The sequence below is a fragment of the Pseudoduganella sp. HUAS MS19 genome (genome assembly GCF_053615455.1).
On sequence record NZ_CM132133.1, the window covers coordinates 4,545,977 to 4,656,883 of the forward strand.

Annotated in this window: 111 protein-coding genes and 1 riboswitch (2 of these 112 only partly in view); of the genes, 48 read left to right on the forward strand and 63 right to left on the reverse strand. The window is 63.9% G+C overall.

Features of this window, described 5'->3' with window-relative positions:
- The 4 genes in view from ACWBU6_RS20655 to ACWBU6_RS20670 are tightly spaced (at most 12 nt apart) and all read left to right on the forward strand, a layout consistent with a single transcriptional unit that may run on beyond the window.
- Positions 1-979: the 3' portion of a CpaF family protein gene (locus ACWBU6_RS20655; RefSeq protein WP_452645252.1), read on the forward strand. It extends 395 nt beyond the left edge of the window; 979 of the gene's 1,374 nt are visible here — the last part of the coding sequence; the start codon falls outside the window, past its left edge; the stop codon is at positions 977-979.
- 3 nt (positions 980-982) lie between these two features.
- Positions 983-1,960, forward strand: coding sequence for a type II secretion system F family protein (locus ACWBU6_RS20660; protein WP_452645253.1), 978 nt, complete (start codon positions 983-985; stop codon positions 1,958-1,960).
- Between the two features lie 12 nt (positions 1,961-1,972).
- Positions 1,973-2,932, forward strand: a complete 960-nt coding sequence (locus ACWBU6_RS20665; protein WP_452645254.1) for a type II secretion system F family protein — start codon at positions 1,973-1,975, stop codon at positions 2,930-2,932.
- Positions 2,933-2,944: 12 nt separating this feature from the next.
- Positions 2,945-4,267, forward strand: a complete 1,323-nt coding sequence (locus ACWBU6_RS20670; protein ID WP_452645255.1) for a LytR C-terminal domain-containing protein — start codon at positions 2,945-2,947, stop codon at positions 4,265-4,267.
- Here the strand turns inward: ACWBU6_RS20670 and ACWBU6_RS20675 are convergent.
- Entirely contained in the window at positions 4,264-5,697 is a 1,434-nt protein-coding gene (locus ACWBU6_RS20675; RefSeq protein ID WP_452645256.1) for an aminotransferase-like domain-containing protein, read from the reverse strand. The genes ACWBU6_RS20670 and ACWBU6_RS20675 overlap by 4 nt on opposite strands.
- Before the next feature lie 115 nt (positions 5,698-5,812).
- Between ACWBU6_RS20675 and ACWBU6_RS20680 the strand changes: the two genes are divergently transcribed.
- The 7 genes from ACWBU6_RS20680 to ACWBU6_RS20710 all read left to right on the forward strand — a co-directional run bounded on the left by ACWBU6_RS20680 (position 5,813) and on the right by ACWBU6_RS20710 (position 12,732).
- The gene (locus ACWBU6_RS20680) at positions 5,813-6,790 is read left to right on the forward strand and encodes a threonine dehydratase (RefSeq protein ID WP_452645257.1); all 978 of its coding nucleotides are present in this window, start codon (positions 5,813-5,815) and stop codon (positions 6,788-6,790) included.
- Positions 6,791-6,960: 170 nt separating this feature from the next.
- Positions 6,961-7,818, forward strand: coding sequence for a DMT family transporter (locus ACWBU6_RS20685; RefSeq protein WP_452645258.1), 858 nt, complete (start codon positions 6,961-6,963; stop codon positions 7,816-7,818).
- Positions 7,819-7,885: 67 nt separating this feature from the next.
- Positions 7,886-8,347 carry a RidA family protein gene (locus ACWBU6_RS20690; RefSeq protein ID WP_452645259.1) on the forward strand — a complete coding sequence of 154 codons (462 nt, stop codon included), beginning with the start codon at positions 7,886-7,888 and terminating at the stop codon, positions 8,345-8,347.
- Between the two features lie 19 nt (positions 8,348-8,366).
- The gene (locus tag ACWBU6_RS20695) at positions 8,367-9,560 is read left to right on the forward strand and encodes an aminotransferase-like domain-containing protein (RefSeq protein ID WP_452645260.1); all 1,194 of its coding nucleotides are present in this window, start codon (positions 8,367-8,369) and stop codon (positions 9,558-9,560) included.
- A gap of 16 nt (positions 9,561-9,576) precedes the next feature.
- A complete protein-coding gene (locus ACWBU6_RS20700; protein ID WP_452645261.1) occupies positions 9,577-10,833 on the forward strand; it encodes an esterase/lipase family protein in 1,257 nt (418 codons plus the stop codon).
- A 118-nt stretch (positions 10,834-10,951) separates the two neighbouring features.
- Positions 10,952-12,244, forward strand: coding sequence for an esterase/lipase family protein (locus tag ACWBU6_RS20705; protein ID WP_452645262.1), 1,293 nt, complete (start codon positions 10,952-10,954; stop codon positions 12,242-12,244).
- 2 nt (positions 12,245-12,246) lie between these two features.
- Entirely contained in the window at positions 12,247-12,732 is a 486-nt protein-coding gene (locus tag ACWBU6_RS20710; RefSeq protein ID WP_452645263.1) for a hypothetical protein, read from the forward strand.
- Positions 12,733-12,735: 3 nt separating this feature from the next.
- On the opposite strand, the gene ACWBU6_RS20715 is transcribed toward ACWBU6_RS20710, so the two are convergent.
- Together ACWBU6_RS20715 and ACWBU6_RS20720 are read right to left on the reverse strand one after the other, a co-directional pair.
- The gene (locus ACWBU6_RS20715) at positions 12,736-13,545 is read right to left on the reverse strand and encodes a substrate-binding periplasmic protein (RefSeq protein WP_452645264.1); all 810 of its coding nucleotides are present in this window, start codon (positions 13,543-13,545) and stop codon (positions 12,736-12,738) included.
- A 62-nt stretch (positions 13,546-13,607) separates the two neighbouring features.
- Positions 13,608-14,411 (reverse strand): SPFH domain-containing protein, encoded by an 804-nt coding sequence (locus ACWBU6_RS20720; protein ID WP_452645265.1) that lies wholly within the window; start codon positions 14,409-14,411, stop codon positions 13,608-13,610.
- Positions 14,412-14,681: 270 nt separating this feature from the next.
- Between ACWBU6_RS20720 and ACWBU6_RS20725 the strand changes: the two genes are divergently transcribed.
- Positions 14,682-16,043 (forward strand): diguanylate cyclase domain-containing protein, encoded by a 1,362-nt coding sequence (locus ACWBU6_RS20725; protein WP_452645266.1) that lies wholly within the window; start codon positions 14,682-14,684, stop codon positions 16,041-16,043.
- Between the two features lie 92 nt (positions 16,044-16,135).
- On the opposite strand, the gene ACWBU6_RS20730 is transcribed toward ACWBU6_RS20725, so the two are convergent.
- The 3 genes from ACWBU6_RS20730 to ACWBU6_RS20740 are packed head-to-tail and all read right to left on the reverse strand — an operon-like array spanning position 16,136 to position 21,041.
- Positions 16,136-17,698 (reverse strand): FGGY-family carbohydrate kinase, encoded by a 1,563-nt coding sequence (locus ACWBU6_RS20730; protein WP_452645267.1) that lies wholly within the window; start codon positions 17,696-17,698, stop codon positions 16,136-16,138.
- Positions 17,695-19,437, reverse strand: coding sequence for a glycerol-3-phosphate dehydrogenase/oxidase (locus ACWBU6_RS20735; RefSeq protein ID WP_452645268.1), 1,743 nt, complete (start codon positions 19,435-19,437; stop codon positions 17,695-17,697). The genes ACWBU6_RS20730 and ACWBU6_RS20735 overlap by 4 nt, the downstream gene beginning before the upstream one ends.
- Positions 19,434-21,041, reverse strand: coding sequence for an FAD-binding oxidoreductase (locus tag ACWBU6_RS20740; protein WP_452645269.1), 1,608 nt, complete (start codon positions 21,039-21,041; stop codon positions 19,434-19,436). The genes ACWBU6_RS20735 and ACWBU6_RS20740 overlap by 4 nt, the downstream gene beginning before the upstream one ends.
- Before the next feature lie 68 nt (positions 21,042-21,109).
- On the opposite strand from ACWBU6_RS20740, the gene ACWBU6_RS20745 reads away from it, so the two are divergent.
- Complete coding sequence (locus ACWBU6_RS20745) at positions 21,110-22,147, forward strand: AraC family transcriptional regulator (RefSeq protein ID WP_452645270.1); 1,038 nt, start codon at positions 21,110-21,112, stop codon at positions 22,145-22,147.
- On the opposite strand, the gene ACWBU6_RS20750 is transcribed toward ACWBU6_RS20745, so the two are convergent.
- The 5 genes from ACWBU6_RS20750 to ACWBU6_RS20770 all read right to left on the reverse strand — a co-directional run bounded on the left by ACWBU6_RS20750 (position 22,144) and on the right by ACWBU6_RS20770 (position 28,513).
- Positions 22,144-22,566, reverse strand: a complete 423-nt coding sequence (locus ACWBU6_RS20750) for a hypothetical protein (RefSeq protein ID WP_452645271.1) — start codon at positions 22,564-22,566, stop codon at positions 22,144-22,146. The genes ACWBU6_RS20745 and ACWBU6_RS20750 overlap by 4 nt on opposite strands.
- A gap of 139 nt (positions 22,567-22,705) precedes the next feature.
- Entirely contained in the window at positions 22,706-23,233 is a 528-nt protein-coding gene (locus tag ACWBU6_RS20755) for an SRPBCC family protein (protein WP_452645272.1), read from the reverse strand.
- A gap of 41 nt (positions 23,234-23,274) precedes the next feature.
- Positions 23,275-24,633, reverse strand: a complete 1,359-nt coding sequence (locus ACWBU6_RS20760) for a cytochrome P450 (RefSeq protein WP_452645273.1) — start codon at positions 24,631-24,633, stop codon at positions 23,275-23,277.
- A gap of 79 nt (positions 24,634-24,712) precedes the next feature.
- Positions 24,713-25,618: a sulfurtransferase gene (locus ACWBU6_RS20765; protein ID WP_452645274.1), complete on the reverse strand. Its 906-nt coding sequence runs from the start codon at positions 25,616-25,618 to the stop codon at positions 24,713-24,715.
- Positions 25,619-25,639: 21 nt separating this feature from the next.
- Entirely contained in the window at positions 25,640-28,513 is a 2,874-nt protein-coding gene (locus ACWBU6_RS20770) for a M16 family metallopeptidase (RefSeq protein WP_452645275.1), read from the reverse strand.
- 48 nt (positions 28,514-28,561) lie between these two features.
- Between ACWBU6_RS20770 and ACWBU6_RS20775 the strand changes: the two genes are divergently transcribed.
- Genes ACWBU6_RS20775 through ACWBU6_RS20785 form a run of 3 tightly spaced genes read left to right on the forward strand, consistent with a single transcriptional unit; the run spans position 28,562 to position 30,955 of the window.
- A complete protein-coding gene (locus ACWBU6_RS20775) occupies positions 28,562-29,329 on the forward strand; it encodes an ABC transporter permease (RefSeq protein WP_452645276.1) in 768 nt (255 codons plus the stop codon).
- 4 nt (positions 29,330-29,333) lie between these two features.
- Positions 29,334-30,299, forward strand: coding sequence for an MlaD family protein (locus ACWBU6_RS20780; protein WP_452645277.1), 966 nt, complete (start codon positions 29,334-29,336; stop codon positions 30,297-30,299).
- Complete coding sequence (locus tag ACWBU6_RS20785) at positions 30,296-30,955, forward strand: hypothetical protein (RefSeq protein ID WP_452645278.1); 660 nt, start codon at positions 30,296-30,298, stop codon at positions 30,953-30,955. Before ACWBU6_RS20780 ends, ACWBU6_RS20785 begins: the two co-directional genes overlap by 4 nt.
- Before the next feature lie 105 nt (positions 30,956-31,060).
- Here the strand turns inward: ACWBU6_RS20785 and ACWBU6_RS20790 are convergent, their stop codons facing one another.
- Positions 31,061-32,326, reverse strand: coding sequence for a DEAD/DEAH box helicase (locus ACWBU6_RS20790; RefSeq protein WP_452645279.1), 1,266 nt, complete (start codon positions 32,324-32,326; stop codon positions 31,061-31,063).
- A 93-nt stretch (positions 32,327-32,419) separates the two neighbouring features.
- Between ACWBU6_RS20790 and ACWBU6_RS20795 the strand changes: the two genes are divergently transcribed.
- Entirely contained in the window at positions 32,420-33,382 is a 963-nt protein-coding gene (locus tag ACWBU6_RS20795; RefSeq protein WP_452645280.1) for a dipeptidase, read from the forward strand.
- Here ACWBU6_RS20795 and ACWBU6_RS20800 read toward each other — a convergent pair whose 3' ends face one another.
- Positions 33,383-33,772, reverse strand: a complete 390-nt coding sequence (locus tag ACWBU6_RS20800; protein WP_057259270.1) for a VOC family protein — start codon at positions 33,770-33,772, stop codon at positions 33,383-33,385. It abuts the gene before it with no gap.
- A gap of 1 nt (position 33,773) precedes the next feature.
- Entirely contained in the window at positions 33,774-34,181 is a 408-nt protein-coding gene (locus ACWBU6_RS20805) for a hypothetical protein (RefSeq protein ID WP_452645281.1), read from the reverse strand.
- Between the two features lie 61 nt (positions 34,182-34,242).
- On the opposite strand from ACWBU6_RS20805, the gene ACWBU6_RS20810 reads away from it, so the two are divergent.
- Positions 34,243-34,629 (forward strand): MerR family transcriptional regulator, encoded by a 387-nt coding sequence (locus ACWBU6_RS20810; protein WP_452649589.1) that lies wholly within the window; start codon positions 34,243-34,245, stop codon positions 34,627-34,629.
- Here the strand turns inward: ACWBU6_RS20810 and ACWBU6_RS20815 are convergent.
- A complete protein-coding gene (locus ACWBU6_RS20815; protein WP_452645282.1) occupies positions 34,626-35,114 on the reverse strand; it encodes a VOC family protein in 489 nt (162 codons plus the stop codon). The genes ACWBU6_RS20810 and ACWBU6_RS20815 overlap by 4 nt on opposite strands.
- An 88-nt stretch (positions 35,115-35,202) precedes the next feature.
- On the opposite strand from ACWBU6_RS20815, the gene ACWBU6_RS20820 reads away from it, so the two are divergent.
- Entirely contained in the window at positions 35,203-35,949 is a 747-nt protein-coding gene (locus tag ACWBU6_RS20820) for a Mut7-C RNAse domain-containing protein (protein WP_452649590.1), read from the forward strand.
- Here the strand turns inward: ACWBU6_RS20820 and ACWBU6_RS20825 are convergent.
- Positions 35,946-37,769 carry a DUF4153 domain-containing protein gene (locus ACWBU6_RS20825; protein ID WP_452645283.1) on the reverse strand — a complete coding sequence of 608 codons (1,824 nt, stop codon included), beginning with the start codon at positions 37,767-37,769 and terminating at the stop codon, positions 35,946-35,948. The genes ACWBU6_RS20820 and ACWBU6_RS20825 overlap by 4 nt on opposite strands.
- Before the next feature lie 89 nt (positions 37,770-37,858).
- Here ACWBU6_RS20825 and dapC point away from each other — a divergent pair, with 89 nt between their 5' ends.
- The 7 genes from dapC (at position 37,859) to ACWBU6_RS20860 (ending at position 44,425) form a co-directional block, all read left to right on the forward strand.
- Complete coding sequence (gene dapC / locus ACWBU6_RS20830) at positions 37,859-39,076, forward strand: succinyldiaminopimelate transaminase (protein WP_452645284.1); 1,218 nt, start codon at positions 37,859-37,861, stop codon at positions 39,074-39,076.
- Positions 39,073-39,894: a 2,3,4,5-tetrahydropyridine-2,6-dicarboxylate N-succinyltransferase gene (gene dapD / locus ACWBU6_RS20835; RefSeq protein WP_452645285.1), complete on the forward strand. Its 822-nt coding sequence runs from the start codon at positions 39,073-39,075 to the stop codon at positions 39,892-39,894. Before dapC ends, dapD begins: the two co-directional genes overlap by 4 nt.
- Before the next feature lie 24 nt (positions 39,895-39,918).
- The gene (locus ACWBU6_RS20840) at positions 39,919-41,058 is read left to right on the forward strand and encodes a PilT/PilU family type 4a pilus ATPase (RefSeq protein ID WP_452645286.1); all 1,140 of its coding nucleotides are present in this window, start codon (positions 39,919-39,921) and stop codon (positions 41,056-41,058) included.
- 182 nt (positions 41,059-41,240) lie between these two features.
- Entirely contained in the window at positions 41,241-42,008 is a 768-nt protein-coding gene (locus ACWBU6_RS20845) for a PEP-CTERM sorting domain-containing protein (RefSeq protein ID WP_452645287.1), read from the forward strand.
- Between the two features lie 41 nt (positions 42,009-42,049).
- On the forward strand, positions 42,050-43,588 hold the full coding sequence (locus ACWBU6_RS20850) for a helicase HerA-like C-terminal domain-containing protein (protein ID WP_452645288.1): 1,539 nt from the start codon (positions 42,050-42,052) through the stop codon (positions 43,586-43,588).
- Entirely contained in the window at positions 43,588-43,980 is a 393-nt protein-coding gene (locus tag ACWBU6_RS20855) for a hypothetical protein (RefSeq protein ID WP_452645289.1), read from the forward strand. The genes ACWBU6_RS20850 and ACWBU6_RS20855 overlap by 1 nt, the downstream gene beginning before the upstream one ends.
- Before the next feature lies 1 nt (position 43,981).
- A complete protein-coding gene (locus ACWBU6_RS20860; RefSeq protein WP_452645290.1) occupies positions 43,982-44,425 on the forward strand; it encodes an acyl-CoA thioesterase in 444 nt (147 codons plus the stop codon).
- A 15-nt stretch (positions 44,426-44,440) separates the two neighbouring features.
- On the opposite strand, the gene ACWBU6_RS20865 is transcribed toward ACWBU6_RS20860, so the two are convergent.
- Complete coding sequence (locus tag ACWBU6_RS20865; RefSeq protein ID WP_452645291.1) at positions 44,441-45,319, reverse strand: hypothetical protein; 879 nt, start codon at positions 45,317-45,319, stop codon at positions 44,441-44,443.
- A 124-nt stretch (positions 45,320-45,443) separates the two neighbouring features.
- Between ACWBU6_RS20865 and ACWBU6_RS20870 the strand changes: the two genes are divergently transcribed.
- The 4 genes from ACWBU6_RS20870 (at position 45,444) to ACWBU6_RS20885 (ending at position 49,886) form a co-directional block, all read left to right on the forward strand.
- Positions 45,444-45,797 (forward strand): ArsC family reductase, encoded by a 354-nt coding sequence (locus ACWBU6_RS20870; RefSeq protein WP_452645292.1) that lies wholly within the window; start codon positions 45,444-45,446, stop codon positions 45,795-45,797.
- Complete coding sequence (dapE, locus tag ACWBU6_RS20875; protein ID WP_452645293.1) at positions 45,794-46,927, forward strand: succinyl-diaminopimelate desuccinylase; 1,134 nt, start codon at positions 45,794-45,796, stop codon at positions 46,925-46,927. Before ACWBU6_RS20870 ends, dapE begins: the two co-directional genes overlap by 4 nt.
- Before the next feature lie 10 nt (positions 46,928-46,937).
- On the forward strand, positions 46,938-47,828 hold the full coding sequence (gene prmB / locus ACWBU6_RS20880) for a 50S ribosomal protein L3 N(5)-glutamine methyltransferase (protein ID WP_452645294.1): 891 nt from the start codon (positions 46,938-46,940) through the stop codon (positions 47,826-47,828).
- 99 nt (positions 47,829-47,927) lie between these two features.
- Positions 47,928-49,886, forward strand: a complete 1,959-nt coding sequence (locus ACWBU6_RS20885) for an ATP-binding cassette domain-containing protein (RefSeq protein WP_452645295.1) — start codon at positions 47,928-47,930, stop codon at positions 49,884-49,886.
- Here the strand turns inward: ACWBU6_RS20885 and ACWBU6_RS20890 are convergent.
- Positions 49,856-50,326: a chemotaxis protein CheW gene (locus tag ACWBU6_RS20890; protein ID WP_452645296.1), complete on the reverse strand. Its 471-nt coding sequence runs from the start codon at positions 50,324-50,326 to the stop codon at positions 49,856-49,858. The genes ACWBU6_RS20885 and ACWBU6_RS20890 overlap by 31 nt on opposite strands.
- A gap of 127 nt (positions 50,327-50,453) precedes the next feature.
- Between ACWBU6_RS20890 and ACWBU6_RS20895 the strand changes: the two genes are divergently transcribed.
- The gene (locus ACWBU6_RS20895) at positions 50,454-51,479 is read left to right on the forward strand and encodes an HDOD domain-containing protein (RefSeq protein WP_452645297.1); all 1,026 of its coding nucleotides are present in this window, start codon (positions 50,454-50,456) and stop codon (positions 51,477-51,479) included.
- Between the two features lie 29 nt (positions 51,480-51,508).
- Here the strand turns inward: ACWBU6_RS20895 and ACWBU6_RS20900 are convergent, their stop codons facing one another.
- From ACWBU6_RS20900 to ACWBU6_RS20920, 5 genes are all read right to left on the reverse strand, one after another.
- Positions 51,509-52,696: an IS4 family transposase gene (locus ACWBU6_RS20900; protein WP_452644560.1), complete on the reverse strand. Its 1,188-nt coding sequence runs from the start codon at positions 52,694-52,696 to the stop codon at positions 51,509-51,511.
- Between the two features lie 195 nt (positions 52,697-52,891).
- Entirely contained in the window at positions 52,892-54,079 is a 1,188-nt protein-coding gene (locus tag ACWBU6_RS20905) for an IS4 family transposase (RefSeq protein ID WP_452644803.1), read from the reverse strand.
- Between the two features lie 150 nt (positions 54,080-54,229).
- Entirely contained in the window at positions 54,230-56,095 is a 1,866-nt protein-coding gene (locus tag ACWBU6_RS20910) for a flagellar assembly protein A (protein ID WP_452645298.1), read from the reverse strand.
- A gap of 45 nt (positions 56,096-56,140) precedes the next feature.
- The gene (locus tag ACWBU6_RS20915; RefSeq protein ID WP_452645299.1) at positions 56,141-58,030 is read right to left on the reverse strand and encodes a flagellar assembly protein A; all 1,890 of its coding nucleotides are present in this window, start codon (positions 58,028-58,030) and stop codon (positions 56,141-56,143) included.
- A gap of 138 nt (positions 58,031-58,168) precedes the next feature.
- The gene (locus ACWBU6_RS20920; RefSeq protein ID WP_452645300.1) at positions 58,169-58,519 is read right to left on the reverse strand and encodes a hypothetical protein; all 351 of its coding nucleotides are present in this window, start codon (positions 58,517-58,519) and stop codon (positions 58,169-58,171) included.
- Between the two features lie 185 nt (positions 58,520-58,704).
- Between ACWBU6_RS20920 and ompR the strand changes: the two genes are divergently transcribed.
- The 6 genes from ompR (at position 58,705) to ACWBU6_RS20950 (ending at position 63,653) form a co-directional block, all read left to right on the forward strand.
- On the forward strand, positions 58,705-59,469 hold the full coding sequence (gene ompR, locus ACWBU6_RS20925; RefSeq protein ID WP_057259315.1) for an osmolarity response regulator transcription factor OmpR: 765 nt from the start codon (positions 58,705-58,707) through the stop codon (positions 59,467-59,469).
- A gap of 14 nt (positions 59,470-59,483) precedes the next feature.
- On the forward strand, positions 59,484-60,830 hold the full coding sequence (locus ACWBU6_RS20930; protein WP_452645301.1) for an ATP-binding protein: 1,347 nt from the start codon (positions 59,484-59,486) through the stop codon (positions 60,828-60,830).
- A gap of 141 nt (positions 60,831-60,971) precedes the next feature.
- Positions 60,972-61,940 (forward strand): cysteine synthase A, encoded by a 969-nt coding sequence (locus ACWBU6_RS20935; protein ID WP_452645302.1) that lies wholly within the window; start codon positions 60,972-60,974, stop codon positions 61,938-61,940.
- Positions 61,941-62,030: 90 nt separating this feature from the next.
- Entirely contained in the window at positions 62,031-62,510 is a 480-nt protein-coding gene (locus tag ACWBU6_RS20940) for a VOC family protein (RefSeq protein ID WP_452645303.1), read from the forward strand.
- 13 nt (positions 62,511-62,523) lie between these two features.
- Entirely contained in the window at positions 62,524-62,949 is a 426-nt protein-coding gene (locus ACWBU6_RS20945) for a YciI family protein (RefSeq protein WP_452645304.1), read from the forward strand.
- An 11-nt stretch (positions 62,950-62,960) separates the two neighbouring features.
- Positions 62,961-63,653 carry a YciI family protein gene (locus ACWBU6_RS20950; protein ID WP_452645305.1) on the forward strand — a complete coding sequence of 231 codons (693 nt, stop codon included), beginning with the start codon at positions 62,961-62,963 and terminating at the stop codon, positions 63,651-63,653.
- Here the strand turns inward: ACWBU6_RS20950 and ACWBU6_RS20955 are convergent.
- Positions 63,650-64,642, reverse strand: a complete 993-nt coding sequence (locus ACWBU6_RS20955) for a LacI family DNA-binding transcriptional regulator (protein WP_452645306.1) — start codon at positions 64,640-64,642, stop codon at positions 63,650-63,652. The genes ACWBU6_RS20950 and ACWBU6_RS20955 overlap by 4 nt on opposite strands.
- A gap of 70 nt (positions 64,643-64,712) precedes the next feature.
- Here ACWBU6_RS20955 and ACWBU6_RS20960 point away from each other — a divergent pair, with 70 nt between their 5' ends.
- Positions 64,713-65,972, forward strand: coding sequence for an RNA polymerase sigma factor (locus ACWBU6_RS20960; RefSeq protein WP_452645307.1), 1,260 nt, complete (start codon positions 64,713-64,715; stop codon positions 65,970-65,972).
- 10 nt (positions 65,973-65,982) lie between these two features.
- Here ACWBU6_RS20960 and ACWBU6_RS20965 read toward each other — a convergent pair whose 3' ends face one another.
- From ACWBU6_RS20965 to ACWBU6_RS20975, 3 genes are all read right to left on the reverse strand, one after another.
- Positions 65,983-66,342: a GFA family protein gene (locus tag ACWBU6_RS20965; RefSeq protein WP_452645308.1), complete on the reverse strand. Its 360-nt coding sequence runs from the start codon at positions 66,340-66,342 to the stop codon at positions 65,983-65,985.
- 64 nt (positions 66,343-66,406) lie between these two features.
- Complete coding sequence (locus ACWBU6_RS20970; protein WP_452645309.1) at positions 66,407-66,865, reverse strand: Imm26 family immunity protein; 459 nt, start codon at positions 66,863-66,865, stop codon at positions 66,407-66,409.
- Positions 66,866-66,901: 36 nt separating this feature from the next.
- Complete coding sequence (locus tag ACWBU6_RS20975; RefSeq protein ID WP_452645310.1) at positions 66,902-67,201, reverse strand: ferritin family protein; 300 nt, start codon at positions 67,199-67,201, stop codon at positions 66,902-66,904.
- Between the two features lie 125 nt (positions 67,202-67,326).
- Here ACWBU6_RS20975 and ACWBU6_RS20980 point away from each other — a divergent pair, with 125 nt between their 5' ends.
- Together ACWBU6_RS20980 and ACWBU6_RS20985 are read left to right on the forward strand one after the other, a co-directional pair.
- Positions 67,327-68,496, forward strand: coding sequence for an iron-containing alcohol dehydrogenase (locus ACWBU6_RS20980; RefSeq protein ID WP_452645311.1), 1,170 nt, complete (start codon positions 67,327-67,329; stop codon positions 68,494-68,496).
- A gap of 7 nt (positions 68,497-68,503) precedes the next feature.
- A riboswitch (TPP riboswitch) is annotated at positions 68,504-68,602 on the forward strand.
- Between the two features lie 72 nt (positions 68,603-68,674).
- Complete coding sequence (locus ACWBU6_RS20985) at positions 68,675-70,765, forward strand: TonB-dependent siderophore receptor (RefSeq protein WP_452645312.1); 2,091 nt, start codon at positions 68,675-68,677, stop codon at positions 70,763-70,765.
- Between the two features lie 62 nt (positions 70,766-70,827).
- Here the strand turns inward: ACWBU6_RS20985 and ACWBU6_RS20990 are convergent, their stop codons facing one another.
- The 9 genes from ACWBU6_RS20990 to ACWBU6_RS21030 form a co-directional block, all read right to left on the reverse strand.
- Positions 70,828-71,532, reverse strand: coding sequence for a hypothetical protein (locus ACWBU6_RS20990; protein WP_452645313.1), 705 nt, complete (start codon positions 71,530-71,532; stop codon positions 70,828-70,830).
- 3 nt (positions 71,533-71,535) lie between these two features.
- On the reverse strand, positions 71,536-72,051 hold the full coding sequence (locus tag ACWBU6_RS20995) for an AAA family ATPase (protein ID WP_452645314.1): 516 nt from the start codon (positions 72,049-72,051) through the stop codon (positions 71,536-71,538).
- Positions 72,048-72,662, reverse strand: a complete 615-nt coding sequence (pnuC, locus tag ACWBU6_RS21000) for a nicotinamide riboside transporter PnuC (RefSeq protein ID WP_452645315.1) — start codon at positions 72,660-72,662, stop codon at positions 72,048-72,050. Before pnuC ends, ACWBU6_RS20995 begins: the two co-directional genes overlap by 4 nt.
- A gap of 47 nt (positions 72,663-72,709) precedes the next feature.
- On the reverse strand, positions 72,710-74,791 hold the full coding sequence (locus tag ACWBU6_RS21005) for a S46 family peptidase (RefSeq protein ID WP_452649591.1): 2,082 nt from the start codon (positions 74,789-74,791) through the stop codon (positions 72,710-72,712).
- 111 nt (positions 74,792-74,902) lie between these two features.
- Complete coding sequence (locus tag ACWBU6_RS21010) at positions 74,903-76,447, reverse strand: PAS domain-containing protein (RefSeq protein WP_452645316.1); 1,545 nt, start codon at positions 76,445-76,447, stop codon at positions 74,903-74,905.
- Positions 76,444-79,011, reverse strand: a complete 2,568-nt coding sequence (locus ACWBU6_RS21015; RefSeq protein ID WP_452645317.1) for a chemotaxis protein CheB — start codon at positions 79,009-79,011, stop codon at positions 76,444-76,446. Before ACWBU6_RS21015 ends, ACWBU6_RS21010 begins: the two co-directional genes overlap by 4 nt.
- Positions 79,012-79,058: 47 nt before the next feature.
- Complete coding sequence (locus ACWBU6_RS21020; protein ID WP_452645318.1) at positions 79,059-79,190, reverse strand: hypothetical protein; 132 nt, start codon at positions 79,188-79,190, stop codon at positions 79,059-79,061.
- Complete coding sequence (gene sppA, locus ACWBU6_RS21025) at positions 79,191-81,068, reverse strand: signal peptide peptidase SppA (protein WP_452645319.1); 1,878 nt, start codon at positions 81,066-81,068, stop codon at positions 79,191-79,193.
- Between the two features lie 26 nt (positions 81,069-81,094).
- Positions 81,095-82,564, reverse strand: coding sequence for a sodium:solute symporter (locus ACWBU6_RS21030; protein WP_452645320.1), 1,470 nt, complete (start codon positions 82,562-82,564; stop codon positions 81,095-81,097).
- An 89-nt stretch (positions 82,565-82,653) separates the two neighbouring features.
- Here ACWBU6_RS21030 and dgt point away from each other — a divergent pair, with 89 nt between their 5' ends.
- The 3 genes from dgt to ACWBU6_RS21045 are packed head-to-tail and all read left to right on the forward strand — an operon-like array spanning position 82,654 to position 85,036.
- Entirely contained in the window at positions 82,654-83,877 is a 1,224-nt protein-coding gene (gene dgt, locus ACWBU6_RS21035) for a dGTP triphosphohydrolase (RefSeq protein WP_452645321.1), read from the forward strand.
- On the forward strand, positions 83,874-84,812 hold the full coding sequence (locus ACWBU6_RS21040; protein WP_452645322.1) for an AraC family transcriptional regulator: 939 nt from the start codon (positions 83,874-83,876) through the stop codon (positions 84,810-84,812). The genes dgt and ACWBU6_RS21040 overlap by 4 nt, the downstream gene beginning before the upstream one ends.
- Positions 84,813-84,817: 5 nt before the next feature.
- Complete coding sequence (locus tag ACWBU6_RS21045; protein WP_090436981.1) at positions 84,818-85,036, forward strand: DUF3820 family protein; 219 nt, start codon at positions 84,818-84,820, stop codon at positions 85,034-85,036.
- Positions 85,037-85,043: 7 nt separating this feature from the next.
- On the opposite strand, the gene ACWBU6_RS21050 is transcribed toward ACWBU6_RS21045, so the two are convergent.
- The 4 genes from ACWBU6_RS21050 to ACWBU6_RS21065 all read right to left on the reverse strand — a co-directional run bounded on the left by ACWBU6_RS21050 (position 85,044) and on the right by ACWBU6_RS21065 (position 86,941).
- Positions 85,044-85,592 carry a pilus assembly FimT family protein gene (locus tag ACWBU6_RS21050; protein ID WP_452645323.1) on the reverse strand — a complete coding sequence of 183 codons (549 nt, stop codon included), beginning with the start codon at positions 85,590-85,592 and terminating at the stop codon, positions 85,044-85,046.
- A 112-nt stretch (positions 85,593-85,704) separates the two neighbouring features.
- Positions 85,705-86,118: a PPC domain-containing DNA-binding protein gene (locus ACWBU6_RS21055; RefSeq protein WP_452645324.1), complete on the reverse strand. Its 414-nt coding sequence runs from the start codon at positions 86,116-86,118 to the stop codon at positions 85,705-85,707.
- Positions 86,118-86,498: a glutaredoxin domain-containing protein gene (locus tag ACWBU6_RS21060; protein ID WP_452645325.1), complete on the reverse strand. Its 381-nt coding sequence runs from the start codon at positions 86,496-86,498 to the stop codon at positions 86,118-86,120. The genes ACWBU6_RS21055 and ACWBU6_RS21060 overlap by 1 nt, the downstream gene beginning before the upstream one ends.
- Positions 86,495-86,941 carry a DUF1810 domain-containing protein gene (locus ACWBU6_RS21065; RefSeq protein ID WP_452645326.1) on the reverse strand — a complete coding sequence of 149 codons (447 nt, stop codon included), beginning with the start codon at positions 86,939-86,941 and terminating at the stop codon, positions 86,495-86,497. The genes ACWBU6_RS21060 and ACWBU6_RS21065 overlap by 4 nt, the downstream gene beginning before the upstream one ends.
- A 109-nt stretch (positions 86,942-87,050) precedes the next feature.
- Between ACWBU6_RS21065 and ACWBU6_RS21070 the strand changes: the two genes are divergently transcribed.
- The gene (locus ACWBU6_RS21070) at positions 87,051-87,419 is read left to right on the forward strand and encodes a KGG domain-containing protein (protein WP_452645327.1); all 369 of its coding nucleotides are present in this window, start codon (positions 87,051-87,053) and stop codon (positions 87,417-87,419) included.
- Here the strand turns inward: ACWBU6_RS21070 and ACWBU6_RS21075 are convergent, their stop codons facing one another.
- From ACWBU6_RS21075 to ACWBU6_RS21095, 5 genes are all read right to left on the reverse strand, one after another.
- Positions 87,420-88,331 (reverse strand): DMT family transporter, encoded by a 912-nt coding sequence (locus tag ACWBU6_RS21075; RefSeq protein WP_452645328.1) that lies wholly within the window; start codon positions 88,329-88,331, stop codon positions 87,420-87,422.
- Positions 88,328-88,867, reverse strand: a complete 540-nt coding sequence (locus ACWBU6_RS21080; RefSeq protein ID WP_452645329.1) for a glutathione binding-like protein — start codon at positions 88,865-88,867, stop codon at positions 88,328-88,330. Before ACWBU6_RS21080 ends, ACWBU6_RS21075 begins: the two co-directional genes overlap by 4 nt.
- A 76-nt stretch (positions 88,868-88,943) precedes the next feature.
- On the reverse strand, positions 88,944-89,303 hold the full coding sequence (locus tag ACWBU6_RS21085; RefSeq protein WP_452649592.1) for an EAL domain-containing protein: 360 nt from the start codon (positions 89,301-89,303) through the stop codon (positions 88,944-88,946).
- Positions 89,243-90,097 (reverse strand): diguanylate cyclase domain-containing protein, encoded by an 855-nt coding sequence (locus ACWBU6_RS21090; RefSeq protein ID WP_452645330.1) that lies wholly within the window; start codon positions 90,095-90,097, stop codon positions 89,243-89,245. The genes ACWBU6_RS21085 and ACWBU6_RS21090 overlap by 61 nt, the downstream gene beginning before the upstream one ends.
- A 260-nt stretch (positions 90,098-90,357) precedes the next feature.
- Positions 90,358-91,290, reverse strand: coding sequence for a LysR substrate-binding domain-containing protein (locus ACWBU6_RS21095; protein WP_452645331.1), 933 nt, complete (start codon positions 91,288-91,290; stop codon positions 90,358-90,360).
- Between the two features lie 105 nt (positions 91,291-91,395).
- Here ACWBU6_RS21095 and ACWBU6_RS21100 point away from each other — a divergent pair, with 105 nt between their 5' ends.
- The 4 genes from ACWBU6_RS21100 to ACWBU6_RS21115 all read left to right on the forward strand — a co-directional run bounded on the left by ACWBU6_RS21100 (position 91,396) and on the right by ACWBU6_RS21115 (position 95,169).
- Positions 91,396-92,094: a pirin family protein gene (locus tag ACWBU6_RS21100; protein WP_452645332.1), complete on the forward strand. Its 699-nt coding sequence runs from the start codon at positions 91,396-91,398 to the stop codon at positions 92,092-92,094.
- A gap of 98 nt (positions 92,095-92,192) precedes the next feature.
- Entirely contained in the window at positions 92,193-92,846 is a 654-nt protein-coding gene (ribA, locus tag ACWBU6_RS21105; protein WP_452645333.1) for a GTP cyclohydrolase II, read from the forward strand.
- 32 nt (positions 92,847-92,878) lie between these two features.
- A complete protein-coding gene (locus ACWBU6_RS21110) occupies positions 92,879-94,195 on the forward strand; it encodes a S1 family peptidase (protein WP_452645334.1) in 1,317 nt (438 codons plus the stop codon).
- Positions 94,192-95,169, forward strand: a complete 978-nt coding sequence (locus tag ACWBU6_RS21115) for an FHA domain-containing protein (protein WP_452645335.1) — start codon at positions 94,192-94,194, stop codon at positions 95,167-95,169. The genes ACWBU6_RS21110 and ACWBU6_RS21115 overlap by 4 nt, the downstream gene beginning before the upstream one ends.
- Here ACWBU6_RS21115 and ACWBU6_RS21120 read toward each other — a convergent pair whose 3' ends face one another.
- The 18 genes from ACWBU6_RS21120 to nuoG form a co-directional block, all read right to left on the reverse strand.
- Positions 95,170-95,580: a VOC family protein gene (locus ACWBU6_RS21120; RefSeq protein WP_452645336.1), complete on the reverse strand. Its 411-nt coding sequence runs from the start codon at positions 95,578-95,580 to the stop codon at positions 95,170-95,172.
- Positions 95,581-95,597: 17 nt separating this feature from the next.
- Complete coding sequence (locus tag ACWBU6_RS21125) at positions 95,598-96,485, reverse strand: hypothetical protein (RefSeq protein ID WP_452645337.1); 888 nt, start codon at positions 96,483-96,485, stop codon at positions 95,598-95,600.
- A gap of 9 nt (positions 96,486-96,494) precedes the next feature.
- Positions 96,495-96,797, reverse strand: a complete 303-nt coding sequence (locus ACWBU6_RS21130) for a hypothetical protein (protein WP_452645338.1) — start codon at positions 96,795-96,797, stop codon at positions 96,495-96,497.
- A gap of 111 nt (positions 96,798-96,908) precedes the next feature.
- A complete protein-coding gene (locus ACWBU6_RS21135; protein WP_452645339.1) occupies positions 96,909-97,193 on the reverse strand; it encodes a hypothetical protein in 285 nt (94 codons plus the stop codon).
- Between the two features lie 125 nt (positions 97,194-97,318).
- Positions 97,319-98,242 (reverse strand): cupin-like domain-containing protein, encoded by a 924-nt coding sequence (locus tag ACWBU6_RS21140; RefSeq protein ID WP_452645340.1) that lies wholly within the window; start codon positions 98,240-98,242, stop codon positions 97,319-97,321.
- Between the two features lie 4 nt (positions 98,243-98,246).
- The gene (ispF, locus tag ACWBU6_RS21145; RefSeq protein ID WP_452645341.1) at positions 98,247-98,744 is read right to left on the reverse strand and encodes a 2-C-methyl-D-erythritol 2,4-cyclodiphosphate synthase; all 498 of its coding nucleotides are present in this window, start codon (positions 98,742-98,744) and stop codon (positions 98,247-98,249) included.
- Positions 98,741-99,424, reverse strand: a complete 684-nt coding sequence (ispD, locus tag ACWBU6_RS21150; RefSeq protein WP_452645342.1) for a 2-C-methyl-D-erythritol 4-phosphate cytidylyltransferase — start codon at positions 99,422-99,424, stop codon at positions 98,741-98,743. The genes ispF and ispD overlap by 4 nt, the downstream gene beginning before the upstream one ends.
- On the reverse strand, positions 99,421-100,128 hold the full coding sequence (locus tag ACWBU6_RS21155; protein ID WP_452645343.1) for a hypothetical protein: 708 nt from the start codon (positions 100,126-100,128) through the stop codon (positions 99,421-99,423). The genes ispD and ACWBU6_RS21155 overlap by 4 nt, the downstream gene beginning before the upstream one ends.
- Before the next feature lie 4 nt (positions 100,129-100,132).
- Entirely contained in the window at positions 100,133-100,690 is a 558-nt protein-coding gene (locus ACWBU6_RS21160) for an NUDIX domain-containing protein (RefSeq protein ID WP_452645344.1), read from the reverse strand.
- Positions 100,691-100,876: 186 nt separating this feature from the next.
- Positions 100,877-101,182, reverse strand: coding sequence for a DUF2818 family protein (locus ACWBU6_RS21165; RefSeq protein ID WP_452645345.1), 306 nt, complete (start codon positions 101,180-101,182; stop codon positions 100,877-100,879).
- 3 nt (positions 101,183-101,185) lie between these two features.
- A complete protein-coding gene (nuoN, locus tag ACWBU6_RS21170) occupies positions 101,186-102,670 on the reverse strand; it encodes an NADH-quinone oxidoreductase subunit NuoN (RefSeq protein ID WP_452645346.1) in 1,485 nt (494 codons plus the stop codon).
- Positions 102,671-102,692: 22 nt separating this feature from the next.
- On the reverse strand, positions 102,693-104,204 hold the full coding sequence (locus ACWBU6_RS21175) for an NADH-quinone oxidoreductase subunit M (protein ID WP_452645347.1): 1,512 nt from the start codon (positions 104,202-104,204) through the stop codon (positions 102,693-102,695).
- Positions 104,205-104,228: 24 nt separating this feature from the next.
- Positions 104,229-106,280 carry an NADH-quinone oxidoreductase subunit L gene (nuoL, locus tag ACWBU6_RS21180; protein WP_452645348.1) on the reverse strand — a complete coding sequence of 684 codons (2,052 nt, stop codon included), beginning with the start codon at positions 106,278-106,280 and terminating at the stop codon, positions 104,229-104,231.
- 32 nt (positions 106,281-106,312) lie between these two features.
- Positions 106,313-106,615: an NADH-quinone oxidoreductase subunit NuoK gene (gene nuoK / locus ACWBU6_RS21185; RefSeq protein WP_057259369.1), complete on the reverse strand. Its 303-nt coding sequence runs from the start codon at positions 106,613-106,615 to the stop codon at positions 106,313-106,315.
- Entirely contained in the window at positions 106,612-107,244 is a 633-nt protein-coding gene (locus tag ACWBU6_RS21190; protein WP_452645349.1) for an NADH-quinone oxidoreductase subunit J, read from the reverse strand. Before ACWBU6_RS21190 ends, nuoK begins: the two co-directional genes overlap by 4 nt.
- 17 nt (positions 107,245-107,261) lie before the next feature.
- Complete coding sequence (nuoI, locus tag ACWBU6_RS21195; RefSeq protein ID WP_028104271.1) at positions 107,262-107,750, reverse strand: NADH-quinone oxidoreductase subunit NuoI; 489 nt, start codon at positions 107,748-107,750, stop codon at positions 107,262-107,264.
- Between the two features lie 15 nt (positions 107,751-107,765).
- Entirely contained in the window at positions 107,766-108,848 is a 1,083-nt protein-coding gene (nuoH, locus tag ACWBU6_RS21200) for an NADH-quinone oxidoreductase subunit NuoH (RefSeq protein ID WP_452645350.1), read from the reverse strand.
- On the reverse strand, positions 108,848-110,907 hold the 3' portion of the coding sequence (gene nuoG / locus ACWBU6_RS21205) for an NADH-quinone oxidoreductase subunit NuoG (RefSeq protein WP_452645351.1). Its footprint extends 271 nt past the window's final position; only the last 2,060 of its 2,331 coding nucleotides appear in the window; its start codon lies beyond the right edge, outside the window — the gene reads right to left on this strand; its stop codon occupies positions 108,848-108,850. The genes nuoH and nuoG overlap by 1 nt, the downstream gene beginning before the upstream one ends.

Consider the following 110,907-nt stretch of genomic DNA (forward strand, 5'->3'; position numbering starts at 1 on the left):
CCTGGAGCTGACGGCTGTCACCTTCAACGACGATGCGCACCTGATGAAGATCATCGACAAGATCGTGTCGCGCGTGGGACGCCGCATCGACGAGTCGAGCCCGATGGTCGACGCGCGCCTGCCGGACGGCTCGCGCGTCAACGCCATCATCCCGCCGCTGGCGATCGACGGCCCGGTGCTGTCGATCCGCCGCTTCTCGGCCGACCCGCTGGGCCTGGCGGAGCTGATCAGCTTCAATTCGATGACCGAGGCCATGGCCACCATCCTGCAGGCGCTGGGCAAGAGCAAGGTGAATATCCTGATCTCGGGCGGCACCGGCTCCGGCAAGACCACCATGCTCAATGCGATCTCCGGCTACATCAGCCACAGCGAGCGCATCGTCACCATCGAAGACGCGGCCGAGCTGCAGCTGCAGCAACCGCACATCGTGCGCCTGGAAACCCGCCCGCCCAACATCGAGAACAAGGGCGAGGTGACGCAGCGCTCCCTGGTGCGCAATGCACTGCGCATGCGCCCCGACCGCATCATCCTGGGCGAGGTGCGCGGCGCCGAAGCGCTGGACATGCTGCAGGCCATGAATACCGGCCACGAGGGCTCGATGGCCACGATCCACGCCAACACCCCGCGCGACGCGCTGACCCGCCTGGAGAACATGATCAGCATGGGCGCTGCCGGCCTGCCGGTGAAGGCCATGCGCCAGCAGATCGCTTCCGCCATCGGGGTGGTGGTGCAGGTGGCGCGCCTGACCGACGGCAAGCGCAAGCTGATGTCGATCCAGGAGATCACCGGCATGGAAGGCGAAATGATCACCATGCAGGAAATCTTCTGCTTCAAGCAGACCGGGGTGGGCACGGACGGCGCGGTGCAGGGCTATTTCAGCGCCACCGGCGTGCGGCCGCGCTTCGGCGAGCGCCTGCGCACCTTCGGCGTCACCCTGGCCGACGATATCTTCGACCCAACCGTGCAAAAGAGGACGTAAGCCATGGACTACCTCTACTACGCAACCGGCATCCTGGTCTTCCTGGCCGTGGTGCTGCTGATCGAAGGCATGTACCTGACCTGGAATTCGGCCAAGGGGCCGGAAGCGGAACGGGTTGCGCGCCGCCTGCGCATGATGTCGGCCGGCAGCCACGCCGGCGGCGAAAGCGCCTCGATGATCAAGAAGCGCCTGCTCAGCGAGAGCCCGCTGTTCCAGCGCCTGCTGCTGCAGATGCCGCGCGTCAGCCATCTGGACCGCTTGCTGGAGCAGTCCGGCATGACATGGACGGTTTCGGACCTGCTGGTGCTGTCGCTGATCAGCCCCGTGCTGGCCGGCGGCCTGGCACTGTTCCTGCGGCTGCCGCTGCTGCTGGTGCTGCCGCTGATGGCTGGCTCGGTATGCATCCCGCTGCTGCTGGTGCTGAGGGCAAAAAGCAAGCGCCTGGCCAAGGTGGACCAGCAGCTGCCCGATGCGCTGGACCTGATCGGCCGCGCCCTGCGCGCCGGCCACGCCTTTCCTACCGCGATGAAGATGGTGGGCGACGAAATGAATGCACCGATCGCCGACGAATTCAAAGCCACCTTCGACGAGGTCAATTTCGGCATTTCCATGAACGACGCGCTGATGAACATGGCCACCCGGGTGCCCAGCACCGACCTGCGCTACTTCGTGATCGCCGTGATGATCCAGCGCGAGACCGGCGGCAACCTGGCCGAACTGCTGGACAACATCAGCAAGATCGTGCGCGAGCGCATGAAGCTGCTGGGCCAGATCCGCGTGCTGTCGGCCGAGGGCCGCATGTCGGCCTGGGTGCTCGGCCTGCTGCCGTTTGCCGCCGCGCTGATGATCCAGCTCAGCAATCCCGGCTTCCTGGCCGTGCTCTACACCGACCCGGCCGGCCAGAAGATGGTGGCCGGCGCACTGGTCATGATGTTCCTGGGCGTGCTGGCAATGCGCAAGATTATCCGGATTCGCGTCTAGCGGGAGAATGAGATGAACGTCCTACAAATGGCCTTCCTGGCCCTGGTATTCCTGCTGGTGTTCGGCACCGCCTATGTGGTCATGCTGCGCTTTAGCGGCAATCCGGTGCAGGGCCGCCTGCAGCAGGTCAGCGGCCAAGCTTCAGGCATTCGCCGCCGTGAGCGCATCAACCCCAACCTGCTGGCGCGCATCGCGGCCTGGCTGGCGCCGGTCGCCAAACTGTCCGGCGGCGAAACCGAGGAGTGGGAGAAATCGTCGCTGCGCACGCGCTTCATGAATGCGGGCCTGCGCCATGCCTCCATGGGGCCGCTGTACTTCGCCGGCAAGACCTCGCTGGCCATCATCCTGCCGCTGGTCATGTACGCCGCGCTGGTGCTGTCCGGGTCCCGCCTGTCGGGCAATGGCCTGATGTTCTGGCTGCTGCTGGCCGCGGCACTGGGCTACTACCTGCCGAACTTCATACTGCGCTGGGCGGTCAACCGCCGCCAGCTCGAGATCTTCGAGTCCTTCCCCGATGCGCTGGACCTGATGACCGTTTGCGTCGAGGCCGGCCTGGCGATGGACGCCGCCTTGCTGCGGGTGGCGGAAGAAATCGGCATCAAGAGCCCGATCCTGGCCGATGAACTGAACCTGGTGACCCTGGAGCTGCGCGCCGGCCTGGCCAAGGAGCGCGCCTTGCGCAACCTGGCGCTGCGCACCGGAGTGGAAGACGTGGACGCGCTGGTGGCCATGCTGATCCAGGCCGAGCGCTTCGGCACCAGTATCGCCGACTCGCTGCGCGTGCAGTCCGAACAGCTGCGTACGCGGCGCCGCCAACGCGCCGAAGAAGCCGCTGCCAAGATTTCCCTGAAACTGCTGTTCCCTTTGATCTTCTTCATCTTCCCATCGCTGCTGGTGGTGTTGATGGGGCCTGCCTTTATCTCCATTTACCGCGTTCTGCTGCCAACCATGGGCGGCGCCGACGCCGGCTAGAAAGGAATTGCCATGATCAAGCTCAAGCCAATCGCCCTGGCCGTAATGGGTTGCGGCCTTCTCTGCGCATGCGGTACCCCGCCGGCGTCGCGTCCGTTGGCCTTGCAGCCGGTTGTACGCGGCGACATGCCGGGCAACCAGGCTGCCAGCTGGAACCGGCTGGCGCGCTTCCACCACGAGCGCGGCCAGTTGGCCCTGGCCCTGGGGGCGTATGCACAATCGCTGGCCCTCGATGCCAACCAGCTGGAGGCCCGCAACGCGGTAGCCGTGATCGAAGCGCAGCGCGGCGACCTGGAACTGGCGCGCAAGGCCCTGGTGGCGCTGGTGAAGGACTATCCGGGCGAGGCGCAGCCGCATACCAACCTGGGCTACGTGCAGCACCTGCTGGGCGACCATGCCGGGGCGGCACAGACGCTGCGCCGTGCGATGGCACTGGGCGCGGGCCCGAAGGCATTCCAGAACCTGCAACTGGCCGAAGCGGCGCTCGGCATCGCACCGGCAGGCGATGCGCCGCAGCTCACCGTGGCCCCCGCAGCACCGGCACCGGACGCCCCGCTTGCGCCGGCCCCCGCGGCGTCGGCGCCCGCCGCCGTTGCGCCATCGGTCGTGGCGCCATCCGTTGTTGCCGCCCCCCTCGCCGCACCGTCCGTCCTGGTGCCCACCGAGGCGGCGCCGCCGGTGCCGGCCCCGGTTGCAGCTGCGCCGCGGGTAGCGCCGGTCACCGCAGCGCCCAACATGGCCCTGCTGTCCGGGACTGAAGCTGCGCCGGCCGCGGTCCTTGTCCCGCGCAAGGAACCGCAGCCACTGGCCGCCCTGCCTTCGGCGGCGGCGCGCGACATCGCCAGCTATATGGAACTGATCAAAGTCGCCGGCAACGTCTACCAGCTGAAAGCCCGCGTTGCCCCCGAGCCGGCAGCCGCGCCGGCCATTCCCGCGGCACCAGACAACGCGGCCGTCGAGACCAAGGCCGCCGTGGCGGCCTCCCAAGCGGCCGGCGCGGTGCGCCTGGCACGCCTGGAAGTCTCGAACGGCAATGGCGTCACCGGCATGGCGCGCCGCTTCCGCAGCGTGCTCGGACAGATCGGGATTCCCGTCGACCGCCTGAGCAATGCCAAACCTTACCGGCAGGTGGTGACCACCATCCAGTACAGCCCGGGCTTCGAAAAACAGGCTGCCAGCCTGCAAAAAGCCTTGCAAGGCAAGGTGCAGCTCGCCAGCCGGCAGTTGGCCTCCAGCGATGTGCGGCTGGTGCTGGGCAAGGACGCCAGGCTTAGCCTCACCGCAGCCACCGAAGCGGCGGCGCTGTCGATGGTTGCCATGGAAGCGAAAGACTAAGACCCGAGCTCGCGCTGCAGGAAGCGCCAGATTTCCGGCGCCTGCAGCGCAGCGATGTTCAGCCGCATGAACTGCGACGGAAGCTGGCTGGGCGAGAACAGGCTGCCCGGCGCCAGCAGCAAACCCTGCCCCATGGCCTTTTCGGTCAGCACATTGGTGTCGCACCCGGCATCGACCCACACGAACATGCCCGCCGGCGGCGCGCTGGCAATGCGCATTCCCGTCTTTTCGAGCTGGCGCACGGTGCGCGCGCGCAGTCCGTCGAGACGCGTGCGGATGCGCTCCGTGTGCTTGCGGTAGCTGCCTTCCGACAGCACCTTGTGCACGACCCGCTCGCCGATATCGCTGGTGGTCAGGGTCTGCAGCATCTTGCGATCGGCCAGGCGCTGCGCCATCTCTTCCGATGTGGCGATAAAGCCGACCCGCAGGTTGGCAGCCATGGTCTTGGAAAAACCACCCAGGTAGATCACACGCTTTAGCTGGTCGAGCGCAGCCATGCGGGTGGCGGGCTGCACGCTGCTGCCCGGGTGCAGGTCGCAGTAGATATCGTCTTCCACGATGGTGATGCCGTGTTCCTCCGCAATGCGCAGGATCTGGAAAGCCTTGGCCGCCGACAGCGAAGTGGAACTCGGGTTATGCAGCACGGTGTTGATCACGTACAGCTTGGGCTTGTGGATAGCGGCCAGTTCGGCCAGTTGCGCGATATCGGGGCCGTCGGCCAGGCGCGGGATGCCGACCACGCGCGCGCCCAGTGCGGCGAAGGAACCGAACATCAGGAACCAGGCCGGATCGTCGACGAATACCGTATCGCCGGGACGGGTGAATTCGCGCGCCACCATGTCCAGCGCCTGGGTCACGCCGGCGGTGGTGACGATCTGCTCCGGCGCGGCGCCGATTTCGAGTTCGGCCAGCTTGTGCTGCAGGTGCTGGCGCAGCGGCAGGTAGCCTTGCGGCACACCGTAATTCAAGAGAATGCTGCTGTGCTGGCGGCTGATGGCGCGCAGCGCATTGCCGATCGCCACGCCATCGAGCCAATCGGCCGGCAGCACGCCGGTGCCGGGCATGTGCTGGTGCGGCACGGTGCGGAACATATTGCGCACCAGCCAGACCACGTCCAGACCGTGCGAGCCTTCCGGCTGCGCCAGGCCCGCCTCGCGCGCTGCCGGCTGCGGCGCCTGCAGCGGCGCACGGTCGCGGATAAAGAAGCCGGCGCCGCGCCGCGATTCGAGATAGCCGCGCGCCACCAGCTTGTCGTAGGCGCCAACCACGGTGAAGGGCGACACGCCGTGCGAGGTGGCGAACTGGCGGATCGAGGGCATGCGGGCGCCGGCGCGCAGTACGCGGTCGTCAATGCGGGCCGCGATGCTGCGCACGATCTGGTCGCTGAGTGACTCGCCGCCTGCGCGGCTTAGCAGGATTGTATTGGTCATATCGCCATCACAGTGCGTGAAATTATCCGTGCAAGTGTACTGGTACTGTACTGGTTACTTATTCTACGATACACCCATCCCCTTCAAACTTCCAGTGATCAAAGGAGCCTGCGCCATGAACCTGCTGCCTACCCGTGCCGAACTTGATGCCGCTGCCGCCATCGTCTATGGCGCGATGCCGGCCACGCCGCAGTTTTCCTGGCCGCTGCTGAACGAGGCGCTGGGCACGGAAGCCTGGGTCAAGCATGAAAACCATACGCCGACCGGCGCTTTCAAGGTGCGCGGCGGCCTGGTCTACCTCGACGGGCTGCTAAAGCGCGAGCCTGGCGTGGCGGGCATTGTGTCGGCTACGCGCGGCAATCATGGCCAATCGATTGCCTTTGCGGCACGCCGGCATGGCGTGAAGGTCAGCATTGTGGTCCCGCACGGCAACAGCGTTGAGAAGAACGCCGCCATGCGCGGGCTGGGCGCCGATCTGATCGAGTACGGCGACGACTTCCAGGCCAGCCGCGAATATGCGCTGTCGCTGGCACGCAAGCAGGACTTGCATATGGTGCCGTCGTGCCATGCGGACCTGGTGGCCGGCGTGGCAAGCTACTGGATGGAGCTGTTCCATGCGCAGCCTGGGTTGGATACGGTCTTTGTGCCGATCGGCCAGGGATCGGGCTTCTGCGCAGCTATCGCGGCGCGCGAGGCGCTGGGACTGCGTACACGCGTGATTGGCGTGGTGTCCAGCCACGCACCAGCCTACCTGGAGTCGTTCCGCAGCGGCGAACTGCGCGAGGCGCCCACCTCCACCGAACTGGCGGACGGCATGGCTTGCCGCACGCCCGATGCGGGCTCGCTGGAAGTCGTGCGGCGTTATGCGGACGACGTGGTTGCCGTCGGCGACGAGGAAGTGGCGCGCGCCATCCGCCTGTACTACCGGGCGACGCATAACCTGGCCGAAGGCGCGGGGGCGGCGGCGCTGGCGGCGGCCTTGCGCCTCAAGCACGACCCGCGCGTGGCGGGCTGCAAGGTGGGCTTGCCGCTGACCGGGGCGAACGTCGACGCGGAGAAGATCATGCGCGTATTGTCAGAGGTGCTGCCATGACGCCTTACTCACATGATGGGCCGGGGTGGCACCAAACCGGTAAACCAGTGTCAGACCCGCGCGGTCAGACACCAGTTATGCATGTGCCGCAGCTTGGTGTCAGACCCTGCGGGTCTGACGGGTCCGGCCATCCGGCCGGTTTGCCGGTGTTGGGTGCAGAAACCCAAGGCATGCTGCTCGGCTTCATCGGCGTCGCCATCTTCAGCCTGACGCTGCCCTTCACCCGCCTGGCCGTGGCCGGGCTCGATCCCATCTTCGTGGCCATGGGCCGCGCCGTGGCTGCAGCTGTACTGGCCCTGTGCTGGCTGCGCTGGAAACGCGCCCCGCTGCCGACCCGTGCCCAGTTGCCAACCCTGCTGGCGGTCATGATCGGCTGCGTGCTCGGGTTCCCCCTGCTCACTTCCATTGCCATGCGCACCCTGCCCGCCTCGCACGGCGCGGTGCTGGTCGGCATCCTGCCGCTGGCCACCGCCCTGTTTGCCGCACTGCGCGGCCATGAGCGCCCTTCGCTCGGCTTCTGGTGCATGGGCGCAGCCGGCAGCGCCCTGGTGGCCGGCTTCGCGCTGCGCCAGTCCGGCGGCGGGCTGCATGCGGCCGACCTGGCCGTTTTCGCCGCCGTGGCGCTGGCCGCCATGGGCTATGCCGAAGGCGGCCGCCTGGCGCAAACCATGGGCGGTGAGCAGGTGATCGGCTGGGCGCTCGTGCTGTCGCTGCCGCTGGCCGCGCCGGCCAGCGCCTGGCTGCTGTGGCGCGACTGGCAAAGCATTGCCGCCGCCCCAGCCGGCGCCTGGCTGGGCTTCAGCTACGTTTCCGTGTTCTCGATGTTCATCGGCTTCTTTTTCTGGTACCGCGGCATGGCGCTGGGCGGCGTGGCCAGGGTCGGCCAGGTGCAGCTGGTCCAGCCCGGATTATCGTTGGTCGCCGCTGCCGTGGTCCTGAACGAAACTTTGCATATTGAGCATATTCTGTTCACTTTTGCCGTAATTGCCGTCGTCGGCGCAGGAAAACGCATGAAAGTGGCCCGTTGACCGTGACGAATTCGGCAACGTGCAGAGTACAATAACGTATTCACGGAACCTTTTTCTTGGAAATCACATGTCTGTCTACGAAAAACTGCAGTCGCTCGATATTACCCTGGCCGCACCAGCCGCCCCGGTAGCCGCTTACGTCATGCACGTTCAAACCGGTAACCTGGTGTTCCTGTCCGGCCACATCGCCAAGAAAGCCGACGGCACCCCATGGGTTGGCCAACTGGGCAAGAATATCTCGACCGAAGAAGGCAAACAGGCAGCACGCTCGATCGCCATCGCCATGATGGGCACCCTGCAGGAAGCCTGCGGCGGCGACCTGACCCGCGTCAAGCGCATCGTCAAGGTCATGAGCCTGGTCAATTCCACCCCGGACTACAGCGAACAGCACCTGGTCACCAACGGCTGCTCCGAGCTGCTGGGCGAAGTGTTCGGCGACGCCGGCAAGCATGCGCGCTCCGCCTTTGGCGTGGCGCAGATCCCGCTTGGCGCCTGCGTTGAAATTGAACTGATCGCCGAAATCGCTTAACCCCCGCTAGAGATTGAATATGAAAATCGAGAACCAGAACCCGTTGCAGTGGAACTTCTCCGAGCGTGCCAAAGGCATGCAGGCGTCCTTCATCCGTGAGATCCTGAAGGTCACCCAGCAGCCTGAGATCACCTCCTTCGCCGGCGGCCTGCCTTCGCCAGCCACCTTCCCGGTGGAGATCATGCAGGCAGCCTTCGACAAGGTCCTGTCGTCCAACGGCAAAGTCGCCCTGCAATACGGCCCGACCGACGGCTACATGCCGCTGCGCCAGTGGATCGCCGATTCGCTGTCCCAGAATGGCGCCAAGATTGCGCCGGAACAGGTGCTGATGGTGTCCGGTTCGCAGCAGGCGCTGGACCTGATCGGCAAGGTGCTGATCGACGAAGGCAGCAAGGTGCTGGTGGAGACCCCGTCCTACCTGGGCGCGCTGCAGGCGTTCTCGGTGTACCGCCCTGAATTCCACTCCGTCGCCACCGACGAACACGGCCTGGTGCCATCGTCGCTGGACGCCATCGCAGAAGGCGCACGCCTGCTGTACGCGCTGCCGAACTTCCAGAACCCGACCGGCCGCTCGCTGTCCGTGGCACGCCGCCAGGAACTGGTGGAGACCTGCGCCCGCCTGAACCTGCCGCTGATCGAAGACGATCCATACGGCGCGCTGTCCTATACCGGCCAGCCAAGCCCGAAGATGGTCGCCATGAATCCGGAAGGCGTGATCTACATGGGCTCGTTCTCCAAGGTGCTGACCCCTGGCATCCGCCTGGGCTACGTGGTGGCGCCGTTGCCGATGGTACGCCGCCTGGAGCTGGCCAAGCAGGCGGCCGACCTGCACACCGCGCAACTGACCCAGATGGTGGTGCACGAGGTGGTGAAGGACGGCTTCCTGGACCAGCACATCCCGACCATCCGCGAACTGTACGGCAACCAGTGCAAGGCCATGCTGGACGCCATGGACCAGCACTTCCCGAAAGAAGCCACCTGGACCAAGCCGGACGGCGGCATGTTCATCTGGGTCGAGCTGCCAAAGCACATCAACGCGATGGAACTGCTGGACGAAGCAATCAAGAACAAGATCGCTTTCGTGCCGGGCGCCCCGTTCTACGCCAACGAGCCAGCCACCAACACCCTGCGCCTGTCCTTCGTGACCGTGCCGCCGGAGCGCATCCGCGCCGGCATCGAAGTGCTGGGCAAGCTGATCAAAGCTCGCATGTAATCGCCTGCTGCGCAGGATGAAGTTCATATCGGGGTTCATCCTCGCAGCATGGCTGGCCGTCGGCGCGGCGCACGCCGCCGACGCCAGGCCGCCGGTCGTGCTGGTGCACGGCTTCTTCGGCTTCGACCACGCGACGCTGGGCGGCGCTTTCCGCTACTGGGGCGGTTTCAACGACATCGCGCAGTACATCAAGGCCGGCAGCGGCCGCGAGGTATTCACCGCCGGCGTGGGGCCGGTCAGTTCGAACTGGGACCGCGCCATCGAACTGTATTACCAGATCAAGGGTGGTTGCGCCGACTATGGCGCAGGCCACTCGGCGCAGCATGCGGCCGCCGGCCATATCCAGAAGCCCTCCGGCAAATGCTGGGCGGCCGACCCTGCCAACAATCCCGACAAGCATCCGCTCGCGCTTTATCCGCAATGGGACGCCGCGCACCCTGTCCACCTGGTCGGCCATAGCCAGGGTGGCCAGACCATCCGCACCCTGATCCAGCTGATGGACCAGGGTACCGTCGGCAACGGCGGCGCGCGCGGCTGGGTCATTAGCGCCACCTCCATCGCCACGCCGCACGACGGCACCACGCTGCGCGACATATTGATCGACTTGCTGCCCGATGCATCGACGCTGGCGGGACTGGCCGTGCAGGCCACCGGCGCCGGCGGCTCCGGCGGCAGCGGTTTCAAGTTCAGGCTGGAGCAGTTCGGTATGAAGGCCGGCGCCGCCGAGTCGGTGGACGACTTTTTCGAGCGCACCCGCAGCCACCCGTTCTGGGACCTGAAAAACCATGACTCCGCGCAGTGGGACTTGTCGCCCGACGGCGCCAGCGAACTGAACGGCTGGGTAAAGACCTCGCCGGACGTCTACTACTTCTCCTTCGCCGCCCGGGCCACCGAATCGCTGACCATCTTCGGCAAGGAATTCCAGTACCCGCGCCCCGATATGTTCCTTTTCCTGCAGGGTATGGCGGGGGAATGGGTGGTGCCTTCGTTTGGGCATCCCGGCATGGGGTCGTTCCGGCAGTCGGCGGCCGGGCGCGTGCCGACCGACGAGCGCTGGTTTGCCAACGATGGCGTGGTCAATACCATCAGCATGGCCGGCCCGCAAGGCAGCAAGGTCCAGGTGCTGGCCGGACAGCCGGTCAAAGGCGCCTGGAACCATATCGACACCATGCATGGCATGGATCATTTTGACGTGATCGGCTGGGATGCCAAGCCTTCGGCGTCGCTGAAAATGTACGACAAGCTGATGGCTATCCTGTCCAGGCTCGAATAAGCGGGCCTGCTGGCTCGCCGTGCATTGCGATTGGCTCCGCAGGCACGGTTATGCCGCAACCGTGCGCAATCTCCCCGTGGTGAAATGAACCACACAAAAAACCACGGGAGACAACCGCATGAAAGTGCTATCGAGCCTCACCCTTGCCGCCTGCCTGGCAGCCCCTTGCGCCCACGCCGCCAACAGCGACCCGGTCGTGCTGGTGCACGGCTTCCTCGGCTTCGGACCGGAGACCTTTGCTGCCACGGGTTTCAAGTACTGGGGCGGATTCAACGACATTGCAGCGCATATCCGCGGCACGCAGCGGCCCGTCTTCACTGCCGGCGTCGGTCCGGTCAGTTCCAACTGGGACCGCGCGGTCGAACTGTATTACCAGATCAAGGGCGGTTGCGCCGATTACGGCGCGCGCCACACGGCAGACAATGCCGCCGCCGGCCATATCCAGAAACCGGCCGGCAAATGCTGGGCGGCCGATCCGGCCAATAATCCCAACAAGTACCCGCTTGCGCTGTACCCGCAATGGGATGCCCAGCACCCGGTGCATTTCGTGTCGCACAGCCAGGGCGGCCAGACCATCCGGACCCTGATCCAGCTGCTGGAAAACGGCGCACCGAACGGCGCCGGCACGGAAGGCAACGGCGCCTTGTACGCAGGCGGCAAGGTGGGCTGGGTCAAGAGCGCGACTTCGATCTCTTCGCCGCACGACGGCACCACGCTGCGCGACGTGGTGGTCGAATTCGTACCGAAGGTTTCGGAGCTGGCGGGCAGCATCATCGAAGTGGCGGGCCTGGGCGGCTCCGGCGGCAGCGGCTACAAGTTCCGTCTCGAGCAATACGGTCTGGCGCAAGGGCCGGCAGAATCGATCGGCGACTTCATCGCCCGCACGCGCGGCGCACCGTTCTGGCAGCTCTCCAACCATGATGCCGCGCAGTGGGACCTGGCCCCGGACGGCGCCGCGCAGCTGAATGGCTGGGTGAAGACTTCGCCGCACGTCTACTACTTCTCGATCGGCTCGCGCGCCACGGAGCAAGGCCACTGGTGCTGCAACAACACCGACCGGGTAATTGCGCCGTTCCAGAGCAGCGATTACCAGTACGCCCGCAACGACATGATCTTTTTCCTGAAGAATACGGCTGGCGAATGGGTGGTGCCGTCGATCCTGCAGCGTGGCATGGGCTCATACCGATCGCCGCAGTGGTATCCGAATGACGGCGTGGTGAATACCGTCTCGATGCGCGGGCCTTCCGGCCAGCCGCAGCGCAACTTCGACGGCGCTCCCGTCAAGGGAAGCTGGAACTACATCGGCTACTACGACCAGTACGACCACTTTGACGTGATCGGTTGGGACTCGCCGTCGTGGGCGGTCTATCCGGTCTATGACAACCTGCTGCGCATCCTCGGCGGGCTGTGAAGATGCGCGCCACGATTGCCATCGCATCGGTCGGCCTGGCGGCGGCGCTGTGGCGGGCGGGCGAGCCTGCGCCACCGCCGCCGTCCCCGCGTTCGCACACAACGCCGGCCGTCGGCGCGCAAACGGCCGGCGCCGGCAACGCCGCATCCGCGCCGCATGCCCTGCCCGCCCAGGCAGCGCCACGCAGCGCGGCCCCGACAGCCGGCACTGCCGCCGCTGTCGCAAGCGTCGAAGCAGCCGTGCGCGAGGCACGCCGCCACGGCAAGGGTGAACAGGAAGTCCATCGCCTGCGCAGCGAGCGGCTGCCGGCGCAGCAGGTGGAGGCACTGGCCCGCCTGGAAGCTGCCGAAGCAAGCTGGCGCCAGCGCCTGGAAGCCCTGCAGGCAGCATGCGCTGCCAACATCGGCTGCGACGACGCGCGGGCGAGCTTTACCCGCGAGGAACTGGCGCGGGCCAGCGCCTACGCCGCGCCGGCCTTGAGACAGTAGCGCCTACGGCGCCGGCGACAGCATCCTGCCCGCCTCTTGCTGCCCGACGTACTGGGCGATGAGGCGCTGCAGGGTGCCGTCGGCGCGCATGTCCCTGATCAGGCCCGCCCAGCGCCGCGCATCGTCGGCGCTGAACAGCTTCTTGCCCATCATGAGGTTGGCCGGTCCGTGCGGCCTGGCGCCGGCCCAATCCTCGATGCGTACCGTGCCTGCATCAATTTCATGCTTCAGGTAACGGGCGTAGGCCAGTTTCGGCGCAAGCAAGGCCTGGAAGCGGCCGACTTTGAACATGGCGTACAACCGGTCCCCATCGTCGACATCGTCAACCCGGCCGATATTGCGCAATTGGGTGACAAAGTCCTCATATGCCGGGCCGGCCGCATACCCGCGGCCAAAGCCGAGCCGCATATTGGGGTCTGCAATGAAGTCCGCCATGGAATGCACGCCGCTGCCGGCATCGGCGCGCAGCACGACCATGTTCTTCACCCACATGTACGGCTCGGCCCAGGCAAATACCGTCCGCTCCGGCGTAGCGGCCGCGGACAAGGTCATGTCGACGCTGCCGCTATGCATGGCGGCCCAGATCGCCCGCCGTTGCATCACTTTGTAGAAGAATTTGCAGCCGCTGCGCTTGCGCAGTTCTTCCGCCACGTCCTTGTCCAGGCCCGTGCCGGCATGATAGAAGTTTCCGAACTCGTAGAGGCCGACCACGATGGGCCGGGTCGGACAGGCCGGCGCCGCAGCTTTCTCGGCATACGCCGGCAGGCAAGGCCACGCCAGCACCAGCGCCAACGCGTGCAAGAAGTTCCGCATGCTGCCCTCCCGATGTCGCCAATCGCTTTTCGATTATGACACGCAAGGGCAGCCGTGCCGATTTATTTGCTCGACACGTTGACCATGCCCTTGAAGTCATACGGAATCACCACGGTCTGCACCTTGCCCGCAGCAATGCCTTCGGCGATCTTCATCTGGGCCTGCGCCTGCATGTAGGAGATAGCGCCGGCATTGGCGTTCAGGGCAGCGATACGCTCAGCCTCCTTCTTCGCAATCTGCACCTCGACTTCCTTGGTCTTCTCCTCGTTCTTGGCGCGCACCAGGTTGTCGGCGCTGGCCTTGACCGCATCGCTGGGAATCATGCCGCCCACGCGCACCTGCGAGATCGTGATGCCGTTCAGCTTCTCATCGTTCAGCGTCGCGATCATGGTGGCCTGGATCTCCTCCTCGATCTGGGAGCGGTTGTCGTTCATGTTCAGTGCTTCATACTTTCGCGCGACCTTGTACACTGCGTTGCGCGCGGTCTGGTAGACGTAGGCGTGCATCAGGTAGATGTCGCCACCGGCGTCCTGCGTGTGGAAGGAGCGGCTCTTGTTGACCCACAGGTCCGACACCGCCGACGGATTGATGTTGTAGATCACCGCCAGGTCGAAGTCCTTCATGGTCGAATTGTCCGCGGCCAGCGGCATCAGGTCGCGCACGTCGACGCTGACATCCTTGATCGGGAAGGTCAGGATGGAACCGATGATGGTCTGGTTGAAGCTGCCCGCCACGCGCTCCTCGGCCTCCACGGTCTTGTCGAAGTTGACGCGCAAGCCCACTTCGCCGGTATCGATCACCTTGCAGCCGGACAGGGCGACGGCGGCAAACAGGGCAGGAACCAGCAGGAGCTTATATTTTTTCATGGCTATCTCAATGAGTTGAACGAACTGCCATTCTATTGCTTTCTGGACAGAGAAAAATCATGCAAATCGCGCCAGGATTACCGTTGCCAAATAGCTAGTGAAAGTGTTCAGATGTACACCAAATGTCACAACTTTCCTTAGCGTGCAGGAAACTTTCACCAACGATCGCCAAGCCAACGTCTTTTTTAGGCAAAACCCTCCTTGAATTTCCACAATTCCAATTGGCAACACGGTATCATCAAGCCCATATCCTACTCACCCCTAGTCAGCATGAATCAAGGCGGTACCAGTTTTTCGCCACGGCGTGACGCCGTGATTTTGATTGTTGATGATGCGCCGGACAACCTCTCCGTCCTGCGCAAGTTGATGGTCGAGCAGGGTTACCAAACCTATGTCGCCAACTCCGGCGAGCGCGCGCTGGAGATTGCGCGCCGCGTGCATCCGCACCTGATCCTGCTGGACGTCATCATGCCCGGCATGGACGGCTTCGAGACGTGCCGCCACCTCAAATCCCATCCAGCCACGGAAGATATCCCGGTGCTGTTCATGAGTGCGCGCCATGAGCAGGAAGACGTGGTAGCCGGTTTCGAACTGGGCGCCGTCGACTACATCGGCAAGCCGCTGCGCATGGCCGAAGTGTGCGCGCGCGTGCGCACGCAACTGCAGATCCGCTTCGCCACCGAGACGCAGCAGGAACAGTCGGAGCGCCTGCGCACCATCGTCAACAACATGGCCGAAGGCCTGCTGATCATTGAAGCCGATGGCCGCATCCAGTTCACCAACCCGGCCTGCGACCAGCACCTGGGGTATATGGCGCACGAACTGGCAGGCAAGTCGATTTCCGACCTGCTCAACCCGCTTGTCGCCGACGAGTATCTTGAGTATTTTGCGCGCTACGCCGCCAACCCCGAAGCGGCGCACAGCCATGGCACGCGCGAAGTGATCATCCGCCACCGCACCGGCAAATCGGTGTGCATGGACCTGACGCTGACGCCGATGTTCCTGCGCCAGCCCTTGTTCATTGGCCTGCTGCACGACATCACCCACCACAAGCTGTCGGAAGATGCGCTGCAGCGCGCAGCCATGATCGACCCGCTGACCAAGATTGCGAACAGGCGCCACTTCGACTCCTTCCTCGAGAAGGAATGGCAGCGCGCCATGCGCACCGGCGCACCGCTGTCGCTGGTGGTGCTCGATGTCGACCACTTCAAGTTGTACAACGACACGCTGGGCCACGCCCAGGGCGATGTCTGCCTGCAGCAGGTGGCGCAGGCCATCGGCGCCCATGCGCTGCGCGTGACCGACCTGGCGGCGCGCTACGGCGGCGAAGAATTTGTGCTGCTGTTTGCCGAGACCGACGCCGACGCCGCCTTCCAGATGGCCGAATCGATCCGCACCCACGTGGAATCGCTGCACATCCCGCACCCGCGTTCCGCGACTTCGCCGCACATCACCGTCAGCATCGGCGTCGCGACGCTATGCCCGACGCCGACGGACAATATCGAATCCCTGTTTGTCGCCGCCGACCGCGCCATGTACGCCGCCAAAGAAGACGGCCGCAACCAGGTGCGCGCCACCCGCCCCCCCACCACCGCCATCGAAGCGGCCCGCGCCGCCCTCGCCAAACGCTAACTTGAAAGTCGGGGTCAGCTCCGGCAATCGGACAAAAATTTCAAAATGTGAAATTTTTGTCCGATTGCCGGAGCTGACCCCGACTTTTGGTTTTATAGCTTTTCCGGGTAGCCGGTGATTGCTGCGATTTCGGCGTACATCGGTTGCAGGCGTTTGTACATCTTGAGGTAGACGCGGTGGTAGAGCTGGTCGTAGGTCTTGCGGTGCGCGGGGTCGGGTTGGAACACGCGGCCCTTGCGCGTCATGGCATTGATCGCTGCGTGGAAGTCCCGGTGCAGGCCTAGGCCGGCCGCGATGGCGATGGCGGCGCCAAGGCCGCTGGTTTCGTACACGTGGGCACGCGCTGCGGGCAGGCCGAATATGTCGGCCGTCAGTTGCATCGCCGCGTCGCTCTGGGAGCCGCCGCCGGCTACGCGCAATTCCGTGATCTTCGTGCCGCTGCGCTTTTCGATGCGCTCGCGGCCTTCACGCAAGGCGTAGGCCAGGCCCTCGAGAATGGCGCGGTACATATGGGCGCGGGTGTGCACGTCGCCAAAGCCGATCATGGCGCCCTTTGCCTCCGGCCCGGGCACCTTGATGCCGGGACTCCAGTACGGCTGCAACATCAATCCCATCGAACCCGGCGGCACCTCGTTGACCAGGCGGTCGAACAGCGCTTCGGGCGGCATGCCCTGCTCTACTGCTGCGGATTGTTCGAGGTGGCCGAACTGCTCCTTGAACCAGTTGACCATCCAGTAGCCGCGGAAGATCTGCACTTCGGTGCTGTATGCGCCGGGAATAGCCGCCGGATACGGGGGGATGAAGGGCGTGACTTCGACGTACTTGCTGGTGGTGGTGTTGATGGTGGCGGTCGTGCCGTAACTGAGGCAGCCGATGTGCGGCTCCAGGCCGCCGGCGCCGATTACTTCGCAGGCCTTGTCGGCCGCTGCGGCAACCAGCGGCACGCCTTGCGGAATACCGGTGGCCGCTGCCGCGCAGGCATTGATCGTGCCGATGATTTCTCCCGGCTGCAGCAGCTCGGGCAACTGCTCGGGCCGCACGGCCAGGGCCTGCCATTTCCAGTCGCGCGCACCGGCCCAGGCGTGGCGCTTGTAGCAAAACGGCATGTAGGCCACCTGCGAACCGACCGAGTCGGCAAAGCGTCCGCTCAGGCAGAAATTCAGGTAGCCCGACAGCAGCAGGAATTTGTGCGTGCGGTCCCACAGGCCCGGCTGGTGGGCCTTGATCCAGTTGACTTCCGCTTCGCGGCGGAAGTAGTCGATGGTGCCGTCCACGCCGGCCAGCTTGAAGGCGGCCGTCCACAATGGGCCGATCGGCGGCACTTGTTCGGTGCGGCGCTGGTCCAGCCAGGTGATGGCGGCGCGCAGCGGCTTGCCGTCGCTGTCGACGGCGACCACGGTGCCGCGCTGGGTGGTGACGGCGACGCCGGCAACGGCGCTGCGCGGGATATCGGTGACGGTCCACAGGCGCTGGCAGGCCGCGCAAACGGCGTCCCAGTAGCCTTCGGCCTTGTGCTCAGCCCAGCCTGGCTGCTCCGAGTAGTAAGCCGGTTGCAGGTGCACCTGGGTCTTGGCGACCAGGTTGCCCTGCAGGTCGAACAGCAGCGCGCGTACGCTTTGCGTGCCATTGTCGATCGAGAGAAGGTATTTGCTCATTCGCGTGCTTTCGGCAGGCTGTAATTTGATCGGCATAATGCCAGATATGCCGCTTCTTCGGCAGCCCAGCGATGGTCGCTCCAGCCTAGTTCCGGCTGGCAGATGGCTCGCACGCGTTCCAGCACTGCCACTCCGCCGCCGGCGAGCTGGATGCCCAGGCGGCTGCGGCGCAGCATCAGGTCTTCCAGGTGCTGGACCGATTCGTGGCGGGCGGCCCAGCGCAGTTGCGCCCACAGGGTTTCGGTACCGGGGATTTCTTCAAGTTCGCCTTCGTGGGCAGCCGCGGCCAGCGCTTGGGCTTGCACGCCGTAGCGGCCCTGCAGGCGCCTGGCCTGGCCCGGGGCCAGGTGCCGCGGTCTGGCCGCACTGCCCGCCGGGCCCGGGCCGGCCGGCGCGAAGATGGCATACGGAGCGAGGTCGGGCTGCCAGTGCGGCAGTTGCGGCGCGGCGTGGCGCAGCACGTCCAGTGCGATGGCGCGGAAGGTGGTGAGCTTGCCGCCGGTGACGGTCAGCAGGCCTTCCTGCTGCCACAGTACATGGTCGCGGGCTTCTTTCGACGGATCGGCCTTGCCGGTGTCGATCACCGGGCGCACGCCTGCATAGGTGGCCAGAACGTCGGCTTCGCTGATTGCCAGCGTCGGGAACTGGTCATGCAGGGCTGCCATCAGGTAGTCGGTTTCTTCCTGGGTGATCGCGGCTTCCTGCTGCAAGTCGGTGCGGTGGTCGACATCTGTGGTGCCGACAATGGCGACGCCCTCCCATGGGAAGGCGAATACCGGGCGGCCGTCGCGCGGGTGCATCAGGCTGATCGCCTGGGCCAGCGGAAGGCGCCAGGCAGGCAGCACCAGGTGGCTGCCGCGTAATGGGCGCAAGCGCGCCGCAGGCTTGTCGTGCAGGCGGTCGGCCCAGGCGCCGGTGGCGTTCACGACCAGTTTTGCGCGCACCTCGTGCATCTCGCCGCTGACCGCGCAGCGCACCATCGCGCCGCGTACGCGTCCGGGCGCGCCAGCCGCCGCGGCTGCGCCGGCATTGACGGTGGCAATTGCGGCACCAATGACCACCGCCGGGCCGGCGCAAGCCTTCGCGCCGGCGGCGTGCGCCGTATGGGCATCGTCACGCAGCAAGGCATGCACGGCGCAATAGTTGACGGCAATGCCGCCATGCGATTGCGCCTCCTGCAGCACGCGCATAACCAGGCGCGCATCGTCGGTCCTGGCGTCCTGGTAGCAGATGCCGCCTTGCAGGCCTTCGGTGCGGATGTGCGGCGCCATCGCCAGGAATTCCTGGGCGCCGAAATAGTGGCGTGCGCGCTGGCCGGCCATGCGGTCATAGATCGCCAGTCCAAGCAGGAAGGAGCGGCGGCCCGGCTTGCGGCCGGCGTAATCGCCAAATGCGAAGCCCAGCGGCTCGACCAGTCCGGGGGCATCGCGCAACAACGCATCGCGTTCATGGACGGATTCGCGGGTCAGCGCAAACTGCCCTTCCTTCAGGTAGCGCAAGCCGCCGTGAACCAGCTTGGAGGAACGGCTCGATGTGCCCCAGGCGAAGTCGCGCTGCTCGACCAGCAAGGCCCGCAGGCCGCGCCGCGAGGCTTCGAGCAGGATGCCGGCGCCGGTAATGCCGCCGCCGATCACCAGCAAGTCCCATTCCTGCGCCAGCAAGCCGGCGACCTGCGCACGGCCGCCGGGCATCCAGTGCGGCGCGCCGGTCCCGCCACTGTGGCCCGCGGCCGGCTTCATGCGGCCTGCTCCGCCGGCAGCAGCTTGCCCGGATTCATGATGCCGTGCGGGTCGAAATGGGAGAACAAGGCTTGCATGGCGGCGATGCCGGCCGCGCCCTTTTCCGCCGCCAGGTACGGGGCGTGGTCGCTGCCCACACCGTGCTGGTGGCTGATGGTGCCGCCGTTGTCGACAATGGCCATGCTGACCGCATGCTTGAGCGCGCGCCAGCGTGCCATGTCCGTCTCGAAGTCGCCGCCCAGGCGGTAGACGAAGGTCGTATAAACGCTGGCCCCTTGCGCGTACAGGTGCGACAGGTGGGTATAGGTATGGACCTTTTCGCCCATTCCGTCCAGGACCCCGGTCGCTGCCGCCTCGACCGCCCGCATCATCAGCGAAACGCGCGGCCAGTCGACCGCCGTTTCCACCGTGTCGATCACGTAGCCATGCTTCCAGGCCGCGTTGCGCAGGTAGACGTTGCGGAAGCGACCTTCCTTCCATTTGTCTCCCATGCGGCGACCCACATGTACTCCCTTGAAGCGGCGGCAGGCCGCTATGGCGCTGCGCAAGGCGGCACGGGCCTGCGCGCTCGGGCCGCTGGCGCCGATCATCAGCATGCATTTGCCTTCACCGCAACCGCGCAGCTTCAGCCAGCCCTCGAGCATCCCAATCAGGCGCTTATGACCGGCCAATGCCAGCATGGTCACGGTCTCAAGCGGATTCGACAGGCGAAGCATCGACAAGCCACCGCGCGCCTGCGCCAGCGCGCGCACGGCTGCTTCGGCGTGCTCCCAGTCGGGGAAGAAAATGGCGTGGAAGGCTTCGTACTCAGGCACCGGGCTCACGCGCACGGTCGCCTCGGTCAGGATGCCCATGCGGCCCTCGGAGCCGAGCACGATCTCGCGCAGGTCGGTGCCGGCGGCGGACGCCGGGAAGGTCTGGATGTCCAGCCGCCCTTGCGGGGTCTCTACGACGCCACCGGCGAACATCTGCTCGATGCGGCCATAGCGCAGCGATTGCTGGCCGGACGAACGGGTGACGACCCAGCCGCCCAGCGTGGAATATTCGAACGATTGCGGGAAGTGGCCCAGCATGTAGCCATGCGCACGCAGCTGGGCCTCCAGGTCCGGGCCCAGCACGCCGGCGCCGAAGGTGGCGAGCTGCGACTGCTTGTCCAGGTGGTGCAGGCGCCCCATGCGCGTCATGTTCACGGCCAGTACCGGCTTGCCGCCGGCCGGCGCGGTCAGGTGGCCTGCCACGCTGGTGCCGCCCCCCTGCGGAATCAGCGCCACGCCATGCTGCCGCGCATAGTCGATCAGTTCGCGCACCTGCTGCGAGCTTTCCGGATATGCCACCCCATCGGGCGCGCTGCCAATGCGGCCATAGCGCAGCTTGAGCCAATCCGGCAGGCTTTGTCCCAGCGCATTGCGCAGTCGGGTGGCGGGTGCCGTGTCGACCAGGGGATGCGCGGGCAGGCGCGATTCGGCAAGCGAAGCGCAGGCTGCGTCGAAGCTGGCATCCTGTACCGGCTTGCCCGGGCCAATGCGGCTGGCCAGGAATGCCAGCGCCTCGTCATGCAGGGGGTACTCGAATGTCTCCTCGCCCCAACCGTTCCAACGTTTCATATCCATTCCCTTGTTATACTTTGCTCAATAGACTTTAATCCATCGCCACCCGCCAGTCTTGCTTTTTCATGCCAGCCGAATTGTTCGATCATGCCAAGCTTGCTCGCGTAGCAGGCTCCTACCTGCAACCCATGCTGGAGGCGGCTGCGGCGCGCGGGGTGACGGCGCAAGCGCTTGAGCGGGCAGCCGGCCTGCCCGCCGGCGCCCTGGAACCGCTGCCGGAAGCCCTGCCGGCCGACAGCTACGTGAAACTGCTCGACATCGCCGCGGAACTGGCCGGTGACCCGCATTTCGGCCTGCATGTGGGCGAACGCGTCAAACTGGGCACGTACACGGTATATGGCCTGGTCCTGCTAAGCTGCCGCGATTTCGGCCAGGCTTTCGAACAGACCATGCGCTATGAACAGCTGGCGCACGACCTGGGACGCTCCACCCTGCAAGTCCATGGCGCGCTGGCCGACTACACCTGGCATTCGAACTATCCGGCGCACCACCGGCACCTGGCCGACAGCGTGTTCGCCGGCATCCGCGTGTTCGGCAACTGGCTGGCCGGCACCACGCTGCCTCCTGCCGACCTGTCGCTGATGCACGATGGCGGCGACCCGGCCGGCCACCATGAATACATGCGCGTGTTCGGCGCCCTGCCGCGCTTTGCCGCAATGTCCAATGTGGCGCAGTTTGAGGCGGCGCTGCTGGCATGGCCGGTACCCAATGCGGATGTGAGCCTGTACCCCGTGCTGCAACAACATGCCGAACAACTCCTCAGGCAGCGCGCCGGCCCGGCATCGGCCGGCATCGCGGCGCAGGTGCATGAGGCCATCGTACGCCGGCTGTCGCAGGGCCAGGTGCGCGTTGCCAGCGTGGCGCAAGATTTGAGGCTGGCGCCGCGCACCCTGCAGCGCAAGCTGGCCGATGCCGGCTCCAGCTTCCAGCAAGTGCTGGACGAAGCGCGCTTTGAACTGGCGCGCGACTATTTGCGCCAGCCCGGCTTGTCGCTGGTCGATATCGCATTCCTGCTGGGCTACCAGGAGCAAAGCGCCTTCACCCATGCCTTCCGCGAATGGGCAGGTATGAATCCTGGCGCCTGGCGCGCGGCGGGGCGTTAGATGTCGGTACCGCGCACACGGATGAATGGGCCGATGCAGCTGCCCATGTCGCGCCGCTGGCACATGAGGAACATATTGTTCGACGGGTGGAACACGATGAAGGATTGGATGACGTGGCCGACCTGGGTGATCTCGCCGGTGCAATCCTGCTTGCCGTTATCTTTCACGATCTTGTCGTTGGATTGATAAAAGCCGTCGCTGTCGGGCTGGTCGTCGATCTCGAATTCCGATTCCGCTACCTCAGCAGCGCTGGTGATCAGGGCCGAGCCGTCGGCACGGATGCGGTACATCTCATGGCAGGAACCATCGGGCAACTCGAAGCGCCAGGTGCCGACGATGGGATGATCGTTGCGCAACGGGCCAGCCAGCGTGCTCTGGGCAGCCAGCAGGGCTGCGGCAAACAACAGGATTGATCTCATGGCAGCCCCCGCGGCGGAGTGTTTATATCCAGTATAGACCTGTTGGACTATTTGCACTTTCCTGTTGCGGCGGCGTGAACCACGGTGGGACACGCCCTGTGTCCGGCGCTGCCAGGCACAGGGCCATGACCCGCAGCTTTCATTTTTCCGCAACTTCCTTCAACTGTGCCAAGCCTTGTTCGAAGTCCTTGCCGATCATCTTGTCCATGTTGAAGAACACGCCCATCACCTTGGTCACGAACAGGCTCGGACCTGTCATGGTCCAGGTCACCACGGTGGACTCTCCTTGCCCCTGCAACGCGAACTCGGTGCGGTTGGAGGAGGCAAAAGGCTTGAGGAAGTCGAGTTTGATGGCGAGCTGCGCGGGCGACTGGTTCTCGACGATCTCCATGCGGCCTTGCCCCACTTCGCCGTTGCCGTTCCAGGCGTATGCCGCGCCCTTGCCGCTCGCGGGGCCCTCGAAAGTGCGCTGCATGTTCGGGTCCTTCTTTTCCCAGGGCGACCAGGCCGCCCATTGATGGAAGTCGTTCAGGTAGGCCATGATTCTCTCCGGCGGCGCCTTGATCCTGGCGCTGCGCTGCACCTTGAAGCTGTCCGGCTGCGTCATGGCCAGGCCGAGGATCGCAACAATCACCAGGATAAAGCCCATCGAAATCTTTTTCAGCATGCTGCCCCTCCTTCGACAATGTTGGTATGCTTGCAAGCCTATCACAGGGCGCGCGGCCGCAAAAGCACCGGCAAGGCGCTTGGCGTCATGGTGACGGTGAATTTCTCTTCCACCGGCGGCGCGTCCGGCACCGTCTCGATGGTGAAGCTGCGCGCCACCATCGTCATCAGCACCCGGATCTCGCTCATGGCAAGGTAGCGCCCGGGACAAAAGCGCGGGCCGCCGCCAAAGGGCACCATCCTGCGGGCCGGATCGTCGAGTTTTTCCTTCATGGCGCGATCGAGCCAGCGTTCGGGACGGAAGTCGGCGCCGTCGGCCAGCGGCACTTCAAGCTCGAAACAATGGCGCAACAACATGAAAGCCACGGTGCCGGCCGGCACCTGCACGCCATCGAGCGCCACGTCCTGCACTGCCTCCGCGCCCAGGATCGGCGCCACGGGCTTAAGGCGCATGGACTCCTGTATGCAGGCGTCGAGGTAAGGCATTTGCCCGGAACCGGCCGCGCTGTCGGCTTCTTCGGCCAGGCGCGCGGCAGCTAGCGGGTTGCGCGACAACAGGTAGAGCAGCCAGGCGATGGTATTGGCCGTGGTGTCCTCGCCGGCAAAGACCATGATGATGGCATTGGCGCGTACCGTCTCGTCGCTGATGCCGGAACCGGGGATGTCCGCCGCCAGCATCGCTTCCAGCAGGTTGGCCGGCCTGTCGTACAGCGCAGGATCGGCAGCCATGCGTTCCCGCGCATCGGCAACGAAGCCGTCGACCGCTGTGCGGATGCGCATTCCCGCCGCCTCGGTGGCATGATCCGCAGGCAGCTTGATGGTGCGCCAGTAAGCAACTGGCGCCACCAGGCGGCGCGCAACCTGGGTGAAGACGAACTCGATGTCCTGCTGCAGCGGATTGTCCTCGTGCTGCACCATATCCTGGTCCTGGCCCATGGCCATGCCGATCGCAACATCGAGCGCGAAGGCCTTCAGGTCGCGCAGCAGGCGTTGCGGCTGCCCGGCCTGGACCGCTGCCAGCCAGCGCCGCCCCAGCCGCTCGGACATGGCCGACAGCCTGGGATGGAAGCGGTTGATGACTTCCGGCGTCAGCGCATGCATGACCAGCTTGCGCTGGCGCCGCCACTCCTCGCCCTCGGCCGCGAACACGCCAACGGCGGCCGCTTCTTCGAGGATGCTGGCCACTCGCCGCGAGCGCCGCCACTGATCGGGGCGGTCGTGCAGGATCTGTGCGATATCGCTGCGCCGGCTGGTGATGATGAAGCGCCGCTCCATCAGGCGCATGCGGTAGATCGGGCCGTACTGGCGCGCCCACTGTTCCAGTGTCTGGTGGAAATGGGCCGTATCGATTCCAATATTACCCACCAGCGGCAAGCCGCTGGGGCCAGGCAGGTGATCCATGCTTTGCCTCCTCCGCCATGATTCGTGCACGCCGAGAAGACTGTAATTTAACACCGGCCGCGCGGCCCTGCCGGGCAGTTTATGTCAGCGCCTGGTTGCAGGGTGCGGGCGGATTGGTCCGGCTCCACTCGCACCAGCCGCCGTCGTAGACGCTGATGCGCTCCCAGTCCATCAGCCAGGCATAGAAGAACGCCAGCGAAGCCCGCCAGCCGGTGCCGCAATAGAAAGCGGTGCGCTGTCCGGGTTCGATGCCGGCCTGGCGCCACAGGGCGCTGATCTCGGCCGAAGGCTTCATCGTTCCGTCGGCATGCTGGTATTCGCTCATGCTGTGCACATCGCCATCGTTGCCGGCACGGCCCCAGCGCGCGCCGGGAATATCCCCGCGCGCATCGATATAGCTGTAGCCCGAGGTGGCGCCGACATGCTCCTGCCAGGTGCGGATGCTGACCAGGACGCCGTCCGATCGCTGCAGCAGTTCGCGCGCCTGGGCCGTGTCGATCAGGAAGTCGGGACGCGCCGGGAAGCCCGCGCCAAAGGATGCCGCAGGCTGCGGCATCGGGCCGACGCCCGCTTCCAGCGCGTAGCCAGCGCGCAGCCAGCCGTCAAGACCGCCATCGAGCAGGCGCACGTCGGTCACGCCGGCATACAGCATCAGGTGGGCGGCGCGGGCGGCGGCCAGGGTACTGCGGCCGTACAGGATGACGGTGGTGTCGTGGCGGATGCCGTTTTCCAGCAGGAGCGCCAGCAAGGCATCGTCCGAGACCTTGTTCCACAGCGGCTGCCGCTCGAGCCGGTTGGTATCGATGTAGCCGGCGCCCGGAATATGCCCGCACCGGTAGGCAGCGAGGCTGTCGCAGCCTACTTCAAACAGGCGCCACGGCCCGCCCGGTGCCGCCAGCACGGGCGCGCCATCGAGCAGGCGCGCCAGCCAGGCGGGCGATGGGAGCTGGCGCCAGCGCGCCAGGTCGGGACGAAAACCATGCATTTAAAACAATCGAAATCTCGCTCAATCCGCCAGTTTACCAGCTTCGGCGGGCACTTCCGGCTTTGCCTCGGGCTTGGCTTCAGGCCTGTTCTCGGCCGGATGCATCACCACCTGCACGTAATTATTGAAGTCGAAATAGCGCCTTGCCGCTGCCTGCACGTCCGCTACGGTCAGGCTGGCGATCAGCTCGTTCTGGCGCAGCAGCAGCCTGGGGTCGGTCCTGTTGACCAGCGACTGCTGCAGGTTGGCGATCCACCAGCCGTTTTCACGCAGCGCCTTGCGGTAGTTGCTGCTCCAGTTTTCCTTGACTTTGGCCAGGTCGGCCTGCTCCGGCCCCTGCTCCTGCAGTTTGCGTACCTCGGCGAAAGTGGCTTCGATCGCCTTGTCCACGTTTTCCGGCGCAGTGGGCAAGCCGATGTTGATGGAGTAGTTGGCATAAGGATGAAGCGCCATGCCGCCCGAAATATTTGCGGTATAGACCAGGCCGCGCTGCTCGCGCAAGGCTTCGGTCGCCTTGATCTGCATGATCTCGATCAGGGCGCGCAGCCGCATCTGCTCGGCTTCATTGAAATTGGCCGCGCCGGCAAAACCGATGCTGACCTGGCTCTTTTGCTCGCGGCCACGGCGCACTTCCTTTTTCACCACGCCGCGCACCGGGCGCACTTGGCGGTCCTTGTAGGCGGTGGCGATCTTCGCTGCCGGCAGGCCGCCGAGGTAGGTCGCCAGCAGGGGCTTGATCTTTGCCAGCTCGAAGCTGCCGACAATGAAGAACGTCATGCCATAGGCGCTGGACATGCGCTCCTTCTGCAGCGCCATCACGCGCTCCAGGCGAATGCCGTCCAGTTCTTCGGGGCGCGGGGTCAGGGCCACGCGCGGATGGTTGCCGAACGTGGTGGTGCGCACGGTATCGGTCAGCACCGCCTCCGGGCGTGCCTGGGCATTGCGCGCCTGCTCCTGCTGCTTGTCGATGAAGATGTCGAACAGCGCCTGGTCGCGGCGCGGCTGCGTCATTTGCAGGTAGGCCAGCTGCAGCATGGTTTCCACGTCGCCGCTGCTGGAACCGCCACCATAACCCTCCGCCACGCCGCCAATGGCAAACGCCGAACGCACGCTGCGGCCGGCCAGCATCTTCTGCAGCTCCAGCGGGGTATAGCCATTGACGCCCATGCTGGCAAGGATGGCAGTAGCATAGCGCGCGTTGACGATGTCGCCCTCTTCCGCCAGCGACTGCCCGCCAAAGCGCGTGGAACTCATCAGCACCTGGTCGTTCTTGAAATCGGTCGGCTTCAGCACGACCTTCACGCCGTTCGACAGCAGCAGCTCGGTGGTGCCCAGCAGCTTGTCGGCCGTTTCCTTGACGATGCGGCCGGCCTTGGGCGGCTGCGCCATCAGGCTCGCTGCCAATGCCTTTTCTTCGCGTGCCGAAACGGTCGCCTTTTCGGCCGCCTCCACGGTGGCCAGCATCTGCGCCGCTTGCGGCACCACGGTGCCGGACTTGTCGTTGCCCATGAAGATGACCAGCTTCTTCTGCCCGACCGGGATCGCGCTGCGCACCTGGGCATTGACTTCTTCCAGCGTGATGCCCGGCAGCAGATCCCTGTAATAGCCGTATTCGTTCGCGATGCCCGGCATCGATTCGCCGTCCAGGAAATGGCGCGTGAATTCGCTCACATACACCGAGGACTCGGTCTTGTCACGCTCGTTGTACAGGTTCTCGATGAAGCGCATCATGTTTTTCTTGGCGCGTTCCAGTTCCGCCACGCTGAACCCGAGCTGGCGGGCGCGTTCGCCCTCTTCGACCACGGCGCGGATGGCCGGCAGCGCGCCGGCCTTGCCCACCACGGCGCTCGATACGAAAGCCTGGTAGCCATGCACCGCCTTGGCCATATTGCTGTAGCCCTGCAGGAATGGCGGATTGGGCTGCTGCGACAGTTCGGCGATGCGCTGGCTCAGCATCCCGGCCGACAGCAGCTCCACCATGCGCGAGCGGTACTCGCCGATGGTCTTCGACTCGGTGCGCTCCATGAAGGGATAGCGGATCGTCACCAGGTTGGACGCCGCTTCGCGGTCGGTGACCACGATCGCTTCCGATTCCTTGCGTTCCGGGATCGGCGGATAGGTGCGCGGGCGCGGCGTGGCGGGATTCACCAGTTTCGAGAAATGGCTGATCACCAGGCTCTCCGCTTCTTTCGGATCAACGTCGCCCACCACGATCACGGCCATCAGGTCCGGGCGGTACCAGTCCTTGTAGAAGCGGCGGATCGCCTCCGGCTTGAACGACTTCAGGATCTCCGCCTTGCCGATCGGCAGGCGGCGCGCGTACTGCGAGCCATTGAAGATTTTCGGCAGCAGCACCTTGTTCATGCGGTCGGTCGCACCTTTGCCAAGGCGCAGTTCTTCCAGTACGATGCCGCGTTCACTTTCGATGTCGGCATCGTTGAAGGTCACTCCCTGGGCCCAGTCTTCCAGCACCAGCAAGCCCTTGTCCAGGTTCTCCTTCTTGTCGACCGGGATCGGCAGCATGTACACCGTCTCATCGAAGCTGGTGTAGGCGTTCAGGTCGGCGCCGAATTTCACGCCCACCGACTGCAGCCAGGAAATCAGTTCATGGCGCTTGAAATGGGTCGAACCGTTGAAGGCCATGTGCTCGGTGAAATGGGCCAGGCCAAGCTGGTCCTCGTCCTCCAGCACCGAACCGGCTTTCACCACCAGGCGCAACTCCACGCGTTTTTCGGGCCGGCGGTTCTGCTGGATGTAGTAAGTGAGGCCGTTCGCCAGTTTGCCGGTCCTGATCTGGGGATCAAGCGGCAGGAGCGTAGCGGGGTCGGGAGCGGCGGAAGCCACGAAAGAGCAGCACACCAGGGCTGCTGCCAGGAGCAGTTTTAGTAGTTTCATAACATAGTACGATACACCATAGCTGATCCTTAATGCTAGTATGCCAAGATGAACGCACACCGCTCTGCAATCGCATGGCTGACCAGTTGGTGGCAGCTCCTGCAGTTCGCCGCACTGCTGCTGACGCGCGCCATGGCGCCATCGAGCTACCGGCGCGATAACCGGCGCATGCTGTCCGAACAGATCGTCGTTGCCACCTCCGTCAACCTGGCCTGGTTTTCCGTGCTGTGCGCGCTGATCAGCCTGGTCATCATCCGCATCGTCGTTGTCACCTCGGCCAGCTACGGCCTGTCGCGCTACGCGCTGGAGATGGTGGTGCGGGTGCTGGTGCTGGAACTGGTGCCGCTCACGGCGGCGCTGTTCGTGGCCCTGCGCACGACGCTGCCGGCCGGCGTCGAGTTCGCCCAGCAAAGGCTGGCCGGCCATGCGCCCGATGCCCGCGCAGCCCTGCGCACCCAGTTCTATCCGCGTGCTGCGGCAGGCGTGTTCGCGGTCTGGATGCTGGCTGCCGTGAGCTGCCTGGTGACCCTGGTCCTGACCTACCTGGTGATGTACGGCTTCACGCCATGGGCGCTGCCGGGCTACACGCGCGTGGTGGGACAGATTTTCAATCCGGCCGTGTGCCTGATCCTGGTGCTGAAGGTGGTGTTTTTCAGCCTGGCGGTGGCGGTCATTCCGCTGGCTTCCTCCTATTACAGCGGCGCATCCAGCCCGCTGCGGCGCGTCGGCGTGGCGCACGGGCTGGCCGACATGGTGCGCATGTTCTCCGTGATCCTGGTAGTGGAAGCGGCATCCCTGATGGGTAATTACTATTGACGATATGAGCGAAACAACTCCTCCTGCTGCCGGCCCGGACCCGGCGCCGATCCATAATGCCGAGGCCAAGGCCGTGGCCCTGCTGGTGCTGCTGGTCGCCCTGGTGCTCGGCGCGGTCATCTACCTGATGTACGCACGCGGCGCTTTCGAGCCGACCCAGCGGCTGGTGCTGACCGCCGACGATTCCGAAGGCGTAACGGTCGGCATGGATGTGACGTTCGCAGGCTTTCCGATCGGGCGCGTGCAGCGCATCGAACTGGCGAAGGACGGCAAGGCGCGCATCCTGGTCGACGTGCCAAGCAAGGACGCGCACTGGCTGCGCACCACCAGTATCTTCACGCTGGAAAAGAGCCTGGTGGGCGGCGCCAAGCTGCGCGCCTTCACCGGCATTCCCGCCGATCCGCCGCTGCCGCCGGACGCCGAACGCGCGCTGCTGGTGGGCGACATGGCAGCCGAGATCCCGCGCCTGCTGCAATCGGCCAAGGATTTGCTGAACAATCTTGCGGCGCTGACGGCGGAAGAATCCGCGCTCGGCGCCAGCTTGCGTAATGTGCAGGGCGTGACGGAGAAATTGAATGGCCCCGGCGGCGCACTCGGCGTGCTGGCCGGCGAAGACCAGAAAGCGCGCGAACTGCTGCGCAACGCCAATTCGCTGGTGGTCAAAGCCGATAGCCTGGTGGGCAATGCCGACAAGCGCGTGTTCGGCGAAAAAGGCCTGGCCAACGATACGCAGGCGGCGGTACAGCAGCTAAATGCCCTGCTGGCCGATGCGCGCAACTCCCTGAAGAAGCTCGATGCGGTGCTGGTGGAAGCGCAGGCGGTCGGCGCTAACACGCGCGCCGCGACGGAGGACCTCACTTCCCTGCGCGCCGAAGTCGACGCCAACTTGCGCAAGGTTGAACAGATGATCAATGAGCTGAACCGCAAGTGGCCGTTCAAGCGCAGCGAACCGGAGATAAAGCTTCCATGAGAACGACTACAATTGCCGCCGTACTGGCCGGCGCACTGCTCACTGCATGCAGCAGCGGCCCGCGCGTGCCGGACTGGCAACTGAACGCCGCCGGCGCGACCGAGCGCGCCACCTCGGCCTACATGGAAGGCAAGACTGCCGTTGCCGAGCGCGAGTTCGGGCTGGCGCGCAACCAGGTGGGCAGCACAGCCCAGCCCGCGCTGGCGATCCGGATCGAGCTGCTGCGTTGCGCGGTGCAGGTGGCGGCGCTGGTATTCGAGGAATGTTCCCGCTTCACGGCGCTGCAGCCGGATGCTTCGGCGGCCGACCAGGCTTATGCGCGCTACCTGGCAGGCCGCGCCACGCCAGCCGACGCCGCATTGCTGCCAGAAGCACAGCGCGCGGTTGCTGCCGCCGCCAGCGACACCGCAGCCGCAACGGCCGCCGCCGCCATCGGCGACCCGCTATCGCGCATGGTCGCCGCCGGAGCCCTGATGCGCGCCAACCGCGCCACGCCCGAACTGGTCACAGGCGCCATCAACACCGCCTCATCCCAAGGCTGGCGCCGGGCGGTACTCGCATGGCTGAACGTCCAGCTGCAGCGTGCCGAGCAAGCCGGCGACAGCGCCGAAGCCGAGCGCCTGCGCCGCCGCATCCAGCTCGCCGCCACCCCATAGCGCCTCACGCCAGCCATACGGCCCAGCCCGTGTCAACCTTGGGGTCAGACCCTTTGCTTGCCACGCGTGGCAAGCAAAGGGTCTGACCCCAAGGTTGACACGGACTCAGCTGGTGGCTTGGGTGGCTTGGGCGGCGGCTTCGCGTAACTTGTCTTTCTTGCTCTTGCGCTTGCCCTTGATGCCGCCGGTGCCGTCGTTGGCGCCGGGCGGCAGGGGCTTGGCGGCCGTGCTGGGTTCGAAGCCGGCCAGGCGTTCGCGCGGCACGCGGATGTTCTGGCGCTTTTCGATCAGGCGGAAGTGCTGCTCGGCGTCGGGGGTGATGAAGCTGACGGCCTGGCCGGATGCGCCGGCGCGGCCGGTGCGGCCAATGCGGTGGGTGTAGTCGGCCGGCGAACGCGGCAGGTCGTAGTTGACCACCACCGGCAATTGGGCGATGTCGATGCCGCGCGCGGCGACGTCGGTGGCAACCAGCACTTTCAGTTTGCCTTCGCGGAAGTCGTTCAGCACCGAGGTGCGGGCGCCCTGGCTGAAATCGCCATGGAAGGCTTCCGCTGCCACGCCGCCGCGCCGCAGCTTGTCGGCCACGTGTTCGGAGGCGTATTTGGTGGCGACAAACACCAGTACCTGGCGCCAGCCCTCTTCTTTCAGCAGGATGCGCAGCAGCGAGGTGCGCTGCGCCTGGTCGACTTCTATCGCGCGCTGAGTGATGTCGGGCGTGTACGCCGCTTGGTCCAGCGTGGCCACGCGCACCGGGTCGCGCAGCAGCCTGTCTGCCAGCGCCTGCACCGCCGGCGGGAACGTGGCCGAGAAGAACAGGTTCTGGCGACGCGCCGGCAGCAGCGCCATGATGCGGGCGATTTCGTCGGCAAAGCCCATGTCCAGCAGTTTGTCCGCTTCGTCCAGCACCAGTACCGAGGCGCCATCGAGCTTGATCGCATTGTGTTCGACCAGGTCCAGCAGGCGGCCCGGCGTGGCAACCATGATGTCGGCGCCGCCGCGCAGCGCCATCATCTGCGGGTTGATCGATACCCCGCCATAGGCCACCGCGACCTTGACCGGCTGCGGCAAGTGCGATGCCAGCCCGCGCAAGGTTTCGCCAACCTGGGCGGCCAGTTCGCGCGTCGGCGCCAGCACCAGGGCGTACAGCTTGCGCGCGCCGGCGCCTGGCCGCTGAGCCTCCAGCAGGGCGTTCAGCAGCGGCAGCGCGAAAGCGGCCGTCTTGCCGGAACCGGTTTGCGCCTGTCCCAGCACATCGGCGCCGCGCAAGGCGGGCGGGATGGCGGCACACTGGATGGCGGTGGGTGCGCTGTAGCCGGTCTCGGTGACGGCGTTGAGCAGTGCGGGCGCGAGGCCCAGGCTGGAAAATGTCATGGCTTGCTTCGTTTGGATAAGCCGGCAGTATACCTTGCGCCGGGTTTTATGCGACTATACGCTTGCTATCAATCTGCCAACATTTCTTCAAGTATGATAAATTGGGACGCCCACATCTGCCTGCCGCAGCATCCGCAGGCCGATTTCTCACCCCTTAGCCAGCTGCATTCCGCTGGCGTGAACTACGTGTCGATCAACGTGGGCGCGGACATGAACCCGGTGCCGCAGGTGATGTCGGTGATCGCCGGCTACCGCGCCACCATTGCGGCCAATCCGGACCGTTACCGCCTGGTATCGGGCGTGGATGAAGTGGTCCAGGCCGCCGCCGACGGCGTGCTGGCGATCGGCTTCGACCTGGAAGGCGCGATGCCGCTCATGGAGCAGCCGGAAATGGCGGAAGTGTATGCCCGCCTGGGCGTGCGCCAGATGCTGTTCGCCTACAACCGCAACAACAACGTGGCCGATGGCTGCCACGACACGGCTCGGGGCCTGACCCGTCTGGGCCATCGCGTGCTGCAAGCTGTGAACGAGGCCGGCATCATCGTCGATTGCTCGCACACGGGCCGCCTGTGCAGCCTGGAGATCATGGAGGCTTCGAACAAGCCGGTGATCTTCAGCCACGCCAACCCGTTCGCGCTGGCGCCGCATGGGCGCAATGTGACCGATGAACAGATTCAGGCTTGCGCCGCGACCGGCGGCGTGGTGTGCGTGTCCGGACTGTCATGGTTCCTGGGCAGCGAGCAGCCGTCGGCGGCCGATGTGGCGCGCCACGTCGCCTACGTGGCGGACCTGGTGGGCGTAGCGCACGCTGGGGTCGGCCTGGATCTCTGCTTTAAGGAGAAGGACCTGGACGATACACCGCCCGGCGGCTTCAATCCCGGCTGGTGGTGGCCGGAGCCGGCCGGCTACCGCGCCGGACGATCGCCATCCTTCGTGCCGCTCTACGCCTGGAGGTCGCTGCCGCTGGAATTGCGCAAGCTGGGCATGGCGCCCAGCGAGATCGAGCAGGTCCTGGGCCGCAATATGCTGCGCGTGGCGCGCGCGACCTGGCTGTAATTACATGCCGACGTCACCGTATGGCCCGGCCAGCACGACCACGTAGCCTTCCGGATCGCGCAGCCACAGCTCCCTGTGCTGCGCATTGCTGTTTTCTTTAGGCCCTTCCAGCACCGTAGCGCCGGCAGCGGTGGCGCGGTCGACCGCATCGTCGAAATCGTCGGTCCAGAACCACAGCAGCGCGCCATTGCCGTAGGGTCGCTGCTCGGGGTTGCCGATGTGGGGATGGTGGTGGGCGTCCCAGCGGTGCAGTTGCAGCACCATGCGCCCGTCGTGCAGCAATTGCTCGTACTCGTTGCCGCCATGGCCGCTCTTCAGGCCGAGGGTCTTCTGGTACCAGCGGCTGGCCGCTTCGACGTTGCTGACAGCAATTAAAGGTTGCGCTTGCATATCACCCTCCCCTTTTGCTCAACGGAGGAACAGCATACCACTGCACGACGCCCCATGCGAATTCGGGAACGATGAACAGCCACACCAGCGGCAGCCCGCCTGCGGCCAGCACCCATGCAAACCAGGTACTGAAAAGGAAGCGCGCGGCACCGTCGTAGGTGGCAAATTGCGGCTGCGGGTCGCGCAGGCGCAGCCAGGACCACACCAGCACCAGGCTGCCCATCAGGCAGGCGAACAGGAGATGCATGGCGCCGAAGGCCGGCAGCGGCGGCCCGCCCAGCGCCTGGTTGAGCGCGGACAGGTGGCCGTGCGCGATGGCGAAGGTCCACGGGGTGGCAAAAGGTGCTGTGAGCAGCAGGTCGTAGGCGGCGCTGGCGCGCACCAGGTTTCGGATGTGTGGAGTTTTCATGCTGCGCAGCTTAAACCTTGGAGTACACTCCATGGTCAAGCACTTTTTGGGGAGCACCTGCATGCAGATCGGCGAACTGGCCGAGGCCACGGGCCTCAGCCGCGATACCTTGCGCTATTACGAAAAGCGCGGCTTGCTGGCTGCGCGCCGCAGCAATAACGGCTACCGCGACTATCCGGCCGAAGCGGCCGACTTGCTGCGCTATATCCGCCTGGCGCAGACGCTGGGCTTTACGCTGCAGGAAATCGAGGCCGACCTGCCGCTGCTGGCGCAGCCGGCCCGCGATAGCGCGGCCACGGCAGCGGCGCTGCGCGGCGCACTGCAGGCCAAGCTGGCCGAAATCGACCGCCGCATCGGCGGCCTGCAGGAGCTGCGCAGCGAACTGGCGCGCCGCCTCGGCGCGCAGATGGAGGAGTGCCCGCTGCGCGCCGCGGCGGCAGCGGCCTAGCCCGTGTAGGCCTTGCGCAGCGCGTCCAGGTCCATCTTCTTCATCGTCATCAGGGCGCTCATGGCGCGGCCAGCTTTTTCGCGGTCGGGGTCGCGCAGCATTTGCTGGAGTTCGTAGGGGAACACTTGCCAGCTCAAGCCGTACTTGTCCTTCAGCCAGCCGCACACCTGGGCCGCCGGGTCGCCGCCATTGCACAGCTTGTCCCAGTAATAGTCGATCTCAGCCTGCGTGTCGCAAGGCACTTGCAGCGATATCGCTTCGTTGAACTTGAAGAGCGGGCCGCCATTCATGGCCGTAAAGGGCTGGCCATTCAGTTCGAAACCGACGGCCAGCACGCGGCCGGCCGGCTGGCCGTGGGTTGCCTGGCCGGCTTCCGTGTAGTGGCTGATTTCTGTGATCCTGCTGTTTTTGAAAATGCCGACGTAATAGCGCGCAGCTTCCTCGGCCTGGTTGTCGAACCACAGGCATGGGGCAATTTTTTGCATGATCGTCTCCTGTTCGGGGTTGTACTGTCTTGACGACGGTTGGCGCTTGCCGCATTCGACAGCCGGCGCCAACTATTTATACTGGCGTATGGTCAGCGCCACCTTCCGTTTCTACGAAGAACTAAACGACTTCCTGCCGCGCGCGCGCCGCAAGGTCGAGTTCACTGTGCCGTGCGCGCGTGCCGCCACCACCAAGCACATGATCGAAGCGCTTGGCGTGCCGCATACCGAGGTCGAACTGATCCTGGTGAACGGCAAGTCTTCCGGCTTCCAACGGTTGCTATGCGATGGCGACCGGGTGGCGGTCTATCCCAAGTTCGAGGCTTTCGACGTACGGCCGCTGTTGCGGGTGCGCGCCGAACCTTTGCGCGTGGTGCGCTTTGTCGCGGACGCCCACCTGGGCGGGCTGGCGCGCCTGCTGCGCATGGCAGGCTTCGATACGCTGTACGACAACCGGATAGACGATCCGACCGTGGCTGCGCTGTCGCAAGACGAAGGCCGCGTCGCCCTCACCCGCGACCGCGAGCTGTTGAAGCGGCGCGGCATCACGCACGGCTGCTATGTGCGGGCACTGAAGCCTGCGCAGCAGTTTGCCGAGATCTTCCAGCGTCTGGACCTGGCGGCCAGTGCGCGGCCGTTCACGCTATGCCTGGCCTGCAATGCGCCGCTGCGCGCGGTCGCGAAAGCTGACGTAGCGGCGCAATTGCCACCTTCCGTGCGCGCAGCGCATGAGGAATTCCTGACTTGCGACGTGTGCCGGGGCGTGTTCTGGCGCGGCTCGCACTGGCGCCGCATGAAAGCCCTGCTGGAAAGCCAGGGCGTAGACGGCGGCTAGCGCGGCGTGCAGTCGGGCTCTTCCGGTTCCGGCGGCACCAGCACGATGCGCTGGCCACCGACTTCGATGTCGCGCAAGCGCGTGGTGGGGAGCGTGAACTGGCCGGCACGCAAGCTCTCCTGCAAGCCTGGACAGCCAGACAGCCCCATTGACGGCCGGCCGATGACCTGCCACTTGCCATGGCGCTCGGACAGCAGGGCGGCGCCCTCGCCGCGCTCCTCGCCAAGCACCAGCACGTCGGGCCGCCCATCGCCATCGCCGTCGAGGACGATAGCGTCGCAGCGGCTGCCGGCGCCGCGCAAGCAACCCGGCAGGCCATACGGCCGCAAGCTTGCCGTCCAGTCCTGCTGCAGGAACCCGGCAGGCAACTCGGCGCCCTTCGGCCACACGCGCAGCTTGGGCGGCGCTGGTGGAGACTGCGCAGCGCGCCTTGCTGTCCGGTCCTCATACGATTCGGCCAGGACGCCAGCTGCACGCACACGCACAGCTTCGGCCTGCGGGCCGGCGCCTTGTGCAGCCAGCACCTGCAGGGCTTCCATGCCGTAGCGCGCGCTCCGGTAGCGCAAAGATCCATAGTCGAACTTTTCTTCCGGCGTCGCACCGCGCGCCAGGCGCGCCACCTGGTCTGCCACGGAAATGCGCGCCGGATCGGCGACCGGGGTAAACATGGCCAGCGAAACCGCCAGCGCAAGGAAGGCTGCCGCGATATTCACCTGGCGCAGGCCGTCCAGCCAGGGCCCGCCACGGCGTACGGCCGCCAGGACATAACCCGCGGCATAGAACAATGCGACCAGCAGGCAGGCAGCCGCGATCACCCGGTCCGGCGTCCAGCCGTAGTCGGCCACGCGCAGGCCAAGGGCATACACGCCCAGCACCGCCAGCGGCGGCAACAGGAAGCAGGCCGCGCGGGCCGCAAGGCGCACGATGCCGGCCAGATCGGTTGCCGCGTCGCCGGCCTGGAAGGCGGCATTGACCAGCACCACCAGAACCGCGCAGCTTGCCAGCAGCACGGCCGTGGCGTGGCGCGTCTGCCACAGCACCTGCAGGCCGGTGAACGGCAATGAAGCCAGGAAGCCGCCCACCAGCAGCACCGCGATCGGCAAGATCCACGCTTTCAGCACCAGCAGCAGGCTGCGGATGCCACGCACGATGGCGGGCCGCACGTCGGTGGTGTGCATGGCGCTGGAAAAAGCCACGCACACCAGCGGCACCGAGAACCAGGACTTCATCAGCAGCTTTTCGAGGAAATTCAGCTTCAGGAGGCCGAACAGCGCGGCGCCCATCCACATGACCAGCCATACGCCCAGTACAAACAGGGCGGAAAACAATAACTGGATGGCAAGCTTCCAGGCATTTTCAAAGCAGGTGGCGTAATGGGCGACCCAGCGCCGGTCGTGCGCCCCTGCCATCACCAGGCTGTGGGCGACGAAGAAAAAGCCTATACAGAACGGGAACAGCAGGAAGCTCGGGCGCACCAGGGGCGCATGGTCGAACGCATTGCGCCAGGCGTCATGCATGCCGACCACGGCAAGGACCGCGCCGGCCGCCACCAGCCACAAGGCCAAAGGCCGCCGTTCCAGGTGGCCAAGGCTGGAAATCAACAGCACCGGCAGCACGATGCCGGCCAGCACCAGCGGCAGGTAGAGCGCGGCATGGTTGGCCGGCCAGGCGCCGGACTGCTGCGCACGATACAAAAAATACAATAAACCGCCCTGCAGCAGGCCGGCGATCAGGCGTAACTGCCCGACGCGCCGGGTGACGGCGGTATCGCGTACGGGCTCCTGCGGCAGCAGGTCGGGTTCCGGTGTTGTGGCTTTCATATACCGATCATAGCCTCTTGTCAATTTTGCAGCAACGCTACATTTGCCCAGTACAGCTATAATCGATGGTTCAACCAGCCGTATGCGCCATGAATCCACATCTCGACAAGCTGCAGTCCTACCCGTTTGAAAAACTGCGCCAGCTCTTCGCCGGCAGCACGCCCAATCCTGCTTTCAAGCCGATCAGCCTGGGCATGGGCGAGCCGAAGCACCCTACCCCGGCCTTCATCCGCCAAGCCCTGGTCGATCACCTGGACGGCCTGGCCAATTACCCGGTGACTGTCGGCAGCGAAGCGCTGCGCAATGCGATCGCTTCCTGGCTGGAGCGCCGCTACGGCCTGCCGCCCCTGGACCGCGCCACCCAGGTGCTGCCGGTGAACGGCTCGCGCGAGGCGCTGTTCTCGTTCGCCCAGACCGTGATCGCGCCCGATACCGGCGCGCTGGTGATGTGCCCTAATCCGTTCTACCAGATTTATGAAGGTGCAGCCTTCCTGGCCGGCGCCGAGCCGTACTTCGTCAATTCCGACCCGGCCCGCAATTTCTCGCCGGACTACGACAGTGTGCCGGAAGAAGTCTGGCAGCGCGTGCGCCTGCTGTATCTCTGCTCGCCGGGCAACCCGACCGGGGCCGTGCTGACGCTGACCGACTGGGAACACCTGTTCGCACTGTCGGAACGTTACAACTTCATCATCGCCGCCGACGAATGCTATTCGGAGATCTACCATGGCGAAGAGCCGCCGCTGGGCGCCATGCAGGCTGCCAATATGCTGGGCCTGACCAAGGAAGGTGAGCCGTATGCCCGCCTGGTGGTGTTCTCCAGCCTGTCCAAGCGCTCCAACGTGCCGGGCATGCGCTCCGGTTTCGTGGCTGGCGATGCGCAAGTGCTGAAGAAATTCCTGCTGTACCGCACCTACCACGGCAGCGCCATGGGCCCGCATGTGCAGGCCGCCTCTGCCGCCGCCTGGGCCGACGAAACCCATGTCGAGGAAAACCGCGCGCAATACCGCGCCAAGTTCGCCGCCATCACGCCCCTTATCCAGGAAGTGCTGGACGTGCAAATGCCGGACGCCGGCTTCTATTTGTGGGCCGACGTGACCCGCACCGGCCTGTCCGACACTGAATTCGCCCGCCGCCTGCACGCCGAGTACAATGTTACCGTGCTGCCGGGCAGTTACCTGGCGCGCGACGCCCACGGCATCAACCCTGGCCGCAACCGCATCCGCATGGCGCTGGTGGCCGAAACCGGGGAAGGCCTGGAAGCGGCGCGCCGTATCGTCCAATTCTGCAACCAACTAGCTAAATCATGAGCATCCAGCAAATCATTGAAACCGCGTGGGACAACCGCGCCGAGATCAACCCGTCCAACGCCACCGCGGAAGTGCGCGATGCCGTCAACCACGTGCTGGCTGGCCTGGACAACGGCTCGCTGCGCGTAGCCCAGAAAGAAAACGGCGCCTGGCAGGTCAACCAGTGGATCAAGAAGGCCGTGCTGCTGTCCTTCCGCCTGGAGAACAACGTGGTCATGCCTTCCGACGGCACTATGCAGTTCTATGACAAGGTTCCTACCAAGTTCGCCAACTACTCGGCCGAAGATTTCGCCAAGGGCGGCTTCCGCGTGGTGCCGCCTGCTGTGGCGCGCCGCGGCTCCTTCATCGGCAAGAACGTAGTGCTGATGCCTTCCTACGTGAACATCGGCGCCTACGTCGATGAAGGCGCGATGGTCGACACCTGGGCCACCGTGGGCTCGTGCGCGCAGATCGGCAAGAACGTGCACCTGTCCGGCGGCGTAGGCATCGGCGGCGTGCTGGAGCCAATGCAGGCCAATCCGACCATCATTGAAGACAACTGCTTCATCGGCGCCCGTTCCGAGATCGTGGAAGGCGTCATTGTGGAAGAAAACTCGGTGATTTCGATGGGCGTGTACATCGGCCAGTCGACCAAGATTTACGACCGCACCACTGGCGAGGTATTCTACGGCCGTGTGCCGGCAGGCTCGGTGGTGGTGTCGGGCTCGTTGCCGTCGGCTGACGGCAAGTACAGCCTGTACTGCGCCGTGATCGTCAAGCGCGTCGATGCGCAAACCCGCGCCAAAACAGGCATTAACGAATTGCTGCGCGGCGTTTAACCATAACAAGGAGATATCCAAAAAATGGCTATGGACCGCCTGTTCCAGCTAATGAAGGAAAAAAACGCCTCGGACATGTTTTTTGCCGTAGGCTCGCCGGTGCATCTGAAGATCAACGGTCTTCTGATCCCGATCAACCAGCAAAAGCTCGAGCCCGAGAACCTGGAGGCCCTGCTGGCCGAGGTCTGCTCGCCCGAGCAGCTGGAAGAGCTGCACTCGTCCAATGAGCTGAACATGGGTATCTCCGTGCCCAACCTGGGCCGCTTCCGTCTCTCGGCCTTCCGCCAGCGCGGCAGCATTTCCGCGGTCTTCCGTTTCGTCCCGGCTGCCATCCCGCCGCTGGGCGAATTGGGCCTGCCACCGGTGCTGGCCGACCTGATCATGGAAAAGCGCGGCCTGGTGCTGCTGGTGGGCGCCACCGGCTCCGGCAAGTCGACCACCATCGCCTCCATGCTGGACCACCGCAACGAACTGCGCTCGGGCCACATCCTGACCCTGGAAGACCCGATCGAATACCTGTTCCGCAACAAGAAGTCGATCGTCAACCAGCGCGAAATCGGCAGCGACGCCAAGGACTTCTACACGGCGCTGCGCAACTCGATGCGCCAGGCGCCGGACTGCATCCTGATCGGCGAGATCCGCGACCGCGAAACCATGGCTTCCGCCATGGCGTACGCGCAGTCGGGCCACCTGGTGCTGGCCACCCTGCACGCGAACAACTCGTACAACGCGCTGAACCGTATCATTTCCTTCTACCCGATCGAGAACCGCCCTGCGCTGCTGCAGGACTTGTCCTCGACCGTGAAGGCGATCGTGTCGCAGCGCCTGATCCGCTCGGCCGGCGGCGGCACCCGCACGCCAGCGGTCGAGATCATGGTCAACACCCGCTACATCTCGGACCTGATTGAAAAAGGCGAAATCGGCGCGATCAAGGAAGCGCTGGAAAAATCGCTGTCGCCAGGCTCGCAATCGTTCGAACAGGCGCTGTACAAGCTGGTAATGGACGGTTCCATCACCAAGGACGAGGCACTGGCAAACGCCGACTCCGCCACCAACTTGCTGTGGCTGCTGAACCACGGCATGGAAGCGCCTCCGCCACAGGAAGAAGAAGAGTTGAAGTCACCGAGCGACGCATCTTTCACCGAGTTCACCCTGAACTCCTGATCCCAGCCCCGCCCGCGGCGGGCACGCTGCCCGCCGTGTCGTAAATCTTTACACTCGCGCCTGCATCCGGCAAGTCTGCTGCCCTAAGTTACTGAATTTATAGAACTTACTTAGCCGGGCGCATTTCTTGCGTTCACCTCCAAACAGCAACCGACCTTGCCAGGCTCGGACCGGAGGACACCATGAAATCCTTGCTACGCCTGTTCCTGTTGGCCATCTTGCTGTCGAGCGGACCGCTGGCCAGGGCCTCGTTACTGTCTAGTATTTCCTATTTCTCCTGCGGCACGCCGTGCCCCACCGTCGTCAATGCAAGCGCCCAGGACAGCACGGCATTGTCCTTTAGCAACCAGTACGGATCGATCTTTGCACAAGCTGGCTACGGGGTGCTGAAAGCCAGCGTTGACAGCTCGTACACCAGCGCCGCCGGTGGCGGCTTTGCCAGCATCAGTACCGGCTCGGCGCTGGCCCAGTTCAGCGATACGGTCACGTTGGGAGGGCTGAGCGGCCCACAGGAAGTCACCGTGGTCCTGCATTTCGAAGGCAATCTCGGCTCGACCGGAGAGGAAACGCAGGGAACTTCCGCCAGCATGACGGTTTCCATGACGGTCGACGGGCATAATATTGCCCTGGTCGCGGACTATTTCGGCAACCTGCCCGAGCTTCAGGCAGCCAGCGCCCCAGCACTGGGCGCAACCTTCACGCTGGATTACGGGGTGCCGATTTCGCTCGAAGCCCTGCTGCAGGTCAGCGCTACCTTTGGCGGTTATGCGCATTTCGCGAACACGGCAACACTGCAATTCCTGGTCCCTGAGGGCACAACCATCCAATCGGGCGCCGGGGCGGAATACCTGGCAACCGCGGTGTCGATCCCGGAACCGGCGGCCATGGCGCTGCTATTGCTGGGCCTTGCCGCCCTGTCGGCAACACGAAATCGCTATCGGCTAGCCTGATGGTATGATCGGAATTTCATATCAACAAGAAATTCCGCCCCATGAGCACCGCCCTGCCGATCGCCAAAACCGACACTCTCTCCCTCGACATGCTGTCCAACCTGGTGAACCGCCACGGTTGCATCACCGGCGCCACCGGGACCGGCAAGACAGTCACGCTGCAGCGCATTGCACAGTCCTTGTCCGACATCGGCGTGCCGGTCTTCATGGCCGACATCAAGGGCGACCTGTCGGGCATGGCGAAACCTGGCCTGGCGAGCGAGAAAATGGCCAAGCGCCTGGAAGCGCTGCAGCTGGACTCCCCGCAATGGGCCGGCTGCCCGGTCACCTTCTGGGACGTGTTCGGCGAACAGGGGCACCCGGTGCGCGCCACCATTTCCGACCTTGGCCCGACCCTGCTGGCGCGCATGTTGAACTTGAACGACACCCAGGAAGGCGTGCTGCAGCTGGTATTCAAGATCGCCGACGACAACGGCATGCTGCTGCTCGACACCAAGGATTTGCGTGCCATGCTGCAGCACGTTGGCGATAACGCCGCCGACTTCAAGACCAGCTACGGCAACGTCAGCGCGGCCAGCATCGGCGCCATCCAGCGCGGCCTGCTGGCAATCGAAGAACAAGGCGGCGAGCAGTTCTTCGGCGAGCCGATGCTGAACATCGACGACCTGATTCAAACCGATGCGGCAGGCAAAGGCGTGGTGAACATCCTCGCTGCCGACAAACTGATGAACGCCCCGCGCATCTATGCCGTGTTCCTGCTGTGGATGCTGTCCGAGCTGTTCGAGAACCTGCCGGAAGTCGGCGACCTCGATAAGCCGAAGCTGGTCTTCTTCTTCGATGAAGCCCACCTGCTGTTTGCCGAGGCGCCAAAGGCCCTGCTGCAAAAGATCGAGCAAGTGGTGCGCCTGATCCGCTCCAAAGGCGTGGGCGTATTCTTCATCACGCAGAATCCCCTCGATATTCCAGAGACTGTGCTGGGCCAGTTGGGCAACCGCGTGCAGCACGCGCTGCGCGCCTACACCCCGCGCGACCAGAAGGCTGTCAAATCGGCTGCCGAAACCTTCCGCCCCAATCCTGCGCTCGACGTGGCGCAGGTGATTACCGAACTTGGCGTGGGCGAAGCGCTGGTGTCCTTCCTCGACGACAAAGGCACGCCGCAGATCGTGCAGCGCGCTTTCGTGCTGCCGCCCGCCTCGCAACTCGGCCCGATCACCGCTGCCGAACGCCAGGCTGCGCGCGCCAACTCGATCGTCGCCGGCGTCTATGAGAAAGCCGTCGATCGTGAATCGGCTTACGAAAAACTGACAGGCCGCGTCGCCAACGCCAGTGCCGGCGGCGCTGCCCAGGCGCCAGGCGGCCACGCCCCGATCGGCCGTGGCGCCGCGCAGGCGCCGGCCGAAGCGCCCGCCGACAGCGGCGGCTCGATTTTTGGCGACGTGCTGGGCGGCCTGTTCGGCGGCAGCAGCAAGCGCGACACCGCCGTGCAGGCAATGGTGAAGTCGGCCGCCCGCAGCATCGGCTCGCAAGTCGGACGCGAAATCATCCGCGGCGTGCTCGGCTCGATACTGAAGCGGCGCTGATGGTCCGGGCTGCCATCCTGCTGTGTGCGCTCCTTCCGGCAACGCAGGCGCAAGCCTGCCCTGCCCAAGGGGCGCGTCCCGTCACTTTGCTGGGCGAGTTGCCGCCAGAGGTCTTACGCTTGCTGGGACGGCTCGACATGCCGCAGCCCGCGATTGCCGACATTGGCGAAAGGTTCAACCCGTCGGACCTGCTATACCCTGGCAGTCCTCCCCAGAGGCGGCTGGTGTCGGGCATCGCTGCCAAAGACTGCGTTGCGCTGAAGGTGGAGTTCGGCGGTATCGCTTACTTCACGGAGCAGGTCGAATTCCAGCACACCTGGCGCGGCTGGGTCAAGACCAGGGGCAGCTACGACACGCGCACCATCACGCCGGCAGCGGCACTGGCACCGTAATATGACGACGCCAGATTGGGATCGTCCAACGCCTTTCATCCTGCCGGTTACGCCCCAGGCGGGGGATATCGATGGCCTCGACCACACCAACAACGCGGTTTATGTGCGCTGGTGCGAAGAAGCCGGCTGGGCGCATTCCAATGCGCTTGGTCTGTCGCTGACCGACTACAAGCGGCTGGACCGCGGCATGGCCATCCGCCGCAGCGAGTTCGATTACATCTTCGCCACCAGCGAGGGGGAAGAACTGCTGCTCGGCACCTGGCTGCTGCCTGGGGACAGCCCGCTGTCGATGCAGCGCTGCTTCCAGCTGGTTCGCCGGCGCGACAACACCACCGTGCTGCGCGCCCGCTGGGACCTGGTTTGCATTGAACTCTCCAGTGGCCGTCCCAAGCGGCTACCGCCGGAGTTCAGCGAAGTCTACCTGGCGGCGTTCAGCGCGGCATGACGAGCGGCTTCTGGATCACAGGTCGACGTCAAAATAGACCCGCGCCCGGTGTTCCACGGCCCATAGCAGGATGGCGCGCACTTCCAGCAGCACCGCAAGCGTGGCCTTCCTGGCCGGCAGCTTTTTCGCCGATGCGTCGATCGCCGCCAGCAAACCATCAACCGCCTGCAGCACTTCCGCCGCCGGCGCACCATCCTCCGGCGCCTGGCCGTCGATGCCGACGTAATCGGACAGCGGCATCAGTCCCGCCTCTTCGCTGATCGATTCCAGTTTGCTCCAGGCTCGGCCAAGCGCGCCCGCATCCATATCGTGCTGCGCCGGACATGGAGGCTGGGCCACCAGCCACATTGGCATGCTCGCCGTGCGAAACATCTTGGCCGCCTCACGCCGGCGTTCCGCCAGCTCGGCGTCAAACTCCGCGTCTCCGATCGCCGAAATCCACGCATCTGCAAAAGCCTCTTCGAGCTTATGCATCTTCCTGACTTCGTCGATGACATCCGGCGGCGCATAGGCAAGATTGCTACGCCGCGACACCATCACAGCGCCGAAATGCGACAGGCCATGCGCTTTCAGTACGCCCATGGCGCCGTCCTGTTGCGCATAATAGTCATTCACCGTCTTGTCCAGTTCCTGGCGGTCCGGCCCGAGCGCATTGATGGACCTGATCTTGGCGTTGCTGTAAAACTCTCCGCGCGCGTGGCGGCGGGCGACCATCAATTGATGGTGCGCTTCCCGTTCCTCCTCCAGTCCGGCGCGCAGGGCAAGCAGGTGCCCGATAGCCGCGCGTTCCCTATCGGACGCGGCGCGCGACTGCGCCAGCTCCAGCGCGCGCTGCTCCAGGTAATTCGTGAGCGAAGTATCGATTTTGGCTTCGCTCTTGGGTGGTGTCGTCATGCCGCGGATCCTGTTGGTGATTCGCGGAAACATTAGCAAAAAGTACACAACTTGTCACCCCCTATGCCACGATATAATGTCGTCCTTCGCCGCGGCGCGGCGCCAGCACAACAATATCTAGCGAATGATTACCCTCTACGGCATCCCCAACTGCGACACCGTCAAGAAAGCCCGCGTATGGCTGGCCGGCCAGCAGCACGACTTCACCTTCCACGACTTCAAGAAACAGGGCCTGGACGAAGCCACCGTACGCACCTGGCTGAAAACCCTGGACTGGGAGGTACTGGTCAATAAGAAGGGCACCACCTGGCGCGCCCTGTCCGACGAACGCAAGGCTGCCGTTGCCAATGCCGATGCCGCCGTCGCCCTGATGCTGGAAAACCCGTCCGTGATCAAGCGCCCGGTGCTAGTTGGCGCCGGCGCGAAAGCCCACGTCGGCTTCAACGATGCCATGTACCAGGAAATCTTCGCAGCATGAGCGCGTCCCGTACCCTCGACCTGACCGAAAAGCTGCTGGGCCGCGAATCCGTTACGCCGGACGACAAGGGCTGCCAGGACCACCTGAAATCGTGGCTGGAGCCGCTCGGCTTCCATTGCGAGACCATCATTTCCGGCGAAGTCACCAACCTGTGGGCGCGCAAGGGCACCGAGAGCCCGGTGCTGGTATTTGCCGGCCACACCGACGTGGTGCCGACCGGTCCGGTCGAAAAATGGTCGTCCGAGCCGTTCTACCCGACCCACCGCGACGGCAAGCTGTATGGCCGCGGTGCGGCCGACATGAAGACCTCGATTGCCGCCATGGTGGTCGCCTGCGAGGAGTTTGTTGCCGCGAACCCGGAGCATAAGGGCTCGATCGCCTTCCTGATCACCTCCGACGAGGAAGGCCCGGCCACCGACGGCACCGTCAAGGTGGTGGAAAAGCTGCAAGCGCGCAACGAGACGATCGACTATTGCATCGTCGGCGAGCCCACTTCCGACAAGACCCTGGGCGACATGATCAAGAACGGCCGCCGCGGTTCGCTGTCCGGCAGCCTGACCATCAAGGGCGTGCAGGGCCATATCGCCTACCCGCAACTGGCGAAGAACCCGATTCACCTGGCAGCGCCGGCTTTGGCCGACCTGGTGGCAGAAGTTTGGGACCACGGCAACGAGTACTACCTGCCGACCTCCTGGCAGATGTCGAACATCAAGGCCGGCACGGGCGCCAACAACGTGATCCCTGGCGACCTGCACATCGACTTCAACTTCCGCTTCTCGACCGCTTCCACGCACGAAGGCCTGCGCGAGCGCGTGCACGCCATCCTCGACAAGCATGGCCTGGAATACCAGTTGGACTGGACCCTGTCCGGCCTGCCCTTCCTGACACCGCGCGGCACACTGTCCGAAGCGCTGTGCCACGCCATCAAGGACGAAACGGGTGTCGACACCGAGCTGTCGACCACCGGCGGCACGTCCGACGGCCGCTTCATCGCCCGGATCTGCCCCCAGGTGATAGAATTTGGTCCCCCGAATGCCAGCATCCACAAGATCGACGAGCACATCGAAGTCCGCTTCATCGATCCGCTGAAGAACATCTACCGCCGCACCCTGGAAAACCTCCTGCGCTAAGAACAACACTATGGATACCACCCTGTACACCACCCCGCGCGACCTGATTCGCCACGCAGTCACCCGTTTCAACAAGGCCAAGCTGTTCTTCGGCCACGGCAGTGCCGAGGCTTATGATGAGGCGGCCTACCTGACCCTGCACACGCTCGCGCTGCCGCTGGACCGCCTGGAGCCGTTCATGGACGCGCGCCTGCAGCCGGAGGAAGTCGCCGAAGTGCTGGCCGTGATCGAACGCCGCGCCAGCGAGCGCGTGCCGGCGGCCTACATCACCAACGAGGCGTGGCTGGGCACCTACAACTTCTACGTCGATGAGCGCACCATCGTGCCGCGTTCGTATATCGCGGAGCTGATCCCGAACTACTTTGCGCCATGGGTCAACGATGCCGAGAACGTGTCGAACATCCTGGAACTGTGCACCGGCTCCGGCTGCCTGGCGATCATGATGGCCGATGCCTTCCCGGACGCCGCAGTCGATGCGGTCGACATTTCCGGCGATGCGCTGGAAGTGGCGCGCAAGAACGTGGACAAGTACGAACTTGCCGACCGCGTGAACCTAATCCAGTCCGACCTGTACGCCAACGTCCCCGCTGGCAAGAAGTATGACCTGATCATCACCAACCCGCCGTATGTGAATTCTTCGTCGATGGCCAAGCTGCCGAAGGAATACCTGCACGAGCCGCAGATCGCCCTGGACGGCGGCGCGGATGGCATGGACCTGGTACGCAAGATCGTTGCGGGCGCAGCTGAACGCCTGACCGATGATGGTTTGCTGATCGTTGAAATCGGCAATGAGAAGGAGTTTGCGGAAGCGGCGTTCGGCCACCTGGGACTGACCTGGCTCACGACCAGCCAGGGGGACGACATGGTGTTCCTGCTGACTGCCGACCAACTGAAAATCTAAACCGGCAGTGCGGCTGCCGCAGGCCAGGTGTCAGACCCTGCGGGTCTGACGGGACGGCCACCCGGCCGGTTTACCGGTTTTAACGAGAATGACCACGAAATGATCCGCTTTACCAACGTCAGCCTGATGCGCGGCCTGAAGCCGTTGCTGGAATCCGCCGACCTGACCCTGAACCCAGGCGACAAGATCGGCCTGATCGGCGCCAATGGCGCCGGCAAATCCAGCCTGTTCGCCATGCTGCGCAACGAGCTGCACCCGGACCTGGGCGACATCGACTTCCCGAAAAGCTGGCGCATGGCCTACGTGGCGCAGGAAACCCCTGCCCTGCCGCGCACCGCCATCGACTACGCCATCGACGGCGACGCCCACCTGCGCCAGCTGCAGGCCGAACTGGCGCGCCTTGAAGCCCTGCCCGATTCGACCGAACACGGCATCGAGATCGCGCACGTCCACACCGAACTGGCCGACGCCGACGCCTACACCGTGCAGTCGCGCGCCGAGCAGCTCCTGCTCGGCCTGGGTTTCTCGCTGGAGCAGATGCAGCAACCGGTGGCCAGCTTCTCCGGCGGCTGGCGCATGCGCCTGAACCTGGCGCAGGCGCTGATGTGCCCTTCCGACCTGCTGCTGCTGGACGAACCGACCAACCACCTGGACCTGGACGCGATCATCTGGCTGGAAGACTGGCTGAAGCGCTACCCCGGCACCTTGATCATCATTTCCCACGACCGCGATTTCCTCGACGAGATCGTGAACGTGATCGTGCACATCGACGATCGCAAGTTGAAACGCTACTCGGGCAACTACTCCGGCTTCGAGCGCCAGCGCGCAGCGCAGCTGGTGCTGCAGGCTTCCGCCATCGAGAAGCAGCAGCGCGCCCGCGCCCACCTGCAGTCCTTCATCGACCGCTTCAAGGCCAAGGCCACCAAGGCCCGCCAGGCGCAAAGCCGCATGAAGCAGCTGGCTAAGATGGAAGAGCTGGCGCCGCTGCGTGCCGCCGCCGAGTTCAGTTTCGAATTCCGCGACCCGGTCAGCGCGCCAAACCCGCTGCTGGTGATGGAGGACGTCGATTGCGGCTACCACACCGAGCATGGCGACAAGACCATCGTGCGCGGCGTGACCTTCTCGTTGGTGCAGGGCCAGCGCATCGGCCTGCTGGGCGTGAACGGCGCCGGCAAATCGACCCTGATCAAGACCATTGCCGGCGACATCGACCCGCTGACGGGCACCGCCACCACTGGCAAAGGCCTAGTGATCGGCTACTTCGCCCAGCATCAGGTGGAGATGCTGCGCCACGACGAATCGCCGCTGTGGCACTTGCAGAAAATGGCGCCGACCGTGCGCGAGCAGGAGCTGCGCAATTTCCTGGGCAGCTTCAATTTCCCGGGCGACATGGTGACCAGCAAGATCGCGCCGTTCTCCGGTGGCGAAAAGGCGCGCCTGGCGCTGGCCCTGATCGTGTGGCAGCGCCCCAACCTGCTGCTGCTGGACGAACCGACCAACCATCTGGACCTGGAAACCCGCGAAGCGCTGACCGATGCGCTGGCACAGTTCGAAGGCACGCTGCTGGTGGTTTCCCACGACCGCCACCTGCTGCGCGCCACTACCGAGCAGTTCATCATCGTCGAAAACGGCCGCCTGCGCGAATTCGACGGCGACCTCGATGAATACAAAGACTGGCTGCTGCAAACCAAACTGGCCAAGCCCGCGCCAGCGTCCAGCGCAGTGCCGGCGACCGGCCAGCCGGCCGCCGCCATCGAGGTTTCCCCGGTCGACCGCAAGGAGCAAAAGCGCCTGGAAGCGGAGCAGCGCCAGCGCCTGTCGGCCCAGCGCAAGCCCCTGGAAAACCGCCTGAAGAAGGTGGAAGCGGCCATGGCCCAGCGCAGCGAGCAGAAAGCCGCGATCGATGCCGCCCTTGCCGATCCGGCGATCTATGAAGCGGAAAACAAGCCGAAGCTCAAAGCCCTGCTGGCCGACCAGGTCGAATGCAGCAAGGAGCTGGAGCAGCTGGAAGGCGAGTGGCTCGAGCTTCAGGAGCAGCTGGAAGCGCTGGCTGCCTGACGCGGGCGCGCCGCGCCGCGCACCGCCATCAGGCGGTCGATGTCGAGCATGATCAGCCTGCGCTCGCCGAGCTGGCCCATGCCCAGCAGGTAGTCCACCTCCGCGCCCACATGCGGCAAGGGGTGGACTGCGCTGGCCGGCAATGACACCAAGTCGGTGACACCGTCGGTTACCATACCCATCACGCAAGTCGAAAGCTGCAGGATGATCACATCCGTGCGCGGATCGTGCACCGGCGGGCGCGGGCCGAACGCCACGCGCATGTCCACGATGGGCATGATGACGCCGCGCGACAAGGCCACGCCTTCAACGATTTCTCCGCCCGACGCAATACGCTCGAGCGCACTCAATGGACGCAACTCCTGCACGCGGCGGTAGTCCAGCGCGTATTCAAGGCCGCCCAGGCGGAACGTCAGGTACTGTCGCAGGTCGGCTTCCATATTGCTCCTCTGATTCCGGTGATACTCTGGTCCATCGTACCGTTACGCAACAGCAAGCAGTTTGACCATCCTCAAAGATTGCGGCCTGGGCTACAATGCTTTCATAACAATTGCCGGGAAAGCACACATGTTCCAATGGCTGAAGCGATTGCTCGCCAAACCTGACAGCCGCCCGCAACCGGCCGTCCCTGCTGCGCCGGCACGGCCAGCGCCCATGCCGGCGCCGATTTCCGTGCTATCGCCCGCCCTCGAAGGCGGTCCCGATTTCGAACAGAAAGACCTGGTCAACTCCACCTTCCAGCGCTGGCTGTTCGGCCTGCGCGAGAACGAATCCCTGGATACCACGGCACCCGAAGGCCGCGTCCTGCATGAACTGATCCTCGCTGCGCAATCGGGCCACAATGCCGCCGACATGCTGCGCCGCATGCCAGGCGTAATCCCGCAACTGCTGCAAAGCCTGCGCAGCGAGAATTTCGCCGGCGCCGACATCGCGCGCAAGATTTCCAACGACCTGGTGCTGGTAGGTTCCGTGCTGCGCCTTGCCAATGCCGCCATCCAGAACAGCGGCGAAGTCACCACCATCAACAGCGTCGAACACGCCGTGATCGTGGTGGGCCAGGAAGGCTTGCGGCAGTTGATCACCACTGTTGCATTCCGGCCCATCATCGACCTGAATTCAGGCCATTACACCAAGCTTCTGGCACCGCGCATCTGGGAGCAATCGGAAAAAAGCGCGGTAGCGTGCCGCATGCTGGCGCCGGAATTCGGGGTCGATCCTTTTGAAGCCTTCCTGGCCGGGCTGGTCATGAATTCAGGCTTGCTGACAGCCTTGCCGGTACTGGACAGCGCCGGCGCCAAGCCAGGCGAGCTCGGTTCCACCACGTTCCGCGCCCGCCTCGCCCACGAAGCGCTGGCCATTTCGGCCGGCATTTCCGAAGCATGGAACTTCCCGACCGCGATCACGCAAGCGATCCGCGAACAGCAGACCATGCGCAAGGGCGAAGCGCGGACGCCGATGGCACGCGTGCTGGCGGTGGGGGACTACTTGTCCAAGATCCGGATGCTGCAAGGCAGCGGCGCGCTCAACGATACGGAACACAACCTGTTCCACGACCTGCCGCTGGGCGCCCTGCCCTGTTACGCAGCTATTTGAAAGTCGGGGTCAGCTCCTGACCCTTCCCCTCATATTTCACTGACACGCACCATCGATATCAGTTCGACAAGTGCGTGTTTGAGATCTGTCAGGTGGATCGAAGGCGGCTGGGCCTCACTAATCCAATGCATCGCCAATGACAGGATTGACAGGGTGCTGGCGGCCTTCGCGCGACTGCCGTAGGCGACATTGAAACCTATCTTGCGAGCGGCGAGTCCGATAAGCCAGAGTGCGTACGCGAGCAACGCTCCCAGTAAAAGCAATACAGCCAGGCGTCGCAATGTGTAGGTTTGGCTAAAGCGTAGCCCCATACCCCACTGCGCGTTCTTGAGATCGCGGAAAGTCTGTTCAATCTGCATGCGGCCGGCATAGATGTTTGCCACTTGCTCGGCATTGAGGGAGGCGAGCTTGGGTGAAACGGCGAGCAACCATGGCTCGCGTTGTCCCTTACTATTCTTCTTGCTGCGGCAGCTGCGCGCCAGCTTGCCGATCTTGGTCAGCCGGTGCCGCCCCTTGGCCTGGCGTTTCAATAGGACGAGCCGACACAGGGCAGGATTGGCCCGCGTATAGAAGTATTGACCCAGGTCGCGCGCGTGGGCGCATGCCTGCGCATAGAGTGTTTTGCAGCCAGCCCAGTCAGAACTGTCGTGTGGGCGCACCATGTCCCGATTTCGGATTCTCCCTACCCAGGCAAATCCGAGCTGGTTAAGCAGCTTGAACCAACTGGCGCGAAAGCCGGCATCGGTGATGATGATAGCTCGGCTGCCAGGCGGCAGTATGCTACGCAACGATTGCATGAAGTTTCGGTGCACAATCGGTGAACCGAGCTTGGCACAGGGATGGACTTCTTCATATAACGTGAAAGCGCGGCCCTTGATGATGGCCGCTGCCCGCAGCAACTGAATACTGCTATCGTCGCGTACCGCCGACCAGTCCACAGCAATCTGCACGCCAGGGCGGCGAATCACGCGACGCGCCATCGCGCGGTACACCGCATGCTTTTCCTGCGCCAGATGGGGATTGCTCAAAAGTCGATCGCAGCATTTGATGCGATGACGCAATTGCGTCGCCGAGGCCAATTTCTTGCCCATGCGCACCAGGCTCAGGCCACCATGCAACGCCGCGATTGCCACCTTGGCCAGGCATGCTCGCCGCTTGGCATGCATGTTCGGACATTCCTGCTCCAATAACCCCTGTATGATTGCATGTGCATGCATGGCTTATTCCTTTCCCTCGCAGTTTGGACGCTACGAATGAAAGGGGTGACACAGCCATGCATGCGCCGTTTTTGGGATTGAAAGTTAACAGCTTCCTTAGACGTTTACAACAAAAATATGAGGGGAAGGGTCAGGGTCAGCTCCGGCAATCGGACATTTTTGTCCGATTGCCGGAGCTGACCCTGACCCTTCCCCTCATATTTTGCAGACACGCACCATCGATATCAGTTCGATAAGTGCGTGTTTGATATCTGTCAGGTGGATCGAAGGCGGTTGGGCCTCATTAATCCAATGCATCGCCAATGACAGAATTGACAGAGTGCTGGCAGCCTTCGCGCGACTGCCGTAAGCGACACTGAAACCTGTTTTGCGAGCGGCGAGTCCGATAAGCCAGAGTGCGTAGGTGAGCAATGTCCCCAGCAAGAGCAAAATAGCCAAGCGCCGCAATGTGTGGGTCTGACTAAGGCGTAATCCCATTCCCCACTGCGCGTTCTTGAGGTCGCGGAAGGTTTGTTCGATCTGCATGCGGCCAGCGTAAATGTTGGCGATTTGCTCGGCATTGAGTGAGGCGAGCTTGGGTGAAACGGCGAGCAACCATGGCTCGCGTTGTCCCCGACTATTCTTCTTGCTGTGGCAGCTGCGTGCCGGCTTGCCTATCTTGGTCAATCGGCGCCGCCCCTTTGGGTGGCGTTTCAGCAGCACAAGCCGGCACAGGACAGGATTAGCGCGCGTGTAAAAGTATTGGCCCAGGTCGCGCGCATGGGCGCTGGCCTGCGCATAGAGCGTCTTGCAGCCAACCCAGCCAGGACTGTCGTGCCAGCGCACCATGTCGCGATTGCGGATCCTCCCCACCCAGGCAAATCCGAGCTGGTTTAACAGCTTGAACCAACTGGCGCGAAAGCCGGCATCGGTGATGATGATGGCCCGGCTGCCCGGTGGAAGTATGCTGCGCAACGATTGTAGAAAGTGTTGATGCACAATCGGTGAGCCAAGCTTGGCGCAGGGGTGGGTTTCCTCATAGAGGGTGAACGCACGCCCTTTGACGATGGCTGCTGCCCGAAGCAACTGAATGCTGCTATCGTCTCGTACCGCCGACCAGTCCACAGCAATCTGCACACCAGGCTGGCGGATCACACGGCGAGCCAGCGCACGGTACACGGCATGCTTTTCCTGCGCCAGATGGGGATTACTCAACAGCCGATCACAGCATTTGATGCGATGGCGCAACTGCGTCGCCGAAGCCAGCTTCTTCCCCATGCGCACCAGACTTAGGCCACCATGCAACGCCGCTGTCGCCACCTTGGCCAAGCATGTCCGCCGCTTGGCATGCATGTTCGGACATTCCTGATCCAATAACCCCTGTATGATTGCATGTGCATGCATGGCTTATTCCTTTCCCTCGCAGTTTGGACGCTACGAATGAAAGGGGTGACACAGCCATGCATGCGCCGTTTTTGGGATTGAAAGTTAACAGCTTCCTTCAACGTTTACAACAAAAATATGAGGGGAAGGGTCAGGAGCTGACCCCGACTTTCATGCTGCACTTCCGCTCCAGTCGAACTGGCCGGTGCTGCCGGTGAACAGCGGCGGCTGCGTGCCCAGCGGGGCGCGTACGCGCAGCTTGACTTCCTTTGGCGGCAGCAGGTACGCCGGCCCCAGGTCGGGATTGAATACCAGCTTGCGCACCACCACGTCGCCTGCGATCTGCCGCACCGTGCAGCGTGCGCCGCCGACCACCATCAGCTTCTGCCGGTAGACATGCTCGCCCAGTTCCTGCTCCTTTTGCTGTGCGGCCTGGGCTTCCTTCATCGCGACCTGCAGCCGCGCCACCATCTTCAGTGAAGGTCCGACTTTCAGCGCCATTTTCTGGAACAACACGAGCTGCTCCTGGTTCAGCGTGAGCTCCTGCTTGCGTACCTTGCTGGCCAGTTGCAGGTAGTTGCGCACTTCCTGGTCGGCTGTGATGGCATCCATCTGGGTCTTGCAGCGCGCGGCCTGCTGCTCCTGCTTTTCCGCTCGGACGGCGCATTCGGCCAGCTTGTCGTCGTATTTGCTGGTGTCTGGCACCATGACGTGCAGCTGCATTTCGGCCTGCTTGCGCGGGCCTGCGCTGTCGATCTCGATGCGCCGCGCGGCAATGGCGCAGCCGGAAGCGAGCTTGATCAACACTTCCTCGGCCATGATCTCGCAGTTGTAAGCTTCGGTGATGATCACGCGCGTACCGGTAATGACGCAGTTCTGCGCCTTGCCCAGCACGACCTCGCCTTTCTTCGCCTGCAGCAGCGCGCCCGACGCGACGCCTGCGACGCGGATATTGCCATCCGCGTTGGTAGCGCTGCCGCCCATCAGGTTCTTTTGCAGCGCGATGGTGCCGCCGCGCGAGACGATATTGCCGAAGACGTCGGCGTGCACGGTGATATTGCCGCCCTCCACAGTGCGCTGCTCCTGCACCTCCCCGAACTCCTCGTAATCGCCATCGAGCTTCAGGTTGCCCGTGGTGCGCACGGAGACCCCTTCCCGGCTGACGATCTTGGGCCCGATGGAAATGCGCTTGCTCTTGCCGTCGACGTTGATGAAGCCTTCGCGCGAAGACACCAGGTAATCCACGCCCTCGTGATGCTCCACCACCGTGCCCTCGCCTGCCACCGTAGTCAATTCCACGTCGCGCGCCGGCGGCGGTTCCAGCACGATGCCGGACAGCTCGAAGCCGCGCGTGCCCGCCTGCGGCGGTTCGCGGCGCAGCAGGCGCACCTGGGCCTTCACCTGCGGGAAGCGGTTCTGGAAGCTGTGCAGGTCGAAGCGGCCGTTGGCCAGCAGGCGTGGCGCATTGGAGCGGTGGATGCTTTCCGACACTTCCACAATGGCGGCGTCGCGGCCCGGTACCGGCGGCAGCCTGCGCGCCACGATCAGGCGGGCCACCTTGCCGCTGGCAATGGCCTCGCGTACCACCGGCGCATCGATGCCGAAGCGGATACCCTTGGTCCACATATCGGCCACGAACTCGCCGAAGTCGAGATGGGCCGGCAGCGGCGCCTCGCCTTCGGCTTCGATAAACACGGGTTCAAAATAGTATTCCGCTTCGCCGCCGACGATGCGCACCGACTTGTACAGGCCGCGCCGCCCGCTGGGAAATGGCACGATCTCGTCGGCAAAGCGCCACAGGGGCTGGCCGTCCATGCCTTCCGGCAGTTCGGGACCGGCGCCGTACAGGGCGCGGATGAAGACGCCGTAATCCAGGCCGCGGAAGCAGGCACCGGACAGGAATACCTGGTTGGCCGCCGCCTGCAGCAAAGCCGCCGGGGCTTCCGCCTTGAAATACACGCCATCGGCGCGCTGGACCAGCGACGATGGCAGATCGCCGGCCGCTGCGGCGGCCGAGGCAGCGTCTGCAGGCACCATGTCTCCCCGGTTGTCTTCTTGCGCCATTGTACGGCTATCGGCCCACTACGCCACGCTCGCCTCAGCCAGGGCAGCGCCATGCCAGTTCACGCTGCCGGCGGAACCGGCGAAGATCGGCAGGCTGTCCAGGCGCGGGCCGCGCAGCATGGCTTTGTAATCCTTGGGCGCTGCCATGAAGTTGGCTGCCACCGCCTCGCCCAGCGGCAAGGTACGCACCAGGACTTCGCCATCGACCATGGTGACCCGCACCGAGGAACGGGCCGCGGCGTCGCGTTTCAGGGCTTCCAGCTCATCGCGGCGGCTGCGCGCGCCGGCAATGGCTTCTTCCGCCAACTTGATCGACTGCACCAGTTGGCCGATCTGCTTGATATGCGGCGCCACCGCGCCCGCCACCTTCTTCAGGTGCGGCACCTGGGCCGGCGTCAGGTGGATCTCGCCCTTGCGCAGCTTTTCGGCTAACGTCAGGTAGCTGCGCACCTCGGCCATGGCGTTCAGGCGGTCATGCTCGGCGCGCCAGGCGGCAATTCCCGCTTCGTGGACGGCGACCTGTTTCTGCAGCGTTTCCAGCTCGGCGTCGTGGCCGGTGACATCCTTGACCACCACATAGACGAACATTTCGCTGTTCTTGCGCGGTCCGGCGCTCTCCACCAGCACGCTGCGGCCGGCAACGGCGCAGCCAATGGCCAGCTCCACGGTCACTTCGTCGGCAAAGATCTCGCAATTGGACGCTTCCGCGATCACCACCCTCGGTGCGCTGATTACGCAGCTTTCGGCGCGGCCGGTAATGGTGACCGTGCCGCTGGCGGTCTGGATGGTGGAGCCGGAAGCCACCCCTTCGATGCGGATATCGCCCTTGGCATTGATGGCGCGGCCGCCCACCAGGTTGCGGCCCAGGACAATGGTGCCGCCGCTGGAGTTGATATTGCCGAACACGTCGCCGTGCACCGTGATGTCGCTGCCGTTCACGTCGCGCAGCTCCTGCACGTCGCCAAATTCCTCGAAGGCGCCCATCAACTCCAGGTTGCCGGTGGTGCGGCCCGACACGCCCTCGCGGCTGATGATCTTGTCGCTCAGCGCCACCTGCCCGCTTTTCGGGTCGACATTGAGGAAGCCTTCGCGCGCCGCCACCAGGAACTCGCCGTCGGCCTCGCGCGCGATGGCAGTGCCCTCGCCTGCGAAGCGGCTGAAATCCACATCGCCTGGCGCCAGCGCGGCCAGCGCCTGGCCGGCGATATTGCGCCCTGGCGCACCGGGCACGCCGGGCAGTTTTTGCAGCAGCCGCACGCCCTGCTTGATCTGGGGGAAACGGTTCTGGAAGCTGGTCAGGTCGACCGTGCCGTCGGCACGCTGGCGCGGCGCGTCGCTGCGGTGCAGTTCGGCGGCTACTTCCACCACGCGCGCATCCTGCGCCGGGGTCGGCTCCAGGTCCAGGGCCGCGGCCACCCGTTCGCCCTTGGGCGCGGCCAGCGCGGCGCGCACTGCCGCCACCTGGATGCCAAAGCGCACATTCTTCAACCACATGTCGGCTACAAACTCGTCGAAATCGAGCTGGGCCGGGCGTTCCGGCAGCAAGGTGCCGTCCGGCAACTCCTCAGCCGGCAGGTAAATCGGTTCGAAGAAGTACTCCGCCTCGCCGTCGCGGATCTTGACGTTGCGGTACAGCGCCTTGCGCTCGGCCGGGAATGGCGCTACCTGGTCGCCGACGCGCACCAGCAGTTCGGGATGGGGCGCCAGCTCCGGTCCCACGCCATACAGGGCGCGCGCCAGCGCCGGGTAATCGAGGCCGCGCAGCATATAGCCGCTGCGGAACAGGACATCGATCGCCGCCGTCAGTTCAGGCGCGAGCAGGCGCAGGTCCAGGTAGATCCCGTCGGGACGCTGGACTACGCCGGCCGGCAAGCTGCCGGCGCTCTCCTGTTGTGCAATTTGGGACAAAGCTCCTCCTCCAGTGCCCTGATCATGGGCGCGCCGGGGCGCGTTGTCTTGCGGGCAATCAATATTACACGCAAAACATCAAAATCCGGAGGTTTTTGGGGCCGAAAGTTCTCTTAACGTTACGTAAACGTCACACAATTACCGCCTGCGCGGCAGGGAGTACACTTGCTGGCCCGCTTCATTGATCTGGCGGCGCAGGTCGCGGCGTTCGTCCGGGGTCATGCGGCCCATGCGGCGCGAGTCTGCGTTGTCCCGGTCGTCCATCATGCGCGGCGCATCGTCCATGCGTCCTTCATACTGGCGTTGATAGCGCGCTTCGCGGGCATCGTTCATACGGTTGTCGCGGAAGTCGCGCGGCGCTTCGCGGCGCTCCTGCTGGCGGTTGCGCTGGTCGGACTGCGCCTGGGCGCTGGCCATCAAGGTGCAGCACAGGCCGGCGCACAGCGCCAATGCCGCTTTGCCCAATCCTGTTTTCGCACCAAGTTTCATCGCTGTCCTCGTCGTACTTGCCGTATCCATGCCCGCAGTGTATGCGCTCCGACTTCCCATGGTAAGAGCGACCGGGTAAAGTTTGTAAGAATTTGTAATGAGTTTTCACCGGTATGGCACCGGCCATCAATATGACGTTACCATAGCGACATGCATCTGACAATTCAACAAGATCAATCCTGCCTATGAATACCACCACTACCCCTCCAGCCGCCCCCGGCGGCCAGCAAGGCCACCAGGCCAAGATCATGGTGGTGGACGATGACGTCCGCCTGCGCGACCTGTTGCGCCGCTACCTGACCGAGCAAGGCTTTAACGTCGTCACGGCTGAAAACGCCACTGCCATGAACAAGCTGTGGCTGCGCGAGCGTTATGACTTGCTGGTGCTGGACCTGATGCTGCCCGGCGAAGACGGCCTGTCGATCTGCCGCCGCCTGCGCGGCGCCGGCGACCAGACCCCGATCATCATGCTGACTGCCAAGGGCGAGGACGTGGACCGCATCGTGGGCCTGGAAATGGGCGCCGACGATTACCTGCCCAAGCCGTTCAACCCGCGCGAACTGGTGGCCCGCATCGGCGCCGTGCTGCGCCGCAAGCAGCCCGACGAAATCCCGGGCGCGCCTTCCGAACACCCGCAAACTTTCGAGTTCGGCCAGTTCGTGCTGGACCTGGGCACCCGTACCCTGAAGAAAAACGGCGAAACCGTGCCGCTGACCACCGGCGAATTTTCGGTGCTGAAAGTGTTTGCGCGCCACGCGCGCCAGCCGCTGTCGCGCGAAAAGCTGATGGAACTGGCGCGCGGCCGCGAGTACGAAGTGTTCGACCGCAGCCTGGACGTGCAGATTTCCCGCCTGCGCAAGCTGATCGAACCCGACCCGTCCAGCCCGCTGTATATCCAGACCGTGTGGGGTCTTGGCTACGTCTTCATTCCTGAGGGCCAGCCGCGCTGATTTCCGGGCTGTCGATGAAATTACGCCTGCCGCGCCCGGCGTCGCTGACCAGCGGCCTGTTCTGGCGCACCTTCCTCTTGCTGAGCGTACTGACCACGCTCTCCATGTCGGCCTGGTTCGGCATGGTCAACTACGTCCAGCGCGAGCCGCTGGCGCAGCAGACTGCCGCCCAGGTGGTGTCGGTCGTGACCATCACCCGTGCCGCCCTGACCCACTCGGCCACCGATTTGCGGCGCGAACTGCTGTTCGAACTGGTATCGAACGAAGGCATCCGCGTCTTCACCATGGAAGATGACGACGAGGTGGCGCCGCCGCCAAGCTCGGGGCTGATGGCCGACATCCAGTCCCTGGTGCGCGCCAAGCTGGGCGCCGATACCCGTTTTTCCTCGGAAGTGAACGGCGTGCCCGGCTACTGGGTCAGCTTCAAGATCGCCGACGACCGCTACTGGCTGATGCTGGAACGCGAACGCCTGCCGGGCCCGGTCGAATGGCTGGGCTGGGCAGGCGTGGTGTCGCTGGTTTCCCTGCTGGGGGCGGCGCTGATTTCCAGCCTGATCAACCTGCCGCTAAAGCGCCTGAGCGCAGCGGCGCGCGAGATCGCCCAGGGCCGCCATCCGGAGCCGCTGCCGGAATCCGGGCCGCAGGAAGTGCGCCAGGCCAACCGCAGCTTTAACCAGATGGTGGACGACCTGCAACAGGTCGAATCGGACCGCGCCGTGATCCTGGCCGGCATTTCGCATGACTTGCGCACACCGCTGGCGCGCATGCAGCTTGAAGTGGAAATGGCCAACCTGTCGCAGGAGGCGCGCGAAGGCATGCAGTCGGATATTGCGCAGATGGATGCCATCATTGCGCAGTTCCTTGACTACGCCAAGCCGACCGAAGCGTCCAGCTTCATCAATGTCGACATGGCAGCGCTGCTGGCCGAGTGCGTGCACGAGGCGGGGCGGCATGCCGACGTGCGGGTTACGGCTGAGCTGCCGGAGCAGGCGCATGTGCTGGGCAATGCGACTGACCTCAAGCGGGTGATCGGCAACCTGGTCGAGAATGCGCGGCGCTACGGCAAGACGCCGGGTTCGGACGTCACCGAGATCGATATCAAATGCACGGTGCGCGGGATGCATACGGCCAAGCGGATTGTGGTTGAAGTGCAAGACCACGGCGTCGGCGTGCCTGAGGAGCAGATTGCGCAGTTGCTGAAGCCTTTTACCCGGCTCGATACGGCGCGCGGACAGGCCAACGGGGCTGGGCTGGGACTGGCGATTGTGGACCGGGTGCTGTCGCGGCATGAAGCTGGACTGGAGGTTTCCAATCGTGCCGGCGGCGGGTTGAAGTTCACGATTTCGCTGCGCGCGCTTTAAAACCGGTAAACCGGGGTCCGACCCGCAGGGTCAGCCCCCCTCTGCTCGAAGTCTCAACATTCGTTCCTGGCCACAAGACCGTTGTGGGTCAGACCCTGCGGGTCTGCACCAGGTTTACCGGTTTTAGACTAAACTGAAGCCATGACCATCCGTCAAGGCTTCGCCGACACCATCGGCCACACGCCCCTGATCCGTCTCGCCCGCCTCTCGGCCGAGACCGGCTGCGACATCCTGGCCAAAGCTGAGTTCATGAATCCCGGCGGTTCCGTCAAAGACCGCGCCGCCCTCGCCATCATCCTCGACGCCGAACGTTCCGGCCGGCTGCAAGCCGGCGGCACCGTGGTCGAAGGCACCGCCGGCAACACCGGCATCGGCCTGGCCCACCTGTGCGCCGCACGCGGCTACAAGTGCGTGATCGTGATTCCCGTAACCCAATCCGAAGAAAAATTCGCCATCCTGCGCACGCTGGGCGCCGAAGTGCGCCCGGTCAAGGCCGTTCCCTACGCCGACGACAACAACTACCAGAAAGTTGCCGGACGCCTGGCGCAAGAGCTGCCCAACGCCATCTGGGCCCGGCAGTTCGACAACCTCGCCAACCGCCAGGCCCATTACGAACAGACCGGCCCCGAGATCTGGCACGACACCCACGGCCGCATCGATGCCTTCACCTGCGCCACCGGCACCGGCGGCACGCTGGCCGGCGTCGCCCGCTACCTGAAAGAGCAAAAACCGGACGTCAGGATCGTGCTGGCCGATCCCTTCGGCAGCGCGCTGTATCACTGGATCAAGCACGGTGAACTGAGAAGCGAAGGCAGCTCCATTTCGGAAGGCATCGGCAACAGCCGCGTCACCGCCAACCTGCAAGGCACACCGATCGACGACGCCGTGCGCATCGGCGACAAGGCTTGCGTGCAGATGGTGTATCGCCTGCTGCGCGAAGAAGGCTTGTACGTGGGCGGCTCGAGCGGCATCAACGTCGCTGCCGCGGTGGAACTTGCAAAGCAGATGGGCCCCGGCCACACCATCGTGACCCTGCTGTGCGACCGCGGCGCCACGTACGCGGCGCGCCTGTTCAACCCCCAATGGCTGGCCCAAAAAAATCTTTTGTAATCGTGTCGATCTGGCGCAGCGCCGTTCGTCGTGGGAATATGGAGGCCGCAAACGGCGTCCACTTTCCTCATCAACGAATGGAGAATTACCATGACTGTCAATGCAATCCCGGAAGGCATGCACAGTGTTACCCCTCACCTGGTCTGCGAGGGCGCAGCCGCCGCTATCGACTTCTATAAGAAGGCTTTCAACGCAGTAGAGAATTCGCGCCTGCCCGGGCCAGGCGGCAAGATCATGCATGCCCAGATCAGCATCGGCGATTCGCACATCATGCTGGTCGACGATTTCCCTGACGCTGGCTGCTTCGGTCCGAAACACTACAAGGGCACGCCGGTCACCCTGCACATTTACGTGGAAGACGTCGACGCCTCCTACAAGCGCGCCATCGACGCCGGCGCAACCGCCAGGATGCCGCCGGAAGACATGTTCTGGGGCGACCGCTACGGCGTGCTGGTTGATCCGTTCGGCCATAGCTGGTCGATCGCCACCCACAAGCGCGACCTGACTCCCGAACAGATGCAGGAGGGGATGAAGGAAATGATGGACAAATCGCCTCAGTGCAAAGCCTAAGGAGACCGACAACATGCGATTCATGCTCATCGTCAAAGCCACCGCCGATTCCGAAGCGGGCAAGATGCCGAAAACCGAACTGCTCGAAGCGATGGGCAAGTTCAACGAGGAACTGGTCAATGCCGGCGTGCTGCTGGCCGGCGAAGGCCTGCATCCGAGTTCACGCGGCGCCCGCGTGCACTTCTCGGGCAGCAAGCGCACCGTCATCGACGGCCCGTTCCCGGAAACCAAGGAGCTGATTGCCGGCTTCTGGCTGATTCAGGTAAAGTCGCTGGATGAAGCCATCGAATGGGTCAAGCGCTGCCCCAATCCGATGGAAAGCGACTCAGATATCGAAATCCGCCAGGTATTCGAGGCCGAGGATTTCGGCGCCGAATTCACGCCCGAACTGCGTGAACAGGAAGCGCGCATCGCCAGCAAGATAGCAGCGCCCGTATAAAGGAGACTTCAATGCAGTACATGGTTATTCGGAAGGCCGACGCCGCTTCGGAATCGGACACCTTCCCATCCGCTGAGCTGGTGCAGGCCGTACCGGGGGCCAAATGGCTGCGCTCCAGCGCCGACGGCGGCCTGCGCATGCGCCGCCGCGACGGCCAGTGGCTGTATGAAGAAGGCCCGTTCGAAGACGTGAGCGTGGCCGGCTTCACCTTCATCGACGCCGAAGACCGGCGCGCCGCCAGCGAACTGGCGGCACGCTGGCCGTCGGCCGACGCCGAGGGCAGTGCCGAGGTCGAGGTGCGCGAAGCCGGTTGCCCCGGCGGCTGCGTCGGCTTCGACACCGGCAAGGCGCCCCAGCACACGGCATGGGCTATCCTGCTGCGCTCCGACGCCGTGGCGGAACAGGATTTCGAACCGCCGGCCGTGGTGATCGACATCATGAACCGCGCCAACAATGCCGGCATCGCGGCCGGGGTCGCCCTGTCCGGCGAAGGCTTGAAGTCGACCGCTCGCGGCGCGCGCGTCAAGTTCAGCGGCGGCAAGCCCTTCATCACCGACGGACCTTTCGCCGAGGTGAAGGAACTGATCGCCGGTTACTGGGCGGTGGATGCCGCCACGCGCGATGACGTCATCGCCTGGGTCAAATCCTACCCCTACCCTAACCCGGGCGATATGGAAGTGGAGCTGCGCAAGGTCGCAGCTTAGGACCGCGTTGTGGTGGAAGCGCGCAGCACCAGCTGCGCGTTGATCACCGTGAGCGGCTCGACTTCCTGGCCTTCGATGCAGGCCAGGAGTTTCTGCATGGCCGCCGCGCCCATTTGCTCGCTGTTCAGGTCCACGCTGGTGAGGGCCGGCGAGGCGAAACTGCCGAACTGGATATTGTCGAAGCCAACCACGGAAATATCGCCCGGCACGCGGAAGCCCAGGGTCTGTGCCGCTTTCATGAAACCCAGCGCCAGCAGGTCGTTAAAGCAGACCAGCGCGTCCGGTGGCTGCCGGCCCAGCATGACCGCGGAGCACAGCTTTTCGCCCGCTGCCGAGATCGGCGCCTCCGCTTCAAATTCGCTCAGCACCAGGCCTTGCGCTGCCAGCGCCTCGCGCACGCCTGCCGTGCGTTCGGGGTTGCGGCGCGAGTTGGCAAATCCCATATAACCAACCCGCTTGTGGCCCTGCGCCAGCAGGTGGCGCGTGACCATGAAGGCACCAAGCTGGTCGTCGCTGGCCACGGAAGGCAGCTTGATGACATCAGGCCGGCCGAAGAACACCGATGGACGGTCCAGCGCCAGCAGCCAACCCAATTCCTCCTCCGGCGTGCGGGAGTAGACGATCATGCCGTCCACGCGCCGGCTCAGCGCTTCCAGGAGATGCCGCTCGCGCTCGGGGGTTTCTTCCGTATCTACCAGCAGCAAGGTATAGCCGTGGGCCTGTGCCACGCGGTTGGCGCCCTTCACCACGCTGGCGTAGTGCGGATTGGTGATGTCCAGCACCGACAGGCCGATGGCCCTGGTGCGGCCGGTGATCATGGATTGCGCCATCGGGTTGGAGCGGTAGCCCAACTGCTCGATGATGCTGGTAAGGCGCGCTTCAACCGCAGGCGAGAAGCGCTGCGCGCCGTTGACGAACTTGGAGACCGTGGCTGTCGATACGCCCGCGGCGGCGGCCACATCACGAATTGTCGCTACGCTCTTCTTCATCGCCCGGTTCATTATTGGAAAAGTTGCCGAGTTTATCACGCGATCGCTGCCATGATGGTAAAGTAGCTGCATGAACGACAACAGCATCCACCGCGCCATTGACGCTGTCTGGCGCATCGAAGAAGCGAAGATCATCGCTGTCCTGACACGCATGCTGCGCGACGTCGCGCTGGCGGAGGAAATGGCGCAGGACGCACTGGTCAGCGCTCTGGAAACCTGGCCGGAAAATGGCACGCCCGACCGCCCGGCCGCATGGCTGATGCAGGCGGCAAAAAACAAGGCGCTCGACTATCTTCGCCACCAGAAGCTGGTACACGAAAAAGAACCGGAGCTGACATACGAAATCGAAGGTTTGCTGCAGGATGCCGCGCCGGACCTGGAACGCGAGCTCGATGACAATATCGGTGACGACCTGCTGCGCTTGATCTTCATCTCCTGCCACCCGGTGCTGACCATGGAGGCGCGCGTGGCGTTGACCCTGCGCCTGCTGGGCGGCCTGACAACCGACGAAATTGCGCGCGCCTTCCTGGCCTCGGAATCGACCGTGGCCCAGCGCATCGTGCGCGCCAAACGCACGCTGGGCGAGGCCAAGGTGCCGTTCGAGGTGCCGCGTGGCGCCGAACTGGAAGAACGCCTGGCCGCCGTGCTGCAGGTCATCTACCTGGTCTACAACGAAGGCTACTCCGCCAGTGCCGGCGCTGACCTGATGCGTCCCGCCCTGTGCAATGAGGCGTTGCGCCTGGGCCGCATCCTGGCCGAGCTGGTGCCGGGCGAGCCGGAAGTACATGGCCTGGTGGCGCTGATGGAGATCCAGTCATCGCGTTCGCGCGCCCGCACCGATGCCGAGGGCAAGCCTGTGCTGCTGCTGGAGCAGGACCGCACGCGCTGGGACCAGATGCTGATCCGGCGTGGACTGGCAGCGCTGCAGCGCGCGCAGTCTCTAGACCGCGTGCCGGGGCCTTATGTACTGCAAGCAGCCATCGCCTCCTGCCACGCCCGCGCACGCAGGCCGGAGGACACGGACTGGCAGCAAATCGCCGACTTGTACCTGGCGCTGGCAACACGCGCGCCCTCGCCGGTAGTGGAGCTCAATCGCGCGGTGGCGCTGGCCATGGCGTATGGGCCGACCGTTGGCCTGGAGCTGGTCGACCAGCTGGTCGATGAACCGGCGCTTAAGCAATATCACCTCCTGCCAAGCGTGCGTGGCGACTTCCTGTTCAAGCTGAACCGCCTGCCCGAGGCGCGCTTCGAATTCGAGCGCGCGGCCTCGCTGACGCAGAATGAACAGGAGCGCCAGTTATTGCTGACCCGAGCCGCGGCCTGCACATAGCGCTGCTTCTCTAAGCGCTTTCAAGGGCGCCGTCGCGGCGGGTGCGGCGGTAGCGCGGGAGGTCGTCGCAGATTGGCTCCCAGTGGAGCCGGTTGTCGGCGAAGGTGTGGTCTTGCGGCGGCAGGGCTTCCGGGTCGTCCAGGCTGGCGGTGGTGATGTCCATGTCGCCGGGCGAACTGTCGTCGGCGAAGGTGAGATGGGTGCCGCAGGTGCTGCAGAACTCGCGCGTCACGCCGGGGCTGGAATGGAAGATGGCGGGCTTGCCGCGCACGTAGCGAAACTGGGAGCGAGCAATGCTGAACCAGGCTACGCTGGGGGCGCCGGACAGGCGGCGGCACATCGAACAATGGCACCAGGTGCTAACCAACACCGGCGCGTCTGCTTCATACTGCACCGCGCCGCAAAAACAGCCGCCCGTGTACATAGGGTTCTCCCTATTCCAGCAGTTTGGTCATGAGCAGTTCCGCCGAGCCGTAGCCAAACAGCGAATCGCTCTCCAACCCCTCCGTGTCGTATGGCACGGATACTTCGCGCTCCGGTTTGGCCGGATCGTCGCCGTAAGTGGCCTGCCAGGCACGCCTTAAGGCGTCCGCACGGCGGATGAACATCGGCACCGGCCAGCCGCCGCGCTGGAAATCGATCATGTTGCCGATTACCGGCCAGCGCCCGTTGGCTACCGCAATGTCGCCGGTGCGGATCACCTTCAGCGCATCGTTGGCCGTCAGCTGCTGCACATCCGCCAGGGTCGGCAGCGTCCAGTGGGTCGGCCCGAACAGGTAGGCCAGCATGACCTTTCCTTGCGGTGACAGGCGGGCCACCAGTCCGGTGGCATACCCGCCATTTCTAAGCGGGATCGCAAACCAGCTGCCCTCCCGGTACGGCTGCAACTTCATCGACTTCCTTTCTGTTTGCAGCGCGATACCAGGACATTATTCGTAGTGGTACTGCGCGGCGATCGGTCCCGCCTTGAACAGCGCTTCCTTCATTTCCTTATCCATTTTCGGGTCGCGCCGGCGCACCCATTCCAGCAGCATCGCGATCTGCTTGCGCGTGGCATCGCGATGGCTGGCCATGACCAGCTTCAGCTCGGGGTCGGTGCACGTCTCGATGCGCTGGTTATGCATGTCCAGCGCCTCGATCTTCTCACTCAACGACGTTAGCGCCCGGTGCATGTCCAGCACCTGGGCATTGAGGTAGTCGCGCGGCTCGACCACGTGTTCCTGTGTCATCTCACTCTCCTTAGGCATGCGGGTACACGCATTGTCAGCCTGCGGCGCGGATTTCTCAAGTGTAGCAAGGCGCCCGGGCGGCTGTCGCACGGATGGGCGAGTTTTGCGCGATAATGCCCGGCATTATGCAAAACTTCGAATTCCACAATCCAACCCGCGTCATTTTCGGCGCAGGACAAATTTCCTCCCTGGCAAAACATATTCCTTCCAATGCACGTGTGTTGCTGCTCTACGGCGGCGGCAGCATCAAGTCCAACGGCACCTATGACGAAGTGCATGCTGCGCTGGCAGGCCTGGAACATCCGGTGCTGGAGTTTGCCGGCATCGAGCCCAATCCGCGCTACGAAACGCTGATGGAAGCGGTGGCGCTGATTCATCGCGAGAACATCGACTTCCTGCTGGCGGTCGGCGGCGGCTCTGTTGTCGACGGCACAAAATTTGTTGCCGCTGCGGCGGTGTACGATGGCGACGCCTGGGACATCCTGAAAATCGGCGGCAAGGTGGTGAAGGCCGCCCTGCCCTTTGGCGCCGTGCTGACGCTGCCGGCTACCGGATCGGAAATGAACAGCGCCAGCGTGATCAGCCGTGCCGCAACGCAGGAAAAGCGCGCCTTCATGAGTCCACACGTTTATCCGCGCTTCTCGGTACTGGACCCGGCCAAGACATTGACGCTGCCACTGCGCCAGGTCGGCAACGGGGTGGTCGATGCCTTCGTCCACACCACCGAACAGTACCTGACCTACCCGGCCAACGCGCCGGTGCAGGACCGCTTTGCCGAAGGCCTGCTGCAAACCCTGGTGGAACTGGGCCCGCAAGTGCTGGCGCGTCCAGATGATGTGGAAGTGCGCGCCAACATCATGTGGACCGCCACCATGGCGCTGAATGGTCTGATCGGCGTCGGCGTGCCGCAGGACTGGGCGACCCACGGCATCGGCCACGAACTGACCGCGCTGTTTGGCCTGGACCATGCGCAGACGCTGGCGATCGTCCTGCCGGGCATCCTGCAGATCCGCCGCGAAGCCAAGCGCGGCAAGCTGCTGCAATACGCCGCGCGCGTCTGGGGCCTGGATGCCGGCAAAGGCACCGAGGATGAACGCATCGATGCGGCCATCGGCAACACGCGCGCCTTCTTCGAACAGATGGGCGTGCCGACCCGTTTGTCCGGCTATGGCCTGGGTTCGGAAGCGATCGATGCCGTCGTCGCCGCCATGGAAGCGGCCGGCTTGACCGGCCTGGGCGAACGGCGCGATATCACGCCTGCCGACGTGCGCAAGGCGCTGCAACTGAGCCTGTAGTACAATACCGCCTCGCTAGGGGTCCTCGCGCATGCGTGCGGGGTGAGAAATACCCTCCGAACCTGATCTGGATAATGCCAGCGAAGGAAAGCGTAGATGGTTGAAAGCCCGCAGGTGCGGGCCCCGCTCTCACCCCTCGTGCTCTCCCGCTGGCGCAACGTACAGCAAGAGCACAAAAATGACTCAATACCGCCTCACCCTGGCCGCACTGGCCGTCGCTTCCGCCTTCGCCCCTGCCGCCAGCGCGCAGGACCAGAAAATGACCGAAGTGGTCATCTCCGCCAACCGTGTGGCCGCCGAGCGCGCCTCCGTGGCCGGCTTCAGCGAACAGCCGTTGCTGCAGACCCCTGCTTCCGTCAGCGTGCTGACCCGCGAACAGATTCAGGAATTGAACATCCGCAACACCACCGACGCAGCCAAGTTCGACGCCAGCATCGGCGACGCCTACAACGCGGTCGGCTACGCCGAACAGTTCTCGATCCGCGGCTTCAAGCTGAATAACGCCAATTCCTACCGCAAGGATGGGCACCCGGTGTCCGGCGATACCCAGATCCCGCTGGAGAACAAGGAAAGCATCGAAGTGCTGCGCGGCCTGGCCGGCATGCAGGCGGGCGTTGCGGCACCGGGCGGCGTGGTCAATTACGTGACCAAGCGCCCCACCGATAACACGCTGCGCTCCGTGCTGTTTGAAGTGGGCGAGCGCGGCTCCGTGCTGGGCACCGTGGACCTGGGCGGCCGTTTCGAAGACCGCCGCTTCGGCTACCGCGTCAACGCGGCAGGTGAACGCATGCGCTCCATCATCAAGGGGGCCGACGGCCACCGCAGCTTCGTCTCCGGCGCGTTCGATTTCCGTATCAGCCCACAGGCGCTGCTGACGATCGATGCCGACTACCAGAAGAAGTCGCAGAAGTCGGCACCCGGCTTCCAGCTGATCGGCGGCACCAGCCTGCCGGTGGTCGATGCCGCCACCTTCCTCAACGACCAGCCGTGGGCCAAACCGGTTGAAACCGAATCGAGCAACATCGGCGTGAACTTCCAGTACCAGCTTTCGCCAGAATGGAAAGCGACCTTCAGCGCGAACCAGCACCGCTTCAAGCGCGATGACTACACCGCCTTCCCTTACGGCTGCACGAGCGAATCGCTGTGGCCGGGCTATTGCACCAACGGCGATTACGATGTTTACGACTACCGCAGCCTGGGTGAAGAGAAGAAACCGCTGTCGGCCAAGGCGCTGTTGAATGGACGCTTTGCGACCGCTTCGATTCGCCATGAACTGGCTGCCGGCCTGTCCTTCTTCAGCAACCACGAAAGCTGGGGCGACTACGTGTACGAATACGCTGGCGTGAGCAACATCTACCATCCGGTTGCGGTCCCGATGACCGATGAGCAAGTGGGCCCGGTTTCCGAGCGCCGCAACGATCATGAGCGCTCGGCCTTCGTGCAGGACATCATCGGCCTGAGCGACCAACTGGCGCTGCATGCCGGCGTGCGCTATGCGTCCCTGCGCCGCAATGAAGCAGACGTCGCGCCGGTGCGCAAGAACTTCTGGCTGCCGAATGTGGCGCTGGTGTTCAGCCCCAGTTCCAGGCTGTCCTACTATGCGAACTATGCGCAGGGCCTGCAGTACGGCAGCGTGGCACCTATCGGCACCAGCAACGAAGCTCGCGCGCTGGCGCCGGGCAAATCGAAGCAGGTGGAGCTGGGAACCAAGGCCGAAATCAACGGCATCACGCTGTCGGCAGCGCTGTACCAGATCGACCAGGGCCTGGAGTTCACCGACGCCGCCAGCAACACCTTCGTGCGCAGCGGCCAGGAACGCCACCGCGGCCTGGAGTTCAGTGCGCAGGGCAAGGCAACGCGTGAACTGCTGCTGGGCGCTTCGATGGCGGCGATCCATACCGAGCAGGAAGGCACCGGCCTGGTGGGCCTGGACGGCAAGCGTGTGACCAATGTGCCGAACTTCAAGTCGACCGTGTGGGCAGACTACGCCGTGAGCGCAGTTCCCGGCCTGAAACTGAATGCAAACTGGCAGTTCGCCGGCAAGAAGGCCTTCGACCAGGAGAACAAGACCATGGTGCCGTCCTACCATGTGGTGAACCTGGGCGGCTCGTACGCCACCCGCGTGGGCGGTTCGGCGGTGATCCTGCGCGCGCAGGTGAAGAATGCGTTCGACAAGTTCTACTGGCGCGACGTGACGCCGGACCTGGGCGGCTACCTGTTCCCGGGTTCCCCGCGCACCTTCCACCTCTCTGCGCAGGTTGACTTCTAACCCAGGTATGCGGCGGCCGCGTACCGGGTCGGCCCCTTGGGTCTGGCCCGGGTTCTCCGGTGCTAAAAGATGTACTGGACACGCATGCTGAAGGAGTTGGCTGCGCGGCCCGAGTTCTTGCCGAACAGGTAGGCTGCTTCGTACTTGAAGTGGCCTGCTTCGCCGAAGAAGGCTGGCCCGGCGCGGTGCGATTGCCGCTTCGACGGCAGCCAGTCATTCCATTTCCCTACTTCGCCAAAGCCTTGCAGGCCCGGCGAGAACCAGCGCTTCCAGCGCTGCCTGACCTGCCATTGGTAGGCCAGCTCGGTTTCGTTGTGCGCCCCGTTATCCATTTCGCGCTGGAAGAACAGGTTGAAGTTCAGTTGCGTGCGCCAGACTTGCGTTTGCAGCACCGGCCCGATCTCCACCGCATAACCGTTGTCGCGCCGCCGGGCCCGCTCCACCGACGTATGCAGCGCCAGGTCGACGTCGTACTGGCCTTGCGTCAGCAGGAAGTCATTCTGCCATTCGATACCGGTATTGCGCGTCTGCCGGCCATCGCGCTGGAACCATTGCGTGGTCAGCTCGGTGTACCAGCGCGCTGTCACGCCGTAGCCGATGCCGATCTCGGGGCTGGCGGTGTTGCGCGAGTTCTTGTAATGGGCGTTCCAGTATTTGTAGTCGATTGAAGCCTGGCCTTCCACATCGTAGATGGTGACCATGTAATAACCGGTCTCGCCAAACGCCGCCAAGGGGATCATGGCGGCCAGCGCGAGCAGTTTTTTCATGCCTCAATCTCCCAGGAGTTGGCCGACCTGCTTCAAGCGCTCTTCAATGCCACCGGAAATGCGCGTGTAAGGAATGCCGCGCCGGGCCAGTTCGTCGAGCAGGATCGAATCAATCATACCGCTGACATCTTCCTCTTCGTGGTGAAGTCCGTCGGGTATCCATGCAAATTCAGGCTTGCAGACCAGGGTTATGTCGTATTGGCGCGACGAAGCGAGGCTTTCGAGCTGCTCGTCGATGCCGCCGAAGTAGTGGATGCTGTAGACCGCCGTCATCAGCGGGGTGGTGTCGCAGAACAGGAAGCGGCCGCCTTGCGCCGCCAGCGCATCTTCGCGGGCCACCTGGGTGGCGGCAATGTGGAACTGGTCGGTCGATACCGGAACGCTCTGGCGCTGGTCACAGAATTCGCGCAGGTATTCGGGCACCCAGATGGCGCCGTACCTTTCCGCCAGCGCTTGCGCCAGGGTGGTCTTGCCGGAGGCTGCGGCGCCGATGATGGCGACGCGGTAAGGCTGCTTCATTTCCAGACGACTGCTTCTTCCGGTTCGTCGCTGCTGCCTTGCCATGCCAGCAGGCCGGCAACTGCCATCGCGACGAACATGCCATACAGGACAGCCGTCAGCATCAGGCCTTTATGGACGTACAGCGCGACGTACAGCACGTCGACAACGATCCAGACGTGCCAGTTTTCGATCTTCTTGCGCGACAGGAGGGCTTGTCCCACCAGGCTGCCGGCGGTCAGGAAGGCGTCCGCATTGGGCACGTCGGTGTCGGTAAAACTGCGCAGGAACCAGGCCAGGATGCCGAAGCCTGCCAGCCAGGCGAGGCCCGACAGCACACGGCCGCGCGCTGTCAGCGTCGACACCGCCAGCTCCTTGCCGTGGTTCCCGTGCAGCCATTGGTACCAGCCCCAGAACGAGACGGTCACGAACACACCCTGCAGCGCCATGTCACCGTACAGCCTGGCGCCGAAAAACACCACGCCGTAGGTCGTGGACGACAGGATGGCAAACAGCCAGGCCCAGTGGTTCTGGCGGATGTTGAGCCACACGGTCAGCACGGCCAGCACAAACGACACCAGCTCCAGCGGAGTGGTAGTGGCAAGACCGAACAGGGAAATGGTTTCGTTCATGGGATTGCGCTGGGGTGAAGGGGCTCACTGCGAGCCCCTTTTTCTGCTTACTTCTGCGGATACTTGATGGTCATTTCCTTCAGCAGGTTATCCGCGCGGTCGATCTCCTTCATGACCCACAGCATGTAGCGAACGTCCAGATGGATGGCGCGCGTGATGTCGCGGTCGAAGTACCAGTCCTTGGTGATGGACTCATAGGTGGAGTCGAAGTTCAGGCCGACCAGTTCGCCGCGCTTGTTGACCACGGCGGAACCGGAATTACCGCCGGTAGTGTCAGCCGAGGACAGGAAGTCGACCGGCACGGTGCCCAGCACCGAATCCTTGAACTGGCCATAGCGCTTGGCCTTGACCGCATCGATCAGCGCCTGCGGCGCATCGAACGGCTCCTTGCCGGTGTGCTTCTCGAGGATGCCTTCCACCGTGGTGAACGGGCCCTTGGTAATGCCGTCGCGGCCAGGATAGGCCGACACGGTGCCGTAGGTCACGCGCAGGGTAGAGTTGGCATCAGGGTAGACCGGCTTGCCCTGCGACTTCTTCCATGCGATCACTGCGGCCATGTACTGCGGGATGATCTTTTCCAGGTTGCCGTCGACTTCCTTGCGGCGCTCTTCCAGCGTCATCGCCACGCCATGCATGCGCACGGCCAGCTTGATGAATGGGTCGGTCGACTGTTCGAAATCGGCCGGCGCCTTCTCCATCCAGGCCAGGCGGGTTGCGGTGTCGGCCAGTCCGGTCTTCTGGTACATGCCTGGCACGTCGGCCAGGGCCGGCGTCAGGTTGTCCAGCCACTGCGGGTGCGCCTTGGTCGGCAGCTTGACATAGCGCTGCAGGCCGGCGACGTAGCGGGCCTGGTCGACCGAAGGAACCAGCGACTGTTCCAGGCGGGTCAGGCGCGCCTTGATGTTGGCCAGGTCGCGCTCCTGGAAGCCCGGCTCGCGGTCAGCGTCGGCCTTCTGCTTTTCCAGCGCCAGGCGGTACAAGGTGCGTGCGGATTTCAGCAAGTCGCTGTAGGTTGCCACGCCGTAAGCGAATTCATCGTCGCCCAGGTCCATCTCGGCAGCGATGGCGGCATCCAGTTCCGCCAGCATGGCCGGCGAAGACTTGGCCTGCTTGCCGTACCAGGTGCGGAATTCCGCATCCTGCTTGTCCTTGATCGCAGCCAGGTCCTTGCGGGCGAAGCCGTCCAGCAGCCCCTGGGTTTTCTTCATGCGGTTGTTGATCGACTTGACCACGCTGGCGTAGCGCACCACGTCGTTATCCTTGCCCTTGGTGGCGGCAGCGATCGCGTCGAGGTCGGCCTGGTAGTCGGCCACCATGAGCGGATAGCTCAGGTCGCGCGCATAGCGGATCTCGACCGGCAGCTTGTAGCGGCTGGTGCGGCCGGGATAGCCCGCCAGCAGGATAGGATCGCCGTTCTTCAGGCCTTCGGCGGAAACCACCAGGAAGTCCTTCGATTTGTACGGCACGTTGTCCGGCGACGGGTCGGCCGGCTTGCCATCCTTGCCGACGTATGCGCGCAGGAAGGCATAGTCGCCAGTGTGGCGCGGCCACTCGTAATTGTCGATGTCGCCGCCGTAGTTGCCGATCGATTCAGACGGCGCATACACCAGGCGCACGTCCTTGATCATCATCTGGCGGATGCGGTAGTACTCGGCGCCGCGGTGGAAGGCCGGCACGGAGCAGCGGTAGTTCTTGTCGGACTCGCACTCGGCAATGAGCACCTTGATGCGTTTTTTGACTTCGGCATGGCGGTCCTTGCCGGCCAGTTTGTCAAGGCCACCGTTCACGCGCTCGGTCACGTTTTCCACCTTATCGGTCACGTAGACGCGGGTGGTCGGGCCGCCCGGCAGTTCCTCGGCGCGGGTCTTGGCCAGGAAGCCGTTGGCGATGTAGTTCTTTTCAGCAGTCGAATTGCGCTGGATGGCGCCGTAGGCGCAATGGTGGTTGGTGACCACCAGGCCATTAGGGGACACGAATGATGCGGAGCAGCCGTCCAGCGAGACGATGGCGCTCATCGGGTGCCTGGACAGGTCGGCCAAGCGTTCGGCCGGGATGGTGATGCCGATGCGTTTCAGCTCTGCCCTCAGTTGCGGCAGTTGGTGCGGCTGCCATTGGCCTTCGTCGGCCATGGCGGGAGCAAAAGCCAGCAGCAATGCTGCCGAAAGTGCGAGTTTTTTAGTCAAAACAGTCCCCTGAACGTATAAAAGCACCGGCAGTATATGCGTTCCGGGGCCCCAGGGCTATTGACTTTTTTGCAACGGAAGCCGCACCGCCACGCAGCAGCCTGCGCCCGGCTCGTATTCGTTCAGGCAGAAGCTGCCGTGCAGGGCATCGACACGCTCCTGCATGCCGATCAGGCCAAAGGAGCCGGGGCGCTCGCGGCAGGCCGGTACGATGCCGATACCGTTGTCTTCCACTTCCAGCACGATCACGTCCTCGCCTACCGCCAGCCGCACCGCCACCTGGCTGGCGCGCGAGTGGCGCAGCACGTTGACCAGCGCTTCCTGCACGATGCGGAACAGTACCAGGCTCGTTTCGCTGCCGATGGACGCCAGCGCCGCCTCGCCAGGCAAGGCCAGCTCGTAATGCAGGCTGCTGCGGTGGCGGAAATCGTTCACCAGCCATTCCAGCGCCGCCGCCAGGCCCAGGTCCAGCACCGAGGGCCGCAATTCGTTCATGATGCCGCGCACGCTGCGCAAGGTGGCGTCGATGTTGTCCAGCGCCGCCGCCACGCGCCGCGCAAAGCGGCTCTGGCGGCCGCCCATGCGCTCGTTCAGCTGGGCGATGTCCAGCTTCAGCGCCAGCAGGTTCTGCCCCAGTTCGTCGTGGATCTCGCGCGCGATACGCTTGCGCTCTTCTTCCTTGACCGCCGCCATGTGGGCCGACAGCTGGCGCAGCTGGCCGTTGGCATGCAGCAGTTCGGCGGTGCGCTGCACCACGCGGGTCTCCAGGTTGCGATGCAAATCCTGCAGCGCCCATTCAGCGTGCTTGCGGCGGCTGATGTCGGTCAGCACGGCCACCAGGCCGCTGACGCAACCGTCCGCGCCCGCCAGGGTGCGCAGCGACAGCGTTGCCTGGTACTCGCCGCCATCGGGCCGCCGCCCGGAGACTTCGCCCTGCCAGCTGCCGCCGCCCAGTGCCTTCAGGGCGGCCTCCGCGCCGCACATGTCGGCCAGGTCGCTGCCAATGGCTGTCAACTCAGTCAGGCCGCTGATGGCGGAAAAGGCCGGATTGACCGATACGATCACGCCATCGGCATCGGCCACCGCAATCCCCTCGCCCAGGTTATCGAGCACGGCAAACGCGCGGCGCAGCGCCGCATCGTTCTGTTCAGGCGAGCGCACATCGCTGATCACCATGCGGATTGCTTCGCCGGCGTGATCGAGGTTGGCTTCGATGCGCACCCTTCCGGCGCCAATTCCCTGGAACAATTGTGCTTCCATGGCGGCACTGGCGCCGTCGGCATGCAGGCCGGCCAGCAACTGGCGCAAGGCCGGTTGGCTGGCCGGCGCCAGGAAGCGTTCCACCGGCTGGCCCGGCAAGTCCGACAGCGGCACGGAGAACAGTCCCGCCGCAGCGCGGTTGGCGCCGGCGATCATGCCGTCGCGCGCCAGCGCCAGGTAGCACACCGGCGCCTGGTCGAACAGGCCGGCATAGCGCAGCAGGCCCTGTTCGACCTCCCGTTTCTGACGCTCGAGCTCCGCCAGGGCGGCACTCTGGACTTCGAGTTCCAGCTGGCTGACTTGCAGCTCATGCCATTGGCGCAGGGCGTCGGTTCGGGTCATTTGGTGCTGCCTCCTTCAGGCGTTAGTCGCGCTTCCAGCAGTTTCAGTTCGGTGACATTGACAAAGGTTAGCACGAGGCCGTCGATCACGTTGTTCACCGTGCGGTAAGGCATGATGCGCACCATGAACCAGCGGCCGTCACGGGTCGGGATCTGGCGCTCGCAAAACACCAGGGAGCGCAGCACTTCCGCGGCATCGCTCTCCATGTCGGGATATACCAGGTCGTTGGCGATATCGCTCAGCGGGCGGTTCAGGTCGGTGGCGATCAGCTTGTACAGCTGGGTGGCCTGGTTGGTGTAGCGCCGGATGTTCATCTGGCTGTCGAGGAAGATGACGGCGATATCGGTGCTGTTCAGCAGGTTCTTCATGTCGCTGTTGACCAGGGACAGGTCGTCCACCTTGGACTGCAGTTCGGCGTTGACGGTATACAGTTCCTCGTTCAGCGACTGCATTTCCTCTTTGGACGTGGTCAGTTCCTCGTTGGTCGACTGCAGCTCCTCGTTGGTCGATTGCAGTTCTTCGTTAGCCGCCTTCAGCTCCTCGCGCGAGGTTTGCATCTCTTCGCGCACCGCCTGCAGTTCCAGGCGCGCCATGGTCAGCTGCTGCTCGAGTTCCTGCGGGCGCGGATCGGCGCCGCGGCTGCCGCGCTTGCGGGCCGGCATCGGCGAAGCGTTGAAGGTCACCAGCAGGTTGTGGCCGGATTGGCCGTCTTCGCGCACCACTTCGGCCGTCAAGTCGACCAGCAGCGACGAGGCGCCGTCCTTGAACAGCAGCTCGCGCACGGTTTCGGTGCTCTCGCTGCGGTTGGCGCGCTCGATCAGGTCCGCCAGTTCGTAGCGCAGGCCATCGCGCGCCATGGCGTGGATGTTCCAGTTGGCGCGGCCGGCGGCCGGCTCCAGGAAGGTGCCGGTGCGGCCGTGGATGTAGAGGATATCGCCGTCGCTATTGATCATGACTGCTGCCGGCGTGTGGGATTTGAGCAGCAGGTGTTCTACTTGTGTCTGGATATTGCCGTTCATGGTCATGGTAGTAACTTCGATGGAACTTGGTTGCGCGGCTTTCGCGATCTTGGTCGGGAAGTAGTTCGCCACGCGCTGAGTGCTGGCGTCGAGCCGGCGGTAAATGCGTCCGCAACCGGGCACCGGGGTGAACAACTCGTTGTAACTGCCTGGCGTATCCGCGCTCCCCAATACGAGCAAGCCTTCCGGTTTCAAGGCATAGTGGAACAGAGGAATCAACTGCTCCTGCAGTTTTGGGTTGAAATAGATTAGCAGATTGCGGCAGCTGAGAATATCGAGTTTGGTAAACGGCGGGTCGGAGATGATGTTCTGCTGCGCGAAGATGATCATATTGCGCAGCTCCTTGCGAATGCGATAGCCGGCGCCGTCGGCGACGAAGTAGCGCAGCAGCCGCTCGTGCGACACCGTGTCCTCCACCCCGCGCGAGAACACCCCCTGGCGCGCCTTGTCGATGGCGTCGCCGTGCAGGTCGGTGGCAAAGATCTGCAGCGAGTACTTGCCCGTCTCATTGGCGTTGGCGCGCGTGACGGCTTCGTCGAACACCATGGCCAGGGTATACGCTTCCTCGCCGGTCGAACAGGCCGGCACCCAGGCCTTGAAGGCGGCGCCGTCGGGATTGGCCGCCAGCAGCGCCGGGATGGTTTCGCTGCACAAATGCTCCCAGACCGTCGGATCGCGGAAGAAGCTGGTCACGCCGATCAGCATTTCGCGGAACAGCAGCTGCACTTCGCCGGCGTTGTCGCGCAGGTAGGCCACGTAGGCCTCCATCGAATCGAGCTGGTGCAGCTTCATGCGGCGCTCGATGCGGCGCAGCACGGTGCTCATCTTGTATTCGGTGAAGTTGTTGCCGGTGTGGCGCTGCAGCAGCGACATCAGCTCGCGCAAGGCTTGGCGCCGCGCACGCGCCGCGCCATGGGCACCGCCATGCGGCACCGCGCGCACCTGGCACAGCCACATCGGCATGGCGCCGGGCGGCGCCACGAAATCGGCCACGCCGGCCGTGATGGCGCTGCGCGGCATGGAGTCGAACTTGGCCGAATTGGGTTCCTGCGCCGCGGTCACGCCGCCCGCCTCCTGGATCGCGCGCAAACCGGCAGTGCCGTCGGTGCCCATGCCGGAAAACACCACACCGGCGGCGGATTGTCCTTTTTCTGCGGCCAGGGTGCGGAAGAACGAATCGATCGGATAGCGCCCGTGGGTGTCCGACGTTTCCACTGCCATCAGCTTTTCGTTGGAGAAGGCCAGGTCGAAATTGGGCGGCGCAACGTAGACATGGTCCGGCCGCACTTCGATCGAATCGGCGATTTCGCACACTTCCATCGTGGTGATCCGGCGCAGCAGTTCAGGCAGCAGTCCGCGCCGCGACGGGTCCTGGTGCTGCAGGACGATGAACGCCATGCCGGTGCGCGACGGCATGGAGGCGAGGAACTCGGAAATCGCATCCAGCCCGCCGGCGGAAGCGCCCATGCCAACGATTTGCACCGCCTGGCGGTGCCGCGACGCTTCGCTCGAGTCCGAATCGGAGGAAACTAAGGGGTTAGTCATCCCATCATGATGCCAGTGCTGCAAGGAAATGGCAAACCGCCTTTCGGTTACCGCCGGCGGGTATTCAGGGCCGTTACCTGGTTCGTGACCACCTCGCTATAACTGGCCTGGCCGGCGCGGTGGCGGTTCAGCATCCGCTGCCCGGCCTCGGTGGCGGAACCGGCCAAAGCTGCTGCCAACTAATTGGGCGAGCTGCAGAGGCAATGGGTCAGCGCCATGAAAGGCTTGCGCTGGGCCGTCATTTCGTTCAGCCAGCCCAGGTCCTGCACGACCTCGCTGGCGACGCCAGCCGGCACGCCGGCCGGCAGCAGCGCCGCGCGCGCCTGGTCGCCAAACGCCTTGCCGGCGTAGGCCTGCATCGCCGAAGCGCCAAAGAATTCCAGCACCTTGTCGAAGCGCGACATCTCACGTTCGATGTAGACGATGCGCGGCTCGCCGCTCAGCTTGGCGCGCCGCGCCGCGGCCTTCAAGGCGTCCTGGTAGCCGCCCAGCGTATCGACCAGGCCGCGCTCCTGCGCCTGCGCACCGGTCCACACGCGGCCCTGGCCAACGGCATCGATCTTGTCGGCCGTGGTCTTGCGCGCCTTGGCGGCCTTGGCGGTGAATTCCTCGTAGGTGTGGCCGATCGCACTCTGGATCAACTGGCCGAAACGCGGGTCCATCGGACGCAGCGGATTGCCCGCATCGCCGAGCCAGGTGGTGGTCTGGCCGGCGGTATGGATGCCCAGCTTGCCGATCACCTTGTCCACGGTCGGGAACAGCGCGAACACGCCGATCGAACCGGTGATGGTGGCCGGATCGGCCATCACCTCATCCGACGCCATCGAAATCCAGTAGCCGCCGGAAGCTGCCACATTGCCCATCGAAACGACCACCGGCTTGCCCGCCGCACGGGTCAGCTCCAGCTCGCGGCGGATCAGTTCCGAACCGAAGGCGCTGCCGCCAGGCGAGTCGACGCGCAGCACCACCGCCTTGATCGAACTGTCTTCGCGCGCCATGCGTACCAGGCGCGCAGTCGACGCGCCGCCGATCTGGCCGGCCGGCGCGTCGCCATCGCTGATCTCGCCAACTGCCATCACCACGCCGATCGCGTCGCCAGTCAGTTTTGGGAACACGCGCGCCAGGTAATCCTGGTAGCTGACCTGGCGGAAGGACTTGACGGCCGGATCGTCCACGCCGCGCTTGGTCATCATCACGCGCAGTTCATCCTTGGTTTTCAAGCCGTCGACCAGTTTCGCATTGAGCGCCACCTGCGCCAGGCTGCCTTTGGTTTCGGCCATCAGCGCCGGCAGGTTATCGATCGCCTTCATCAGCGCGCCATCGGGCAGCTTGCGCGACTTCTCCACCTGGGCGGTGTAACGCGCCCACAAGTCGTTGTACAGGAAGGCATCGGCTTCCGCCGCCGCCGGCGACGGGCCGTTGGCAATGAAGGGCTCGGCAAAGCTCTTGTAGGTGCCGACCTTCATCAGGTTGACGGTCACACCCACCTTGTCCAGCGCATCGCGATAGTAGTTGCGGTACCTGCCAAAACCATCGAGGAACACCGCGCCCATCGGGTGCAGATAAACCTCGTCGGCATGGATGGCAATCTGGTACTGGCGCTGGTTATAGCTGGAACCCCAGGCCACCACCTTCTTGCCGCTGGCCTTGAAACGGTCCACGGCCGCGCCGATTTCGCGCAGCATGGCCTGGCCGCCGCCCTGCATTTCGTCCAGCACCAGCACGGCGCCGCCGATTTGCGGGTCCTTGGCGGCCGCATCGAGCACGTTCAGCACATCGCGCAGCTGCACGGACTTGTGCACTTCGCCACCGGACAGGCCGGCCACCAGCGCGTCGCGGCTGCTGCCGGACGATTGCTCCACCAAAGCGCCTTCCAGGTTCAGGACCAGCATGGTCTTGTCGCCCAATGGCTTGACGCCGCCGCCGAAGATGGCGGCAATCAGCAGCACCACAACCAGCAGGAACAGGAAATTCATGGAGGCGCGGCGGCTTTTATCCACGGCGCCCCAGAACCAGGCAAATCCAGCGCGGACATACGAGAAAACAGAGCGGGACATCTTTACTCCTAATGCAAAAAATGTAACTACTTCACACTATAAGCGACATTCGCCTTATCGGGTGAAGAAATCAGGTACAGCCCAGCCATGACAAACAGGCCATTAACGAGCAACAATTCCAGCCCGATGCGGTAGCTGCCGAACAGGGTTTGCTGGTTAAAGTCCACCAGGGCGCACAACAGCGGCCCGGCCAGCGCCACCCACGGCACCAGCCTGTCGTTGACGGCCCGCCTGCTCAACAGTCCAAAGGCGAACAGGCCAAGCAGCGGCCCGTAGGTATAGCCCGCCAGCTTCAGGATCATGCCGATCATACTGGCGCTGCCGATCCACTTGAACACCATCACCAGCAGCAGGAACAGCGCGCAGAACGCCAGGTGGACGCGGTGGCGGATGCGCAGTTGCGCGCCCTCGCCCAGGTCGTCGCGCCGTTTCAGGCCAAGGATGTCGATGCAGAAGGACGAGGTCAGCGCCGTGATCGCGCCGTCCGCACTCGGGAACAAGGCGCTGATCAGGGCAATCATGAACACCAGCTGCAGCAGCGCCGGCATGTGCCCCATCACTACCGCCGGAAATATCCTGTCGCCGCTGGCCGCCACGCCCATCTGCGGCGCATACAGGTACAGCAGGCCGCCCAGGAACAGGAACAGCGTCAGCACGCCGGCCAGGATGGCGTTCAGCATCAGCATGTTCTTCTGCGAATCGCCCAGCGTCCTCACCGAGATATTCTTCTGCATCATTTCCTGGTCCATGCCGGTCATGGTGATGACGATGAAAAAACCGGCCGCGATCTGCTTCCAGTAGTGGCCCGGACTATCGATGTCGGTCGTGAACACCCGCGCCAGCCCGGCCGAGCGCAGGCGTTCCACGCTTTCCAGCAGGCCCAGGTTCATTTCGTTGAGCAGGAATACGATGCAGGCCACCAGGCCCAGCAGCATGCCCATGGTCTGCAGCGTGTCGGTCCAGACGATGGTCTTGACCCCGCCCTCATAGGTATACAGCAGGATCATCGCCAGGATGACCAGGTTGGTGAGCCAGAACGGCACGCCAAGGCTGTCCAGGATCACTGCCTGCAGGATGTTCACCACCAGGTAAAGGCGCGCGGTGGCGCCCAGGGTGCGCGACAAGAGGAAAAAAGCCGCCCCGCTCTGGTAGGAGCGCCGGCCCAGGCGCACATCCAGGTAGTGGTAGATGGAGGTCAGTTTCAGCCGGTAGTACAGCGGCAGCAGCACATACGCCACGGCGACATAGCCCAGCACATAGCCGATCATGATCTGCATATAGCCAAAACCGTCGCGCCCCACCGCGCCCGGCACACTGATGAAGGTCACGCCGCTCAGCGTGGTGCCGACCATGCCGAAGGCCACCAGCATCCAGTTGGAGCTCTTGTTCCCGATAAAAAAGCTGTCGTTATTGGCGTTGCGGGAAGTGGTCCAGGCCACCCCGAGCAGCAGGCCGAAATAGGCCAGCACCACGAGGAACAGGGAAACAGGTGACATTTTATTATCCAGCCATGAAACAATTTGGGCTGCAATATACACTGGAATGCTAAAGCGCCTTAGAATCGCCGGCAAACCTGAGGAAAACAATGTACGACCGCCAAACCATCGATTTCGCCCGCGCCCAGGAGGCGCTGGTACTGCCGCTCGAATACCGCGTCCACGCCCAGGCCGACGGCCGCGGCGAGGGCCGAGAGGAATGCATGCGCGATTATGCGCGCGTGCTGTATTCGTCCTCCTTCCGCCGCCTGCAGGGCAAGATGCAATTGCTCGGCGTGGATGCCAACCGCTTCAACCGCAACCGCCTGACCCATAGCCTGGAAGTGGCGCAGATCGCCCGTTCCATCGCGGCCGACCTGGGGCTGGAACGCAGCGTGGTATCGGAAACCTGCTCGCTGGCGCACGACATCGGCAATCCGCCCTTCGGCCATTACGGCGAGAAGATCCTGGACCAGCTGGCGGCCGGCGCCGGCGGCTTCGAGGGCAACGCGCAGGCCTTCCGCACCCTGCGCACGCTGGAGAAGAAGCACCACGCCTATGCCGGCCTGAACCTGACCGTGCGTTCCCTGCTCGGCATCACCAAGTACTTCCAGCGCCGCGCCGACAATCCGAAGAAATTCCTGTACGACGAAGACTATGACTTCCTGAGCGGGCAACTGTCCGCCCACGGCGTTTCGCTGCGCAAGAGCATCGACGCCCAGATCATGGACCTGGCCGACGAAATCGCCTACGCCGCGCACGATGTGGAGGATGCGCTGAGTTTCGGCATCATCACCTGGGGCGAGATCGTCCACGAATTCAAGATCAGCAAGGACTTTTCCGGCGCCCATGAGCAGTTCGCCAGTATCGCCAACCACGCCCACGAGGAAGCGCTCAAATGCGATATGCAGGAGAGCTCGGAGGAATACTCCATCGTGCTGCGCAAGGAGCTGACCTCGCAGATCGTGCATGAACTGTGCCGCGACATCGCCGTGGTGCAGGGCACGCACGGGCCCGAACTGGGCTACCGCACCAAAGGCCTGCTGGCGCGCGGCCTGAAAAGCCTGCTGTGGCGTGCCATCCTGCGCAAGAAGGACGTGCAACTTTACGAAAAACGGGGCGAGAAAATCATCCGCGGCCTGTTCGAAGTCCTGACCGACAAGCAGTACAACAAGGACGGCATCCTGCTGCCGCCGGCCATCCGCAGCCTGAAGGACTCACGCGAGCGGCTGGTGGTGGACTTCATCTCCGGCATGATGGATTCCTATGCCGCCAAGGAGTACGAGAAGTACTTCGGCCCCGGCAGCCTTGACCGCATCTATCCTTTGCCATGAACGATCCTCGCAGCGAATACGAGCGCCGCATGAACCGGGTGCTCGACCACATCGACCGCAACCTGGACGCGCAACTCGACCTGCCCGGCCTGGCCGACATTGCCAACTTCTCGCGCTACCACTTCCACCGCCTGTTTGCGGCATGGATGGGCGAAACGCTGGGCGACTATGTGCGCCGGCGCAGGCTGGAAGCCGCCGCCCACAAGCTGGCGGCCGGCGGCACGGTGCTGGAGGTCGCGCTGTCGACCGGTTTCGGCTCGGGCGAAGCGTTTGCCCGCGCATTCAAAGCCCGCTTCGGCAGCACGCCGACCGAATGGCGCGAGAACACCCCGGCCCGCACCGCTGCCTTCCTGGCGGGGGTCAACGCGCAAAATAGCAATCCCGATCAGGCGAACAGCAAGCACGGTCAGGCCGGCGCCGGCGCAACGGGCGAACATGGCGGCTCCAACAACCATCATGGAGCACAAAAAATGGAAGTCAACGTTATCGACCTGCCGCCTGCCCGCATCGCCTACCGCCGCTACATCGGCCCATATGGCCCGGCCGTCGGCCAGTTCTGGGGCCAGGCCGTCATGCCCTGGATACTCGGCCATGGCCTGGAAGGCGCCACCTGCTACGGTATCGGCCATGACGACCCGAGCGTCACCCCGGCCGACAAGTGCCGCTACGATGCCTGCGTCGAAATCCCCGAAGGCTTTGAACCCGACGGACAATTCAGCGTTGCCAGCCTGCCGGGCGGGCGCTACGCTGTCACCCGCTACACCGGTTCGCCGCGCGATATCGGCCCGGTGTGGAACCGCCTGATGAAGGAATGGCTGCCCTCCAGCGGCTTGCAATGCGACGAGCGCCCCTGCTTTGAGCGCTATGAAAACCTTGCGACCCAGGACGACGGCAGCTTCACCTGCGAAATCTGCATTCCCGTGAAAGCGCTGTAAGAAAAATGAACCCGGAATACCTGGCAATGCTGGTGGCGCGCGATATGCCCTATGGGAAGTACAAGGGCCGCAAGCTGGCCGACCTGCCAGGCCATTACCTGGGCTGGATGGCGCGCGAAGGCTTCCCGAAAGGGGAGCTGGGCGCGCTGCTGGCCTTGATGTACGAGATCGACCACAACAACCTGCGCGCCCTGCTTGATCCCTTGCGCGCACGCAGGAATTGAGCCGGCTTCAGCAGCCGCTGGTATTGGCCTTGACCTGCGGGGCTCCGCTGCCGTTATAGGTATATTGGACCGAGCATTGCATCGGCGTCGGCGCGCCTTCGATACGCCAGCCGGCATCGCCGCCCGGAATCTGGCTGTTGCCGTAGCCGTAGAACGTATAGTCGCCGGACGGGACTGCGCTCGGCGACAGATAGCAGCCGCCGCCCGGGACTTTCGAACCTTGCAGCGCCAGCCCGATGCCGTCGCACCAGCGGTCCGGATAGCCGCTCCAGACCCGCATCGACGTCGTGCCGTCGATGTTGACGAAGGTAATATTGGCGATATTGCTGGCCGTGCCCTCGCCCCGGACCGCCGTCAGCGAGCGCACCAGGCCGATGGAAGTCTTGACCGAACCGGCCAGGGATTCGATCGACGCCGTGCGCGCCGACGAGCCGAAATTGATCATCCTCGGGAGTGCCACGGCAGCCAGAATCCCGAGAATGACCATAACTACGATTAATTCGACGAGCGTAAAGCCTTTGGCCGGGGCTTTCAGCGCTTGGGACTGGCGGTACATGGAAAAATCATCCTGAATGAGGTCGCTGGAGTATACCTGCGTTTTTGCGCTAGTGCATGATTAGATAATCACTTGATAACAAAAATCGCCAATCCGCAACGCTGGCGCCCCGTCAGCCGCCCGCCTGGCCCGGCGTGTGCCGGATCGCCAGCTCGGCAAAGCCGGTAAGCGGATCGTGCTCGCGCGAGAACTGGTACGCCGGCAGCAGCACCAGCAGCAACTCGGCCGTGGTGCGCACGATGCAACCGTGGCCAACATGGCCGCCAAGAACCCGGCCGCGCGCATCGGACAACATCATGTGCAGGTGGGCGCCGTCCGGCGCCACCGTGCCTGCCACGGTCAGGATCTCCAGCTCGCCCAGCAACTCCGTCGGCTGTGCCAGCCCGGCGTAGCGGACCTGCGCCACCGACAGGCTGCCGATGCCCTGCACCAGGTAAGCGGCCGCAGCGCCCGTATCACGCAGCGCCTGTTCGACAACGCCGCGCAGGTCATCGCCCGGATTCAGGCGCAAAGGCAGCGCCTCCATCAACCCTGCAGGCGCGGTGCGACCAGCGCAGTGAATTCACCCTTTTCGATCAGGCGTTCCAGGTCGTTGAAGCCGCCGATCAGCACGCCGTCGATGAAAATCATCGGGAAGGTCGGCCAGCCGGTCCACATTTTCAGCGCTGTGCGGCGGCGCCATTGGCTGAAATAGCTGCCGTATTCGAGGTAGGCGTATTTGGTGCCTTGCGCATCGAGCAGGCGGCAGGTTTTTTTCGGGAACGGGTTCTGGCGCATGCCGACAACCACCACGCGGTTGGCCGCAATGGCCGCCTGCACTTCCGCCACGATATCGGCGTGGTTCTTTGCCACGCGTTCGCGGATGGCGGGATGCAGGTGGGCGTCGTCGAGGATGGTACGGGTCATTGTTTTTCTTCCTTGTGCAGTAGGTCCAGCGTGGCCTGGTCGGGCACGCCGCCAAAATATTTGTCGAGGCAATCGCGGAACAGCGCTTCATCCGGCGCGGCCTGCGCGAACAGCGTCATCGATGAATGGAATTTCATATTGTCAGGCGACCCGAAGATACCATGGACAGTGGCACCCTGGACAGCCCGCACCAGCGCGCTGCATTCGCGCAGCCGCGCGCCAAGCAGCGGGTGCGCCAGGTAGGCGCGCGCTTCGGCCAGCCCGCTGATCGCATAGCGCTGCGCCATCGCGCTGGAACCGAGGCCGGCGATTTGCGGAAAGATGAACCACATCCAGTGGCTACGCTTGCGTCCAGCCGACAGTTCCTCAACCACCTGACGGTAGCAGCTTTCCTGCGCAGCGGTAAAGCGCGCCAGCCGGTGCATGGCCTGCCTCGAAAACATTCCTTTTCAATGAGCCATTGTCCTACAAAGTCTGGTAGCGTGTTCTGATTAATTGGCGCCCCGGCCTCTCCTACCATGACGACTCCTCGAACCGAAATGGGAGATGATCATGGCATCCAGTAATCAAGACAATCGCGGCGGCTCCAAACAGTCGGGCAACCAGGGCGGCAATCGCCAGAGCGGCGACACCAGCAACCGTGGCTTCGCCTCAATGGACCCGGAACGCCAGCGTGAGATCGCCAGTGAAGGCGGTAAGGCGGCCCATGCGTCCGGCAATGCACACGAGTTCACCTCGGAAGAAGCACGCAAGGCCGGCAGCATGAGCCACAAGAATGACGGCAACCGCCAGTCCGGTTCGTCCGAATCGGGCAGCCGTCAAAGCGGCAGCGGCGGCAGCGGTGGCGGCACGCGAGGCGGCACCCCTGAACAGCACGCCGAAGCCGGCCGCCAGAGCCATAAAAATGATGACAAGCGCTAACTAAGCACGCCTGGTCACGAACGGAACCGTCCACCGCGACGGTTCAACAAGCCCGGTGGTCAGCGCGCAACCCGCGAGGATCACCAGGCAGCTCAAACCCATCTGCAACGAGAACGTCTCCCCCAGGAACAGGCAGCCCCACAGCACGCCAAAGGCCGGGATCAGGAACAGCGCACTCATCGCCTTGCCCGCGCCCAGCCGCGCAATCAATCCAAAGAACAGCACATATGCGAAGGTCGTGCACAGCGCCGCCAGCGCCAGCACCGCGCCCCAGGCTTTGGCCGAAGGCGGCGCGGCAGGCCACAGCGCCAGCGCCGGGCCGATCAGGAGCGCGGCAGCGACCATCTGGCTGCCCGTTGCCACCGCCAGGGGCGGCGCTTCGGCCAGGTAGCGCTTGCTGAAATTGCCCGAAATCCCGTACAGCAGCGTCGCCGCCAGGCAGGCCAGCGCGGCCAGCACCGTGCGCAGCATATCGTGCTGCGGCAGGACGTGCAGCTTGCCCGCCACCAGCAGCAGCACGCCGCCAAAGCCCAGCGAAAGCCCGGCCATGCGCGTGAGGGTCAAGCGCTCGCCCAGCCAGATGGCGCCGATCAGGGCCGCAAACAAGGGCGTGGTCGCGCTCAGGATCGACGACAGCCCGGCCGGAATCGTCAGCGCGGCGAAATTGAACAGCAGGAAAGGCAGCGCCGCGTTGGTCACGCCGACAAAGCCGATGCCGCGCCAATGCCTGCGCATCGCCGCCAGCTGGCTGCGCCACAACAGCAGCGGCAACAACAGCAGCGCCGCCGCCACCGCCCGCACCGCGCCCATGGCCGCCGCGCCGAACTCCGGCGCCGCGACCCGGATGAACAGATAGGACGCCCCCCAGAGCGCCGCTACCGACAGCATGCTTGCCGCGTCGGCGCGCCTCATGGCAGCACCCCGGCCAGCGCTTCGCTTCCGGCTGGGGTCGCCGCGCGGTCCGGCGCACCATAGGCGCGCTGCGTCGCGGGCCGCTGGCTGACCGCGTGGAACCAGCGCGCCAAGTGCGGGTAGGCGGCCAGCCGCGCGCCGCGCGCGCTGACCCAGGGGAAACAGGCGATGTCAGCCACCGAGTATTGCTCGCCGCACAGGTAGGCCTGTCCAGCAAGCTGCTGGTCGAGTGCGCCAAACAGGCCGGCCGTTTCACGGTCGCGGCATTCGAAGTTTTTCTGCCAGAACAGCCACTGCCGCGCTTGCGCCTTGGCCCGCATCGCGGCCGGCAGGCCGAAGCCCGACTTCTCGGCCAGGTAGAGCAGCATGGCGCCCGATTCCTGCAACGGCAGCGGCTGGCCGGCATCCATTGGCCAATGGTCGACAACCGCCAGCGCCGTGGCCTTGGGCATACGCTGGAACGGCAGACCGGTCTCTTCCAGGAACATCAGCAATTGCTGCCCTTGGGGTGTCGCGACGTAATAGAAGTCCAGCATGGCAATCCCTTTCGAAGTTGGCAGGGATAGTGTGCCCGGCAACCTGGCTCTAACAAAGGTCCAGGAATGCCGGATTCTATAGAGCCAGCGTTGCCCGCCGGCCAGTCACGGCCAGGCGTTTGCCTTCACCCAGCATGCGTTCGAAGTCGGCAACCCCGACTGGCTGGCTGAACAGATAACCCTGGAGCTGGTCGCAGCCCAGCTCGCGCAGGAAGCTCATCTGTTCGATGGTTTCCACGCCCTCGGCCACGATTTCCTGCCGCAATTGCTGGGCCATGGTCACGATGGCGCGCGCGATCGCGCAGTCGTTCTCCTCGAACGGCAGGCCGACCACAAAGGCGCGGTCGATCTTCAGCGTGCTGATCGGAAATTTCTTCAGGTAGGCCAGGCTCGAGTAACCGGTGCCGAAATCATCCAGCGCCAGCGACAAGCGCATCGCCACCAGTTCGTTCCGACGTGCGCGCTCAGTTGCAGGCTGTGGAGGCCCACCGTCAACGGTGCTTCGAGTGCGGCAATCAGTTTCTGCGCCACGATCGCTGCATGCTCGCGCTTTTCGATCTGCGGCAGCGCCGCCGCAAACTTGCCGCCATCGAGCCGGGCCAGGATATCCTCATCGCGCAGGACCATGCGAAAGATCCGGCCTGCTTCAAGCAGCACGGAATTGCTTACCTCATGCCCCAGCGTGTCGCCGATTGCCCCGAGGCGATTGATTTCGATCACCAACAGCGCGCCATGTTCCTGCTTGCGGCGCGCTTCCGTCATGGCCTGGCCCAGCAAGCGCAGCAACAGGCCCTGGTTCGGCAGGCCGGTCAGGGCATCGTAATTGGCCAGGCGCTGCATGCGCTCTTCGGTATCCTGGTGCACGCCGATGTCGGAGAACAGCGTGAAGGTATGGCTGATTGGGCCGTCTTCGCCGCGCACGGCGCCAACGGTGGCCGCTTGCGGGAACAGTTCGCCGTTCTTGCGCCGCGCCAGGAACTCCCCCCGCTGCTGGCCCAGCGCCTCGCTTGCGCTGTAGCCGAACAACTGCTCGGCGCCTTCGCTCCAGCCGGACAGGTAGCCGGCATAATTGAGCATCAGCTCTGCGCCCGGCAGCGGCGCCACGCACGCCGGCTGCATGCCCCACAATGCCGCCTCCAGTTCGGCCAGCGTGGCGGCCTGCGCCTCGCCCTGCTGGCCACGGGCTAACCGGCTCAGGGCCAGGCAGTGCGCGATGCGCTCCTGATCCATGCTCGCCTGCTGCGCCGGTGACGTTGTGCGTCCACAGGCTGGCTTCCACCGCCAGGCGGTACGCGGGCGCCTGCAGCGGCCAGGCGGGCGCGCCACGGCCGCAGGGCAAGGAGCCACCCGGCTTGCCCTGCCGGCCGGCCAGAAGCTTCAGAAATACAGGAGTTGCAGGGTTGGACATGCGCGCCGCCGAAGGGGACCAAATCCCATGGTCTCTGAATTAGTTGGCTGGAGTCAACATGAAAGCCCTGTGCTCAATAACTTTATTGATCAGGCGCAACACGCGGCAGGTGGGCACACAGGCGTTCGAACAAGCGCGGTTCGGCCATCCGCTGTTGCCACCAGTGCAAGGCCGCGCCGGATTCGCCGCTGCGCCAGGCCAGGTAGAAGGTTTCGTCCGGCTTCGGCTCTTCCACCTCTTTTTCCACCAGCAGGCCGGCCGCGATCGCATCGCGCGCACAGCGCTCGGGAAGGAAGCCAAAGCCCAGGCCCGCCAGCTGGTAATCGAATTTGGCCTGCATGGTCGGCACGGTCAAGCTGTCCTGCCCCAGCACCAGGCCCACCGTACGCGGCGCCAGCAGGCGCGCCGAATCGGCCGTGGCAATGGCGCGATGGCGCTGCAAATCGTTGCGCCCGAGGCGCCCCGGCACCTGCGCCAGCGGATGATGCGGCGCGACCGCAAACACCCATTTCAACTGGCCGATCGGCTGCGACACATAGCCGCCGCCGGCCGGGCCGTCGCCCGGCGCACCGACCACGATGTCGACGCGCCGGTCAAGCAAGGCTTCCCAGCTGCCGCCCAGCGTTTCCTGCACCAGGCGCAGGCGGGTTTGCTGTGTCACTTCGTAAAAAGCGCGCACATCCTGCGCCAGCACGGCGGCGCCGAACATGGAATCGATGCCGAGCGCCAGTTCCGTTTCCCAGCCCGAGGCTACGCGCCGCACGCGCTGCTCCAGGTCGCCGGCCGCTTTCAGCAGGTAGCGCCCTTCCTTCAGCAGTTCACGCCCGGCCGGCGTCAATTCGACGCGCGGCCCGAAGCGCTCGAACACCTGGACGCCAAGCTCCTCTTCCAGCTTGCCTACCGTGTAGGAAATCGTTGAAGGCACACGGTACAGCTCCCGCGCGGCGGCGGCAAAGGAGCCGCCGCGGTCGATGGCGTCCACAATCTGCAGGGCTTCAAGGCTTAATCTGAGCATTCGATTTTTTCGATGATAGGCAGGTAAATTATTCGCTTTTTAACACGATTATCGGCATTTATACTGTGAAACATCTGATCGAAATTATCGCACAAGGAGCTAATCATGTTGCAAGTTCGCAAATCCGAAGACCGCGGCGTCGCCAATTTTGGCTGGCTGGATTCCCGCCACAGCTTTTCCTTCGGCCACTACTACGACCCGAAGCACGTTGGTTTCGGCCCGCTGCTGGTGATTAACGAGGACAAGGTGTCGCCGGGCCAGGGCTTTGGCACCCACGGCCACCGCGACATGGAGATCATCTCCTATGTGCTGAGCGGCGCCCTGGAACACAAGGACAGCATGGGCAATGGCTCGGTCCTGCACTACGGCGACGTGCAACGCATGACGGCAGGGACCGGCGTGCGGCACTCCGAATACAACCACTCGGACACTGAAGGCGTGCACTTCCTGCAGATCTGGATCCAGCCTTCTCAGGGCGGCATCGAGCCAGGCTACGAGGAAAAGCACTTCACGCCGGAGAGCAAAACCGGTGCACTGCGCCTGGTCGCCTCGCCGGACGGCCGTGATGGGTCGGTGCTGGTGCACCAGGATGCCTTGATCTACGCCTCTATCCTGAATGGCGGCGCAGGTGCGGTGCATGCGCTGGGGGCCGGGCGCCAGGCATATGTCCACGTCATCCGCGGCACGCTGAGCGTCAACGGCGCAGAGCTGAAAGGTGGCGATGCTGCCAAGATTACTGGCGAAGCGTCGGTGACGCTGTCCGGCGCCGATAATGTTGAAGTTTTGCTGTTTGACCTGCCTTAATCCGGTAAACCTGGGTCTGCCCCGCAGGGCCTGACCCAGGTTTACCGGGTTTTTGTTATGATTGCAGGGTTACACAATACAAAGATTGAAAGAGCATCATGCAGCCCGTAGCAGAACAACCGGTAAAAGAAGACCTGGACTACGTCACCTCGTGCGCCCTGCCGACGCCGTGGGCCCAGTTCACGCTGCATGCTTTCGTCGAACACGCCACCGGCAAGGAGCACCTGGCCATGGTCCTGGGCGATATCGGCAATGGCGAGCCGGTGCTGGCCCGCGTCCACTCCGAATGCCTGACCGGCGACGTGCTGTTCTCCCAGCGCTGCGACTGCGGCGCCCAGCTGGAAGGCGCGCTGAAACGCATCGCCGAAGAAGGCCGCGGGGTGCTGCTGTACCTGCGCCAGGAAGGGCGCGGCATTGGCCTGATCAACAAGATGCGCGCCTACCGGCTGCAAGAGCAAGGCGCCGACACCGTGCAAGCCAACGAACAACTGGGCTTCAAGCCAGACCAGCGCAACTACGCCCTGGTGGAACCGATGCTCAGGCAGTTCGGCGTGAAGAGCCTGAAGCTGATGACCAACAACCCGCGCAAGATCGCGGCCATGGGCGCCCTCGGCGTCAATGTTGCCGAGCGGGTGCCGCTGCTGGTCAACCGCAACGCCTTCAACCAGCACTACCTGAATACCAAGGCGCTCAAGCTGGGTCACATGATGACCCCGGTCACACCGCCAGCCGCTGAAGACGGCGAGCTGTAATCCCGCCCCGCGTCCCCGAGTCGAAAGATTAGATGAAATTCACTAAACTGGCTTTATTACTGACTTTGACTTGGGGCTGCGCAGCAGCCAATGCCCAGCAGGCTACGGCCCCCGCCCCCGACGCAATCGCCCTGCCCACGCCTTCGAGCACCGCGCAAAAACTCTATTCTGCCGCCAAGGCCGACCTGCTGCAGGTCCGCTCGCTGCTGAAAACCGGCCGCACCCAATCCTCGGTCGGTTCCGGCTTCCTGGTCGGCACGTCCAACCTGGTGCTCACCAACTACCACGTCGTTTCGCAGTTCGCGCTCGACCCGGACACCTACACCGGCGAATGGGTCGACACTGCCGGCCAGCGCGGGAATATCGAACTGCTGGCGGTGGACGTGCTGCACGACCTGGCCGTGGTCCGCGTCAACCGTTACGGCACCGGCTATTTCAAGCTGGGCGACAAGCCCGTCGCGCTGACGCAGGGCCAATACCTGTACTCGCTGGGCAATCCGCTCGACCTGGGCTTTGCCATCTCCGAAGGTTCGTTCAACGGCGTGATTGCGCGCAGCTTCTACGAACAACTGATGTTCACCGGCCCGATCAACGCCGGCATGAGCGGCGGCCCGAGCGTGACAGTCGATGGCGCGGTGGCTGGTGTCAACGTCTCCAAGCGCCTGGACGGCGAGCTGGTATCTTTCCTGGTGCCAGCGCGCTACGCGCAGGAGCTGCTGAAAAAAGTCGATCCGGAAGCCAAGCCGCCAAAGGACTTCACCGCCATCGTTGCCCAGCAACTGCTGGCGCATCAGAAGGCCATGGTCGACCAGCTGCTGGCCAAGCCACTGAGCGCCAAGGCCATGGGCCCGTATTCGGTGCCGGTGCGCGAGTCGGAACAGATGCGCTGCTGGGGGCGCTCCAACGACCGCGATTCGTTCTCGGTGGAAGTCACCAACTGTCAAATGGAATCCTCGCTGTTCGTCTCCGGCTCGCTGCAGACCGGCCAGGTGCAGATCCAGCACCAGTACATGAAGAGCACCGGCCTGGATGAAATGCGCTTCGCCGTACTGTCCAGCAACTCCTTCAAGAACGAGAACTTCGGCAGCCACAAGGACAAGCGCTTGACGGGCCCGATGTGCACCGAACAGTTCGTCAAGAACAGTACCTTGCCGATGCGCGCCGTGATGTGCGTACGCGCCTACCGCAAGTTCGAAGGCCTGTACGACTTCGCCCTGCTGACATCCAGCACCGACGAGGGCAAGATGAACCTGCAGAGCCGGCTCGATGCGCGCGGCGTATCGTACGAGAACGGCCTGCGTGCCTCGCGCGCCTTCCTCGAATCGCTGGCGCGCGGGGGCAAGAAATGAACGGCCCGTTCTTCATCGAGACCCTGGCGCGCAATGGCGACGTGCTGCACCGCCACCGCGTCGACAAGCTGCCGATCACCATCGGCCGCGGTTACAACAACGATTTCATCCTCGACGATGCGCATACCGCACCCACCCACGCGGTAGTGGAGCTGGCCGAAGACGGCGCGCTTGTCATGCGCGACCTGGGCAGCCAGAACGGCATCGTAGTGCACGGCAAGCGCCAGGCCTCGGTGCCGATCAATGGCACCACCGTGGTCCGCCTCGGCCACACCCGCCTGCGCGTGCGCGATGCGGCATTCCCGGTCGAGGCCGAGGTCACCGACACCACCATGCACGCATGGGAAGGCGGCGTGCCGGCGCTGGCCGGCATGGCGCTGATCGCAATGTTCGTCGGCGTCACGGAAGCGCTGTCCGATACCGGCGCCTTTCAGGCCATCCGCTACCTGCTGGTGATCGTCACCGGCATTGGCGCCGGCATGGTGTGGAGCGGTGTCTGGGCGCTGGCCAACCGCCTGTTCGGCGGCCATGCACGCCTTGGGCGCCACCTGTTCATCCTCGGCAGCGGCCTGGTGGCAATTGGCGCCTGGAAGGCCCTGAGCAGCGTGCTGGCGTACGCCTGGTCGGCGGAGGTCTTCACGCGCTACGGCAACCATGTGGTGATGCTGATCCTGGTGGCGATGATCTACAACCACCTGCGCACCGTCAAGCCGCATAAGCCGCGCGCCTTCATCTCGTCCTGCGCGGTGTTCCTGGCCCTGGGCTCGGGCCTGATCCTGATGCGCAATTACGAGAATGCCGGCCGCCTGCGCGATGAGCTGTACATGTCGGTGATCCTGCCGCCGGAAGTACGCCGCAGCAAGGACCACAGCGTGGATGAATTCATGAGCGATGCGGCCGAGCTGAAAGCAGCGGCCGACGAAGCGCGCAAGTCCTCGAAGCTTAAGAAAGACGACGAGGACGACGACGAGTAATCAGTTCGCGTAAGGGGCGCCGCGCAGTTCGACGGTGTTGCCCTCGGGATCGTTGACATAGATCGACGGCCCTTCGCCTTCCGCGCCATAACGCGGCTCGGACGGGCCGTTCGCCACGTCATGCGCGCTCAAATGGGCACGGATCGCCGCCTCGTCAAACGGCTCGACGCGGAAGCAGAAATGGTCGACATTGCGGCCTTCCTTGCCTGGCGCGGCGCCGCCCATTTTCCCCAGCTTCTTATCGATCGGCACCAGGTCCACCAGCGAGCTGCCGGCGCGAAGCTGGATCAGGCCGATCTCATCCTGGCGGCGCTCGATGCTGCAGCCAAGCACCTCGGTATAGAAGCGGATCATGCGGTCGGCATCGACGACGCGCAGCACGATGTGGTCAATTTCGCGAATCTTGATCAACTTGAGTCTCCTTTTGTTTATGCATCGGGAACAGGGTTGCTGCCGGAGACGGGCACGTAACGCCCGCCACGGAATTCGAATTTCATAGACTGGTCGATACGCTGGGCCGGTGCGTTGCCGTCCTTGCCTGCCTTGCTCATCGCGCCGGTGAAGCGCAGCACCAGCGCACCGGGCGTTGCCTCCTTGGCGGCAGGGCCTGCGTTCGGTATGTCCCAACGGCCTTCGATCGCATAGCACTTCCCCGGCGGCACTTTCTCATCGGCGTACGCCGGATCGGCCGGTTGCAAGCCCTGTACGACGCCAGCCAGGCGATCAACGCAGTCGGGGCGCGCATAAACGTTGCCGCCCTTGATCTTCTGCAGCAAGAGCGGCTGCGGCTTGACGCCGTCAGCGCCGATTGCGTACAGCGCGAACAGGTCGACACAATGGCCCTGCCAGCAACTGCCCCAGCTCACGTGCAAGCCTTGCCTTGCCGCTGTCAGCGGAAGCACAGCGACCTGCGCCCGGCCTTCGTAGCCGCGCAAGTCAAACGGCTCCTGGCGCTTCGCCAGCTTCCAGCCGTCCTTACCGGGCTTGAACGTATAAGCAGCAAGGCCGACGGGCGTGCCATGGGCAATCTGCGGCACGCCGCCATCGCCCGCCGGTGTCAGTGTGGCCAGCAGCACGATCCGGTCCGGCGCTACGCGCACCGCCTGGCGCGGAACGACGATGACATTTCGCTTCCGGCCCTGCCGCGCATCCCAGCCGCGCGTCACGGTGCTGGTCGGGATCGACTGCACGCGGCCGCCCTCCTCATCCTTCCACTTTGGGAATGCGATTTGCAGCAATTCGTCAGGCTGGGGATCGGCCGCCTGCGCCAACGCCATCGCAGGCACTGCCAGCAAAGCGGCAAATGAAGGTTTCATCTTGTTCTCCTAGATCCGCAAGCGGCGGCGGTCGTTGAGGAAAGACTCCAGCTGCGCCGGCGACAGCACCTTGACCGGATCGCCGTGAAAGACATACAGGTAGGGTTCCCCGCCCAAGCGGTCCGTCATCTTCGCCAGCACGAGAAAGCAAGTCCCTAGCGGATAGACAGCCGTATCGCGCAATTGCCGCGAGCACTCCACCCGCATCTGCGGACTGAACGCCTGCCCATTCACCGGCCGCACGACCACCCGGCCGTCTTCCTCGACCGACTCAACCGCCACATCGCGGTAATCAAAAGTATCTCTTGCCATCCCGCGATCTTACCTGATCCACCTCGATACCGCCCGCTTCACTCCGCAGGCTGATTGCATATATTCCCATCCGGGAAACCGCAATTGATGGGACTTGCAACACCGGCATGCTCAACCGAATCCCTTCTGCCAAAGGCGCGACCAGAAACCTGCACCAGGCTTCCTGTATTTGAATGGTTCCTTCGTACTGATGGCGGGAGCGACTTCGAGTTGCCCAGCCAACTCGGCGAGATAACTGCGAACCTTGCTGAGCGGATGGTCCGGAAACTGGGCGTCGTACTCGGGCGAGTCGGCGCGATTGCGCATGAACTCGCACTGATGAAGTGGATCGTACGGATCTTCCTGCCATTCTTCAGCTGGCACGTTCAGGGCCGAGAACACTACGGTTTCGCGCATGCTCGGCTCCGATATCGGGCTCTATCCCAAAATGATTGATGGACAGGACATCGCCTGCCGCATTCTTGAAGAACGCCACTGATTCTTCGGATTTGACCAGCTCCCATTGGGACGGCAGCTTCAAGTTATCGGTGCAAAGCATATGGTAAGCCGCGTGCCCAGCGGTTGGAAGAAAGTGAAAACGTCAGCGCGCGAACCTGATGGTACCAGCCTGCGGGAACGTAGAGCATGTCGCCCGGCTGGACGATCACTTCGATCATCGTGGCCCGGCGCGCCAGCGGGTAGCGTTCGAAGTCGGGGGCTTCGGGATCGAACGGGCTGCCGAACAAGACGGGGTTGGCTTCGCGCGCGTAAAGGAATTCGTCGTGGTGCGGCGGCGAGAGGATGATCCGCTTGCTGCCCCATACTTGCGCGAAGATATTGTCGTCAAAGTCGCTGTGCAGCGGCGTGACCGTTCCCGCTGGCCCGATCCAGAAACGCGGTGGGCCCATCTTTTCGAAATACGTCGGCCAGTGGCAAAGGCTATTCAGCTCGCGCAACTCGAGGTTGCCAAGGTATGGCGGCAGCCCTGCGGTCGCCTCGGCGAGGTCGAGGTACTCGCGCATCGTCGTGTCCAGCATCGCGCGGTCAGGCGCGAAGGCTGTGCCGATGTAGTCGCCAACGCGTGCACGCACATGCACCTGGCCGAAACGCTCACGCAACACTTCAGGGCCAAGCGAGCAAATCGGCCAGTGCGCAACTGCGCCCGGAACCAGGAACGGCAGGCCGTCACGGGCGCGGGCACGAAACGCCGTCGCGCTCATCGGTCGAACACGTGGCACGGCGGCGATGGCCGGCAAGGCCCGCGCAGCAGTGCGGATCGCGTCGCGCATTTCCTGCATCGATGATACGCCGCGCATCTCGGCGTCGCGACGCTCGCGCGCTTCAGCTTTGGCGGCTTGTGCGGCGTCATCCGCCGGCACGGTGCGCGAGACTTCGAGCGGCGGCAGGCGCGATGGAGCAGGCGCGGCGCCGGGCGATGGATCGCGCGGCGGCAGGCGGTTCGTCATGGTCTTACGCCCCTTGGCGCAGCACCAGGAGGGCTACAGCTTCAGCGTTGATGCCTTCTTCCCGGCCGAGATAGCCGAGCTTTTCGTTGGTCTTGGCCTTCACGTTCACGTGGCCGGCCGGCACGCCCAGGTCGGCGGCGATGTTCGCTGCCATGGTGGCGATATGCGGCGCCATTTTCGGGCGCTGGGCGATGATCGTGCAATCCACATTGCCGATGTCGTAGCCGGTTGCGCGCACACGCTTGGCCGCCTCGCGCAGCAACACGCGCGAATCGGCGCCGCGGAATTCTTCGGCGGTATCGGGGAAGTGCTTGCCGATATCGCCCAAAGCCGCCGCGCCAAGGATCGCGTCGGTGATGGCGTGCAGCAGCGCATCGGCGTCCGAATGGCCAAGCAGGCCACGTTCGTGGGGAATCTCAACCCCGCCGAGAATCAGCTTGCGGCCTTCAACCAGGCGGTGCGAGTCGTAGCCCTGCCCGATACGGAATGGAAGTTGCGTCATTTCGAATCCTGTCCTAAATACATCTCTGCTATCGCGATATCGGCGGGCAGCGTCACCTTCATATTGCGCGGGTGCCCTTCCACCAGCTTCGGCGAAAAGCCCAGCATCTCGACCGCGCTGGCATCGTCCGTGATCGCATTCGGGTCCGGCGCCAGCGCCAGTGCACGCAGCAGCAACGCATAAGAAAACATCTGCGGCGTCTGCGCCAGCCACAAGCCGTCGCGCGGGATGGTCTGCACCGCGCCCGAGCGCGTGGACTTTACCGTGTCCACCACCGGCAGCGCAAGGAGACCGCCGCCTTCATGGTCACCGACTGCGGCAACCAGCTTTGCAATCAGGGCAGGCGTCAGGCCCGGGCGGGCGGCATCGTGCACCAGCACCATGTCGTCGTCGCCCACATTGGCGCGCATGGCGCGCAGGCCGTTCAGGATGGAATCCATGCGCGTGGCGCCGCCGCAGCGCAGGACCGTCACGCCCAGCTCGGGCGTGATCGAATCGATATAGCCGTCACCGGCGCTCACCACCACATAGGTGTGCGCAATCAGTTCGCTCTGGCGGAATGCGTCCAGCGTATGCTGCAGCATCGGCACGCCGTTGATCGGCAAGTACTGCTTGGGGCTGGCGGCGGCCATGCGCGCGCCGACGCCGGCGGCTGGGATCAATGCGAAGTATCGCTTCATTTTCTGCTACGTGACTTCCTTAAGATGGTTTGTATCTCGCCATTGCATGCCTTGCTCAAGCGGGCATATTCTGCCGGCGAATCGATCAGGGCCTGCTGCACCTCAACCTTGGCCATTTCGGCCTTGATGTAAGGCAGCCAGCCGCTGTCGATCTCGTGCGCCAGTGCCGAACGTGCGGTGCCGGCCGGGGCATACAGCGGCTTGGCCTCGAAACGCCGCGCCAGCGCCGCGCGCACGACTGCTTCGACCTTGACCAGGTGGTCCATATACGCGTTCATGTGCCGCAATTCGTGCGTCAGGATCTCGGCGTAGCCGCATGTCCCGGGCGGGAATTCGTTGCCGACATAAATGCGCACCGGTGCGTACGTCAACTGAACCTTGATCTGCGGCGCCACGCACTCATAGCCGCTGGCCGGATCCATGAGCATCGGCCCATCCAGGCCGATCTGTACACGCGATTCGGTACGGGTCAGTCCCAGCACATAGCCGGTGGCGGGCATCTTTTCGGTCCGCATGGCCGAAAGCTGCTTGTACGATAGCTGGGTGTTGACGGTGTAGCCATTCTGGCGCGCCGACAGCACCGAGACAGTCTTGCTGATCGTGTCTTCGCAGCGGATCTGGAATGGCGTGCGCTGCACCTGCGCCGCCTGCGACTGGTTTGCCGCAAAGGCGCCAACCAGCAGCAGGCTGCACGCGGCGTTCATGGTCTCAGTCCAGCTTCCAGGCGCCGGAGCGCAGCTTGTCGAGCCAGAAGGCGCCGATCACGGTCTTGACGTCAGTGATCTTGCCGCTGCGGACCCAGTCCAGCATTTCGTCGACGCTGGCGGTGATGGTTTCGATGAATTCACCGTCGTCCAGTTTCGCTTCGCCGGCGGACAGGCCGCGCGCCAGGTAGATGTCCAGGTGTTCGTCCGAGTAAGCGATGGCGTTGTGGATGGTGCTGACGAACTGCCAGTCGGTGGCAGTGTAGCCGGTTTCTTCTTCCAGCTCGCGCATGGCGCAGGCCAGCGGATCCTCGCCCGGGTCGATCTTGCCTGCCGGGAGCTCGATGAAGACGCGGTCGTTCGGGTAGCGGTACTGGCGTTCCAGCAGGACCTTGCCGTTGTCGAGCACGGGGATGATGACTACTGCGCCGGGGTGGCGGATGTATTCGCGTTTGGTGTGCTTGCCGTCGGGCAGGCTGACCGTGTCGCGGTGGACTTTCAGGAAGCCGCCGTCGTAGGCGATGCTGCCGTCTATTTTGGTTTCTTTAAGATGCTTGTCCATGTTCGCTTTTTAAAACCGCGGTAAGGCGAGGTCTGACCCGCAGGGTCAGACCCCCAACGGTTTCACGGCTTGGGCATATGGTTTAGGCCTTCGACTTTCTGAGAAGATCAAAGGCGCATAACCGAAACCTAAGACCAGGAGACCGTTCGGGGTCTGCCCCTGTGGGTCAGACCCTGGTTTACCGGTTTATTGGTGATGTTTACGCAGGTAGCGTACCACGAAGCCAGGAAAAGCAAACACCAGGAAGGCAAACGCTGCGACCCAGTAGAACTCCCAGTTCTGTGGAAACGCGGTGCCGATGCGGGATTCGAGCGCGATGCCGATGCCGCCGACGACGACATACAGCACTGCCAGCTCCGCCAGCCGCAGCAAAAATGGCTTGCGCGCGGCTTTCAGCGGAACCAGGGCAAATACCCTCTCGTTCAGAAAAGGCAGGTTGGCGGCCACCACTGCAAGCAGGATGACCAGCCAGGATGATGCATTGACGTCCATCTATCAGGAAGCCAGGGTCTTCTGCATGGCTGCCATGCAGGCATCGAGCAGCGGGCCCGGGATCATGCCCAGCACCACAACGGCCAGGCCGTTCAGTGCCAGCACAATGCCCTTGTCGCTCTTGACGGACAGCGGGGTGCTGTCGGCCGGCTCATCGAACCACATGACTTTCACGATGCGGATGTAGTAGAACGCGCCCACCAGCGAGAACATCACGGCAAACACGGTCAGCCACACTGCGCCGGTCGCCAGCACCGATTGCAGCACCGCGAATTTGGCGGCGAAGCCCATCATCGGCGGCACGCCGGCCAGCGAGAACATCAGCACGGACATCAGCAGGGCGTAGGCCGGGCTGCGCTTGGACAGGCCCTTGAAGTCGTCGATCTCTTCCGCTTCGAAGCCCTGGCGCGCCAACACCATGATCAGGCCGAAGGAACCGACGGTGGTCAGCACGTAGGTGATCGCATAGTACATGGCGGCCGAATAGGCGGCGGCGCCGTTGGCGGTATCGTGGCCCACCACGCCGGCCAACAGGCCGAGCAGCACGAAGCCCATTTGTGCGATGGTGGAGTAAGCCAGCATGCGCTTCAGGTTGCTCTGTGCGATCGCGGTCAGGTTACCGATCGCCAGCGAGGCCACGGCCAGGATCATCAGCATCTGCTGCCAGTCGCCTGCCGCAGGGCGCATGCCTTCCACCAGCAGGCGCACGCAGATGGCGAAGGTCGCCAGTTTCGGCGCACCGCCCAGCAGCAGGGTCACGCCGGTCGGAGCGCCCTGGTAGACGTCCGGCACCCACATGTGGAACGGAACGGCGCCGAGCTTGAAGGCCAGGCCGGCCACCACAAACACCAGCCCGAAGGTCAGGATCGACTTGTCGACGGTGCCGGAGGCAATCTTGGCGGCCACGCCGGTAATGTCCAGCGTGCCGGTCGCACCGTACAGCATCGACATGCCATACAGCAGGAAACCGGAAGCGAGCGCACCCAGGATGAAGTACTTCATCGCAGCTTCGGTTGCGCGGGCGTCGTCGCGGCGCAGGGCCACCAGGGCATACAGCGACAGCGACATCAGTTCCAGGCCCAGGTAGATGGTCAGGAAGTTGTTTGCCGAAATCATCACCATCTGGCCCAGCATGGAGAACAGCGCCAGGACGTAGAACTCGCCGCCCAGGTTGCCGCCCAACATGCCGCGGTCGGTGGAATACTGGCGTGCATACACCAGCGTCATCGCCATGGTCAGGTAGGAGAACAGTTTCAGCAGGTTGCCCATCGGGTCGTTGATGAACATGTTCGAGAACGCGTACACCGTGCTGCCTGCCGTGAAGTCGGCAAAGCTGAAGAAGGCCGCGCCCACCAGGGAGGCTAGCGTCAGCATGTAAGTGATCGCACGTTTGCTCTGGTCCAGGAACATGTCGATCAGCAGGATCGCCGAAGCGGCGATCAGCAGAAAGACTTCTGCGTAGAGCGGGATCAGGTTAGTGGTATTCATGAAAACTTGGTCCTATTTGCAATCAAGGGGCCACGACGGCTGGCAGCTTGCTTTGGGCGGCATGCGCCAGCAGGTCGGCCACGGAAACCTGCATCACGTCCGTGAATGGCGCCGGGTACAGGCCCATCACCAGCACAGCGATCGCCAGGATGCCCAGCATCAGGAACTCGCGGTTGTTAACGTCGGTCAGTTCTTCCACGTGCGGATTGGTGATGGCGCCGAAGATCACGCGCTTGGCCATCCACAGGGAGTAGGCGGCGCCGAAGATCAGGGCGGTAGCGGCCAGGATGCCGGTCACGAAGTTGAACTGCACCGCACCCAGGATCACCATGAATTCGCCCACGAAGCCGGAAGTGGCTGGCAGGCCGCAGTTAGCCATGGAGAACAGGATGAACAGTGCTGCGAACTTTGGCATCTTGTTGACGACGCCGCCGTAGTCGGCGATCTGGCGCGAGTGCATGCGGTCGTACAGCACGCCGATGCACAGGAACATTGCGCCGGAGATGAAGCCGTGCGACACCATCTGCACGATACCGCCCTGCACTGCCATCTCGTTGAACATGAAGAAGCCCAGGGTCACGAAGCCCATGTGCGCGATGGACGAATACGCCACCAGTTTCTTCATGTCTTTCTGCACCAGGGCCACCAGGCCGATGTAGATCACGGCGATCAGGGACAGAACGATGACGAACGGCGCCAGCTTGTGCGATGCGTCAGGCACGATCGGCAGCGAGAATCGCAGGAAGCCGTAAGCACCCAGTTTCAGCATGATGGCGGCCAGCACGGCGGAACCGCCGGTCGGCGCTTCCACGTGGACGTCCGGCAGCCAGGTGTGGACCGGGAACATCGGCACCTTCACGGCAAAGGCCATGAAGAAGGCGAAGAAGATCGCAACCTGCTCACCCATGGTCAGCGGCAGCTTGTGCCAGGCCAGGATATCGAAGCTACCGGATTTGTTGTACAGGTAGATGATGGCCACCAGCGTCAGCAGCGAGCCGAAGAAGGTGTACAGGAAGAACTTGAACGCTGCGTAGATGCGGTTGGCACCACCCCAGACGCCGATGATGATGTACATCGGGATCAGGGTCGCTTCGAAGAAGAAGTAGAACAGCAGGCCGTCCATGGCGGCAAAGACGCCGATCATCAGGCCCGACAGGATCAGGAACGCGCCCATGTACTGCGCCACGCGTTCGGTGATCACTTCCCACGCCGAGATCACCACAATCACCGTAATGAAGGCGGTCAGCGGGATGAACCACATCGACAGGCCGTCGATGCCCAGCGAGTAGAAGATGTTGAAGCGGTCGATCCAGGCCGCTTTTTCCACGAACTGCATGCCGTGGGCCGCTTTGTCGAACTGGGTAATCAGCGGGATGGTGGGCACCAGGGATACCAGGGCGCCCACCAGCGACAGCACGCGTACCATGCCGGCGCGCGTATCGCGGCCGATGGCCAGTACGATCAGGCCGAAGACGATCGGTACCCAGATCGACAGGCTGAGGTAAGGAGGTAGAGTATTAATCGTTGACTGCATTTGTTATCTCTTTTGCGTCAGCTGTTAAGCGTGCCAAAACGGCAGGAAGTACACCAGGAAGCCCAGGATACCGATGATCATCACGAAGGCGTAGTGATAGATGTAGCCGGTCTGGAACACGCGGGTGATGCTGGAGAACCAGCCCACCACTTTGGCCGAACCGTTCACCATCAGGCCATCGATGATGGCGCGGTCGCCCGCTGCCCACAGGCCCTCGCCCAGCAGGCGCGCGCCGCGGGCAAAGACAGCCTCGTTGAACTTGTCCATGTAGTACTTGTTGTCCAGCAGGGTGTGCAGGAACTTGAACTTCTCATAGAACCATGCAGGCACCTTCGGATTGACCATGTAGCAGTAGTAAGCTGCTGCCACGCCGGACACTGCCAGCCACAGCGGTGCGGTGACCACCGAGTGCATCGCCATGCCGGCCCAGCTGGTGAAGTGGTGGCGCAGCGCTTCCATTGCGCCGTGCTTCTCGTTGACGGTGATGACGTCCTTGAAGAAGTCGCCGAACAGCATAGGCTCGATCGCGATCGCGCCGATGACGACCGACGGGATGGCCAGCAGGATCAGCGGCAGGGTTACTACCAAGCCTGGCGAATGCGGCTTCTCGCCCGGCGCCAGGCCGTGGTGGCCGTGGTCGTCCTCCTCGCCTTCGTCGGCGTGGTGCGAAGCGTGGTCGTGGTGATGCTCCTTGCCGAAGTTCTCAGGGCCGTGGAACACCAGGAAGTACATGCGGAAGGAGTAGAACGCGGTCACGAACACGCCAGCGAGCACGGCGAAGTTGGCAAAGCCTGCGCCCGGGATATGGGTCGCGTGCACTGCTTCGATGATCATGTCCTTCGAGTAGAAGCCGGAGAAGAACGGGGTACCGATCAGCGCCAGGGAGCCCAGCAGCGAGGTAATCCAGATGATCTTCAGGTACTTCTTCAGGCCACCCATATTGCGGATGTCCTGGTCGTGGTGCATCGCCATGATGACAGCGCCGGCGCCCAGGAACAGCAGTGCCTTGAAGAATGCGTGGGTCATCAGGTGGAACACGGCCACCGAGTAGGCCGAGGCGCCCAGCGCCACGGTCATGTAGCCCAGCTGCGACAGGGTCGAGTAAGCCACCACGCGCTTGATGTCGTTCTGGATGATGCCCATGAAGCCCATGAACAGCGCAGTAATCGAACCGATCACCAGGATCACCGACAGGGCTGCGTCCGACATTTCGAACAGCGGCGACATGCGGGTCACCATGAAGATACCCGCGGTAACCATGGTTGCCGCGTGAATCAGCGCGGAGATCGGGGTCGGGCCCTCCATCGAATCAGGCAGCCAGACGTGCAGCGGGAACTGTGCCGACTTGCCCATGGCGCCGATGAACAGGCAGATACAGGCCACCGAGATCAGGGCCCAGTCGGTGCCCGGCAGGGTACCGTTGATCAGCGCTTCCTTCTTGGCGAACACTTCCTGGTAGTCCATGGAACCGGTGTAAGCCAGGATGATGCCGATGCCCAGGATGAAGCCGAAATCGCCCACGCGGTTGACCAGGAAGGCCTTCATGTTGGCGAAGATGGCCGTCGGGCGGGTGTACCAGAAGCCGATCAGCAGGTAGGACACCAGGCCCACCGCTTCCCAGCCGAAGAACAGCTGCAGGAAGTTGTTCGACATCACCAGCATCAGCATGGAGAAGGTGAACAGCGAGATGTAGGAGAAGAAGCGGTTGTAGCCTTCGTCTTCCGCCATGTAGCCGATGGTGTAGATGTGCACCATCAGCGAGACGAACGTCACCACGTTCATCATCATCGCGGTCAGCGTGTCGATCTGGAAGCCGACGGCCAGCTTGACGCTGCCCACGGTCATCCAGCGGTACACGTCGGCGTTGAACACCTCGTAACCATTCAGCAGATTCAACAGCGTCTGGAACGAGATCAGGAAAGCGATCAGCACGCCCAGGATGGTCGCGCTATGCGCCACCTTGCGGCCTACGACATTGCCGAAGAACTTGGTGCCCAGCAGGCCCGCGATTGCGGAACCTGCCAGCGGCGCCAGCGGAACGGCCAGAAGGAGGGTTGGGTTAAGTTGCCCCGTCATGATTTACCTTATCTATTTTTCGAGGTTTTAACTTAGCCTTTGAGGCTGTCCAGGTCTTCCACGTTGATGGTGTCCAGGTTACGGAACATCACCACCAGGATCGCGAGGCCGATTGCCGATTCGGCAGCCGCCACGGTCAGGATGAAGAAGACGAAGATCTGCCCGGCCGCGTCGCCCAGGTAGTGCGAGAACGCGATGAAGTTCATGTTCACTGCCAGCAGCATCAGTTCGATGGCCATCAGCAGGACGATGACGTTCTTGCGGTTCAGGAAAATACCGACGATCGAGATCGCGAACAGGATCGCGCCCAGGATCAGTACCGAGGATAAAGTCATGGTGCCTCCTTCGTTTCCGCCGGCGCGACCGGAGCGTGGACGGTGGCGTCCATCTTCACGATCTTCAGGCGGTCGTTACGCTTGACGCGGACGGCTTGGCCCGGGTCGATAGCCTTGGTGTCTTTGCGCTTGCGCAGGGTCAGGGCCACGGCGGCAACGATTGCCACCAGCAGGACCACGGCTGCGATCTCAAACGCGTAGACATAATCTTTAAAGATCAGCAAGCCCAGCGCCTTGGTCTGGCCGATGCTGTTGGCCGCTTCAGGCACCGCGGTACCAGTGCCAGGGAAGGCGCGCCAGATCACGGCTGCCATTTCCAGCACGATCACGCCGCCGACAATGGCAGCCACCGGCAGGTAATTCCAGAAGCCCGCACGCAGCTTGTCGATGTCGATGTCGATCATCATCACCACGAACAGGAACAGGACCATGACGGCGCCGACGTACACCAGCACCAGCACGATGGACAGGAATTCGGCTTTGAGCAGCATCCAGATGCCGGCCGCCTGGAAGAAGGCCAGCACCAGGAACAAGGCAGCTTGCACAGGGTTGCGAGCCGTAATAACGCGCAGCGACGCCAGCACCAGGATGGCGGCGAACACGTAGAACAAAATAGAAGTGAAGTTCATTTTATTAGCCTCGGCGATCAGCGGTACTTGGCATCGGCCGCGCGGTTAGCCGCGATTTCCGCTTCATAGCGGTCGCCTACGGCCAGCAGCATCTCTTTGGTGTAGTACAGGTCACCGCGTTTTTCGCCGTGGTATTCCAGTACGTGGGTCTCGACAATCGAGTCCACCGGGCAGGATTCTTCGCAGAAGCCGCAGAAGATGCACTTGGTCAGGTCGATGTCGTAGCGGGTGGTGCGGCGGCTGCCGTCGTCACGCTGCTCCGACTCGATGGTGATCGCCATCGCCGGGCAAACTGCTTCGCACAGTTTGCAGGCGATGCAGCGCTCTTCACCGTTTGGATAACGGCGCAGCGCGTGCAGGCCGCGGAAACGCGGCGAGATCGGGGTTTTCTCTTCAGGGAACTGGACGGTGATCTTCTTGGCAAACATGTATTTGCCGGTCAGCGCCATCCCCTTGAACAGTTCGGTCAGCAAGAAGCTGCCGAAGAAGTCTTTCAATCGGTCCATTCTGTATTCGCTCTCTTACTTCCAAATATTCCAGGAGGTCTGCATCCAGGTCGCCACGAAGACCAGGTACGCCAGGGTCAGTGGGATGAACACTTTCCAGCCCAAACGCATGATCTGGTCATAGCGGTAACGCGGGAAGGTGCCGCGCGTCCAGATGAACAGCGATACGATGAAGAAGGTCTTGATGAACAGCCAGAAGAAGCCGCCAAACACACCGCCGAACTCCAGCGCTGCAATCGGTGCGGACCAGCCACCCAGGAACATGATCGACGCCAGCAGCGAGATCAGGATCATGTTGGCGTATTCCGCCAGGAAGAACATGGCGTAAGCCATGCCGCCGTATTCGACCATGTGGCCGCCGACGATCTCGGACTCGCCTTCCACCACGTCGAACGGGTGACGGTTACATTCAGCCAGGCCGGATACCAGATACACGACGAAGATCGGCAGCAGCGGCAGCCAGTTCCAGGACAGGAAGCTCAGGCCCATGGCAGCCATGGTGCCCTTCTGCTGGCCGGCCACGATCTCCGACAGGTTCAGCGAGCCGGAAACCATCAGCACGATCACCAGTGCGAAGCCCATCGCGATTTCGTAGGACACCATCTGCGCCGATGCGCGCATCGCGCCCATGAAGGAGTACTTCGAGTTGGCGGACCAGCCGGCGATGATGATGCCGTAGACCTCCATCGAGGCGATCGCCATGATCAGCAGCAGGCCGGCGTTGACGTCGGCCAGGGCAGCGCCCGGAGCAAACGGCACCACCGCCCAGCAAGCCAGGGCCGGCATGATGGTCATCACAGGACCGATGAAGAACAGGGACTTGTTCGACTTGGCCGGGACGATGATCTCTTTGAAGAGCAGTTTCAGTGCGTCGGCGATCGGCTGCAGCAGGCCGTTCGGGCCTACGCGGTTCGGGCCGATACGGATCTGGATCCAACCCAGCAGCTTACGCTCCCACAGGGTCAGGTAAGCCACCAGGCCCATCAGCGGCAAGGTCACGCACAGGATCTTGGCCATGGTCCAGACGAACGGCCAGAAGGTGCCGAGGTTGGCCTCGCCCATCACTTTAATCGAATCAATCATTTCTGGCAGAGCCATTACTTGCCCTCCCCTGCTTTAGCAACGGTGATCTCACCGAACATCGCGCCCAGCATCGCGGTCGATGCATGTGCGGCGGACACGCGCACCACGTTCGCTGGCAGGCCGGCGTCGATGATCGCTTCCAGGATCGCAAAGCCGGAGCCCTGCTTCACTTCGACCTTGTCGCCGGCCTGCACGCCGATCTGCTGCGCGGCGGCAGTGGACAGGTGTGCTTTCGGTGCGGCTGCATCGACGGTCGCCAGCAGCGGGCCGGAACGGCGCGCCAGGGCGTCGGCGAAGTAGATCGGCACATCGGCCAGGCGCTGCAGCCCGGTCGAGGTGAACGCGGCACCGGCAACGGCAGCCTTGCGCGAGGCGTTCGACAGCTTGGCCGACAGGTCGGACGCGCCCTTTTCGAACAGTTCGTCGCGGATCGATTCCGACGTTTCGTAGTCGAAGCCGCCCAGGCCCAGGATATTGCCCAGAACGCGCAGCACTTTCCACGCCGGACGGGCGTCGCCCATCGGCTTGACGGTGCCGTTGAAGGACTGCAGGCGGCCTTCGGCGTTGACGAAGGAGCCGGAAGTTTCGGCAAACGGGGCGACCGGCAGCAGCACGTCGGCGTAGTCCATGCCGTGCTTGAAGGCCGACATCACGACCACCATTTCGGCGGCGTTCAGCGCGGTCTTGGCAGCTTGCGGGTTGGCAGCGTCCAGTTCCGGCTCGGCATTCAGCAGGACGTAGGCTTTCTTCTGCACGGAGAAGGCTGGCGCAGCGTTCTTCGCAGTGGCGCCAACCAGGTAACCGCCAACGGTGTTGGCCGCTTCGGTCAGGTAGCCCAGCTTGGCGCCGGTCTGTTCGGCGATCCACTGTGCGGCAGCGTGCAGCTTCGACGCTTCCGGATGCGCCACGGCAGCGTTACCCAGGAACACGGCCTTGCGTTCGCCGCCCAGCAGGGATTCGGCGATGGCTTCTGCTTCAGCGGAAGCAACCACGCCTTCGAAGCCGGCAGGAGCAGCAACGCCCTTCGCCTTGGCGACAGCGGCCACCACGCCGGACAGCGCGGCCAGCCAGTCGGTCGGCGCGGCGATGATCTTGTTGGCGGTGGTGATCAGGTTCTCGTCGTTCGAGCCATGCAGCACGGACAGCTTGCCGCCGGCTTTCACGGCCGCGCGGATGCGGGTCGCGAACAGCGGGTGGTCCTTGCGCAGGAAGGACCCGATCACGAACACGCGCTGCAGGTGCGACAGTTCGGCAATCGGCATGCCCAGCCATGGCTTCACTTCGCCGTCCAGCGCGAAATCGGACTGGCGCAGGCGGAAGTCGACGTTCTCTGAACCCACGCCGTGCATCAGCTTCTTCAGCAGGGCCAGTTCTTCCACGGTGCAGTGCGCGGTGCCGTAGGCGGCCAGCGCATCGGCGCCATGTTCATGCTTGATGTTCTTCAGGCCGTGCGCCACGTATTCCAGCGCGACTTGCCATTCCACTTCTTTCCACTCGCCGCCCTGCTTTAGCATTGGCTTGGTCAGGCGCTCGGCGCTTTCCAGCGCTTCGTAGGAGTAGCGGTCCTTGTCGGAAATCCAGCACTCGTTGACAGCTTCGTTTTCCAGCGGCAGCACGCGCTTCACGGAGCCCTGCTTCACTTGCACGATCAGGTTGGCGCCGGTGGAGTCGTGCGGGGAGACCGATTTGCGGCGCGACAGTTCCCAGGTACGGGCGCTGTAGCGGAACGGACGCGAGGTCAGCGCGCCGACCGGGCACAGGTCGATCATATTGCCCGACATCTCGGAGCTCACCGCTTCGCCCACGAAGGTGGTGATCTCGGAATGCTCGCCGCGGCCCAGCATGCCCAGTTCCATCACGCCGGCCACTTCCTGGCCAAAGCGCACGCAACGGGTGCAGTGGATGCAACGCGACATTTCTTCCATCGCCACCAGCGCGCTGCCGGCCTTCGGCGGCACCACGCGCTTCTCTTCTTCGTAGCGGGACTCCATCTTGCCGTAACCTACGGCCAGGTCCTGCAGCTGGCACTCACCGCCCTGGTCGCAGATCGGGCAATCCAGAGGGTGGTTAATCA

Bases quoted from the DNA above. Each gene is read 5' to 3' on its own strand.
- ACWBU6_RS20660 (WP_452645253.1), top strand. From the start codon at position 983: ATGGACTACCTCTACTACGCAACCGGCATCCTGGTCTTCCTGGCCGTG.
- ACWBU6_RS20665 (WP_452645254.1), top strand. From the start codon at position 1,973: ATGAACGTCCTACAAATGGCCTTCCTGGCCCTGGTATTCCTGCTGGTG.
- ACWBU6_RS20670 (WP_452645255.1), top strand. From the start codon at position 2,945: ATGATCAAGCTCAAGCCAATCGCCCTGGCCGTAATGGGTTGCGGCCTT.
- ACWBU6_RS20675 (WP_452645256.1), bottom strand. From the start codon at position 5,697: ATGACCAATACAATCCTGCTAAGCCGCGCAGGCGGCGAGTCACTCAGC.
- ACWBU6_RS20680 (WP_452645257.1), top strand. From the start codon at position 5,813: ATGAACCTGCTGCCTACCCGTGCCGAACTTGATGCCGCTGCCGCCATC.
- ACWBU6_RS20685 (WP_452645258.1), top strand. From the start codon at position 6,961: ATGCTGCTCGGCTTCATCGGCGTCGCCATCTTCAGCCTGACGCTGCCC.
- ACWBU6_RS20690 (WP_452645259.1), top strand. From the start codon at position 7,886: ATGTCTGTCTACGAAAAACTGCAGTCGCTCGATATTACCCTGGCCGCA.
- ACWBU6_RS20695 (WP_452645260.1), top strand. From the start codon at position 8,367: ATGAAAATCGAGAACCAGAACCCGTTGCAGTGGAACTTCTCCGAGCGT.
- ACWBU6_RS20700 (WP_452645261.1), top strand. From the start codon at position 9,577: ATGAAGTTCATATCGGGGTTCATCCTCGCAGCATGGCTGGCCGTCGGC.
- ACWBU6_RS20705 (WP_452645262.1), top strand. From the start codon at position 10,952: ATGAAAGTGCTATCGAGCCTCACCCTTGCCGCCTGCCTGGCAGCCCCT.
- ACWBU6_RS20710 (WP_452645263.1), top strand. From the start codon at position 12,247: ATGCGCGCCACGATTGCCATCGCATCGGTCGGCCTGGCGGCGGCGCTG.
- ACWBU6_RS20715 (WP_452645264.1), bottom strand. From the start codon at position 13,545: ATGCGGAACTTCTTGCACGCGTTGGCGCTGGTGCTGGCGTGGCCTTGC.
- ACWBU6_RS20720 (WP_452645265.1), bottom strand. From the start codon at position 14,411: ATGAAAAAATATAAGCTCCTGCTGGTTCCTGCCCTGTTTGCCGCCGTC.
- ACWBU6_RS20725 (WP_452645266.1), top strand. From the start codon at position 14,682: ATGAATCAAGGCGGTACCAGTTTTTCGCCACGGCGTGACGCCGTGATT.
- ACWBU6_RS20730 (WP_452645267.1), bottom strand. From the start codon at position 17,698: ATGAGCAAATACCTTCTCTCGATCGACAATGGCACGCAAAGCGTACGC.
- ACWBU6_RS20735 (WP_452645268.1), bottom strand. From the start codon at position 19,437: ATGAAGCCGGCCGCGGGCCACAGTGGCGGGACCGGCGCGCCGCACTGG.
- ACWBU6_RS20740 (WP_452645269.1), bottom strand. From the start codon at position 21,041: ATGAAACGTTGGAACGGTTGGGGCGAGGAGACATTCGAGTACCCCCTG.
- ACWBU6_RS20745 (WP_452645270.1), top strand. From the start codon at position 21,110: ATGCCAGCCGAATTGTTCGATCATGCCAAGCTTGCTCGCGTAGCAGGC.
- ACWBU6_RS20750 (WP_452645271.1), bottom strand. From the start codon at position 22,566: ATGAGATCAATCCTGTTGTTTGCCGCAGCCCTGCTGGCTGCCCAGAGC.
- ACWBU6_RS20755 (WP_452645272.1), bottom strand. From the start codon at position 23,233: ATGCTGAAAAAGATTTCGATGGGCTTTATCCTGGTGATTGTTGCGATC.
- ACWBU6_RS20760 (WP_452645273.1), bottom strand. From the start codon at position 24,633: ATGGATCACCTGCCTGGCCCCAGCGGCTTGCCGCTGGTGGGTAATATT.
- ACWBU6_RS20765 (WP_452645274.1), bottom strand. From the start codon at position 25,618: ATGCATGGTTTTCGTCCCGACCTGGCGCGCTGGCGCCAGCTCCCATCG.
- ACWBU6_RS20770 (WP_452645275.1), bottom strand. From the start codon at position 28,513: ATGAAACTACTAAAACTGCTCCTGGCAGCAGCCCTGGTGTGCTGCTCT.
- ACWBU6_RS20775 (WP_452645276.1), top strand. From the start codon at position 28,562: ATGAACGCACACCGCTCTGCAATCGCATGGCTGACCAGTTGGTGGCAG.
- ACWBU6_RS20780 (WP_452645277.1), top strand. From the start codon at position 29,334: ATGAGCGAAACAACTCCTCCTGCTGCCGGCCCGGACCCGGCGCCGATC.
- ACWBU6_RS20785 (WP_452645278.1), top strand. From the start codon at position 30,296: ATGAGAACGACTACAATTGCCGCCGTACTGGCCGGCGCACTGCTCACT.
- ACWBU6_RS20790 (WP_452645279.1), bottom strand. From the start codon at position 32,326: ATGACATTTTCCAGCCTGGGCCTCGCGCCCGCACTGCTCAACGCCGTC.
- ACWBU6_RS20795 (WP_452645280.1), top strand. From the start codon at position 32,420: ATGATAAATTGGGACGCCCACATCTGCCTGCCGCAGCATCCGCAGGCC.
- ACWBU6_RS20800 (WP_057259270.1), bottom strand. From the start codon at position 33,772: ATGCAAGCGCAACCTTTAATTGCTGTCAGCAACGTCGAAGCGGCCAGC.
- ACWBU6_RS20805 (WP_452645281.1), bottom strand. From the start codon at position 34,181: ATGAAAACTCCACACATCCGAAACCTGGTGCGCGCCAGCGCCGCCTAC.
- ACWBU6_RS20810 (WP_452649589.1), top strand. From the start codon at position 34,243: ATGCAGATCGGCGAACTGGCCGAGGCCACGGGCCTCAGCCGCGATACC.
- ACWBU6_RS20815 (WP_452645282.1), bottom strand. From the start codon at position 35,114: ATGCAAAAAATTGCCCCATGCCTGTGGTTCGACAACCAGGCCGAGGAA.
- ACWBU6_RS20820 (WP_452649590.1), top strand. From the start codon at position 35,203: ATGGTCAGCGCCACCTTCCGTTTCTACGAAGAACTAAACGACTTCCTG.
- ACWBU6_RS20825 (WP_452645283.1), bottom strand. From the start codon at position 37,769: ATGAAAGCCACAACACCGGAACCCGACCTGCTGCCGCAGGAGCCCGTA.
- dapC (WP_452645284.1), top strand. From the start codon at position 37,859: ATGAATCCACATCTCGACAAGCTGCAGTCCTACCCGTTTGAAAAACTG.
- dapD (WP_452645285.1), top strand. From the start codon at position 39,073: ATGAGCATCCAGCAAATCATTGAAACCGCGTGGGACAACCGCGCCGAG.
- ACWBU6_RS20840 (WP_452645286.1), top strand. From the start codon at position 39,919: ATGGCTATGGACCGCCTGTTCCAGCTAATGAAGGAAAAAAACGCCTCG.
- ACWBU6_RS20845 (WP_452645287.1), top strand. From the start codon at position 41,241: ATGAAATCCTTGCTACGCCTGTTCCTGTTGGCCATCTTGCTGTCGAGC.
- ACWBU6_RS20850 (WP_452645288.1), top strand. From the start codon at position 42,050: ATGAGCACCGCCCTGCCGATCGCCAAAACCGACACTCTCTCCCTCGAC.
- ACWBU6_RS20855 (WP_452645289.1), top strand. From the start codon at position 43,588: ATGGTCCGGGCTGCCATCCTGCTGTGTGCGCTCCTTCCGGCAACGCAG.
- ACWBU6_RS20860 (WP_452645290.1), top strand. From the start codon at position 43,982: ATGACGACGCCAGATTGGGATCGTCCAACGCCTTTCATCCTGCCGGTT.
- ACWBU6_RS20865 (WP_452645291.1), bottom strand. From the start codon at position 45,319: ATGACGACACCACCCAAGAGCGAAGCCAAAATCGATACTTCGCTCACG.
- ACWBU6_RS20870 (WP_452645292.1), top strand. From the start codon at position 45,444: ATGATTACCCTCTACGGCATCCCCAACTGCGACACCGTCAAGAAAGCC.
- dapE (WP_452645293.1), top strand. From the start codon at position 45,794: ATGAGCGCGTCCCGTACCCTCGACCTGACCGAAAAGCTGCTGGGCCGC.
- prmB (WP_452645294.1), top strand. From the start codon at position 46,938: ATGGATACCACCCTGTACACCACCCCGCGCGACCTGATTCGCCACGCA.
- ACWBU6_RS20885 (WP_452645295.1), top strand. From the start codon at position 47,928: ATGATCCGCTTTACCAACGTCAGCCTGATGCGCGGCCTGAAGCCGTTG.
- ACWBU6_RS20890 (WP_452645296.1), bottom strand. From the start codon at position 50,326: ATGGAAGCCGACCTGCGACAGTACCTGACGTTCCGCCTGGGCGGCCTT.
- ACWBU6_RS20895 (WP_452645297.1), top strand. From the start codon at position 50,454: ATGTTCCAATGGCTGAAGCGATTGCTCGCCAAACCTGACAGCCGCCCG.
- ACWBU6_RS20900 (WP_452644560.1), bottom strand. From the start codon at position 52,696: ATGCATGCACATGCAATCATACAGGGGTTATTGGAGCAGGAATGTCCG.
- ACWBU6_RS20905 (WP_452644803.1), bottom strand. From the start codon at position 54,079: ATGCATGCACATGCAATCATACAGGGGTTATTGGATCAGGAATGTCCG.
- ACWBU6_RS20910 (WP_452645298.1), bottom strand. From the start codon at position 56,095: ATGGTGCCTGCAGACGCTGCCTCGGCCGCCGCAGCGGCCGGCGATCTG.
- ACWBU6_RS20920 (WP_452645300.1), bottom strand. From the start codon at position 58,519: ATGAAACTTGGTGCGAAAACAGGATTGGGCAAAGCGGCATTGGCGCTG.
- ompR (WP_057259315.1), top strand. From the start codon at position 58,705: ATGAATACCACCACTACCCCTCCAGCCGCCCCCGGCGGCCAGCAAGGC.
- ACWBU6_RS20930 (WP_452645301.1), top strand. From the start codon at position 59,484: ATGAAATTACGCCTGCCGCGCCCGGCGTCGCTGACCAGCGGCCTGTTC.
- ACWBU6_RS20935 (WP_452645302.1), top strand. From the start codon at position 60,972: ATGACCATCCGTCAAGGCTTCGCCGACACCATCGGCCACACGCCCCTG.
- ACWBU6_RS20940 (WP_452645303.1), top strand. From the start codon at position 62,031: ATGACTGTCAATGCAATCCCGGAAGGCATGCACAGTGTTACCCCTCAC.
- ACWBU6_RS20945 (WP_452645304.1), top strand. From the start codon at position 62,524: ATGCGATTCATGCTCATCGTCAAAGCCACCGCCGATTCCGAAGCGGGC.
- ACWBU6_RS20950 (WP_452645305.1), top strand. From the start codon at position 62,961: ATGCAGTACATGGTTATTCGGAAGGCCGACGCCGCTTCGGAATCGGAC.
- ACWBU6_RS20955 (WP_452645306.1), bottom strand. From the start codon at position 64,642: ATGAAGAAGAGCGTAGCGACAATTCGTGATGTGGCCGCCGCCGCGGGC.
- ACWBU6_RS20960 (WP_452645307.1), top strand. From the start codon at position 64,713: ATGAACGACAACAGCATCCACCGCGCCATTGACGCTGTCTGGCGCATC.
- ACWBU6_RS20970 (WP_452645309.1), bottom strand. From the start codon at position 66,865: ATGAAGTTGCAGCCGTACCGGGAGGGCAGCTGGTTTGCGATCCCGCTT.
- ACWBU6_RS20975 (WP_452645310.1), bottom strand. From the start codon at position 67,201: ATGACACAGGAACACGTGGTCGAGCCGCGCGACTACCTCAATGCCCAG.
- ACWBU6_RS20980 (WP_452645311.1), top strand. From the start codon at position 67,327: ATGCAAAACTTCGAATTCCACAATCCAACCCGCGTCATTTTCGGCGCA.
- ACWBU6_RS20985 (WP_452645312.1), top strand. From the start codon at position 68,675: ATGACTCAATACCGCCTCACCCTGGCCGCACTGGCCGTCGCTTCCGCC.
- ACWBU6_RS20990 (WP_452645313.1), bottom strand. From the start codon at position 71,532: ATGAAAAAACTGCTCGCGCTGGCCGCCATGATCCCCTTGGCGGCGTTT.
- ACWBU6_RS20995 (WP_452645314.1), bottom strand. From the start codon at position 72,051: ATGAAGCAGCCTTACCGCGTCGCCATCATCGGCGCCGCAGCCTCCGGC.
- pnuC (WP_452645315.1), bottom strand. From the start codon at position 72,662: ATGAACGAAACCATTTCCCTGTTCGGTCTTGCCACTACCACTCCGCTG.
- ACWBU6_RS21005 (WP_452649591.1), bottom strand. From the start codon at position 74,791: ATGGCCGACGAAGGCCAATGGCAGCCGCACCAACTGCCGCAACTGAGG.
- ACWBU6_RS21010 (WP_452645316.1), bottom strand. From the start codon at position 76,447: ATGACCCGAACCGACGCCCTGCGCCAATGGCATGAGCTGCAAGTCAGC.
- ACWBU6_RS21015 (WP_452645317.1), bottom strand. From the start codon at position 79,011: ATGACTAACCCCTTAGTTTCCTCCGATTCGGACTCGAGCGAAGCGTCG.
- sppA (WP_452645319.1), bottom strand. From the start codon at position 81,068: ATGTCCCGCTCTGTTTTCTCGTATGTCCGCGCTGGATTTGCCTGGTTC.
- ACWBU6_RS21030 (WP_452645320.1), bottom strand. From the start codon at position 82,564: ATGTCACCTGTTTCCCTGTTCCTCGTGGTGCTGGCCTATTTCGGCCTG.
- dgt (WP_452645321.1), top strand. From the start codon at position 82,654: ATGTACGACCGCCAAACCATCGATTTCGCCCGCGCCCAGGAGGCGCTG.
- ACWBU6_RS21040 (WP_452645322.1), top strand. From the start codon at position 83,874: ATGAACGATCCTCGCAGCGAATACGAGCGCCGCATGAACCGGGTGCTC.
- ACWBU6_RS21045 (WP_090436981.1), top strand. From the start codon at position 84,818: ATGAACCCGGAATACCTGGCAATGCTGGTGGCGCGCGATATGCCCTAT.
- ACWBU6_RS21050 (WP_452645323.1), bottom strand. From the start codon at position 85,592: ATGTACCGCCAGTCCCAAGCGCTGAAAGCCCCGGCCAAAGGCTTTACG.
- ACWBU6_RS21055 (WP_452645324.1), bottom strand. From the start codon at position 86,118: ATGGAGGCGCTGCCTTTGCGCCTGAATCCGGGCGATGACCTGCGCGGC.
- ACWBU6_RS21060 (WP_452645325.1), bottom strand. From the start codon at position 86,498: ATGACCCGTACCATCCTCGACGACGCCCACCTGCATCCCGCCATCCGC.
- ACWBU6_RS21065 (WP_452645326.1), bottom strand. From the start codon at position 86,941: ATGTTTTCGAGGCAGGCCATGCACCGGCTGGCGCGCTTTACCGCTGCG.
- ACWBU6_RS21070 (WP_452645327.1), top strand. From the start codon at position 87,051: ATGGCATCCAGTAATCAAGACAATCGCGGCGGCTCCAAACAGTCGGGC.
- ACWBU6_RS21075 (WP_452645328.1), bottom strand. From the start codon at position 88,331: ATGAGGCGCGCCGACGCGGCAAGCATGCTGTCGGTAGCGGCGCTCTGG.
- ACWBU6_RS21080 (WP_452645329.1), bottom strand. From the start codon at position 88,867: ATGCTGGACTTCTATTACGTCGCGACACCCCAAGGGCAGCAATTGCTG.
- ACWBU6_RS21085 (WP_452649592.1), bottom strand. From the start codon at position 89,303: ATGCGCTTGTCGCTGGCGCTGGATGATTTCGGCACCGGTTACTCGAGC.
- ACWBU6_RS21090 (WP_452645330.1), bottom strand. From the start codon at position 90,097: ATGGATCAGGAGCGCATCGCGCACTGCCTGGCCCTGAGCCGGTTAGCC.
- ACWBU6_RS21095 (WP_452645331.1), bottom strand. From the start codon at position 91,290: ATGCTCAGATTAAGCCTTGAAGCCCTGCAGATTGTGGACGCCATCGAC.
- ACWBU6_RS21100 (WP_452645332.1), top strand. From the start codon at position 91,396: ATGTTGCAAGTTCGCAAATCCGAAGACCGCGGCGTCGCCAATTTTGGC.
- ribA (WP_452645333.1), top strand. From the start codon at position 92,193: ATGCAGCCCGTAGCAGAACAACCGGTAAAAGAAGACCTGGACTACGTC.
- ACWBU6_RS21110 (WP_452645334.1), top strand. From the start codon at position 92,879: ATGAAATTCACTAAACTGGCTTTATTACTGACTTTGACTTGGGGCTGC.
- ACWBU6_RS21115 (WP_452645335.1), top strand. From the start codon at position 94,192: ATGAACGGCCCGTTCTTCATCGAGACCCTGGCGCGCAATGGCGACGTG.
- ACWBU6_RS21125 (WP_452645337.1), bottom strand. From the start codon at position 96,485: ATGAAACCTTCATTTGCCGCTTTGCTGGCAGTGCCTGCGATGGCGTTG.
- ACWBU6_RS21130 (WP_452645338.1), bottom strand. From the start codon at position 96,797: ATGGCAAGAGATACTTTTGATTACCGCGATGTGGCGGTTGAGTCGGTC.
- ACWBU6_RS21135 (WP_452645339.1), bottom strand. From the start codon at position 97,193: ATGCGCGAAACCGTAGTGTTCTCGGCCCTGAACGTGCCAGCTGAAGAA.
- ACWBU6_RS21140 (WP_452645340.1), bottom strand. From the start codon at position 98,242: ATGACGAACCGCCTGCCGCCGCGCGATCCATCGCCCGGCGCCGCGCCT.
- ispF (WP_452645341.1), bottom strand. From the start codon at position 98,744: ATGACGCAACTTCCATTCCGTATCGGGCAGGGCTACGACTCGCACCGC.
- ispD (WP_452645342.1), bottom strand. From the start codon at position 99,424: ATGAAGCGATACTTCGCATTGATCCCAGCCGCCGGCGTCGGCGCGCGC.
- ACWBU6_RS21155 (WP_452645343.1), bottom strand. From the start codon at position 100,128: ATGAACGCCGCGTGCAGCCTGCTGCTGGTTGGCGCCTTTGCGGCAAAC.
- ACWBU6_RS21160 (WP_452645344.1), bottom strand. From the start codon at position 100,690: ATGGACAAGCATCTTAAAGAAACCAAAATAGACGGCAGCATCGCCTAC.
- ACWBU6_RS21165 (WP_452645345.1), bottom strand. From the start codon at position 101,182: ATGGACGTCAATGCATCATCCTGGCTGGTCATCCTGCTTGCAGTGGTG.
- nuoN (WP_452645346.1), bottom strand. From the start codon at position 102,670: ATGAATACCACTAACCTGATCCCGCTCTACGCAGAAGTCTTTCTGCTG.
- ACWBU6_RS21175 (WP_452645347.1), bottom strand. From the start codon at position 104,204: ATGCAGTCAACGATTAATACTCTACCTCCTTACCTCAGCCTGTCGATC.
- nuoL (WP_452645348.1), bottom strand. From the start codon at position 106,280: ATGACGGGGCAACTTAACCCAACCCTCCTTCTGGCCGTTCCGCTGGCG.
- nuoK (WP_057259369.1), bottom strand. From the start codon at position 106,615: ATGACTTTATCCTCGGTACTGATCCTGGGCGCGATCCTGTTCGCGATC.
- ACWBU6_RS21190 (WP_452645349.1), bottom strand. From the start codon at position 107,244: ATGAACTTCACTTCTATTTTGTTCTACGTGTTCGCCGCCATCCTGGTG.
- nuoI (WP_028104271.1), bottom strand. From the start codon at position 107,750: ATGGACCGATTGAAAGACTTCTTCGGCAGCTTCTTGCTGACCGAACTG.
- nuoH (WP_452645350.1), bottom strand. From the start codon at position 108,848: ATGGCTCTGCCAGAAATGATTGATTCGATTAAAGTGATGGGCGAGGCC.